Raw genomic sequence first — 115,343 nt, forward strand, 5'->3', positions numbered from 1 at the left:
TCCCAGACGGTGTGGCTTTCAAAGACGGTGGGTTTTTGAAATTTGCGACCGATGCCAAGCTCGGCGATCGAGGCTTCATCCTCCCCCGTCAGGTCGACCGTTCCGTTGAAAAACACCTCGCCGCTGTCCGGCCGGGTTTTGCCGGTTATGACGTCCATCATCGTGGTCTTGCCGGCACCATTGGGGCCGATGATGGCCCGCATTTCGCCAGGGGCAATCGTCAACGACAATTCGTTCAGCGCCTTGAAGCCGTCGAAGGAGACCGACACGCCGTCGAGATAAAGAAGACTGGAAGATCGTGCCATTGCTTTACTCCGCGGGTTGGGGCTCGGCATCCGCCGGCAGGGTCGAAGAGGATGTCTTCGGGCTGACATTGGCCGGTGCGGCGGGCGACTGCGGTGCCTGGCTTGGTGGCTCATCCGACCCTGCCTCGTAATCTTCGGAGATCTTGCGTTGCCGCAAGGCTGTCCAGCCCTGGGAAACGATGCCGACGATGCCTTTCGGCAGGAACAGGGTCACGACCACGAAGAGGCCACCAAGAGCAAACAGCCAGATATCGGGCAGGGCGGCGGTGAACCAGGTTTTGGCGAAGTTGACCAGCACAGCGCCGAGCACGGCGCCAACCAGTGTTCCGCGTCCGCCAACGGCGACCCAGATCACCACCTCGATGGAGTTCGCGGGCGCAAATTCACCCGGGTTGATAATCCCGACCTGCGGCACATAAAGCGCACCGGCAATACCGGCCATCATGGCGGACAGGGTCCATACGAACAGCTTGTAGTGTTCCACACGATAGCCCAGGAAGCGCGTCCGGCTTTCTGCGTCGCGCACAGCCACGAGCACCTTGCCGAGTTTCGATCGGGTAATCGAACGGCAGATGAGGAAACACAGGACCAGTGCCAGGCCTGAGGCTGCAAACAGGCCGGCACGGGTCGTGTCGGCTTGAATATCGAAGCCGAGAATGTCCTTGAAATCGGTCAGGCCGTTGTTGCCGCCGAAGCCCATGTCATTGCGGAAAAAGGCAAGCAGCAGCGCATAGGTGAGGGCCTGGGTGATGATCGACAGGTAGACGCCGGTCACGCGGGAGCGGAAGGCGAACCAGCCGAAGACGAAGGCCAGCACGCCCGGCACCAGCAGCACCATAAGCGCTGCAAACCAGAACATGTCGAAGCCGTACCAGTACCAGGGCAATTCACCCCAGTTCAGGAACACCATGAAATCCGGCAGGATCGGGTCGCCGTAGACGCCACGGGTGCCGATCTGGCGCATCAGATACATGCCCATGGCATAGCCGCCGAGCGCGAAGAAGGCTGCGTGACCGAGCGAGAGAATGCCGCAATAGCCCCACACCAGATCCACTGCCAGCGCCAGCAGGGCGTAGGTCAGGTATTTGCCCATCAGCGTGACCGCGTAGTTCGGCACGTGAAAGGTGGACCCCTCAGGCAGGAGCAGATTGCAGGCAGGCACCAGGACAATCACGGCTGCCATGATGGCGAGGAAGATCCCCGCTCGGGCATCCATGGCGCGAAAGAGAAAGGAGGACATCATGCTTCAACTGCCCGGCCCTTGAGGGCGAACAGCCCCCTTGGACGCTTCTGGATAAAGAGAATGATAAAGACGAGCACGAAGATCTTGCCGAGCACGGCTCCTGCATAGGGTTCGAGGAACTTGTTGACCACGCCAAGCGTCATGGCGCCCACCAGCGTGCCCCACAGGTTGCCGACACCGCCGAAGACCACGACCATGAAACTGTCGATGATGTAGCCCTGACCCAGGTTCGGCGAGACGTTGTCGATCTGCGACAGCGCTACACCGGCGATCCCGGCAATGCCGGACCCGAGCCCGAAGGTGAGGGCGTCGATCCACGGTGTCCGGATGCCCATGGAGGCCGCCATGCGCCGGTTTTGCGTCACGGCACGGGTGTAGAGCCCGAACGGGGTTTTCTTCAGGACCAGCATCAATCCGGCGAAAACCAGCATCGCGAAGACGATGATCCACATGCGGTTATAGGTGATCGTCATCTGGCCGATCTCGAAGGCGCCGGACATCCAGTCCGGATTGCCGACTTCCCGGTTGGTCGGGCCGAAGATCGAGCGCACCGCCTGCTGCAACACCAGCGAGATGCCCCAGGTCGCAAGCAGCGTTTCCAGGGGGCGACCGTACAGCCAGCGGATGACGCCGCGCTCGATGGCAACGCCCACCAGTCCCGAGGTGAGGAAGGCAAGCGGCAGGGCGATGAAAAGAGAATATTCGAACAGGCCGGGCGCCGAGGAGCGAATGAACTCCTGAACAACGAAGGTGACGTAGGCCCCGATCATCACCATCTCGCCATGCGCCATGTTGATGACGCCCATGACACCGAAGGTGATGGCAAGGCCGATGGCGGCGAGCAGGAGGACCGAGCCAAGAGACAGGCCGTACCAGATGTTCTGCGCGGCATCCCAGGCCGCGATGGATTTCTCGATCTTGGTGATTTCCGTCGTCGCCGCTTCGCGCAAGGCGCCTTCGGATGAGGATTGCACGGCTATCAGACGCGACAGTGCATCACGATTGCCCATTGTGCCCAGTGTCGAGACCGCCTGAAGTTTTGCTGCCTCGTCCATGTCTGAATTCAGGACCGCCGCAGCCCGGGCTTCTTCCATCTTCTTGCGCACGCCGTCGTCCGCTTCAGCGGCAATGGCGGCATCCAGCGCCTCGATACCGTCCGGGTCTTTCGCCTTGAAAATGGCTTCCGCTGCCGCCATCCGCACCGCCGGATCGGGCGCCATCAGGGTCAGGGACCCGAGAGCGGACCGGATCACCCGGCGCAGGCTGTTGTTGACCTTGATCTTCTTGATCTCGCGCTTGGAAGCTTCACCGGCTGTTTCCATGGTCAGCGGATCAATCAAGGTGTAGGCCTTGCCGGCCTTCTTGATGATAAAGACCTCGCCATCGGCCTTGCGCGCGTAAAGGTCGCCGTCACTCAGCGCTTCGAGGACCGGTGCGACCTGTGGGTCGCCGGTCGCGACCAGCGCGCCGATCTGCTTTTCCGTCTCTGAATATTTGCCCTTGGCCAGTTCGTTGATCAGCGGACGGAGCGTCGCAGCATCACTTTGGGCCAGAGCCGGCGTGGCGAGGAGACTGGCAGCGAGGCTGAGGAGCAGTAGGAAGGATCTCATCAAGGACATCGTGTCCACCGGTGTTTTGAGCTTTCACCTGACGACCTCATCCTGAGGAGCCGCAGTGCGGCGTCTCGAAGGATGGGCCACTTGCTTCCGGGTTTGCCACCCACCTTTCGAGATGGACCTTGTGGTCCTCCGCAGGAGGAGGGGAGAGCTGGGAACTTGTCTCCAGGCAAACCTTTCCGGTTCGAAAACCGGGGGAAGAAGGGGACGGGTCTCGTAAGACCCGTCCGATTTCCGTGTCCTCCCTTAAGACCCGGAGCCGCCGCACTTTCCGGTGACGGTGTTGAAATTGCCGCAGGAGAGCGGTGCGCGCCAATCGGAGATCAGGTCCTTGGAGCCTTCCAGATAGTCGGACCAGGCATCGCCAACGACGAGACCGGAGGTTTCCCAGACGGTTTCAAACTGGCCGTCGTCCTGGATTTCACCGATCAGCACCGGTTTGGTGATGTGGTGGTTCGGCATCATCGCGGAGTAGCCGCCGGTCAGGTTCGGAACGGAAACGCCGACGATTGCATCGATCACTGCGTCAGGATCCGTGGTACCGGCCTTTTCGACAGCCTCGACCCACATGTTGAAGCCGATGAAATGAGCTTCCATGGGGTCGTTGGTCACGCGATTGTCGTCGCCGATGTAGGCGTGCCATGCGTCGATGAACTCTGCGTTGGCTTCGGTGTCGGCGGACTGGAAGTAGTTCCAGGCGGCAAGGTGGCCGACGAGCGGGGCCGTGTCGAGACCGGCCAGTTCTTCTTCACCCACGGAGAAGGCGACCACAGGGATGTCTTCTGCCTTGATGCCCGCGTTGCCCAGTTCCTTGTAGAAGGGAACGTTGGCATCGCCGTTGATGGTGGAAACAACGGCGGTTTTCTTGCCGGCCGAGCCGAAGGTCTTGATGTCGGACACGATCGTCTGCCAGTCGGAGTGACCGAACGGCGTGTAGTTGATCATGATGTCTTCGTCGGCAACACCCTTGGACTTCAGGTAGGCTTCCAGGATCTTGTTGGTTGTGCGCGGATAGACATAATCGGTGCCTGCCAGAACCCAGCGCTCGACGCCTTCTTCGTTCATCAGGTAATCGACAGCCGGAATGGCCTGCTGGTTCGGTGCAGCGCCCGTGTAGAAGACGTTGCGCTGGGATTCTTCGCCTTCGTACTGAACCGGATAGAACAGCAGCGAGTTGAGTTCTTCAAAGACCGGCAGAACGGACTTGCGCGAAACGGACGTCCAGCAACCGAAGACGGCATCGACGCCGTTCACTTCGATCAGCTCGCGCGCTTTTTCAGCAAACAGCGGCCAGTCGGAAGCCGGGTCGACGACAACAGCTTCGAGTTTCTTGCCCAGGAGGCCGCCCTTCTTGTTCTGCTCTTCGATGAGCATCAGCATGGCGTCCTTGAGGGTCGTTTCGGAGATGGCCATCGTTCCAGACAGCGAGTGCAGGATGCCGACCTTGATGGTGTCATCCTCCGCAAACGCGCCACCTGCAATGGTGGAAGCCATCAGGCCTGCGAGTGCGAGTTTGGCAAATGTCTTTTTCATGTGATTTTCCCCTTGGTCACGGCACCGGTTCCCGGCCGGTGCAAGGCGGGCCCCGGAAGGAGCGGCGCCGTCGGGGATGGATCGTGCGCCGGAAACGCCGCACTGCAACATACGTCGTTTGACGTAACTCCCGACCCACAGGGACCTGATCGAGCCTGAGTCGCGTGTATTGGCACGCAGTTCGATTGAGATCTGATTCAGCGGTCCGAACAGGAAACGCCTCCGCCTTGAGCGGTCTTTCGGGACATCACCTCGCTCCGAAACAGCCTGTTCGTTGCAGTAGGCGTGTCAGGGCTGCATCCAGGAGAATTCGTCAGGCACCCGTGATGAAAATACGTGCAGAGGGGCCTCATGCAGTGCCCTTGTTGAATGAATTCCGGTCAACTTCTTTGGTGTTTGCGCGATCCGGAATCCTTATGTGGTAGTTGCTGGTAAATTCTGATAGGAAATTTGAATGCCTGGTGCGTGCCGGGGTAAGTATATTGTCGAAAAATACATGCGCGTCAGATGAAAATCTTCAATTTAATATTTTTGGGTGACACGAAATGCTTTGGGTAAAGTCACGATTTCAGAAGGTTGTGCTGGGTTTGATTCTTGGAGGGATTCTGGGTTTCGGAACGTTCGGATCGGCTGCCCTCGCACAATCGGTTGATCCTCAATATTACTATCGCCTCACCACCCAGTTTCGTGGTGACGACATGTGTCTCGATGTCTTCAACGGCGGCGCGAAGAACAACATGACCCACCTTGCCAGGTGTGCCGATCTCTCCGGTCAGTACTGGCGTTTCCAGCCTGCCGGGGACGGATACTACAAGCTGACAACGATGTTCCGGGGGGCAAACATGTGCCTGGACGTTTTCAACGGCGGGGCGCGAAACAATCAGGTGCATCTTACACAATGCGCCGACTACTCCGGCCAGTTTTGGAAAGTAACACGTCAGGGCGGTTGGAGCAGACTGACAACGCAGTTCCGGGGCGCATCCATGTGTCTGGATGTCTTCAATGGCGGTGCCAACAACAACATGCCGCACCTCACCAACTGTGCCAACCTCTCAGGCCAGTATTGGAACCTGTCCAGAACCGGCAAGCGGATATAGTCGCAGACAAGGCAATTGTTCCCTGGGGCCGGAAATGTGCAGATTGTATTTCCGGCACAATTGTTGCTGTTCTGCAATTGTCGGTTGGAATGCGGTTGAGTTGGGCTTCAGCCTTGTTGCTTTGCGGGTATTGTGCTTGAAAAACGGTCGATTGCTTAATGAAGAGGCAGTGGCATGAGAGCCCGCCAGCGCATCTTGCCTGTTCGTCGTCAGTACAACAAATGGGTCAACAACCAGACGCTTGAGGACTACGCGCTGCGCTTCACCGCAAAGAGCGCGCGCCGTTTCTCCTCTCGGGCAATCTCTCAGACTGCCATCGGCGCGATCTCTTTCCTGGCGCTGGAAGCCATCGGCGGGGCGATCACCTTGTCCCATGGAACGGCCAATGCCTTCCTGGCCATTCTGGTTGGCAGCCTTGTTCTGTTGATCGTTGGCCTGCCGATCAGCCGCTATGCCATGCGCTACGGCGTGGATATCGATCTGCTGACCCGCGGTGCCGGGTTCGGCTACATAGGGTCGACAGTCACGTCGCTGATCTATGCCAGTTTCACCTTCATACTCTTTGCGATTGAAGCTTCCATCATGTCGAGCGCGCTGGAGTTTGCCTTCGGCGTGCCGTTGTGGCTGGGCTATGTCGTCAGCGCAGTCGCGGTCATTCCGCTGGTCACCCACGGCATTACCTGGATCAGCCGCTTTCAGCTCGCGACCCAGCCTTTCTGGATCATCCTGAACATCCTGCCGTTCGTCTTCATTGCCTTCACCGACTGGCAGGCCGTCGGCGAGTGGCTGACGTTTTCCGGCATTGACCCGGTCACACAGGCCCCGCGCACCACAGTGGGCGGCTGGGACAGTATCAATCTGGTCAGCTTCGGTGCGGCGTCTGCCGTCATCCTGGCCTTGATGGCCCAGATCGGTGAACAGGTGGATTTTCTCCGGTTTCTGCCTGCGCAGGATTTTGCCCGGCGCAGGCACAGGCTCGCCCTGTTTCTGGCCGGGCCCGGCTGGGTCGTTCTCGGCGCTCCCAAGATGATTGCCGGGTCGTTTCTGGCGGTGCTTGTGCTGTCCCACGGTGTTCCGGTTCAGCATGCCGACGAACCGTCGCGCATGTACGCAATTGCTTTTGGCTACGTGATCCCGAACGAAACAGTGGTCCTTCTGCTGATGGCAGCTTTCGTGGTGGTGGCGCAGCTCAAGATCAACGTGATGAACGCCTATGCCGGGTCGCTCGCATGGTCCAACTTCTTCTCGCGCCTCACCCATTCCCATCCGGGGCGGGTTGTCTGGCTGGTCTTCAATGTCGGCATCGCCCTGCTGCTGATGGAACTCGGCATCTACCGGCTGCTGGAGGAAACCCTCGGCGTTTTTTCCATCATTGCAATGGCCTGGCTGTCGGCCATTTCGGCGGATCTCTTCATCAACAAGCCACTTGGGCTGTCGCCTCCCGGCATCGAATTCAAGCGCGCGCATCTTTATGACATCAACCCCGTCGGCACCGGCGCCATGCTTCTGGCCGCGGGTCTTGCTCTTGCGGCGCACTTTGGCGAGTTCGGCGAGACTGCCGAGGCTCTGGCCACCTTCCTTGCCATGGCCATCGCCTTTATGGCCGCGCCCCTGATCGCCTATGCGACCAGGGGACGGTTCTATCTCGCCCGCAAACCGCGCCAGAGCTGGCAGTCGAAGGAACACATTGCCTGCTCGATCTGCGAAAACCCGTTTGAACCGGAAGACATGGCCTATTGCCCGGCCTATCAGTCTCCAATCTGTTCGCTGTGCTGTTCTCTCGACGCGCGCTGTCACGACAGCTGCAAACCGAAGGCGCGGTTGTCCTATCAGGTCGGCACCGTCGCGGGGCGTGTTCTGCCGGAAAAGGCAATGGCGTTCCTGCAATCCCGGCTGGGGCGCTACGCGCTCATCTCCGTCCTGTCGAATGCGGCAATCGGTCTGGTGCTCTGGATCATCTACGCCCAGGCGGAGAACCGTCTGGGAGACCCGACCGGAATTATCGGTCAGACGGTTCTGCTGATCTTCTTCGTCTTCGCCATTGTCGTCGGCATTGCCTGCTGGTTTCTGGTGTTGGCCCACGACACGCGCCGGGTCGCCGAAGAAGAATCCATGCGCCAGAACGCGCTGCTCCAAAAGGAAATCGATGCCCACAGCGTCACCGATGCAGCCCTGCAGAAGGCGAAGGAAGATGCAGAGGCGGCCAACCTTGCCAAGAGCCGTTATGTGGTTGGTCTCAGTCATGAACTCAGAACCCCGCTGAACGCGGTCATGGGCTATGCGCAGGTGCTGGAGCACGATGACAGCGTGCCGGAAGCCCGCAAGCCTGCCGTCAGCACGATCCGGCGCAGCGCCGAGCATCTGTCGGGGCTGATCGATGGTCTTCTGGATATCTCGCGCATCGAAGCCGGAAGGTTGCAGATCTATTCCAACGAGATCAACATTCACGAGTTTCTGGATCAGATTGTCGACATGTTCCGCATGCAGGCCTCGGCCAAGGGGCTCGGCTTCAGCTATGCCCGTGCGCCCAACCTGCCGGTCTTTGTGCGAACCGATGAAAAGCGCCTGCGGCAGATCCTGGTCAATCTTCTGTCCAACGCGATCAAGTTCACCACCAAAGGCACCGTTTCGCTTGCCGTCAGCTACCGTTCGCAAGTGGCCTGCTTTGTCGTGTCGGACAGTGGACCGGGCATCGCGCTTGATGAGCAGGTCAAGATTTTTGAACCATTCGGCCGCAGCAAGGCCGCGGACGGTGCCAAGACGCCGGGACTGGGGCTCGGGCTGACCATCACCAAGCTTCTGACGGAAACCATGGGCGGGGCTATCGCGCTGTCCAGCGAACCGGGCGAGGGGGCTTCCTTCGAAGTGCGCCTGATGCTCGCGGCTGTCGACAGGCCCGTCGATACCATCCGCCTGGAAAGACAGGTGCGAGGCTATAAGGGCGAGCGGAAAACGGTTGCCGTGATCGACGACAACCCGGATCACCGGTCTCTTGTCTGCGATATCCTGAAACCCATCGGATTCGCCGTTGTCGAAGCGGAGACGGGCCGGGCCTGCCTTGAGACCGTAGAACCGCTTCGGCCGGATCTCTACCTGATCGATATCCTGATGCCGGGAATGAACGGTTGGGAGCTTGCCGAGGAGCTGCGGGACAGAGGCGCGACCGCGCCGATCATCATGCTGTCCGCCAACATCGGTGACAAGGCTCTGCGCCCGGACGGACCGGCGCATCATTCGGCCACGCTTGCCAAGCCGTTCGCCATCGGCCAGCTTTACGACCTGCTGCAAAAACACATGGGGATTGTGTGGACCGAACTGCCGGTCGAACGCACCCGGGAACCTGCCAGAAAGGATCCCCTGAAATCGCCAGGTGCCGATCACGTCGCCGATCTGCTCTCGCTTGCCGAGATCGGTTATGTGGAAGGCATCGAGGCCAAGCTGAACGAGTTGGCGCAAACGCCGGAAAATCTGCCCCTGATCGATGCATTGAATGTCCATCTCGCCCGGTTCGATTTCGATGCTTACAAAAACGTCTTGAGTGAATTGGAAACACATGACGGATGATCGTCGCGATACGGTTCTTGTGGTCGACGACAGCCCGGAAACGCTCGGCTTCGTCACCGAAGCCCTGAAAAAGACCGGGGTGGCCGTTCTGGTGGCGACCAGCGGCGAGACCGCGCTCAACATCTGCAACAAGGTGACGCCGGACACGATCCTGATGGATGCGGTCATGCCCGGTCTCGACGGTTTTGAAACCTGCCGTCAGATCAAGGAAAACCCGGCGCTTCAGCATGTGCCGGTTATCTTCATGACCGGGCTGTCCGAGACGGAGCATGTGGTAAAGGCGCTGGAATCGGGCGGCGTCGATTTCCTTACCAAACCGATCGACGTCGATGAGCTCAAGGCGCGGATCAAGGTGCACCTGAAGAATGCCCGTTCGGTTCAAAGCGCCCATGTGGCGCTGGACGCTGCCGGCCGGCATCTGGTGGCGGTATCGCAGGAAGGGACGGTCCTGTGGTCGACACCGCAGATCCACAATCTGCTGGCAAAGACAGGTGCTGCCGAAACCAGTCTTTTCCGTTTGGGTCAGGCGCTGGGGGACTGGCTGGATGGCCAGCAGTCTTCAGGAGAGCGGCGCAAGAGTTTCATGCTCGGCTTGTCTGAAAACCTTGCGGTGCAGCTTCACCCGCTTGGCCGCGTCGGTCCGGATGAGAACCTGTTCCGCGTGACTGCGGAAGATGAAGCCGGTCAGGTTCAGGCGCTTCAGGGCAGCTTTGAACTGACACAGCGCGAGGCGGAAGTTCTGATCTGGATCGCCAAGGGCAAGTCCAACAAGGATATCGGCGAAATTCTGGGCCTGTCGCCGCGCACGGTGAACAAGCATCTGGAGCAGATCTTCGTCAAACTTGGCGTCGAGAACCGGGCTTCCGCAGCTGTGCGTGCGGCCGAGGTCATCTACGCGCTTTAGGACCTGGAAAGCGCGTGCGTTCGGCAGGCTTCTCCGTAATCGCATAAGCCCGGCGTTCTTCAAACAATGAGAATGGCAGCTTTCTGCCGTTTGAAACCGTAATGCCGATTGGCTCGACAAGCGCCCAAGCTTGTCTTATGGATGCATTAAGCCGCTTAATAACATGAAGAACGCTGCGGCAATGCAAGGAGAAACAGGCATGGTGGAGTCTCGGGAAGTGCGCCGGTCGTCGCTGTTGCCTGACCGCATTGCCGCGGACATCATGGCAAAGATACAAGACGGCGAACTGATGCCCGGCGATCTCTTGCCCACCGAACACGCCCTTGCCGGAACATTTGGTGTCAGCCGCAACGTGGTGCGCGAAGCCATCGCCCGGCTTCGCTCCGATGGTATCATTGAATCGCGCCAGGGCCGTGGAGCCGTGGTCAAGCCCGTTTCGGAACGCGAAACCTTCCGTGTCGACATCAGATCGCTCGAAAAATCGGGCAATCTGGCAGATCTCTTCGAATTGCGCGGGCTTCTGGAAATCGAGGCTGCGGGCCTTGCCGCCTTGCGCCGGAATGCGGAGGATCTTGCGGAGATGCGCGCGGCAGTCGCCGTGCTTGAGGGGCACAAGCAGTTCAACGAACAGCGGCTGGAAGCTGATGCGGTGTTTCACCGGGCAATCGGCAAGGCTGCCGGCAATTCCTATCTCTTTACGATCATCTGCTACATTTCCTCGCGCTTGAAGGAAACCACGCGGGCTACGTCGGAGAGCTACGCCAAGGGCGATCTGGTCGAGATCACCCAGAAAGAGCACAGCAGAGTGCTTGCGGCAATCGAAGCAGGCGACAGGACATCCGCCCGCGAAGCCATGGCAACGCACCTTCAAGGCGCGGCTTCCCGCCTCAATGTCCAGGTCAAGCTGGGGACAAGCGTTTAGGGCCTCGCCCCATGAAGAACGACGGAGTGGCATGAAGCGGGCAGGCGCGCGCGAAGCGGGTTTGCCGTCTTATGGCCAGAGAGCAAGCAGGAGACAGTTCCTGACGGGATGTGGGCCACACGCACAACGGCCCCGTAACGGAAGACCCCGTCTCAAGGTTTTCTCAGGTTGCCGCGCAGAACAGGGCCGCCGCCCAAAGCCTCATTTCCTGCGCTTCCGCGCCTTGAGGAAGATCAATCCGCCTAAACCATTTCGTCTTCATTTATGGTTCCACACCCTAAACGTTTCGGAAAAATCCCCAACACCCTCCAGGGAACAGGTGGAAATCTTTGGTGCTCGCATAAGGGCGCGGCTGTCCGACATAAAAGTCCCGGCCGCCAAATCTTATTTAAGGGCGATCGTTTCTGAGGTCCTGGTCACTAAGGACGAGATAAAGATCTTTGTACCGAAGGAAATCGTTGTCCAATCAGCCGCCGAAGAAACCTGTGATGAAGATGACCCTCATCAAACGCTAGCGGTTCGTCGATATATGGGGAAACGCGGAGAGAGAGGGATGCGAACCCTTTTGACGATCTATTCAAAGAACTTGAGGATCGGGAAGTGGTTTTAAACGCCTTCTCGGATTTGGGTATGGATTATATTCGAGATTAGTTGGAACTACCCGCTTCGGCCATCGACTAGCTACCGTACGTCCAACTGGCAGCTATGAGTCCATTTCTGTCGTCCCATCTGTTCAATGATTGACCAGCTTGCGCAGCGACGTTTCACCAGTCAGAGTGTTTTAATGTTGACGCTTTTTTCCTGCATCGGCACCGCGTCTTTTGCACCTCAAATGGTGCTGGAAGAAGCCGAACTTATGCACAATATCGTTGAAATCGATATATCCCGAGGCGCGCATCGGTCGCCAGAATATCTGTCCATAAATCCAAGCGGAAAGATTCCGGCGCTAAAGTTGGAGAACGGAACGGTGATGACAGAAGCGTCAGCAATCTGTCTTTTCCTGGCCGATCTGCACCAGCTTTCCGAAATTGCGCCCGGGCCCAGTGATCCTGACCGCCCCTTGTTTCTCAAAACACTGATCTATTTGGCGACATCGGTTCAGGATCAATATAAGCGCTACTACTATCCTGAGCGCTACTCCACAGATGCGAGCAACGCACAAAACATCCGAGACAGAGCAGTCGAATTGTTGGGTGAAGTCTGGGCGCCGCTTGAGGAGCATTTAGACGCAAATGGTCCGTACTGTTTGGGACCACGTCATAGCGTGGCGGATACCTATCTTGTGATGCTTGCATCTTGGTATCCGGACCAAGACGGTTTTAGGCATAGGTTTCCGAGTATCGCCCGATGCTTCGATTTAGTAGCTGAGAGGCCGATCATTAAAGCGGGGCTGGATCGACAGCATGTCATCAGTGTTGGCCGCAAAGATGCTGGAAGCTGACACACACTGAGTGGTGGCAAAGTCCGCAAACCCGCGATTGATGGTGCAATCACTTTGAAACCAGTTCGCCCGAGAACCGCCCGACAGTAAGGTCGACTCAACTTAGGTCAGGCCTGTAAGTACAAGCGCGTTGCTCTGATCCCGCAAGCGGGTTCGCTAACACGTCTGCTTTATGAAAAATGGCGGAGAGAGGGGGATTCGAACCCCCGGAACGCATGCGCGCTCAACGGTTTTCGAGACCGCCCCGTTCAACCACTCCGGCACCTCTCCGCGGCACTTGCGATAAACGGGTCTCAAGTGGCGCGGAACATAGACACACTCTGCGCGCCCTGCAAGCCCGGAAATGAGTTCTTTTTTCAGGTTGTGGATTGGGGGCGTTTTCGCCTGGTTTGTCTGGTTCCGAGGCATGATCTGACCAGCTATGGAAGCGGGTGCGCCCGTTGAATAGCTGTGTGGAAGAGCTTCCTGGAAAGGGCTGGAGGGAGCATCGTGGAGATTCGGATTGACCTGATGCGAGCCTGCCCCGATAACGGCCGGTGAGGCGGATTAACGTTTTCCCGTTTGCGGCAATCGCGATGAACGCTGAGAGAACCCGCCGCGAATGCACGGCGCATGGGATTCGAAAAACAAGCGGTTTTGCGGCAAAAAGGCCAGATTTCCGTTTGACAACGAATGCGGGCCGACTATATTGCGCGAGCTCGAAAAGGTTCGCTTTTTCGAGTTCTGTTTGTCGTTCAAGGCCTGCCGGGCTTTCAAAGCTTCACGCTCAACCCGACACAAAGACTTGTCAGCCAGGATTCAAGACCTGGAGGGACAGGCGCCTCGGTTCGACCTGAAAAGCAGCCGGTTCGATGGTGTAACAGCCCGTTCCGGTGTGTCAAAAACGAAAAGAAGGACGTGCGAGACATGTTCGCAGTGATCAAAACGGGTGGCAAGCAGTACACTGTTGCCGCCGATGACCTTCTGAAGGTCGAAAAACTCGAAGCCGAAGCCGGCAGCACCATCACCTTTGAAGAGGTTCTGATGGTCGGCAATGGCACAGACACCACCGTTGGAGCTCCGCTTGTGGAAGGCGCTTCCGTGGTTGCTGAAGTGGTCGAACAGGGCCGTAACCGCAAGGTTATCATTTTCAAGAAGCGCCGGCGTCAGAATTCCCGCCGCCGCAACGGCCATCGTCAGGCGTTCACCCTCGTCAAGGTGACCGACATCCTGACCGGTGGTGCAAAGCCGGCCAAGAAGGCAGCGCCGAAGAAGGCTGCGCCGAAGGCTGAAGAAACCGCTGAAGCCGCACCGGCTGCAGCAGCAGAAGGCGGCGACGACCTGAAGAAGCTGGACGGCGCTGGTCCGGCTGCTGTGAAGAAACTGAACGAGGCTGGCATCACCACCTTCGCTCAGATCGCAGCCATGTCCGCTGACGATGTCGCACGCGTTGAAGAAGAAACTGGCCTGAAGGGCAAGTTCGAACGCGGTAATTGGGTTGAGCAGGCGAAGGAACTGGCTGGCAACTAAGCCGCCGCTCCTAAACCTAACAAGTATTCGAAGAACGAGGAGTTCTAACGATGGCACATAAAAAGGCAGGCGGCTCGTCCCGCAACGGCCGCGACTCAGCTGGCCGCCGTCTCGGCATCAAGAAATTCGGCGGGGAAGCTGTGATTCCCGGCAACATCATCGCGCGTCAGCGCGGCACTACCTGGCACCCGGGCACCGGCGTTGGTATGGGCAAGGACCATACCATCTTCGCGACCGTGGAAGGCAAGGTAGAGTTCCAGGCGAAAGCCAACAAGCGAACCTACATTAACGTGCTCCCGGTAGCGGAAGCAGCGGAGTAAAGCCGACGTGAAGTTTCGAAACGCCGGCGTCCCGTAAGACCCCGGCAATTCGAGACAGGCCAACATCCGGCCAGTCGAAGATCCAAGGGGGAGATGGGGCGCCATCTCTCCCTTGATTTGTTTTGGCTGGAGGAAATGATGGTTGTTGAAAGTGACGGTTTATTAGACGAAAGCAGTCTTGCTGCGGCTCCATTGCCGCAGGAAGCGGTTCGTGTGCGGCTCGACAAACCGCGTATGGACGATTTGGCCGATATGGTATTTCTGGCCAACAACAAGAAAGTGGCGGCAAACCTTTCCACCATGCCGCATCCCTTCACATTGGACGATGCCCGCTCGCTGGTTGCCAAGTCCGCGATCAACCAGCCCCATTCCGCAACCTTTGCCATCCGCCTGAAGGTAACCGGTCGGCTGATCGGCATCACGCGGTATGCCAATGTCGAGTCCGGCGGCCCCGTGCATGTCGGCTATTGGCTGGGTGAGCCCTTCTGGGGGCAGGGGCTGGCAACCGAAGCGGTTCATGCGCTCGTCGACCACGCCTTCACCTATCACGACATTGGCGAATTGCAGGGATCCTGCCGGGTCACCAATCCGGCATCGCGCCGGGTGCTCGTCAAATCCGGATTTCAGTATCGCGACCAGGCCATGATCCGCTCTCTCGGGGCGGGTGGCTCGGTGCCCATCGAGCGCTATACGCTGGAGCGGGCTGTCTGGAAGTCATTGAAAAGATGGGGGCAGGGACGATGAGCATGTTGCCGGAACTGAAAACGAGACGCCTGATCCTGCGGCCGGTCGAAATGTCCGATGCGGAAGCCATGGTCGCCCTGGCAGGCAAGGATTTCGAGGTCGCCCGCTGGATGACGTCGTTCACCTGGCCCTATGAGGATGGAACCGCGGAAGCCTATCTGAAAACCGTCGTCGGCAAGGATCCGTTTAAAACCGAAGCACTGTTCGCCATCACCCTTGGCGGGGTGTTCATTGGCGTGGTCGCCATCGAGCCTCCGGGCGATCTGGACGATCTTCCGAACGTGCCGACACTTGGCTACTGGCTCGGCCGCGCCTTCCAGGGCCATGGCTATGCCAGCGAGGCGGTCGAGGCCGCGCTCGGCTGGGCGTTCGAAGCATATGAGACCGATGCCGTCGCCGCACGCGCCTTCGAGGACAACTTCCGCTCTCGCGGTCTGTTGCGGAAAATGGGTTTCAAGCCCTACGCCATGACGGAACGGTTCTCCAAGGCACTGGATCGCAGGGTTTCCAATGTCATCGTGCGCCTGGTACGGGCCGATTTCGACGCGCGCAAGGAAGCTGCGTGATGTTGCCCGTTCTGAGAACGGAGCGTCTGATCCTTCGAGCCCCGCGTCCGGAGGATCTGGACCGCTGCGCCGAGCTTCTGGGCGACTATGATGTCGCCAAGATGCTGTCGCGGGTCACCTATCCCTACGATCTGGAACAGGGCCGGGCCTATCTGGCACGTTCCGCAGAGCGCTGGTCGAATTGGCGGGAGGCGGAGGAACTCGGATTTCAGATCGATTGCCAGGGCGAGATGATCGGCGGTGTCAGCTTCAAAAAGTTGCGGGAGACCCCGGAGATCGGCTATTGGCTGGGGCGCGCCTATTGGGGCAAGGGATATATGAGTGAAGCAGCGCGGGCGGCGGTCGTCTGGCTGTTCGGCAATACCGATCACCAGTTGGTCGCCTGCGAAGCCATGACGGAAAATCCGGCTTCGCTTGGCATTGCCCGGAAATTGGGCTTCCGCGAAGTAGGGGAAGTGGGCTGTGCCAGTGTGTCACGAGGCTGTACGATGCCGGCCATCCGCACCGAGCTGACACGAACAGACTTTCTGAACGGCCAGTGATCCAACCGGGGTCCGGCCTGAAACAGGACGAAAAGAGAAAAAGAAAATGAAATTCCTAGATCAGGCCAAGGTCTATGTGCGCTCCGGCAACGGCGGTGCGGGCTGTGTGTCGTTCCGACGCGAGAAATATATCGAATACGGCGGTCCCGATGGTGGTGACGGCGGCAAGGGTGGCAACGTCATCATTGAATGCGTCGACGGCCTCAACACGCTGATCGACTATCGCTACAAGCAGCATTTCAAGGCCGAAACCGGCATTCACGGCATGGGCCGCAACCGCACCGGTGCCCATGGCGGCGATGTCGTGCTGAAAGTTCCCGTCGGCACCCAGGTCTTCGAGGAAGACAACGAGACGCTGATCGCCGACCTGACCGAGATCGGCCAGAAGGTGATGCTTCTGAAGGGCGGCAATGGCGGCTTCGGCAATGCCCATTTCAAATCGTCCGTCAACCAGGCTCCGCGCCGGGCCAACCCGGGCCTTGAGGGCGAAGAGAAATGGATCTGGCTGCGGCTCAAGCTCATCGCCGATGCGGGTCTCGTCGGTCTGCCCAATGCGGGCAAGTCCACTTTCCTGGCAACGGTTTCCGCTGCCAAGCCGAAGATCGCCGATTATCCCTTCACGACCATTCACCCCAATCTCGGCATCGTTCAGATCGACGGCCGCAGCTTCGCCATGGCCGACATTCCCGGCCTGATCGAGGGCGCTCATGAGGGAACGGGCCTTGGCGACAGATTCCTTGGCCATGTCGAGCGCACCCGGGTTCTGCTTCATCTGGTGGACGGCTCCGGCCAGGAAGATCCCGGCGAAGCTTACCGGGTGGTGCGCGGCGAGCTGGAAGCCTACGGCGCGGGTCTTATGGAGAAACCGGAAATCGTGGCGCTCAGCAAATGCGACGCGTTGAACGAGGATCTGATTGCCGAAAAGGCGGCCAGCCTTGAAGAGGCCTGCGGCCAGAAACCTCTGATTCTGTCCTCGGCCAGCGGTCTCAATGTCGACCGTGCGCTGCGCATGATCGTGCGCGCCATCGACAAGGACAAGGAAGACGAAGCCAACCAGGTGCCTGCACCCGAGCAAGAGGGCTGGCATCCCTGATGTCCCGCAGTCTGAAAGACTACAGCCGGATCGTCGTCAAGATCGGCTCCGCCCTTCTTGTCGAAAAGGGCGAACTCAAGCGCAACTGGCTGAATGCGCTGGTTGCCGACGTGGTTCGGCTGTCCGATGCCGGAGCGGAGGTGCTGCTTGTTTCCTCCGGCTCGATCGCGCTTGGCCGGGGCATTCTCGGCCTGCCGGGTGGGCCGCTGAAGCTTGAGGAAAGTCAGGCGGCAGCTGCTGCCGGTCAGATCGCGCTGGCGCAGGCCTATGCGGATGCCCTTGGCGCGCACGGCAAGAAGGCCGGTCAGATACTGCTCACCCTAGGTGACACGGAAGAACGTCGGCGGTATCTCAACGCCCGCGCCACCATCGGCACCTTGCTTAAACTCGGGGCCGTGCCGATCATCAACGAAAATGATTCCGTGGCCACGTCCGAAATCCGCTACGGCGACAACGACCGCCTGGCGGCGCGTGTTGCCACCATGGCCAGCGCCGACTGCCTGGTGCTGCTGTCGGACATTGACGGGCTATACACCGCACCACCGCAGCAGGACCCCGATGCGGTGTTTCTGCCTGAAGTGCCGCGCATTACCCCGGAAATCGAGGCCATGGCCGGATCCGCCGGTTCGGAGCTTTCGCGCGGCGGCATGAAGACGAAGATCGATGCCGGCAAGATCGCAACCACTGCCGGAACGTCGATGGTGATTACCTCCGGCAAGGAACTCAATCCGCTTGAGCGGTTGGACCAGGGCGCTCGTGGGACATGGTTTCCCGCGCTCAGCTCTCCCTCCAGTGCGCGCAAGGCCTGGATCGGCGGTCATCTGGAGCCGCGCGGTGAAATCCGGCTGGATGCAGGTGCCGTCCGGGCGATGACCTCCGGCAAGAGCCTGTTGCCGGCCGGGGTCACCTCTGTATCGGGAAGTTTCTCGCGCGGTGACGCGGTGATATTGCTCAACCCGGAAGGCCGGATTATCGGCCGGGGGCTGATTGCCTATGATGCCGATGAAGCGCAGCTGATTGCGGGCCGCAACAGCCGGGAAATTGAAGCCATTGTCGGTTATCCGGGCCGAGCGGAAATGATCCACCGGGACGATCTGGTTCTGGAACGGCCTGCGCTCGACGAAGTTTGAGCGATCCGGTGGATGTCTTTTGATCTGGAACGCGTTAAAACGCGTCAGGACTGGCGGTGGTGAACGCCGCGAAACGGGAGCAAGTGAGTATGCTGGAAGTAGTCGAGGCAAAGACGATCGAGGACTTGATGACAGAGATCGGGCAGCGTGCCCGTGCTGCCAGCCGGATTCTTGCCGTTGCCCCAGCAGACCAGAAGAACGCAGCCTTGCGCGAAATGGCTGCGGCCGTTCGCGCCGCAGCACCGGATATTCTCGCAGGCAACCGGCTCGACATCGAGGCGATGAAGGCGGGCGGGCAGACGGCATCTTTCCTGGATCGCGGCACGCTTACGGATGAGCGGATCGAGGCGATTGCCAAGGCCCTTGAAGATATCGTCGCGCTGGAGGATCCCGTCGGCAGCGTGATCGCCGCCTGGGACCGGCCGAATGGCCTGAAGATTGAGCGCGTGCGCACGCCCCTTGGCGTCATCGGTGTGATTTACGAAAGCCGCCCGAATGTGACTGCGGATGCTGGGGCTCTGTGTCTGAAAGCCGGTAACGCTGTCGTTTTGCGCGGTGGCTCCGATACCATCAATTCCAACCGGGCGATCCATGCCGCCCTGCAGAAAGGCCTCGTTGCGGCCGGTCTGCCGGAGGAGGCGATCCAGATGGTGCCGGTGACCGACCGGGCCGCCGTTGGCGAAATGCTGCGCGGCCTTGGCGGCAATCTTGATGTCATCGTTCCGCGCGGCGGGCGCAGCCTGGTTGAGCGCGTGCAGAGCGAAGCGCGCGTTCCCGTATTCGCCCATCTGGAAGGCCTTGTGCATATCTTCATCGACAAGGCTGCAGATCTGGAGACCTCCGTCGAGGTGGTCGTCAACTCCAAGATGCGCCGGACCGGCGTCTGCGGCGCGCTTGAAACGCTTCTGGTGCATGAAGACGTGGCCCACAGCCATCTGCCGGTGATCGTGAAGGCGCTTCAGGAAAAGGGCTGCGAAATCCGCGGCGGTGCGATTGTGCGCGATATCTGCGAAAACATCGTACCGGCAAGCGAAGACGACTGGTCGACAGAATATCTGGACAAGATCCTCGCGGTGAAGGTGGTTGCGGATCTCGATGCCGCCATGGACCACATCGCGCGCTATGGCTCCAATCACACAGATTGCATCGTGACCGAGGACCAGGCCGCCGCCGACCGTTTCCAGCGGGAAGTGGATTCGGCCATCGTGCTTCACAACGCTTCGACCCAGTTTGCCGATGGCGGCGAGTTCGGCATGGGGGCGGAGATCGGCATTGCGACCGGTCGCATGCATGCACGCGGGCCCGTGGGCGTCGAGCAGCTGACCAGCTTCAAGTACAAGGTGCATGGCACCGGCCAGATCCGTCCGTGACGGCCATTGTGAGGTCGTCTGTATGAGTACCTTGAGTCTTGGCGCAGGACTGGATCGCGACTGGATGAAGCTGCCCCATGCCGAGCCGGGCAACCGCATCGGCATTTTCGGCGGCTCTTTCAATCCTCCCCATTCCGGTCACCGACTTGTGGCGTCGACCGTGCTGAAGCGGCTGGGGCTTGATCAGATCTGGTGGCTGGTAACGCCCGGCAACCCGCTCAAGAGCCATTCTGAGCTGGCACCGCTGGAACGGCGGCTGCGCCTGACGGCTGATCTTGCCGACCATCCACGCATGAAAGTGACGGCCTTCGAGCAGGTGCTGGGAACGCCCTACACCGCCAGAACGCTCGTCGCTCTGCACCAGATGCGGCCATCTGTCCGATTCGTTTGGGTCATGGGTGCTGACAATCTTGCCGGCTTCCATCGCTGGCAGGATTGGCGCTCGATTGTCGGCTCGGTGCCGATTGCCATTGTGGACCGCCCGGGAGCCTCGCTATCGGTCATGTCCTCCCCCATGGCAAAAGCCTATGAAAAATATAGGCTTCCCGAAGAAGACGCAGCGCTTTTGCCGGAAATGGCGGCGCCTGTCTGGACCTTTTTGCACACGCCTTTGGACCGGACATCGTCCACCGATCTGCGTCTGGGGCAAAAGCGGTGACGGGCAGATTTGCCAAGATTTCCCGCTTGTCTTGAAAATGCCAATCGGGAAGCGATATTATAGCGATGGTCGCGATGAGCGCGGCCGAGGTACGGTCAACCGGTCCTGCACCCAAAACGGGTGACGTGCAAAGTCGAACGTTTCAGTTCGTGACGACGTTGGGCGCGGGACGGCATAAACGGCGAAAGGCATAACACCTGACCATGACCTTTGAAAGTGAGCGGGCAGACATGTCCTCTCCTCTGCAGGCTTCCGTAGGTAAAGAACTTGCGGCAGACCTCCTCGATACGGTCCTCACCAGTCTTGACGGCTCCAAAGCTGAGGACGTTGTTACTCTCGATATCGCAGGCAAAAGCTCGCTGGCCGATTACATGATAATCGTGTCTGGCCGCTCCCATCGTCATGTGGGCGCGATTGCCGAGCATTTGGTGAAAGATCTCAAAGCGGCCGGCGCCGGAACGGCAACGGTTGAGGGTCTGAGCATCTGCGATTGGGTGCTGATCGATGCGGGTGATGTGATTGTGCATATCTTCCGTCCGGAGGTTCGCGGTTTCTACAATCTGGAGAAGATGTGGGCACCGGAAGAGGATGCGGCACCGCATTACATCGGCTGAGCCGGCATTGAGACCCTGAAACGGGCCTCCGTCTGCTGTCGGGCAGATTTTTCACCGGAACGATCTCCGGCAGGGACTCATGCGCTTTACGCTCTTCTGCATTGGCAAAATGAAAGCCGGTGCGGACAAGGAAATTTTCGACCGGTACATCGACCGCGCCCGCAAGAGCGGCCGCGGCCTCGGCATTACCGAAGTTGCCCTCACTGAAATGCCTGAAAGCCGTGCACAGCGCGCCGACGACCGCAAGACGGAAGAGGCGCGGGGCATTCTTGCTGCGCTCAATGCAGGCGCGCGGCTTGTGGTGCTGGACGAGAACGGCAAGAACCTCACCAGCCCCGCTTTCAGCCAGAAACTGGAAGCCTGGAAGGACGAAGGCGTTCCCGATGTGGTGTTTGCCATTGGCGGGGCGGACGGTCACGGCCAGGAAGTTCTGGGCAGGGCGGACCTGAAACTGGCGCTCGGGGCCATGACCTGGCCGCATCAGATCGCCCGTATTCTTTTGGCGGAGCAGATCTACCGCGCCATGACGATCCAGTCCGGCCACCCTTATCACCGCGTGTGAGACGCCCGAAGGCGCCCCTTAAAACGCCCCCCGAAAACTCTGGGAGAAACCCGGTGATACCCGCACTTGAAACCGAAAGACTGATCTTGCGGCCGATGACCATGTCGGATTGGCCGGCATATGAAGCGCTGATGGCTTCCGAGCACTCCCGGTACATGGGCGGCCCTATGTCCCGGTCTGCCGCCTGGGGCATGTTCTGCCACGACGTTGCGCAATGGCAGTTGATGGGACACGGCGCGCTGATGATGGAAGGGCGTGGCTCGGGCGAGGTTCTCGGCCAGGTAGGCATCAATCACGGGCCTCTTTTTCCCGAGCACGAGCTGGGCTGGTTTGTCTATGAACATGCGCAAGGCAAGGGCTACGCGTTTGAAGCGGCCAGGGTTTTTCGTGACTGGGCGCAGCAGGAGCGGCACTTGCCGTCCCTGGTCAGTTACATGGACGCGGACAACAGCCGTTCGGCACGTCTTGCCGAAAGACTGGGAGCTATTCTGGATGCTGATGCGCCGAGACCGGAGCCTGACGATGTTGTCTACAGACATTTTGGACGGTGAGGGCAGGCCGCCGGGTTGAGCGTCAAAGACGTTGCCGTTACGGCATTGTGACTAAAAATTAACAATTGAACTGGCGGAAAAAGGCGCGAATGCCTGTATCTCGCCGCATTCGCCACGTAACGGTCATCAATCAGACAGAAGAGGGAATGCGATCCAGGTGGGACTAAAAAGTTAACTGGCCGGTCACTAGGGTAAACGGTTCGTTAACGCAGACTGTGTATCGCATTGTAAGACAACCCTTTGGGAGCTTAGGCAGGTTGATAGCGGAACGCATGACAGCGACGCGTTCGGAACTTGAGAGACGGATGATATTCCGCCCTCTCTTGAGTGGACTGACTGCGGTCTTGCTCGTGCTGCCCGTGCCTGCCGGATCGACCGAAACGGCCGACGAAACCACGCCCCAGGAACAGGCGGCTCCTTCTCCCGAGGTGAGCGCCGCCCTGGAACGCAAGAAGCAACGCGAACAGGAACTTGCTGCGCTCTCGCGCGATATCGAGGTCTCGACAGACCGCCAGGCCGCCATCGCCCGTGAGATCCGTGCACTTGATCGCGACCGGGAAACGCTGAATGCAAAGATCATCAGCACTTCCGACACGATCAAGGGGCTGGAAGGGAAGTTGACCGATACCGAGCGCCGGCTGCGTGCGCTGGGTGAGAATGAGGACGCGGTACGCCTGTCGCTGATTTCCCGACGCGATGTGCTGTCGGAGGTGCTGGCCGCACTACAGCGAATCGGCAGGCGCCCGCCACCGGCACTTGCAGTGCGCCCCAGCGACGCGCTTTCAGCGGTGCGCAGTGCGATTCTCTTGAACGCGGTCATGCCGGAGCTGAAGGTCGAAACCGAGGCTCTTGCGGCAGATCTTGAGGAATTGCACCGTCTGAAGACGGTGATTGCAGAGGAAAAAAACCGCCTGCGCGGCGATGCGATGCGATTGGCTGAGGAAAAGTCCCGGCTTGAGCTTCTTTTGAGCGCAAAAAGGCAGGAACATCAAAGAACGGTACAGGACCTTCAGCAAGAGAAGGAACGTGCGGCGGAACTTGCGGACAAGGCGGGGTCTCTCCAGGAATTGATCGCGTCCCTAGAAGCGGAAATCGAAAGTGCGCGGGAGGCGGCGGAAAAGTCGCGCCAGGCAGCACTCAATGCCCGGAAAAACCCGTCGCGCACCTATGATCCCTTTGCGGATCCGGGGCGTTTGGCACCGGCCATTTCGTTCCTGGACGCCAAGGGCAAGCTGCCGCAACCGGTTGCCGGGACGCTTTTGAAGGACTATGGCCAGGAGGACGATTTCGGCGGTGTGACGGAGGGTCAGTCTATCGCCACGCGTCCTGGCTCAAATGTGACTTCACCCGCGGACGGATGGGTGGTCTATTCGGGACCGTTCCGTTCGTTCGGACAACTCTTGATCCTGAATACCGGCGACGGCTACCATGTGCTGCTTGCCGGAATGGACCGGATCGATGCGGAGTTGGGGCAATTTGTTTTGACCGGGGAACCGGTTGGTGTGATGGGCGCAACCCAGTGGGCTAGCGCTTCGACGTTCGGTTTGGGCTCGACCCAGCCGATCCTTTATGTTGAATTCCGGAAAGACGGTCGTGCGATCGATCCCACACCCTGGTGGGCACGCACTGAAGAAGAAAAGGCTCGCGGATGATACGGAAAGCTTCCTTGCTGCTGGTGGGTGCCCTCATGGGAGCAGCGGCAATCACGACACTGTCCCAGATGCCGATCAATGTCTCGGTTGCGGCCAATGCGGCGGCAACGGATACTTACCGGCAGCTCAATCTGTTTGGCGACGTGTTCGAGCGGGTACGCTCCGACTACGTGGAAGTCCCTGATGACGCTCAGCTTATCGAGAGCGCCATCAACGGCATGTTGACCTCACTCGACCCGCACTCCAGCTACATGTCCCCGAAAAGCTTCCGGGACATGCAGGTGCAGACCCGTGGCGAGTTTGGTGGTCTTGGTATTGAAGTCACCATGGAAGAAGGCCTTGTGAAGGTCGTGTCGCCGATCGACGATACGCCAGCCGCCAAGGCCGGTGTTCTTGCGGGCGACTACATCACCTACATCGATGGAGAGCAGGTCCAGGGCCTGACCCTCAATGAGGCGGTCGAAAAGATGCGCGGTCCGGTCAATACGGACATCGTCGTCACCGTGCGCCGCAAGGGCAGTGCAGAACCGTTCGACATCACCATCACCCGCGACATCATCCGCATCCGTTCGGTGCGCTGGCGGGAAGAGGATGACGTCGGATACGTTCGTGTCACCCAGTTCAACGAGCAGACCTTCGACGGGCTCAAGGAAGCTGTCGAGGAGATGACCGAAAATATCGGTGAGGACAAGCTCAAGGGCTTCGTCATCGACCTGCGCAACAACCCGGGCGGTCTGCTGGACCAGGCCATTGCGGTCTCCGATGCGTTCCTCGACCGGGGTGAGATTGTCTCTACCCGTGGCCGCGAAGCTGACGAAACCCAGCGCTACAACGCCCGTGCAGGCGATCTGACGAACGGCAAGCCGGTGATCGTGCTGGTCAACGGCGGCTCCGCTTCGGCTTCGGAAATCGTTGCCGGCGCGCTGCAGGATCATCGCCGGGCGACCATCCTCGGCACGCGGTCCTTCGGCAAGGGCTCGGTCCAGACGATCATCCCGCTTGGGGCCAACGGCGCCATCCGCCTGACGACTGCGCGTTACTACACGCCGTCGGGCACGTCGATCCAGGCAAAGGGCATCGTTCCGGATATCGAATCCCTGCAGGATCTGCCGGAGGATCTGGTTGGCCGGGTCGACACCAAGGGTGAAGCCGGTCTGCGCGGTCACCTGGAAGCGTCCGAAGGTGAAGAAGGCTCCGGAAGCCAGGCCTACGTGCCGCCGGATCCGAAGGACGACACGCAGCTGAACCTGGCCCTCGATCTTCTTCGTGGCAAACAGGCAAACAGCGCGTTTCCGCCGGTCTCCGACAGCGCAGCTGTCAAAAACTAAGACAACAAACGCGCGCCGGTCCGCCGGCGCGCGACTTTCCGTTCTCGTTCTGCGTACATCAAAAACAAACTTTCCGGTCGGGGGGCTTCCTGATCCGGGCAATAGGCTCAGGACGGTATGTCGAGCGAAGATCTCACAGCTCCATTAGGCATGGGCAAGCGGCGGCTGGTCAGGCTGCCGTTCGGTCTTATCGGGGTCGGTATTCTGAGCGTCATCATCACGTCGACGCTCGTCTGGATCACCGTTGTCGATGACCCGCTGGGCGGAGAGCCTGTCGCCGTTCTGCCGCTCGACGCGATCGTCGAGGGCGTGACCTCCCAGGACATTGAAGTGGTTGAGATCCGTCCGGGCATCGACGGAGATCTCGGGCCGAACCTGCGTCCGCAAAGCAGCAAGGATCTGCTTGGCCCGCGCTATGACATGGTCATGCGTCCCGACGGACTTGGTCCGAACGCCCCGGTAACCAGCTTGTCGATCAATCCGGACACCCGTGTCAGCGAACGCTCCGATTTAGGTTTTCTGCCGAAGGTCAGCGACGCGGGCGTGCGTCCGCTGGATGCCTATTCACGGCCTGTGGTGCGTGAATTCACCTCCATACCGAAAATTGCCGTCATCGTGACCGGTCTCGGACTGAGCGAAACCGGTACGCAAAACGCACTCAACCGGTTGCCGGCCGATACGACATTTGCACTCGCGCCTTACGGCAGCGATCTGGATGAGTGGATGCAGCAGGCCCGGACCAAGGGACACGAACTGCTGCTGCAGCTGCCGCTGGAACCGTTCGATTTTCCGGACAACGACCCGGGGCCGCACACGCTGCTGGTCAGCCTGCGCCCCAACGACATGATGGATCGTCTTGGCTACCTGCTGACGCGGGCGACCAATTACGTTGGCGTTATTCCCGAAATGGGAGCCCGCTTCACGTCGACCAAGCCGTCGATGGAGTTCCTGTTGGAAAAACTGAAGGCCCGTGGCCTGATGTTTGCGGACAATGGCACCTCTTCGAGATCCATCGCAGATGAAGTTGCCAAGGAAAAACGCATCGCCTTCAGCGGGGTGGATGTGGTGCTGGATGAAGTGCCGCGCGAAGATGATATCAACGCCAAACTGCTGCAACTTGAAAGTGTCGCCCGGGCCCGCGGGGTCGCTGTGGCAGCCGCGTCGGCCTTGCCGGTCACCGTGCGCCAGCTGGAAAAGTGGGTCCAGGACCTGGAAGAACGCGGCCTTCAACTGGTTCCGGTTAGCGCGACCATCGACCGATAATCTCAGCAGATTGAACACCAAGAGGTTTTTGTGACGAAGCTGGCACTTGGACCGGGGTTTCCGGAACCTGACGACGGTCTTCCTTACCGGCCCTGCGTCGGAATCATGCTCATCAACACGGCGGGCAAGGTCTGGATCGGGAGCCGCGATGACGGCGGCAGTTCATCCAACTACGAATACTGCTGGCAGATGCCTCAAGGAGGCATCGACAAGGGTGAGGCGCCGGAACCGGCAGCCCGACGCGAGCTTTATGAGGAAACCTCGATCAAGTCCGTTACCCTGCTTGAAGAAGCTCCGGAATGGTTCGCCTACGACTATCCCCCGGAAGTCGTGCGCACGTCTCGCAAAGGCAAGTATCGCGGACAGGCGCAGCGCTGGATTGCCTACCGGTTCGACGGATCGGAAGACGAAATCAACATTCTGACCCCGCCGGATGGCCACACGGCAGAATTCTGCGACTGGCGCTGGGAAGATGCCGACCGTCTGCCTGGCCTGATCGTGCCGTTCAAACGCCCGGTCTATGAGCGTGTTGTTGCTGCGTTTTCCCATCTCACGTCTTGAGGCGAAGCCGTGTGAGCAGGCTCGAGCGATGGTTCGTTCTAGCCGATTTTCGTAAGCCCTTGTCCGGTGAGCAGCTTCAAAGCGTCAGCATTGGAGTCCCGTTTGTCGTTTTTCAAACAGACAGGCCGAAGCGGCGCGGCTAACATCCGGACCAAAACACGGGGTAGGTGAGGGGAATCGCAGTTGCGAACCGCCCGCCGACACCGCGAAGGTCAAAAAAGGAGCGCGGACGCGAAATCCAGATGCGCTCCAGCACAACGGGAGATACGCCAATGTCGTTCGGCAAGGGGCTTTCACGCAAGCCATCCCAGCCAAAAGGGCGTCAGGTGGAAGATGCGGCTCTGGACGAGGTCCGGAAACTGCTGGGCGACGAGCCACGCCGGCGCGACCTGCTCATCGAACATCTCCACAAGATCCAGGACGCATTCGGCTGCCTGGAAGCCCGGCACCTGCGCGCGCTGGCGGAAGAGATGCGCCTGTCGCAGGCTGAAGTCTATGAAGTCGCGAGCTTCTATCATCATTTCGACATTGTGCGGGAAGGCGATGCGAGGCCTGCGCCGCTGACCGTTCGGGTTTGCGACAGCGTTGCCTGTGCGCTGAAGGGCGCGGATGCTCTTGCAGCAGCTCTTGAAACCGGGGTCGATCCGGCGAAGGTCCGCATTCAGAAAGTTGCCTGCATCGGCCGTTGTGCCGGGGCTCCGGCCGTCCAGGTCGGCAAGCGGGCAATCGACAACGCCAGCGAAGTGTCCGTACGCGCTGCGCTGTTCGAGGGAAATTCCAGTCCGTCGGTTCCCGATTACATCAAGCTTGACGCTTATCGCGACGCCGGTGGCTACAAGTTGCTGGAGCGCGTGCGCGCCGGTGAGCTGGATGCGGTGGAAATCGCGGACAAGGCCCTGGAAGCCGGGCTTCGCGGCCTTGGCGGCGCGGGTTTTCCAACCGGCACGAAATGGAAGATCGTCCACGATCTGCCAGCTCCGAAATATCTCACCATCAATGGTGATGAAGGCGAACCGGGCACATTCAAGGACCGCGTCCATCTGGAACGGGATCCGCACCGGATGCTGGAAGGCGCGCTGATTGCCGCCCATGCGATTTCCGCTGCGCGTATCTATCTTTACATGCGCGATGAATATCCTGCGGTTATCGAGATCCTGCGGACGGAAATCGAGGCTCTGCGCGAGGCTGGCATCATCACGACCATCGATATCGAGCTGCGCCGCGGGGCAGGGGCCTACATCTGCGGCGAAGAAAGCGCGATGATCGAATCGATCGAAGGCAAGCGCGGCCTGCCACGCCACCGCCCGCCTTTCATCGCACAGGTGGGCCTGTTCGGGCAGCCGACGCTCAACCACAATGTCGAGACCCTGTTCTGGATCCGGGACATCGTCGAAAAAGGCCCGCAGTGGTTTGCCGACCACGGACGCCGCGGCCACAAGGGCTATCGTTCCTTCTCGGTCTCCGGGCGCGTCAAGGAGCCCGGCGTCAAGCTGGCTCCCGCGGGCATCACCATGAACGAGCTACTGGAAGAGTTCTGCGGCGGCATGGAGGAAGGCCACGTCTTCAAGGCCTACCTGCCAGGAGGCGCTTCGGGCGGCATCCTGCCGGCCTCGCTTGCCGACGAGCCACTCGATTTCGGCACGCTCGACAAATATGGCTGTTTCATCGGCAGCCATGCCATCGTCGTTTTCTCCGATCAGGATGACATGCGCGATGTGGCGCTGAACCTGATGCGCTTCTTCAAGCACGAGAGCTGCGGTCAGTGCACGCCGTGCCGGTCCGGAACGGAGAAAATGGAACATCTGCTGGCGGCAGGTGACTGGGACAAGACCAAGATCGCCGATCTTGATGCCGTCATGCGCTCGGCGTCGATCTGCGGCCTTGGCCAGGCGGCCAGCAATCCGGTCACCTCGGTGCTGAAATTTTTCCCGGAGGAGTTCGAGGCATGAGCCAGGTCACTTTCTCTCTCGACGGTCGGATGGTCACTGCGGAAGACGGCGAAACCATCTGGCAGGTTGCCAAGCGCGAAGGCGTTGCCATCCCGCATCTCTGCCACAAGGACGCGCCAGGCTATCGGTCTGACGGCAACTGCCGGGCCTGTATGGTCGATATCGAAGGCGAGCGCGTTCTTGCCGCCTCCTGCATCCGCACACCCGCTGACGGCATGGTGGTGAAAACCACCAGCGATCGCGCCTCCAAGGCCCGTGAAATGGTGTTCGAACTTTTGGCTGCCGACCAGCCGTCGCGGGACAACCACCCCGACCCGGAAAGCGATTTCTGGAAATGGACCGACCGTGTCGGCGCGTCCACCAACCGTTTCGCACCCTGTGCCAAACCGGCTCAGGACATTTCGCATCCGGCAATTGCGGTCAATCTGGACGCCTGCATCGCCTGCAACCTGTGCGAACGGGCCTGCCGGGAAGTGCAGGTCAACGACGTCATAGGCATGGCCGACCGTGGATCGCATACCGTGCCGGTGTTCGATCTGGCCGACCCCATGGGGCTTTCCACATGCGTTGCCTGCGGCGAATGCGTGTCGGCCTGTCCGACTGGGGCGCTGATGGAAAAGAGCCTTCTGGACGCAACCGCCAGCAAGCGCGAGATCTTTGCCAAAGAAACCGTCGACAGCGTCTGTCCCTTCTGCGGTGTCGGCTGTCTGACGTCGGTCTCGGTGCAGGACGGCAGGATCGTCAGCGTCGAAGGCCGGGACGGCCCAGCCAACGAAAACCGGCTCTGCGTCAAGGGCCGCTTCGGCTTTGACTATGTTTCCAGCCCGGAGCGTCTGACCAAGCCGCTGATCCGCCGGGACGATGCGCCCAAGCGTGGTGACATCGCCATGTCGCGGGAAAATCATCTCGACTATTTCCGCGAGGCCACATGGGAAGAAGCGCTCGAGCGGGCGGCTGGCGGCCTGAAAGCCGTCTATGACGCCAAGGGTGGTCGGGGTATCGCCGGCTTCGGTTCGGCCAAGGGCTCCAACGAAGAGGCCTATCTCTTCCAGAAGCTGATCCGCCAAGGCTTCCAGACCAACAACGTCGACCATTGCACACGTCTCTGCCACGCTTCGTCCGTGGCAGCGCTGATGGAAGGCATCGGCTCGGGTGCGGTGACGGCACCTTTCAATGCTGCAGGCGAAGCCGACTGCATGATCGTGATCGGCGCGCGACCGGAACAGAACCACCCTGTTGCAGCAACCTACATCAAACAGGCGGCCAAGAACGGCACCAAGCTGATCGTCATGGATCCGCGCGGCCAGGGGTTGATGCGGTTTGCAGACTACGGTTTGAAGTTCAAGCCGGGCACGGATGTGGCGTTGTTGAACGCGATCCTCAACGTCATCATCACCGAAGGCCTCTACGACAGCCAGTATATCGCCGCCCATGTGGATGGGTTCGAGGCGTTGAAGGAAAAGATCGCCGACTTCACGCCGGAAGCGATGGAGCCCGTCTGCGGTATCGACGCACAAACCTTGCGGGACGTCGCAAGGCTCTATGCCACCAGCGCCAAGTCCATCATTTTCTGGGGCATGGGCGTTTCGCAGCATGTCCATGGCACGGATAACGTCCGCTGCCTCATCGCCATGGCGTTGACCACCGGCCAGATAGGCCGCCCGGGTACGGGCCTGCATCCGCTACGCGGACAGAACAACGTGCAAGGTGCCTCCGACGCGGGTCTCATTCCCATGGTGTTCCCGGATTATCGGTCGGTCGAAAGCCCGGACATCCGAGCCGAATTCGAGGATGCATGGGGCCGAACGCTCGACCCGGTGCGCGGGTTGACCGTGGTGGAGATCATGGACGATATCCTGGAAGGTGGCATCGAAGCGATGTTCGTTCAGGGTGAAAATCCGGCCATGTCCGACCCGAACCAGACCCATGCGCGCAAGGCGCTGGCCAGTCTGAAGCATCTGGTGGTTCAGGATATCTTCCTGACGGAAACCGCCTGGCATGCGGACGTGATCCTGCCGGCCTCCGCCCATGCGGAGAAGCTCGGCACCTACACCAACACAAATCGCCAGGTCCAGATCGGCCGTCCCTGCGTGCCCATGCCGGGTGAAGCGCGGGCCGACTGGCAGATCCTCATCGATCTCGCCAATCGTCTGGGCCTTAACTGGACTTATGACGGCGTGCCGGCGATCTACGAGGAAATGCGCTCGCACATGGCCTCGCTGAGCAACATTTCCTGGGAACGGCTGGAGCGCGACGGCACGGTTACCTATCCGGCGGACGCTCCGGACAAGCCGGGCAACGAAATCCTGTTCGGCCAGTCTTTCCCCACTGCCGATGGACGCGGCCGCATCGTACCGACGGATCTCGTGCCGCCGGACGAGCTTCCAGATGACGATTTCCCGCTGGTGCTGACCACGGGCCGCATGCTGGAGCATTGGCACACCGGAGCCATGACACGGCGCGCACAAGTGCTCAATGCCATCGAACCGGAGCCCGTTGTCTCCATGAACCCGCGCGACATCGAGCGCTCGGGGCTGGACATTGGACAGCAGGTGAGGGTGGAAACACGGCGCGGCGCGATCACGTTGACCTTGCGTGCCGACCGGGACGTATCGACAGGCATGCTGTTCATCCCGTTCTGCTTCAACGAAGCCCCGGCCAACTTCCTGACCAATCCGCAGCTCGACCCCTTCGGCAAGATTCCGGAGTTCAAATTCTGTGCTGCCCGGATCGGGGCGGCCGGTCAGCGACACGCGGCGGAGTGACGCCGGTTCCAGCCGACGCACGAAGGAAGAAAAGATTTCTTCAGAGAAAAAAGGGCGGCCACTGGCCGCCCTTTTGATTTTTGCATCTATGTGATCAGAGCGATCAGTTCGCGACAACCTTGACTGCCAGCAGATCCGGCAGGGTCTGCGGTGCCGCCAGAGAGCCGAGGATCTGAGCGATCGGAACCGGGTTCTGCGGGGTCAGTGTGATTTTCAGTTCCCCCGGATTGTTGAGGAACTTCGACGCCGCTTCGCTGATCATCTGTGTAAACGCAGCGTTCTGAATGGGCGCTGTCATTTGCGCCGTTTCAGCCACCAACGCTTCCCGGAAGGCGTCTTCCGGAATGTTCTGCGCTTCAGCAACATGGGCGATGCCCTTTTTGGTGAGGCCAGCATCCTTGAAGGTGAACGATGCGTCGACGAATTGTGCGACGACAAGTGCCATCTGTCCCTGGTTTTCCGGATCCTCGAACACGGATTTCGGAACGTTGGCAAGACGGGCGGACAATTCCGCACGGCCAACGCCTTCGACATCCACCATCAGACGCTCCAGGCGCAGTTCCAGCGTTGCCTCGTCCCAGTAAAGGCGGGTTTCGTCGGACCAGACAACTGTTTCCAGACCGAGAGACTCCAGCAGTGCCTGGACGTCCGGGTCATCGACGGCCGCAACGGGCACTTTCAGCCCTTCGGTCTTGGCGTGGAAGCTGGTCGGGATCGGCGGCACCGTGGTGGACAGCGTCATCTCGGCCTTGCCGATTTCGGTCCGGCCAAGGTCCGGAACGGTGACGTCCAGCCCCTCAATCTCGTAGCCGAACGAGCGTGGCAGGAAAGCCCGGGCGACGTCGATGGGATGATCCTGGCCAAAGGCAGGATCGGCCATCAACGTGCTGATCATGGCGCGCATGGGCGTATATTCGGCAAACTCGATATCTCCGATTGCCGCCCAGTCGATCTTGACCGATGCACCCTCCGGCAGATCCGGGGCGTCGAGACCGACCATCATCATTTCGCCGATGCCGTCGGAATTGATCTCCGACATGGCCATTTCCTTGATGGAGACATCTATCGGCTTTTCCGGGCCCGGCGTCGGAACGCTCACTTTGATGCCATTGAGGCGGGCATCGGTAACCCCGAAGGACCGGTAGAACTGGAAGACGCCGGTTATCAGTTCCTCTGGTGCCGGGGTCTGCTTCGTGAACAGACCGTCGAGCAGAGAGAGGATGTTGTTGTCGCGCTTGACGACGGTCAGTTCATCCATCGAGGTTTTGTCGACGGATACGTCAACCGCAAGCCCGTCGCCGAGGTCCTGTTTGGATTTGTAGTCAATCGCGGACGCCGACCCGAGCATGACAACTTCATCGCCGGTTTCCGGAACATCAGGGTCAAACAGGTCAAAGAACGCGGCGGTGTCCATGTCCTTGTAAATCGTTTTGCCCTGGCTGGTGGTCTGGTCCAGCATCTTTCCCGAAGCCGGGTCCAGCGTTTGCAGGGACTGGGTCATGCTGTCGATTGAGTATTCGCCAATCCTGCCGTCTTCGGCATCGACCATACGGTATCCTGCGATCTGCACGGTACCCGATAGAACAAGCGTGTCCTTGTTATCTTCGGTTTCCCGAACCTCGATACTCATCGCCGTATTGTCGAGCTTCAGTTCGTCGTAGGAGGTCAGAAGCGTTGCCTTGACGAACGGAAGCCAGCGGCTGACCTGATGCGCCTCGTCTTCGGCCGGAAGCTCGGGCATGGTGAAGCTGTAGTTGGTGGCGGACATACCGGTCAATCGGCCGTCGATCTTCACCTGGCCCTTGCCTTCCGCGCCTGCGGACAGAGCCATCTCGGAATCGTCCGAATAGACCCAGCTTGCAGCCGTGAAGTCACCATCCTCATGGCTGAGACCGGTAATGGTGACAGTGCCGCTGTTGAGAGAGAGCGAATAGTTGAGTTCGGTCAGCTCGGCAGGTTCGATGTCTGTTGCACCGTCACTATCCGTGACATCTTTTTTTTCGGCCGGGATATCCTCCAGTACACCGCTCATGGTGATGGTGCTGTCGGTCAGGGTCAGCGTGTCGCTGCCTTCGTCATAAGCGACGCTGCCGTTTTCGACCTCGACACCAAGTTTTTTCAACCCTTCGACATAAGCTTCATAGGCAATCTCTCCGGTGTCCTGCGCAAAGGCGGACCCGGAGACCAGCGCAAACGCGGTGCCGAGCATGAACAGCCTGACGCGCGCTCTGGCGGGTTTGGAGGAGAAAACGGAAGCTGACTGTAAATTCAATTTTGTGGCTCCAATAAAATGATCGGAATCGGGCAGTTCGAACAAGGTCGGTCCCGATGGGGTCGGACGTCCCAGTCCTCATCAAGACCTAGGCTATTCGATGACTATGTACCAATCACATGACAAGGTCGAATCGGGAAAAGTCGGATCAGATTTGTGTGTGAAGCCATTCGAAGCGCACGGTTTCGTCGGTTTCAACACGCACTGCAGCGGTTTTGCGGGTCTCAAAATCTTCCTGTGCAGAAAGTTGCCTGAACGCCCAGACTGCGGTGCCGCGAACAAGGGCATCGCTATCCTCCAGCAGCGCTTCCACCTTTTCTAGCAATTCCGTTTCGCCGGAATTGCCTGCGGCGATCAGCACATTACGCAGAAACTTGCCACGGCCGATGCGTTTGATCGGCGATCCGGAAAAAAGCTTGCGGAAGGCCGCATCGTCCAGTGACAGGAGGTCCGTGAGTTTCGGATTGATCAGTTCTTGCCGGGCAATCAGCTTGGCCTCCCGGGCAGCTTCGGCAAACTTGTTCCAGGGGCAGGCGGCCAGGCAATCGTCGCAGCCATAGATCCGGTTGCCGATAGCCTTGCGGAAGGCATGGGGAACAGGACCGGGGTGTTCGATGGTCAGATAGGAAATGCAGCGCCTGGCATCGAGCTGGTAGGGCGCGGGAAAGGCATTTGTCGGGCAACTGTCGAGGCAGGCACGGCAGGAGCCGCAATGATCGCGCTCGCCGCCACTCGGCGGCAGTTCAAGTGTGGTGAAGATTGCACCGAGAAAGAACCAGGAGCCAAGCTCGCGGGACACCAGGTTGGTGTGTTTGCCCTGCCAGCCAAGCCCGGCAGCTTCCCCAAGCGGTTTTTCCATCACCGGAGCGGTGTCGACAAACACTTTCACGTCTCCGCCGGACCGGGAAACGAGGAAGCTGGCCAGCTCCTTCAAGCGCCCCTTGATGACATCGTGATAGTCGCGGTGCCGCGCATAGACGGAAATCCCGCCGGTGGTCCTGTCGGCAAGATGGGCGAGGGGATGTTCGTGCGGAGCGTCGCCGGGGCCGTAATTCATCGCCAGCATGATGACCGAGCGAACCTCCGGCCACAGCGCCTGCGGTGATGTCCGGCGGTCCGCGGTTTCCGCCATCCAGCTCATGCTGCCTTCATATCCCTTGTCCAGGAACGTCTGCAGGCGCTCGCCGGCCTGGGGGATGCTGTCGGCAGCAGCAATCCTCACGCCGTCGAAACCGAGGGCATGGGCCTTTTCTTCAAACGCGGTCAGAAGCTTTTGGGTCTTCAGGTCCAAGGCCTTTGGCTGCTCTTTGGAACAACGGATCGTCAACCGGCGCCGGTCGAACGTGGACAGAATGTCTCAGAAATCGAGATCCGCATAGGTTTGTGCGGCGGGCATGCCCAAAACCTTCTCGCCAAGGAGCGGGCGCATCGACGGCCGCGATTTGACCCGCGCATACCAGCTCTTGATGTCTTCCTCATCGCCCCAGGGCACTTCGCCCAGATAGTCGGCGCAGGAAAGCGAGGCAGCCAGGGCAAAATCGGCGAAGGTCAACCTGTCGCCGGCAACCCAGCGGCGCGAGGCGACCAGATAGCCAAAATATTTGAGGTGATGGTGGATGTTCGCCCTGGCAACGCGCAGGGCTGACGAATCCGGTTCACCGCCGCCGGTGGATTTGGGCATGATCTGCTTGTAGATGCGTTCGCGCACCAGATGGCCGATGACTTCCTGATCGAATTTGCCGAGGCTCCATTCGACCAGACGCCTCGTTTCAGCGCGGGCATCGGGATGATCCGGCATCAGCCGGCGGTCGGCAACCGCATAGCCACGAGTCTCATCCAGATATTCCATGATTGGCCCGGCGCCGCAGATTGCAGGGCCTTCGTTTTCCACGATCACCGGCACGGTGCCTGCCGCGTTCAGCACCAGGAGCGCCCGGGGACGTTCCCACGGGTTCACGAGCTGCTCCTCGAAGGCGGCGCCATATTCGCTCAAGATGAGCCGAATGAACCGTGAAGATGGTGAGAACGGATGATGGTAGAGCGTCAGCATGAAGGGGTTAAGAGCCTGAACTGTGGCAACACTACGTCGAAGCGGTTGCCAAATGATGCAACCGTCTAAACGGAGAGTTTGACCCGAATATGGTTATCAAGGGTTTGACGTCGCGACGTCGCTTCGTCAAATAAGCGGCGGCTCGGGCAACGTCCTGAGTCGTGACACATACTTGGTCAGGCTGCTTTTCATCAAGCCATTTGGAGACAAGATACACTATGGACGGTCAAACGATTGTTAACGCTCTGATTTTGGGGATCGTCGAAGGTTTGACCGAGTTCATTCCCGTCTCCTCTACCGGTCATATTCTGCTGCTCGGCCACTTTCTGGGCTTCAACAGCACGGGAAAAACCTTTGAGGTTCTGATCCAGCTCGGGGCCATACTGGCCATTCTGTCGGTCTATTTCGGTCGTCTGTGGACATTGTTCATAACCTTGCCGAGCGATCCGTCCAGCCGGCGTTTCGTCGCCGGTATCCTGATTGCCTTTCTGCCGGCCGCCGTTATCGGTGTTCTGCTGCATGGCTTCATCAAGGAAGTGCTGTTCGAAACGCCGTCGCTGATCTGCGCGACGCTGCTGCTCGGCGGCATCGTCCTTCTCTGGATCGACCGTCTGCCGCTGAAGCCCCGCTACACCAACGTGATGGATTACCCGCTGTCGCTGTGCCTGAAGATCGGCTTTTGCCAGTGCCTTGCCATGGTTCCCGGCGTCTCGCGCTCCGGCGCGACCATTGCCGGCGCACTGCTGATGGGCACCGACAAGCGCTCGGCAGCCGAATTCTCTTTCTTTCTGGCAATGCCGACCATGGCCGGTGCCTTCGCCTACGACCTGTACAAGAACCGCAACGTCCTCTCCATGGATGACGCCATGCTGATCGTCATCGGCTTTGTCGCGTCTTTCATCGCGGGCGTCTTCGTGGTCAAGGGCCTGCTCGACTTCGTCTCCAAACACGGCTTCGCCCCCTTTGCGTGGTGGCGCATCTTCGTCGGCATTGCCGGGTTTGTCGGGCTTTATTTTCTGGGTTGAGGCTGCTCTTTCACAGTCCGGAATGACGGAGCGGGGAAGGGCCTTGTCTCAGGCCGAGCGGTCAAGCTGGCCCTTCGCCGTGTAGAGCCCGGCAAGCGCCTCCAGTTCGCTCGCGAGCTCCTGCCGAAGCTCCTCGGGGGCGAGCAGTTCCGCCCCCGGACCAAGCCAGCGCACCAGCGGAAGGATGCGTGTGCGCTCCGTGGATGGAATGCTGACCAGGATCCGGCCTTCTCCGGCCGGTGTGAAGATGGCGTGGCGGTAGTACCAGTCAGCGCTCAGTTTCTTCGCCTGTGCCGCCGTAATGAGGATTTTGGCAATCGTTTCTTCCTGCTCCCAGCGGCGCATGGCCTGGGACAGCCAGGCCCCGCCGAGCAGGCTCTTGATGGAGAAGGTCTTGTCGGGACGGAAGAACAGTCCACTGATTTCCAGAGCCCGCACCCGGTCTGCCCGGTAAACCTTCAGCGTGTCCGTATCGACGCACCGGCCGGCCAGGTACCACAGGTCGCGGTCGAACATGACACCATGGGGTTCGACATCGTGCGCCTTGACGGTGTTTCGTGCGGGATTGACGTGTTCGAAGCGGACCCGCTTGCCGTCCAGGATCCCGGCCATGAAGCCATCCAGAGCCTTTTGCCAGTCGCAGGTCGGTTCCGCCTTGGTGCCGGAATGAAAGATGTCGGGCGGGATCGGTTCAATGCCGACGATCCTGTCCGCCTCCTTCAGCAGCCCGTGAACCGTTTTCGGTAGGGACGCCACCAGCTTTTTTTCCGCCGCCGCCAGATCGTCTGCCAAAGGCACTGTGCGGCTGGAGCGCACCAGCGCCATCGCCGCCAGAAGGGCTGCGGTCTCATTGCGGGTCAACGCCACCGGTGGCTGAAGATAACCGCTGGCGAGCCGGTAGCCACCTTCGGCGCCGCGCTCCGCGTCCACCGGTACGCCGAGGGCGATCAGCCGGTCGATGTCGCGATAGATCGTGCGAAGCGAAACGTGAAACCGTTCGGCAAGCACGGTTGCCGGGACGAGTTTGCCACCGGTCAGCAGCAGCAGGATGCCGAGTGCGCGTTCAATCGGGTTCATGGGAATTCGGGCTCAGTGAGATCGGAACAAAAAAAATCATAACCTGAGAACAGAACAGGATCAAACATGACTCACTGCTGTCAGGATTGGTTTGTCATTCTCGCCTTGTCCCCAGGAAGGAACGGGCGTTCCGCCCACAGGAGAAGTGAGATGAGCCTTGAGATTGAAACCATTTTCCGCAGCCGGGCAAATAGCCGCGGTGCTCTGTTTTCTGCCCTTCGTGTTTTGGCCGCAGAGTTCCGGACTTACCTTCGCCGCCGGGAAACTCACCGCGCTCTTTCTCGCCTGAGCGATAGCGAGTTGAGAGACATCGGCCTGCAACGTACCGAACTCGGCTACATCGAGTTGCAGGACGACCGGTTAAAGGTGGGGCCGCGGCATGGATAAACAGTTCCGGCGGCTGGCAAGGTCTCCTGTCAGCCGCCGGTTCCGCGCATCAATGCCTTCATCTCCGGCTTGTTCCACGCAAAGAACATCACCACAAGCGCGGTGAGCGCCGCGATGATCACGCCATAGAATGGCAGATCCAGATCAAGGCCGATCAATTCCCCACCCAGCAGCGAGATCACGCCCGCCACCAGCGTGAAGACGGCGATGGTCACGCCCATGACCCATCCCTGTTCCTCGTCTCCGACGGCTGCCGAATAAAGTCCGAGAAACGTCGGGTAGGCGATGCCGAAGGCAAAGTAGAAACAGAACACCGGCACATAGGTCAGGATTGCGTTGGGCGACGCTATGAAAGCCGCTGCCGACAGCGCCCAGACCGTAAGGGTCATTCCCAGAAGGGCTTCCTTGCTGAACCGCTTTTGCGCCGGCACCACCAGAAAGGTGCTTGAAAAGGCGAGGGCTATGCCGATGGTCAGCATCACCATCGATCCGCCAAGCGTGCCGTAGCCGAAGCGGCTGGTCAGGTAGTTGTCGACGAAGATGTAGAACGACAGGTTGGCGACATGGAAGAAGAAGAAAACCACTGTCAGCCGCATCACCGTCGGATATTTCCGGATACGCCATAGAAGTTCGAAAATGTCCAAAGGCTGAAACACGAATTTCTGCCGCTCCACCTCGGCGTCATGGGCATCCCGGAACGACAACACCACCAGCAGAACAGCAATGAGAACCAGCACGAAACAGGCGTAAAAGGGGAGCTTGATACTGGCGAGATCGCCGATCAGGACCGGATCGGACAGAACGCCACCAAGCAGCGGCCCGCCAACCAGCCCGAAGCTGACACCTGTGATGATGTAGCCCATGTTGCGGTTGCGGTCCTCGTCATCCGTGCTGCCGTCGATCATCGCAGCCTGCGCGATCGGCTGGTTGCCGGCGGTCAGCCCGGTAATCGCGCGGCCCAGGATCAAGAGCACGAAGCTGTTGAGATGAAGGGCCGCGATGGTGAGTGCATAACCGCCGAGCGCGCCGAATAGGCAGATGAGGATCGCATTCTTGCGGCCGATGACGTCTGACAATTTGGAAATGTAGGGTGCACCGAAAAACCAGCACAGGAAGAAGATGCCGATAACGAGGCCATAATCGAAATGGCGCATCGCCTCGCTGGTGGACTGTGGCAGCATCGACGTCGAAGGCTCCATCACCAGGGAATTGATGATTGGAAACACCAGTCCCTGGCCGAGCAGGTCGACAAAGACAACAAAAAGCAACGTGACCTTGGCAAGAACTGACATCTTCGCCTCCCGTCGGCTTTCACGGTAGGCGAAGGATCTGGATGCGGCAATGAAAAGCTGTGATCTGCGGGAAAGGCCCGGTGAAAGCTGCTGCCTGCGGAATGGGTGTTGTACCCGTTGATCAGATCACTCATCGTGTGGAGTGCGCATACCTGTCTCAAGCCGGGAAAGTTTCCTTCCCAAACAAAACGGGCCCCGAAGGGCCCGTCGAAGACGTCATCTGCAAAAAGGCGTTAGGCCGGGCGGTGCGCGTCGTACTGGCCGTGTTCGCGGTAGCGTTCCAGGTAGGTCGGCAGAACGGCGGCCACCGTTGCCGGCTTGATGCCGATGCCTTCCAGGGTGCGGCCATCGGATTTAGCCGCGTCGGACACCACATTGTCGGTTTTCAGCAGCTCGACCTGATCTGCCGTGAACGGCGCATAGGGGAAGAGCTGGAACAGCTTGCCCATGGCCGAAGAGACCGGGAAGGGAATCGGCAAGAGAACGCGGTTGCGCCGGGTGACGTCCAGAACGTCTTCCAGGCATGCCTTGAAGCTCTTCACTTCAGGTCCACCGAGTTCATAAGTGGTGCCGCCGGCAAGATGGCCATCGACGGAGCGGGCAACCGCCTCGGCAACATCGCAAACGTAGACCGGCTGGAATTTCGTCTCTCCGCCGCCAAGCAGCGGCAGCACCGGCGAGAAGCGGGCCATGTCGGCAAACTTGTTGAAGAATTCGTCTTCCGGGCCGAACACGATGGACGGCCGCAGGATCACGCTGTCCGGCAGCGTTTCCAGAACACCGGCTTCGCCGATGGCCTTGGACCGGGCATAAGCGGACGAGCTGTGCGCGTCAGCGCCAATCGCCGACACATGCGTGATGCGATCGAGTCCGGCGGCCCGGGCGGCTTCCGCGATTGCCCGCGGACCGAAACCCTGAACCGCGTCGAAGGACTGTTTGCCGCTCGGGGCCAGAATGCCGACGGCATTGACCACCGCATCGGCACCGATCACCGCCCGGTCGACAGACCAGCGATAGCGCAGGTTTGCCTGAACAGGCATGATCTGGCCAACAGCGCCTAGCGGCTGCAGATGTGTTGCCAGATCAGGACGGCGGACGGCCGCGCGCACGCGGTAACCGCGCTGGGCGAGCGCCTGAACGATGTGACGGCCAAGAAACCCCGATCCGCCGAAAACCGTGACGAGTTTGCCGTTAAGTGCTGTGGACATCCTGAAAATGCCTTCTGTCGCGTCCAAAAGGAGAGGCGGCCTGGAAAATGACCGGCTCAGTCTGGGAGTTTATTAGCCCTTTGCCGCGGGTCTGTGAAGGGCTGGTTGTGAATGAATGAAAAAAGTCACATAGAGTGATTGACAAGCCCCGGAACCACCCTTACAAGCCCCCCTCACAGCCCAGGTGGCGGAATTGGTAGACGCACTAGCTTCAGGTGCTAGCGCTCGCAAGGGCGTGGAGGTTCGAGTCCTCTCCTGGGCACCAAATTCTGGTTTCAGACAGACTACCAAAGTCTGAAACACTCAAAAAAAGCTCCGGTTTTCCGGGGCTTTTTTTGATTCTGGTGTCCGGCGTTATCCGATGGGGGTTGTTGGTATCCGATGCATTTGTTGGTACCATTCCCCTGAAAAGACCAACAAGCTTGGAGTTCGTGTTGGTCTTTTTGGAAATGCGAGACCAAACATGCCACTGACCGATGCCCAGATTCGCCGGCTGAAAGCGCCGGAAAAAGAGAAAAAGCTGAGCGATAGCGAAGGCTTGTATCTCCTGCTGAAGCCATCGGGCGGACGCTTGTGGCGTATGGCCTACAGGTTCGCCGGCAAGCAGAAGGCTTTGGCGCTGGGCCAGTACCCGCATGTTGGTCTCTCGGAAGCGCGGCGCAAAAGGGATGCTGCAAAGGCTCTGATCGCCAGAGGGATCGATCCATCTCAGGAAGCGAAGGTGGAAAAGGCCGAGGCCACACTCTCGAACGGGAACACGTTCAACCTCATTGCCGACGAGCTTCTGGAGAAGATGGAACGGGAAGGCCTGGCCAAGACCACGCTGACCAAGCGGCGCTGGCTTCTGGACATGGTGAGGGCAGATCTCGGAAAGCGTCCAATCAGGGACATTACGGCCTCTGAGATCCTCGTCCCCTTGCGCAAGGTGGAGGCGCGGGGCAACTACGAAACAGCCCGCCGGCTGCGTGCGACTGTTGGTCAGGTCTTTCGCTATGCAATCGCAACGGCGCGTGCGGAAAACGATCCGACCTTCGGCCTCAAGGGCGCGCTGACGACGCCCAAGGTGGTCCACAGGGCAGCAATCACTGACTGGCAGCGCCTGTCAGGCCTCAAACGCTGTATCTGGGAATACGAAGGCTCCTACGAGACCCGCGCCGCGCTAAAGTTGATGGCGCTTCTCTATCCGCGGCCCGGTGAGCTGAGGCTCGCCGACTGGGCTGAATTTGATCTGAAAAAGGCCACGTGGACGATCCCGGCGCCCCGGACCAAGATGCGCAGGGAGCATAAGAAGCCCCTGCCTGGCTCAGCGGTCGAAATCCTGCAGGACCTGCACCAGCTGACCGGCCATAGGCCGCTCGTCTTCCCGTCCGTTTCATCTCCCAAGCGGCCCATCAGCGAAAACACCATGAACGCCGCCTTGAGGCGTATGGGCTTCACCAAGGAAGAAATGACCTCTCACGGATTCCGGGCGACGGCGTCGACCTTGCTCAACGAGAGCGGCAAGTGGAACCCGGACGCGATCGAGGCAGAGCTTGGGCATGTCGGCGCAGACGAGGTCCGCCGTGCCTATCATCGTGCGGCCTACTGGGATGAGCGTGTACAGATGGGGGAATGGTGGGCGGAGCAAGTCGCAGCAGTGGGAGGTCTATAATGGCGAGTGAGCAAAATTGTTCAGATCCAAGCGTGTCTGAGTATTGGCCGCAAATCGTAGCTTACGTCAGTGTCCGATTTCCGGGGAGTAGCTCACTTCATGGTCTCGAAGCAGCTTGGCGCGTGCCCTCAGTTCAGTAAGATCTGGGGAGGAAGAGCGCAGCGTTGGTGGAGCTTCATCGGTAGCCCACAGCACTGGCGCGGCATTCATCTTGAGACTGCGAACCGGTTTCGGACTACGTTCTAGAGTAGTCTTCAGCTCTGTGTCCGTCAGCTGAAGCAGCTCTTGCGGGTCGTTGGTCAGGTCGAGAACCAAAAGCTCGGATGTATTTTCCGGGTTTGGACCGATTGGAGCGACATACCAGGAATAAGGGCGACCGAAGTAGAATTCCGTCATCGCGAACAGTTCATGCACGGCAAGGAACTCGGAGACTGACGGCTTTCGGGACAGTTGAAGGGCGCGCTGCCAAAGAGCCGGAATCTTTTCGGCAAGCAGGCGGGACATGTGAATGGTCGCCTCGACGTCGGCCATGGCATCGTGGGCGTTGTCGTGCGAAAAGCCGTTCGCCGGGGCGAGCCTATCCAGTTTAAAGCTCGGCCTTCCGTTATCGCCGTTAGGAATGTTGAAGGCATCGGGCTCTACCAGGGCAGCCGCTTGCAGCAGCTGCAGGGTGTCGGTTCTGCCGTTCCCGTGATTGTTTGTCAGGTAGGGCTCCGAAAGTGTTTTGTAGAAGGCTTGTCGAAGCAGGGTTTCATCAAATCCAAGGGAGTTGTGCCCAATAAAAACCGCTGGTGACCATTCCAGCAGCTTGTTCCTGATTTGCCGGACCATCTGGTAGTGACTTGGCAGAGTAGGATCATCGAGTTGCTCGGCCGTGACGCCTGTTACACGCATGGCGCCAGGTGCGGGGACAACGTGCGGCAAGATCCGGCAGCGCATCTCGAAGCGCTCCAGTTCCTGGAAAGCCTCATCCGTGCGGATCGCGCCAAACTGCAGGATCTGATCGAACGCAGTGTTGGTTCCTGTCGTTTCGGTATCGTAGAACACGTACGTCATCGTCAGATCCTGATCTGGAGCCGGCTCTAAGCAAACTGATACTGCCAGCTATCGGGTCAACGAGCCATTGCAGTGGCAACGCAATAGGCGATGATCGTTGGCATTCACAATGCCAGGCGCGTGCTGATCATGTGCGAACTGAGTACCCATTGATCTCAACGGATATCCCGGTATTCAGATGAAAAGAACAGTACAGGTCACCTACCACACTCAATTGTAGACCAGAGTCTCTACAAGCGAATGTTTGACTTCAATTATTGAATCCGCTCAATTTCCAGAATGGACAAGAAAAGCCTCTCAGAACGCGACATCTGCACCAAATTCATCACACCTGCCTTGCGGAAGTCGGGCTGGGACGAGCTGTTGCAGATCCGGGAGGAAGTCAGCTTCACGAAGGGGCGGATCACCGTTCGCGGCAAATTGGTCAGCCGCGGCAAGGGCAAGCGCGCCGACTACCTGCTCTATTACAAACCCAACATCCCAGTTGCGCTGATCGAGGCCAAGGACAACAACCACAGTGTTGGCGACGGCATGCAGCAGGCTCTCGACTATGCTGAAACGCTCAAGATCCCGTTTGTTTTCACATCAAATGGGGACGGGTTCGTTTTCCATGACCGGACAGGCAACAGCGCTCCCAGAGAGACCAATCTCGGATTGGATGGCTTTCCACCACCCGATGACCTATGGGCGCGCTATCGAACCTGGAAAGGCATTGATGACGAAGGCGAGAAGGTTGTCCTGCAAGACTACTACGATGACGGAAGCGGCAAAGCCCCACGCTATTACCAGGTCAACGCAATCAATGCGACGATGGAGGCGATCGCCAAAGGGCACGATCGTATTCTGCTGGTCATGGCGACGGGAACGGGAAAAACATACACGGCCTTCCAGATAATCTGGCGGTTGTGGAAAGCTCGGAAGGCCAAACGGATCCTGTTTCTTGCGGACCGGAACGTGTTGATCGACCAGACGATGGTCAACGACTTTCGCCCCTTCGGTGGCGCCATGGCCAAGCTGTCGACGAAATCAAAGACCATCGAACGGCAGGACGGTAGCACAGAGGATCTTACCCTGGCGCTCGACAAGAAGCGGCGCATCGATACCGCTTACGAAGTTTATCTCGGTCTCTACCAGGCGATCACGGGTCCAGAGGAACGCCAGAAGCTGTTTCGGGAATTCTCGCCGGATTTCTTTGACCTGATCGTGATCGACGAATGTCACCGCGGCAGCGCAGCCGAAGACTCCGCTTGGCGCGAGATCCTCGAACATTTCTCCGGCGCAACACAAGTTGGCCTGACGGCAACCCCCAGAGAAACAGAGTACGTTTCGAACATTGCCTATTTCGGTGATCCTGTTTTCAGCTATTCGCTGAAAGAAGGAATTCGGGATGGTTTCCTTGCACCTTACAAGGTCATCAAGGTTCACATCGATCACGACGTGCAGGGGTACCGTCCGCAAAAGGGCCAACTCGACCGGGATGGCGAAGAGGTCGAAGACCGAATCTACAACACGAAGGATTTTGACCGCTCTCTCGTCATCGACGATCGAACAAAGCTGGTCGCCAAAAAGGTTACGCAATTTCTCAAGGAGAGCGGCGACCGCTTTCAGAAAACCATCGTATTTTGCGTTGACCAGGAACACGCTGATCGCATGCGCCAGGCGCTGGTGAACGAGAATGCCGATCTCGTTGCGGACAATCAGCGCTACGTCATGCGGATCACAGGGAGCGATACGGCGGGCCAGGCACAGCTCGGAAACTTCATCGACCCGGAATCCAAATACCCGGTTCTGGTGACGACATCGCGCCTGTTGTCAACCGGCGTCGACGCACAGACCTGCAGACTGATCGTATTGGATCGAGAAATCGGCTCCATGACCGAATTCAAGCAGATCGTAGGACGTGGAACGCGGGTCCATGAAGACACCCGGAAATTCTACTTTACCCTGATGGATTTCCGCGGAGCGTCGAACCACTTCGCCGATCCGGACTTTGACGGCGAACCTGTTCAGATTTATCAGCCGGCAGAAAACGATCCGATGACACCACCGGAGCCAGGGGACGAAGAGCCAGAGGGCTTTGACGATGAAGCTGCGCCCTACGATCCCGGTGACGGTGAGGTTCTGACCGACCCTGAGCCCCCTCCGGGAACCCCTCCAAATCCACCCGGCTCGAGAAAAGTCTATGTCGATGGCATTGGCGCCAGCATCGTCGCCGAGCGCGTTGAATACCTGGATGAAAACGGGAAGCTAGTCACGGAGTCCCTGCGTGACTTTACCAAGAAGGCTCTTCGAAAACAGTTCGCCAGCCTGGATGAGTTTCTCAAACGCTGGAATTCAAGCTCAAGGAAGAAGGCAATTCTCGACGAGCTGGAAGCTGAAGGTATTCCGCTTGACCCGATCCTCGATGAACTCGGCAAGGACCTTGATCCCTTTGACCTGATCTGTCACGTCGCTTTCGATGCCAAGCCTCTTACGCGTAGAGAACGTGCGGAAAACGTCAAGAAGCGCGATGTCTTCACTCGGCACGGGGAAAAGGCACGCGCTGTTCTGGATGCCTTGCTGACCAAATACGCGGACGAATGCGTCATGAATCTCGACGATACAAACGTTTTACGGATCAATCCGTTCACAGGTCTTGGCACACCAATCGAACTCGTTCGTGCTTTTGGCGGGAAACCTGGTTTTGAACAAGCCGTTTTAGAACTGCAGTCTGAACTCTATCGGGATGTCATTTAATGAGCGTTGACGCACTACTATCGCGAAACGCTGAAATCGAAGACGCCCTTACCCGGCTTGTAACCGAATGTCCTGAGCTTGCGGAGCTCGAGGCACAGCTATCTCAGTTCAATGTATTCAGGGTTCTCGGAGCAACCTACAGCGAATTGAGACATTCCAATATGCTGGCTTGGCTCTTTGATCCGTCTGGTTCGCACGGACTAGACGATCTCTTTCTGCGTCGTTGGCTCATGGAAGTTCTGAAAATAGGTGCAGAGCTGGACAATCGACCAGCCGGCTGGATATCGCCAATCGCTATTGACGTCATGGAGATAGATCGCGTCGAAACACACCGCGAATTCGATTTCATTGACCTGCTGCTCGAAATTCATCCTAAACAGGGAAAACCTTGGCTCATCTGCATTGAAAACAAGGTGGGCGCGTCAGAGGGACCGGACCAGCTCAAGCGATACTATGAAAAGATTGAGCGACGTTTCGAAAATTTCGATCGAAGAATCTATGTGTACCTGACTGCACATGAAGATACTGCAAAGCACGATCAGTTTATCGATGCGGGATACGAGACCGTTCTCGCTGTCCTCATCCAGTGCATGAAGCAACGGGAAGACAGCATCGGGCCGGAACCGCTCATTTTGCTGAAGCACTATCAACAACTGCTCAGGGAGTACTTCATGGACGACGGTGAGACCGCTCAGCTCGCGCGCAAGATTTACATGAAGCACCGGCAAGCTCTTGATTTCATATTTGAAAACAAGGTTGACCCCAAGTTTGAAGCCACCAACGCTATTGAACAGGCTTTACGGCTTGAAATCGAACATCTGAACCTTGTTATGGCGCCATCCAGCAAAGGCAACGTCAGATTTCTACCAAAGGAATGGGATGTTGAAGAAAATACCGGAGGCATGGCTTGGGGGGAGAACAGCAGATATGTGCTTTGCGAACTATCGCTTTGGTCGAAAACGGTGAACTTGCACGTTATTCTCGGGCATGCTCCGGAAAGCTGGGCGGAACTGGTTTGGCAGCGAGCTAAGGATCCACCCTTTCGACGTACTCGGAACAAGCGGCCGCAGTATTGGGTGAAGCCCCACAGCATCAAATCCTCACTTTTGGTCACCAAGCTTTTTGAGCTTAGCAGCGAGGAAACCGTGGGAAAAATAATGCCCTGGTTGAAAAGTCAGTTGGCAAGCGAAAACTTCCAGTCCGTTGCTGCCGAAATTTCAAAACTCCTGCCAAGCCTGAAAGCCGATTAATCCATGTCCGTCCGTACAATCGTCAAGTCCATCCAGGACATCATGCGCCAGGATGCAGGCGTCGATGGTGATGCCCAGCGCATCAGCCAGCTCTGCTGGATGTTCTTCCTCAAGATCATCGATGACCAGGACCAGGAATTCGAACTGCTGAAGGACGATTACAAATCACCGATCCCCGAGCGCTTTCAATGGCGAAGCTGGGCTGCGGATCCGGAAGGGATCACCGGAGATGATCTGCTCACCTTCATCAACGGGGAGCTGTTCCCCACGCTGAAAGAGCTGGCGCCGGCAACACCACGCGCACGCACCGTCAGGGATGTCTTCGAAGACGCCTACAACTACATGAAGTCTGGCCAGTTGATGCGCCAGGTGGTCAACAAGATTGACGGCATCGACTTCAACAATCTGAGTGAACGCCAGCATTTCGGCGACATTTACGAGCAGATCCTCAACGACCTGCAATCCGCCGGCAATGCAGGGGAATACTACACCCCCCGGGCCGTGACCGCCTTCATGGTCCAGATGACAGATCCGAAGCCCGGGGAGACCCTGTTTGATCCGGCCTGCGGAACTGGCGGGTTTCTGACCTGCTCTATCCGGCACATGCGGGACGAGTACGTGAAACGTCCGGAGGACGAAGCCATCATGCAGGCTTCGCTGAGGGCGGTCGAAAAGAAACAGTTGCCGCACATGCTGGCGGTCACCAACATGCTGCTTCACGGGATTGAGGATCCGTCCTTCCTGCGCCACGACAACACGCTCGCTCGGCCCTACATCTCATGGGGGCAGGACGAGCGGGTTGACATCATCCTGAGCAATCCTCCCTTCGGCGGGCGAGAGGAAGATGGCATCGAGAGCAACTTTCCCCAGCACTTCCGCACGCGTGAGACTGCCGACCTCTTCCTTGCCCTGATCGTTCGCCTTCTGAAACCAGGCGGCCGCGCCGCGGTGGTGCTGCCAGATGGCTCGCTCTTCGGTGAGGGCGTGAAGACACGGCTCAAGGAGCATCTGCTGGAGGAGTGCAATCTCCACACCATCGTGCGCCTTCCCAACTCGGTTTTCAGACCCTACGCCTCGATCGGGACCAACCTGCTCTTCTTCGAGAAGGGCACACCAACCTCCGATGTCTGGTTCTGGGAACATCAGGTACCCGAAGGCCAGAAAGCCTATTCCATGACCAGGCCGATCCGGTTGGAGCATCTGGCAGACTGCGCCTCCTGGTGGGGCGGCAAGGAACGCAACGGACGGGCGGAAAACGAGCACGCCTGGAAGGTTTCCATCAAGGAGATCAAGGCTCGCGGTTACAACCTCGACATCAAGAATCCACACACAGTAGAGGAAGATCACGGAGACCCGGAAACGCTTCTGAAGGACCTGACGGTTGCTGAGGCCGAAGTGACAGTGGTCCGCGACCAGTTGAAGGCTATCTTGGCGGAGGCGCTTGCGCGATGAACAAGGCAGCTTTATCTGAGGAAGCTCTCGGTCGGCTCCGGGCTGCCAAGGCCGTCATGCTTGATCGGGAGGATATCCGCAAGATCAAGGAATCCAAGGATCAGGTGCTCGCGCGCTACAGTCCTGCTTTCCAGTCTGGCGCAATCGAAACGCTGTCAGAAGACGTCCTGCGGTCTTTTCTGTATTTTGAAAACAACCATCATTGGTCGGGATTGAATCGGCAGGTGAACCGTGTTTGCGCAGACATGGAAGCAACCCGTCTGGCTCTTGCAGAGCTTGTCGATGAATCGCTGCCAATCGAGGGCCGGATGCATGCAGCAACTGGCATCAAGGGCATGGGCAAGGGCATTATCACCGCCATATTGCATGTTGCCTACCCGGACAAATACGGCGTCTGGAACAACACCTCCAATGACGGATTGCTCGACTTAAGTCTTCTCCCGGCATTTCCTCGCGGTGCCAGCTTCGGTGAACGGTATGAGGCAGTCAATCGGGTGCTCATGCAATTGGCGGAGGAGTTGGAGGTAGACCTCTGGACCCTTGATACGATGTGGTGGTTTCTTCACGTGGAAGAAGACCTGAACGATGAAGAGACCAACCTTCCCGAGGAAACGGCTGATCCTTTAGCAAAAGGACAGAACACCAGAAAGGTCCGGTTCGCCCTGGAGCGTCATTTGCATGACTACATGTTCGACAATTGGGACGTTCTGGACCTCGCAAAAGAATGGAACATCTTCAGTCGGGACGGAGAACCTGAAGCCGGCTACGAATTCCGCACACCGATCGGCCGTATCGACCTGCTTGCACGACACAAGACCGATCCGCGATGGTTGGTGATCGAACTCAAGCGCGAAAAATCCTCTGATGCCGTTGTCGGTCAGGTCCTCCGCTACATGGGCTGGGTTCAAAAACATCTCGTGGAAGATGGCGAAGAAGTTGAAGGCCTTGTTGTGGCCACAGAAGGGGATCCGCAACTTCATTATGCGCTCGAAGTCGTGCCTTCGGTTTCCTTCAAGTCCTATGAGGTAGAGTTCCGCCTCAAGGCAGGCCCCTCGTTCGAGGAGTTTGCCAAGCCATGAACGTGGATCGGTTGCTTCAACTCTATGAAAAAGTCGCCGACACGCCGGAAGCTGTTCCACGGCTGCGGCAGTTTGTTCTGGATCTCGCGGTTCGTGGCAAACTCGTGGCTCAAGACCTGATTGACGAGCCGGCGTCGGAATTGCTGAAAAGAATTGCGACGGAGAGAGTGCGACTGACAAAGGCGGGCGAGATAAAGAAGCAGAAGCTACTCCCCAAAATAGAAGAGGACGAAGTACCCTTCGGCCTCCCACATGGATGGGCATGGGCGCGCCTTGGCACCCTTATCGATCTGATCTCCGGCCAACACTTGCAACCACCGGAGTACAGCGAAAACTCCGCCGCAGGAGTTCCCTATATTACGGGTCCCTCCGATTTTGGTCGCGAGGGCCTAGTAATCAGGCGCTACGCGCTAGTGCGGAAAGCTGTCGCGACACGCGGTCAACTTTTGCTTACCGTCAAAGGATCAGGCGTAGGGAAAACAACGCTTTGTGACCTTGAAGAGGTTGCTATTAGCCGACAACTAATGGCGCTAACAGCGATTTGCTGGGATCCCGCCTTCCTCGAGTTAGTCGCGGACCGCTTGGCCAAAAAGCTCCAAGAGGAGGCTCGCAGCCTTATTCCAGGAATTTCAAGGGAGGATGTAACTGGCTTTGTCGTGGCCCTTCCTCCCCTCGCCGAGCAGCAACGCATCGTGTCGAAGGTGGAGGAATTGATGGCACTGCTGGACCGCCTGGAAGCGGCACGGCTGAAGCGAGAGTCTACCCGCGACCGTCTGGCCATCGCCAGCCTCGCCCGCCTGACCGGACCTGCAGCTACGGCAGAAGACCTTGCAGCCAGCGCACGCTTCGCCCTCAACGCGCTTCCTGCTCTCACCACACGCACAGACCAGATCAAACAACTCCGCCAGACCATTCTCAACCTTGCCGTCCGCGGGAAACTGGTGGAGCAAGATCCGGCGGACGAGCCGGCGTACGAATTGCTAAAGCGGATCGCGGCGGAAAAGGAACGGCTCCGTGCCGAAAAGGGAATACGTGCGCAAAAAACAGCCCCACCTGTGGAAACCTTTGAAGCGGAGGCTGAGATCCCCCCGACATGGCAGCACGCATATCTGCAAGAGATTGCTTATCAGATTACTGACGGCACGCATCTGACTCCAAAATACACAGATAGAGGTCGTCCGTTCCTCTCTGCTCAGAACGTGAAGCCATTCCGCTTTATGCCGGAAATCCACCGTTTCGTGTCAAAAGAGGATTTTGAGAAGTATCGGTCCAATCGGCGCCCAGAACGTGGCGATGTTCTGTTGACGCGTGTCGGTGCGGGGATTGGCGAAGCGGCTGTCCTGGATTCCGACTTCGAGTTCGCATTCTACGTCAGCCTTTGCCTCATCAAGGTTCCCAACGACTTGGTGAATGTCGACTACCTTGTCATTTGGCTGAACAGTCCAGAGGGGCGAGAAAGCTCGACGGTGCGCACCTACGGAAAGGGAGCCTCTCAAGGAAACTTGAACCTCGGCCTGATCCGCACCTTCAAAATCCCATTCCCCCCCCTCGCAGAACAACACCGCATCGTGGCCAAGGTCGACGCCCTCATGGCCCTCTTCGACCGGCTAGAGGCCGCCCTCACCACCGTCGACGCCACCCGTGCCCGCCTTCTAGAAGCCCTTCTCAACGAAGCCCTTACACCAGCAACCAAATCCCAGCGCGAGGCGGCTGAATGAGCTTTCGCGTACTAGATGCTCTGCCCATCCTGGTGTTCCGCTTTGGTGAAACCGTCAACAAAGTCCCGGATGATCGAAACGGGCGTCAGGGATACGAAAACAAGAAAGTCATGGGCTTTCGGACGCCGTCCGGCAAAGTCCTGGCTCTGGACGTGGACGGAGAGTACGACGAGGTGAAGGTCTGGATCGAACCACCTGGACCACCGACGATCAACGGAATTCGTATTTTGGCACCGCGGGAAAGCCACGATCTCCATCGAAAGGAACTCGCGCCGCTTGCGAAAAAGGCGGGTGTGTATCTGCAGGCCGAAACGAAAGCCGGATTAGAGGAATTACTATCGTGGTATTCATGAGCAACCTCCACCTCCTAACTAAAGAGCAGAGCTTCTTTAAAAGGCATACTCAGCAGCTGCCGGTATCAAACGGGAGATAGCGCAATGAATTCAGAGAGTAAGGATTCTCCCGAGGTTGGCAAATTTTTGGAGCTGTTCAATCGTCTGAAGGAATGGTTCGACGATTCACCTGAAGAGCTTGCGCAGCAAGCCATTGGTGACGAAGAAGTCGAAGGCATTTGTGCCAGCCTGTCTCAGCTTGGCTTTCTTCTGACAATGAACGAGCGGCGCGCTCGTTCGCTTTTCACGGGGCCAGTCAACCCTGCGTTCCTTGCAGCATGGCGTGATTACGAAGAACGCTACCAAGCTGTTGTTGCGGGTATTTGGCTTTCGAACATTCTTCCTCGGACTGCGACCGACGTCACCCTTCGTGTTCCGAAGGCAGAACTGCAATGGCAAGCTGCGCATGAGGATGCGACAGAGCAGGCAAGCGGTATCGAGGCAGCACTCGATTTCGCGAGACACAACGCAGACCAGGCAGATAGGTGGGATGACCAACCGGAATTAGTTGAAGAAATACAAGAAGGTACGGCTGCATGGAGCCGTTTGAAGCGGGACACCGGTTTCGCCTGACCGGCGTTTTCCGGCGCCGCGAGCTTATCCCGTTTGTTCTGGTGCCTCGACAGGTTTCCGATAAGTATGGCGAAACCGAAGCGCATTCGATGTTGAAAAATCTGCAACAGGCGCACGATGCGTTTGTTTTTGGCGTCCCATATGCTGCCATTGCCGTTATGCGATCGATCATGGAGGTCCTGCTTCGTGACCACTATCAGGTTGCCGGATACGACCTCAATGAGCGGATCAATAATGCTCACAAGCTTCTGCCCCCAGGCGCAAATCTGGCGGCACTGCATCGATTGCGGAAACTGGCAAATTCCATCCTGCATATCGATCAGGAAAAGGATGAGGGATTACGCAAACTGGATGACATTCAGCTGGAGAAGGAGATCGTCTCACTTCTTTTTGTCCTGCGCGCACTGATCGAAGGTGCCCGAGTTAAGTAAGGAGTTGAAGGACGGATGACGGAAACGCGACATGCGCTTTGCAACCGATCACAGCTGCTTCTGAAAGAGACACATGAGTGAGAAAGTCGACTGGGGACAGGTCGCCCGGCTTCTCGATGATCTCTATACCGCGTCTGACGGTCTGGAACGGATGTTTCCTGGACGCAAGTTCACACTCGATGGTCATCTCGTCGGCAGTATCGGCGAAGTTCTTGCCGCTTACATGTTCGACCTCGCCCTGAACCCGGCTTCTACTCAAGGTCACGATGCCATTGCGAGTGACGGCCGCAATGTCGAGATCAAGCTGATGCAAGGCTCCGGTATTGCGATCCGTCACGAACCCGAGCACCTGATCGTCCTGCAACGCCCCAAGGGAGGACCAGTTCGTGTCGTCTATAATGGGCCTGGATCTGTTGTCTGGTCAGCTGCCGGCACAATGCAAAAGAACGGCCAGAGACCCATTTCTCTCTCCCGACTTTCCCGCCTCAATACCGAAGTCATGGATAGCGATCGACTGCCGCAGAAGAGGATGCCACCGGTGTAACCACAAGGTTTGGGCACATCACACTGTTGCGGCAAGGTGCCGTCTTGCGTGGCAATGAATGCCTTTACAGGTTCTTTCGCAGTCTGATCCGAAAGACCGTTAATTTCTGAACTTTCTATCGAAGTCGCTCAAAAATTGGAAGTCTGGAATTCGGACTGCCAACCTCCTGTTAATGCAATGTCAATACGGGAAAAACATATCGCGCAAAGGTTGCGCCACATATATGGCTCTCCTACAATGCACTGAAAATCCGCGTAAATTTGGTGCAGCTTTTGTTAGTAGAATCCCTGTCGCGACTTATTTATATGCACCCGCGCGGCTTAAGTAATGAGCAGCTGCTCTGGCGCTTGAGAGATTCCGGCATACGTGTCAGCGCTTCCGAAATCCTCTCGACTTTGACGACGCTTGCCGAACGCGGCGAGATCGTTCGCATGCCGGACCAGCGCTGGCGGCGCAAGCCATCCACTTTGCAGACTGATCATCGACCGGCAGGCAAACCGGGCAAAACCGATCCTGATGATCAGACGGCGGCCGTGGAAACCCTTTTTGCGGTCAACGCAATCAGCCGGCCGATCAATCAGGATGGGGCTGAGTTAGGCACAACACCAACGGAAAACCAGCAGGCCGAATTGCCGGAACCGGAGCTGCTGTTGCGCTACTATGCTGCCACCCAACGCAAGGACCCTCGCGGCAAAATCACAACATTTCCCGACCTTCACGCGGAGTCCTGGCAGCTCATGCGGATGAGCTGTAACTGGTGGATGGATGGTCTTCAACTTGAAATTTTTGCTACGGACCTTCCGGATACCTTCCGGGAGGCGCTGAGCCGTCGGAATGTGGACAGCGCAGCACTCGGTTATCCGCTTTTGCTATCCGAGACGAAAGAAGGCCAGACGATCTACCCTGCCTTTTTGTTTCCGGTGGAATGGCGCGTCCAGGACGATCGCCTGATCATGCAGGTTCAGCCAGGGGAGCCTTCCATAAACCCTGATTGGCTGTCGCAAGTCATCCGGCAGACACAATGGACAGAGCGCGATTTGCTTGAGCGATTGTGGATGCTCGGCGAACCTCAGGATCTCGGGTCTCTTGCCGATCGCCTGAGACACACTTTGGCAACACTGAGCGCCGAACGGATCCGGGTGGCGGATCTGGAGAACCAACTACCGCTGCAAAGACGGGGATTGCATAACTGCGCCGCCCTGATTTTGCCGGACGATACCAGCTTTACAGTCGGTGCAGCCAAGAACCTCGAGAAGCTTGCCTCTTGGGAGCGGAACACGCTGCGTTCAACGTCTCTGGGTGGTTTATTTTCTCCCGTGGACGGTACAGTGGGCAATGATAAGGACCTTCCGGTCCTGTCCCCGGTTTCGCTCTCCGAGACGCAGAGGGGCGCCGTGAAATCCGCACTGATAAACCCTCTCACTGTGATACAGGGACCTCCAGGGACAGGGAAAAGCCAGGTTATCATTGCAACGATCGTTTCTGCGCTTCTGCAGGGCAGAAGCGTTCTGTTCGCCTCGAAAAACCATCAAGCTCTGGACGAAGTTGAAACCCGGCTGAACGAACTGACGAAGGATTCCCCGCTGGTCACGCGTGGACGCGACGCTACGGGAGAGATTGATACGGGTTTTCTTGATGCCTTTCGCGAAATCGTCGCCAGCGAATATCGCACTGAGGCGGATGCTGCAGCTTACCAGAAGCTGGAAGCACTCAAGAGCGATGCTCGGAGGTTCGACGATCACCAACAGCTTCAGACCGACTTACGTTCGAAGCATGTCATGCTCTGTGATGTAACAGATAAGCTTGAACGACTTCAGCAAGCTGGCGACGGAGGTCCGGACACTTCTGATCCGGCACCTGCCAGAAGTCGGTCCTGGATCATCAAGTGTCTGACCTGGATCGGGCGCATCCTTTTCCGTAAACGCAATCGTGCGAAAGATGCCCCTGCTCAGGACTATGATGTCGGTCATCTGCTTGAAATGCAGGCGGATCTTCTGAAGACGATTGCCGACCTCCAAAAATCAGCTGCGTCCATGCCGACAGAAGATTTTCAGCGGCTCGAAAAGACGATCCTGGAAGACGTTGAACCTCTATTGAACCGCCTGGTGCGTGAACTCACGCAACCGACTGAGGAACAGCGCCGTGCGCTCAGTGAAAAGCTGAGAGAATTGGAGTTTGACGGACTTCGCTCGGTAGATTCTTTGCCCCTGGACGTAGCTGAGCAGATTGTCGGTCTCCGGCCTGTCTGGGCAATCAGTACGCTATCCGTTCCAAAGCGTGTTCCACTTGTACCCAATCTGTTTGACTACGTGATCTTTGACGAGACCAGTCAGTGCGACATCGCCTCCGCCTTGCCGCTGATGGCCCGCGCGAAGCAGGCAGTGATTGTCGGTGACCCGCAACAGCTGAATTTCATCCCCGCGCTGGGCAGGCAGACCGAACATGCTCTGATGGACAGTCTCGATCTACCCAGAAAGGGGCGTGCCACCTATGCCCAAAGCATCAACTCATTGTTTGACTTTGCCACGCACAAACCCGCCGCAGTCAATCATTTCTTGAAGGATCAGTTCCGGTCAGCACCTCACATCGTGGACTATATCAGTGAGGATTTCTATCGCGGGCGAATGGTGTCTCAGCGTTCGGAAGACGAGTTCAAAGCTCCCACCGGTTACAAACCCGGATTGGCTTGGGACGACGTACAGGGTTTCGTGAGGCGAGAGGAAAGCGGATGCACGAACAGCGACGAGGCTGAGCGAGTTGCCGAACTCGTTCAGCAATTTGCTTCGGATCCAAATTTTTCCGGCACCGTCGGTGTTGTATCGCCCTTCAATGCTCAGGTAGCTAAAATCTCCAGCAAGATTGATCAACGTGTTCCCCAAAAGGATCGCGATGCGCTCAAGCTACGGGTTTCGACTGTAGACAAGTTCCAGGGAGGCGAGGCGGATGTAATCCTGTTTTCGCTTGTCCTGGCGGGTGGCATTGATGCCGGAGCGCTCACGTTTTTGCGGCGGGAAAGACGGCGGTTGAACGTGGCGATCAGTCGTGCGCGCGCGTTGTGCATTGTTGTGGGCGATCTCACAACCGCGCAACATTCCAACATTGCTCACATACGCTACTTGGCGAGACGATCATCGGACAGGACAATCACACCTCGGGCTCCCTTCGACAGCCTTTGGGAGCGCAGGATGAGCGCCGCTCTCAAAAAGGCGGGTTTTGAACCAATTCCCCAATACCCGATCGGGTCCAGGTATCTGGACTTTGCACTGGACCCTGAGACCCTGAAAATTGATATCGAGGTTGATGGTCAGAGATGGCACACCGATGCCGACGGCAATAGAAAGATCGGTGATCGGCTTCGCGATCATGAACTGGCGGCACGTGGATGGACCGTTCTCAGGTTCTGGGTTCACGAACTCCAGCGCGACATGCCTGGATGTATTGAGAAAATCAAACAAAAACGCGACGCGTTGCGGGAGGCGCAATCATGAATGCGAACCGGCTCCAACTCACGGTGATTGTCGCCCTGGCGGCTGCTGTGATCGGCCTCAACGTCATCCTGTTTCTGCAGTTTCGCGCTCAGATCGACACGCTCGACGCTCGTGAACGGAATATTTCACATCGCGAGGCGCAGACCTCCAATCTCGAAGCCCGGTTCACTGAACTGGGGCCACAGGTCAGCGACCTGGAAGCGCGGCTGCGCGATAGGCAGGAAGCTGAGCGGGCGTTGGAAGATGCACGTAAGGCGGCATCAGAAGCACTGCGGGAGCGGGATGAGGCCGATCGAAAACGTGTCGATGCCGAAGAGAAAATGAAGTCGGCTCAGGATTTGAAAAACGATCTGGATAATCAAATCCAAGACTTGGAAATGCAGAAGCGCCAAGCATCCACTCAGTTGACCAGCCTGCAAGAAAGCAACAGCAAACTCGAAGGCGTCGAAGAAGAGTTACGATCGGTGAGATCCAAACTTCAGGAATTGAAGAGGGCCTTGGATAGCGCTGAGGCTGAGAGAACGAGGGCAATAGAAGAAAAAACTGAGGCCGAAAATCAACGGAAGAATTTCGCTTCGAATGCCGCGAACACTCAAGAAAGACTGGAAGAAGCTGAAGCGGATCTGGAACGTGTCTTCAAGGAACGTGACGACGCTAGAATGGAGCTTTTGGAGACCGAGAAGCAAAAAGTAGCCCTAGAAACTGAGATTGCCAATCTGAGGTCAGAACAATCGAAGCTAGCTCCGGTCGTGTCTGAGCTGCAGAAAACAAGGAATGCGCTCGACAGCGAAGTCGAAAGCTTGAAAGAGCGGAAAACGAATGCCGAAGCGAGTGCACAAAAGGCTCAGCAGGATGCAAAGCTCGCGCAAGACCGAGAGCAGGCTGCAGCTGAACGTGCTCAAAAAGAAGATGAACGTGCCCGTACTGCTGAAGAGCGCGCAATAGCTGCGGAGGAAGACGAAAAAGCTGCATTGGATCGCAAAGCTACCATCGACAGCCAACGTATTGAACTCGCTCAGGATGCGCAGGAAATGCAGCAGCGGTTGGAGTCCTTACAAGGTGCTCTTGCTGAAAAAGGACCGCAGTTGAACTCATTAGAAACCGAATTGAAGGCTGCGCGGGAACAGCTTGCCCAACTGCGACAAGAAAGAGGCGAACTGGTCGCGCAAAATGCGGACTTGGCGGCCAAGCAAGAGAACCTGTCCGAGTTGGACAATCAGATTCTAAACAGGTCCGAAGAACTCGAAAAAGCTACCGCAGAGCGCAACGAGGCAATCGCAAAACGCGCAGATGCACAGGCTGCACTGCACTCCGAGGAAAACAAGCTGGCGAGTGTAAGGGCCGAGCATGCGCGCCTGACTTCTGAGGCCAACACATTGCGAGAGCTCCAGGCTCAAATTGAGACTCTGCCCGAGGAATTGGATGAGCTGGAGGGGCGCGTGGCCTCTGAGCGTGCAGTGCTTCTCAAAATTCGCAGCCAGATTGCACAAGCTCTTCAGGAGCGCGATCAGCTGATCAACCAGACAATAGAAACATTGGACAATGAGGCAGCTCCGCAGACGTCTGACAACACGCCAGATGAAAACGCCCAGACAGAACAGGAAGGTCAACAATGACGCCGGCAGAACTTATTCTTATCGGCCTGCTGACACTTGTTCTGCTGGTGGCCATTCTCACCTGGTACGCAGCCTGGAACGGATATCGGGCCAGCCGGGAGAGAGACTCGTACGAGGACAGGAAAAGCCGTCTTCCGGCAGCAACGGAATTCGAGAACATTTCCGAGCGCCTCAAGTTGGCCAAGGTGGAGCTATCGGAGCGGCAAGAAGAACTCTCCGTTGTCGAACAGAAAATCCAGGACCGGGACAGACTGATTGCCGAAGTGTCTTCGCTTCAAGAGCGATTGGATTCCCTCCATGTGGAATATGCAGGGTTGTCGTCCGCTCGCGAAGATATCGAGGAAGCTAAAAAGGAAGCTGCCGCAGCCGCGTCCGAGCTGGCCGAACTCAGTCAGAAACTGGATGCTGCCCGGAAGGAATACAGCGAACTGGAACGAAGTCTTGAGGAACTTCGAAAGGAACGCGAGAAAAAGCCGGATAACCTCGAACGCCGGATCGAAGAGTTGGAGCTACGGCAAGAGACTCTCAGGGAAGAACGTACAAAACTGGAAAACGAGCTCGTTCCCCTGAGAGATGAGCGCGACACGCTCATGCGCCTAGTGCATGAAGCGCGCCGGGCTGAAACGGAAAAACTTGCCCTGGAGCGGGATATTCAGTCGCTTGAAGAAGACGTTGCTACCCTCAAGGAACAGGTTGCCGACCATGAACGCGCGTCAGCTGAAGTGGTCAGGCTCTCCAGTCAGGAGGCAACTCTTCAGGACTCAATCAGTCGGTTGACGAGTCGTGAAAACAAATTGATGGCCAAAGTCGATGAGTTGGAACAGGAAATCGCGAAAGAGAAGTCGAAGCGCGAGGAGCTGGCGCAACTCGATGAGGACTTGTCGAACAAACGGAGGCGGTCAGCAGAAATTGCTGACGAAATTTCCAGCCTGATAGCCAGGCGCACCCAAATTGAAAGTGATATGCCCGGCGGGACATCTGGTGATGCAGGCCAACTGCTCGCAGACTTGAAAGCCGTTCCCCGGTGCCTTGAATTGCCGGAGAGTTTGCGCTTGAGCAGCATAAGGGAGACCGATGCCCTTTATGAGGTGCAAAAATACCTCGAAAGGCTAGGTCTGCGATATCATTGGCGAACTGTCTATGCCTTTCACACGGCGCTGAAAATCAACGACGTTGCTCAGCTAACCGTCCTCTCCGGTGTTTCGGGTACGGGCAAAAGCATGTTGCCTCGGCGATATGCAGAGGCAATGGGCATGCACTTTCTGCCTCTTTCAGTCGAACCGAGGTGGGACAGTCCTCAGGATCTGCTCGGCTTCTATAACTACATAGAGAAAAAATACCGTGCTTCGGAACTATCAAGAGCCCTGGTTCACATGGACCCACATAATTCGTCAGGGCTGTCAAACCAGGATTTCAGTGATCATATGTTGCTGGTTTTGCTGGATGAAATGAATCTTGCTCGTGTTGAATATTACTTTTCCGAGTTCCTAAGCCGCTTGGAAGCTCGTCCAGCATTCAACAACGAAGGGGCACAGAACAGTCGGAAGGATTCCCTAATTCCTATAGATGTGAGGGGAGTGGAGCATGGCTCAATCAACCTATACCCGTCGCACAATATATTGTTTGCAGGCACAATGAATGATGATGAGAGCACACAGTCCCTTTCGGACAAGGTGCTTGATCGAGGTAATATTCTTCAGTTTGCCGCCCCAACTGAATTTGCGAAGTTTGATGTAAAGCGATCCGCAGAGCCTGCATCCGAGGGTATTCGCTTTGGAGAGTGGCGGAGCTGGATAAAGGACACCTCCAGTCTGGAAGCTGCCCCGGCCCAAATGGCGCGGACGACAATCAGTGAACTGGCTCAGATTATGGAGCATTTCGGTCGCCCATTTGGACACCGGCTCAATGACTCAATTCTGTCATACGTGGCCAACTATCCCAAGGATGGTCCTGCCGGGTCGACCACAAAGGTGCCGCTTTCTGACCAGATTGAATTCAGGATCATGCCGAAACTTCGTGGGGTTGAGATAGACAATCATCAGGAAGGCTTCGAAAGGTTGGAGGCGTTACTCCGCGATGATCTTGCCGATGAAAATATGGCGGACAAGCTGAAACAACTTAGGGAACAGCAGTCCAACAGTACTGGGCTCTTCAATTGGCGGGGGCTTTCACATTCAGGAGCCGGAAATGCCGGCAATTGAGCTGTGGACCCGGCCCTGGGCGCTCGTAGAAACCAGCCGCAAGCATCGGTTTTCCCTGGTTCCTGGTGTATTCGAGTTGCCCGCTGATAACCTTACAGCCACCTGGATATATACAACCATATCAAATCCCTTGAGGGTAAACAGGTCACAGGCGACCCTTGAACCAGTGCCGGGATATGTGGGGGAGGCGACCGGCACCCGCACACTTGGTCTCATACCAATCCCGCTACGTAGGCAGGCAGGTGTCCAGATCGAAGGGCTCGACGGAACAATTTCGGTTTCGCTACCGCATTTTCCGGAACGCCCATCAGAAGCGGAAGTTATCAGGACAGCTGATCAGGAGATCGCACATCAGCTTTTTCTTCGGCTGAAGTCAGTCTGGGCGCGTCTAAAGGACGCCGAGGCGGCAAGTGCGGATCCATCGACGTTGTGGGTCGAACTCAGGCGGCGTTGGACAGAAGAGTCGGCGCAGGACGACGCTTTCATGGACGTCATTGTGCGCCATGCGCGCAACCTGGGCACGACGATTGATACGATCGACAGGTCCCCGCGTCGGATCCTTCGCCGGTACCATCAGATGACCCCGCTGTCCCGTGTCCAGGAGATCGATCGGCGCTCCATGACGTGGCTTATCAGGCAGCCCGGAGAAAACCTTGCTGAACGCGCTGGTGATAGGCAGCAGATCCTAGCCGTTGCCCGGCGGGAGAACTTTGATACGCTCGAGAACAGGGTCGTGCGCGCTTACGCGGCGATCGCCCGTTCAAATGCGAAGGACTACAAGGAGCGAAATTCGCAAGCACAGCTCCACAAGCGCTTTCAGGATGTCACTGCATTTGAGAAGCGTTGCAAGCGACTGGATCGGGATTTCGCAGAATTGGGTGTCCGTACCACTGATCCAGGCATCACCCCGAACTTTGTCATGCAACACAATCCCGCATACAGGAAGATCTGGGAGGCTTGGCAGGAACTCATCCAGCAGAGACGAGAGCTGGATGAACTGTGGCGCTGGCAGTCCCGTTCTTGGGAGGACTATTGCGCACTGGTTCTGATGGTCGCACTGCAATCGTTACCCGGAGCAAGGCTTATAGCAGCCTCCCCGCTTTACTTCCGCGATGAGCAACACCGCGGCTCATGGCTCGATCAGGATAACCCCTTTGGTGTCTTTTACTTGCCTGATCACCAGACCGTGGTTGAAGTCCGCTTCCGAATGAAACGGCCGCACAAATATTTGGCGGACTTTGGTGCGCCGATCTGGGTTCGTTACGGAAAGCTGCAGGACGATACATCCTTCCTGAAATACATTGCTGTATGGCCAATCTGGCACGTTGTAGGAGGCCTGTGCCAGGGCGAAGCTGATGAAATCTCGGGGCTTATCCCTTTGGGGCGCAGGGCGCATCTGACAGGTGGCGTTGTAATGCGTCCAACGGCGGAAAATGCTGAAGCTCAGTCTGAAGAGGCTCCGGCAACCACGGCCTTGACCGTCGGTACTTCTGGCGCTCCGCTACGAAACGCAATTGGCAGTCTGGTTCGGTTTTTCGACGAATTCCTGCAACCCGGGCCAATCACATGAGACGGTGGGTAGGCGTCGACATTAACGGATGGCATGATCTGGCGTGCCGGGACTGGAGCTTTGAAGACCCGGATACACCACTTCAGGACCCGCAAATTATAGATGGCGGGCTGCAGGGAGTTCTTGTTCAGTTGGACAGTGGCCGCTGGATAGGCGGTCCTCAAGCCAGCCTGGCGCCTCACGGAAGAAGTGGAGCCTGGGGAGAAGTTGGACTCCCGGAGCGCCGCAAGTCTGTGCGTTCTATATTGGACACCCTTCAGGATGAGGCTGAAACTCCGTCGCACAAGCTGCTTTGGGCACCTGTTCAAGCTCTCACGGCCGGTGCTCAAAACTGCTTCCTGACCATACCGGACAACGCCTCTTACGAAGAGAGCGTAAGAGAACGTCTGCTAGGCGCGTTGAGAGGCCAGAAGCGGCCGAAAGCAACCCTTGTATGGCGACCAGTGGCAAGTTTTCTCGGCGCAATGGAAACGGGTCAAATCCCATCTGACAGGGATGGCTTTCGTGTTCGGATTCTGACGCACGTAAGCAACGGTTTGGAAGAACAGATATTGACGCTTCGACGCGTTCAAGGTCAATCCGGGCACCACGCGCCGGAAAGGCAGGGATACGGACAAACCCTCCTTCCGGATTTGGGCTTGAAAGCAATATTCGAGAGCACGGAAAAAGAGGTCTTGCAATCTGATCAGACGCTTCTTGAGGGGAGCTGTGACCCTACTCCCATGACCTTTCAATTATTGTCTGGCCGGATGAAGCCGGGAGATGTTGAAATTCTCAGGCGTGCAAATGGCACCTGGGTGGAGATCTCCGCACCGAAGGTCGAGCCCTTTTACTCTTTCCCGCGTCCTGCCGGTCCAGAAGATCATTCGATCGAGCCTGTCGACATAACGTTGTTGTCGACACCATTAGGCGCGAAATTCGCAGATTCGCTTGCTGAAGTCGTCGAGGCGTATTGGGGGAAGGTGGAGATGCTCTCATGGGATGCCGCAGCGCGAGGTGCATTGAAGGCCGGCCTTCTGGTCGAAAGCGGGCTGCCACATTTCCTGGACCGTCTTGACCCTGTCAGGCTTTGTCTTCTCAAAACCGAGGGGGCTGAGTTTGTGGACCTTATACCAGAACAAGAGACGGTTCCCGCTAACCATACCTATAAGTCGAAACCAATCACTGGGCCTGTCTGGGGTAGTGGCAAGACAACAATCGAGTTTTACATCCAAAAGGGAGACACCAAAGTTCGCCACTGGACTGCGATCACAGAGGCACCTCCATCGGAAGATACTCCTGTAGAAATCCATCTCAGTCAGAAGCCGGCACAGGGCTGGGCGAAAATACAAATTGTAAGTTCAACTTGGGAGGATCTGAGACGAAAGCCCATCGACATTGATTGGCTATCACTCCCTGAAGATCAGCGCAGTCCAGAAGAAATCATCGAGGAGCTCGACAAGGACTTCCATCGACCGCAAATACCAAACCGGATTTTTGAGCCATGCCATATCGATCTATGGACAAATGATGCGTTCAGATCCGGTATTCTAGAGGCCGTTTCTCAGTTCGAACAACGAGGCTCCGAAGCTCTGGAGAACCTGTCAAAAGCGATTAGACGAAGGCTAAATCCTCCATTGTACTCGACAGTCTATCTTCCCATTAGCACTGATGGGGAGTTACCCGAGGTCCTGTCAGAGGATGATATAGTGCGTTTCAAGGCTGTAATCCGTGCAATAGAGGATGAAGTTCTTTACGTTGCTCAGAAGTCTCGTATTCGCTTAAATAACAATAACCATCTGCTCTGCCTTGGTTGGTCAACGGGACAGTGTTCCGATCGTGTCCAAGACGAGTTTTTGAATGCAATCCGCGCCGACATTTCTGGCGAAGATCATCCACTTCTCAGTGCTCGTGCATCTGCCCGTACAATTGTGCGCGGTGCAGCTCGAACAATGACGTCTTCAGAGAAGCTGCATTCACTTTTCAGCTTGCTCGTGAAAAGAAGGCAAAATGCTGACACTCGAGGAGCTCTTTGCGATGCTTTAGCACGACGTAAATTCGCTCCGCAAAGTCTTGACCGGCAGCTGGCAGGGCAGATCGCTCAGAATACCGCAGTTAATATTGATAAGCTTATTGAACAGCAATCATTTGCGGTGGATCTCAAATACACCCTTCTCATCCTCACAGGCCTCCTGCGCTATCGTGAAGTCGAACCCTGGTTTCTTACTCCAGACAAACCTGGGCATGGTCAGGTCATCCAGGCCAAGCTGGAAAAGCTTCGAAATGCCGTTTTCAGAACCCGCAAATACATTAGTCAGGGTGATCTGAAAGTCGAAATTATCGAAAGTCTATTGGAATATATTGAAGGAACTGGTGGTGATCCTAACCTGCTCAGGGTGTTAGAGGACATCAAGGAAGAGTCTTAGTGAGCACCAAATACGTTCAGGTGATTTATTGCAGCGCTGAGTTCACTACCCAGGCGGTTGAAAACTAGGGCGTTTTAGTTGGAGTTTCCGTGGTTAATTGCAGGGTCGGAAGCAATTGAGGCATCAAGTGTCTCTGAAGTGCCCAAGGCATTTATTCTGAGACGGGGCCTCTTTAGTGCCGACCGGTTGATGAGACGATTGCGGGCCAAAGTAACGAGGCGGATGATGAAGCAACCGGGATCGATGAAGGCACTTGAGGAACTCGGGAGGGTACGCCTGTCAGAGCACTTCTATATGCGAGATTTCCTATATTCCGAGATTTCCAATTTCTATGGAATGCCAAATCTCCCGCACTATCCCGATGCTGCTGTAGAGGCCGGAACTCAGCTTTGTGAGCAGCTGCTGGAGCCGCTTCGCTCGGCATTCGGGCATATTGCTATCCGCTCAGCTTACCGTTCGCCTGAAGTCAACGCCTTCGGCAATGAGAAGGGCCATAATTGCGCAAGCAACGAGGCCAACTATGCCGATCACATCTGGGACTTTCGGGACGCAGAAGGGCGCTTGGGAGCTACCGCCTGTGTCGTTGTACCCTGGTTTTGGGACCGCTACCAGGACGAAGGGGATTGGCAGAGGCTTGCCTGGTGGATCCATGATCACCTGCCCTATAACTCGCTCTGGTTCTTTCCCAGGCAGTGGGCAGTCAACATCAATTGGCGACAGAGCCCGGAGCGCAGGATCGTCAGTTACGCAGTGCCAAAGGGAGTGATGACGAAACCCGGAATGGCCAATCACAGTGGAAATCATAGCGAATGGCTGGAGGGGCTGCCGAGTTTACCTGCGGCCGACGCCGGAGGTTTTTGATGAAACCGCCAGACCAGTTGACGGACGAGGAGCTCAAGAATCTCATCGGGAATTATCGTCGCCTCAAAAGAACAGACGATACTGCGTATCCTGAGCTGCTAGAGGAGTGGAGCCGTCGGAAAGGTCAGGGCCTCGACTTCGACACGACCATGCGCGCGGTTGCCTGTGCAGCACGGGAGGGGCGCTTCCTATCCTACAAGCAGCTCGCAGAGGAAAGCGGTACTGACTGGTCCAAGGTTCACTATGCAATGAACACTCATCTTGGAGACCTCATTGAATATTCCCACCGACGTGGCTGGCCGCTGCTAAGTGCGATCGTCGTCAATCAGAAGAATGTCGACACCGGTGAGATGGAGTCCCAGACGCTCAAGGGGTTCGTAACTGCTGCAAAGGAGCTTGGCTACGCAGTTGCCGATGAGGAAGGCTTTTTGCGCGAGCAGCAGGCGAGGGTTTTCGAATGGGCGAGAGGGCAGTACGATTCCGACGATCAATCTCATTGAAGCCTACCGGCGTGAATGAGAGCTCAGTGTAACATTTTTCCGATATGTAACCGCGTTTTCTTTTTTATCAGTTGAAAATTTGTTGGTCTTTCTGTTGGTCTTTTGAAAATCGAACAAAAAAATACTCATATAAAACAAATGATTATTGACTAAATCACATGCCTCTCCTGGCACCAAATACCGGTTTTGGACACACTACCAAGGTCCGAAACACTCTAAAAAAGCTCCGGTTTTCCGGAGCTTTTTTCGTTTCTGGACCTGCCTGGCGTTTCTGCCTAGTGAGTTACTGATTTCGAGAAAACATTGATGATCAGCACCCCGGCCAGGATCAGTCCGAGGCCGATCAGGGCGGGAAGATCGAGCTTTTGGCCGAAGACCAGCCAGGCGACCAGGGTTATCAGCACGATGCCGGCTCCGGACCAGATTGCGTAGACGATTCCCGTCGGCAAAACGCGAATCGGGTGGGACAGCAGCCAGAAAGAGATCGCATAGCCGGCTATGGTGATGAGCGATGGCAGCAGCCGGGTGAAATTTTCGGTTTTTGCCAGTGCTGAGGTTGCGATCACCTCGGCAACGATGGCCGCAATGAGAAAAAGATAGGTGACGGCAAGATTGTTCGGCATCTCGGGATCTTTTCTGTGGGGCATGCGGTTCCTGTGTCATCGGTTTATACGAAAAAGGCCCGCGTGAGCGGACCTTTCTGATGTTGGACGGGGGGCTGCCTGGCCGGTTTCTAGAACGTGTATCTGCTTTCCAGCAGCAGGCCGTAGCGGTGATAGTTCTGGTCGAGAACCACTTTCTCGCCAGTGACGACATATCTGCGGTCGAAATTCGAGTGGAGCCACCAGTAGCGGCCGCCGACCCCGAGCTGCCAGTTCTGGGTGAGATCGACATTCAGCATCGCGTCGGCTTCCAGGCCATAGGTCCAGTCGCTCTCCCAGGTCTCGATCTTGTTGTAGCTCCAGGGGACGCCTGCCACATCGACGGACCAACCGACACGTTGGCCCAAATCGCCTTCAGCAGTCATGCCCAGGCGGATCGCGTGCCAATCGCGGGACTGTTCGACGGTCAGGTTCCCGTATTGCGCGGAAACGTCGTCGGAGAGGTACTGGTAGCCGACAAACCCTTTCAGCCGCACCTGATTGTTGGCAAATTGCGCGAAGCCCCAGCCACCGTCGATAACGACATATCCAAGAGACGTCTCATCGGTGTTGTCCATCTCATAGCCTGAGAAATGCACATCGCCGCCATTGCTTCGGCCAAGGCCGACATACCCTCTGACGAAGGTATTGGCCGTGGTGTCTTCAAGCGTCCCGACCAGTTCAGCCGTGTTCGAGGTGACATTGTCCGTGCTGGAAATGTCGAACCCGCTGTTATCCAGGTCGGAGCGCGACTGGCTGTACCAGTAGCGCAGGCCAATGCTGCCCCGCAGCGTGGATGTCTGATAAAGCTCGCCGGAGCCCGAGGGGCCCGAGTAGAGATCGGCAGCGGAGGCAAGGGGCGCCGAAGAAAGCGCCAGGAAGGCCGCAATCGGAAGGGACTGAAAAGGTCTTTTCATGGCTGAAACACCGCTTGTAGGAAGACGCGGATATGCGCGCTATGGGTGTATCAGGTATTGCAATTTATGGTTAACAGTGTGTGAAGTCTCACTTTATTCGTTCAAAGAATGACGCTGGACTCGCCTTCGCGTTGCCAGGCTGCTGCGTCTTCGGACATCTCGACGTCTAAGAGAGCTGAAGTTGGGGAGCCTTCCCTTGACCTTCCAGCAACTGGAAGGATTATCTCGTGGAGAAATGAGAGCTCCATCTGAGCGCGTATTATGCGGGTGCCAAGGCTCCCATGAACCTGTCTTCGGTTGGACCCACCTGCAACGGGCAAAGCCTGCACGGCTGACGCTTTAAGGAAACGGAACATGAATATCGGTGAGGCTTCGGAACACAGCGGATTGCCGGTCAAGACGATCCGCTACTACGAGGATATCGGTCTTGTTCGACCGCTGCGCAGCGAAAACGGGTATCGTGATTTTGTTGACACGGACCTCCAGCGTCTGAAGTTCCTTCAAAGGGCGCGCAGTCTTGGGTTCTCCATCGAGGAATGCCGGGAACTCCTCTCTCTTTATGAGGATCGCAACCGGGCAAGCGCCGATGTGAAGGCGATCACGCACGCAAAGATCAGAGAAGTGGATCGCAAGATCGAGGAATTGCGATCTCTGAGAAAAGTGCTGTCGGAACTGGTGACGGCCTGCCATGGCGATGACCGGCCCGACTGCCCCATAATCGATGACTTGTCGGGCCAGCACGATCCCGGCCAAACGGACGAGAGCAATGGGCACACCTGATGCGTAAGGGCTTTCTGATCGTTTCAGCGGCACTGTCGGCCATTGTTCTGGCCATATTGTTTTGGGGTCTCTTATCGGAGAAAGACCAGCCACCTGCTGTCAACGGAGCTGCGGTGGTCGAGGTTCAGGTCCTGTCGTAGGAAGGAAACGCGCTGGTGGCGAAGCGCTTTTTCGCGAAAACTGTGCGAGTCGCCATGGCGAGGGCGCCGATGGGCGCGACGGCATAGGCCCGCCGCTTGTTCGCAAGATTTATGAACCTGGCCATCAGTCCGATGGCGCTTTCCTGCTGGCTGTGACACGCGGCGCGCGCTCCCATCAAGGGTCATTTGGCGATGTGCCGCCCGTGGATGGCTTTCGCCAGGCGCATATGCGAAATTCTTGTCTATGTTCGTGCACTGCAGCGAAAAAACGGGATCGACTTGAAAGCAAGGGGAAGTGGATGCGGATTGGGGGAGCAGCGTTTGTGCTTTGGGCCGGCTTGATGTCTGCGGGAGCTGCCTTTGGCCATGGCGGCGCAAGCGGCATCGTCAAGGAACGTATGGATGTGATGTCGGACATCAGCCGCAACATGAAATCCATCGGGACCATGCTGAAAGGCAGCTCCGCCTTGAATCCGGATCTGGTGATAGATGCAGGCGATGCCATCGCAGCACACGCGGGCGATAGGCTAACGGCCCTGTTTCCGGAAGGCAGTGATCATGCACCGACCGAGGCGAGCCCGGAAATCTGGAAGAAATGGCCTGCATTTTCTGCCTCCGCGGAGAACATGAAGGCGGCGGCGCTTGCCCTGAAGAGGGTGGCGGAAGCCGGTGAGGGCAAGAAGGAAATTGCGGGTGCTTTCGGCAAATTGGCAGCAACCTGCAAGAGCTGCCACGAAGTTTTTCGTATCAAGAAATAGCATTCTCTCCACGCATCGGCATGGTTCTGCGGTCAATCGGCTTGCCTCATCCCGCTGCATGTTTTACCTGACGGAAAACGTATTCAGGTAAGCGACCTGCCATGTGCCCGTTGTGGGCAGCCGGCAGACAACAGCATTTATTGCGTTCAACCTGTGTTCATGTGTCATCGCATAAATGCAGGTAGGACAATTGAAGACATAAGCGCGGTGTCCAGCCGGTTCAGCACGGCAGGAACGTCGGCAGAAACTGCGCCTGGGACAGGCCAGAGGAGACGAAACGTCATGACCATCCGCTATCACAAGGGCGATCTGCCCGATCTGAAAGCCTATGAAACGGCAAACGCGGTGGCGGTCGATTCCGAGACCCTCGGGCTTAACCCGCATCGCGACCGGTTGTGCGTTGTGCAGCTGTCTCCGGGCGACGGAACCGCTGATGTGGTCCAGATCGCACGGGGCCAGAGCGAGGCGCCGAACCTCGCCGCGCTCATGACGGATGCATCCAAACCCAAGATATTCCACTTCGCCCGGTTTGATGTTGCGGTGCTTCAGCACTATCTGAACATTCGGGTGTCGCCAGTGTGGTGCACGAAAATCGCATCCAAACTGGTTCGGACCTATACGGATCGCCACGGATTGAAGGATATCACGCGAGAGCTTCTCGGGGTGGAGCTGTCCAAGCAGCAGCAGAGCTCGGATTGGGCGGCGGAGACCTTGAGCGATGCGCAACTGGCCTACGCGGCTTCGGACGTGCTTCATCTGCACGCCTTGAAGGAACGGCTGGAAATGATGCTGGAGCGTGAGGAACGCAGTCATATTGCCCGGGCCTGTTTCGACTTCCTGCCGATGCGGGCGGAACTCGATCTGAAGGGCTGGGAAGAAAACGATATTTTCGCCCATTCGTAAGGGCCCTGGCGACAGGGCATCGGGCACACGGTTTCGGAGAATGGATTGAGCGCTGTTGGCGATCACATGCACGGGCATTCAGCCAGGCGGCCTTTGAGCCGCGCCCAAAGGGCTGCGCGTCGGCACAGCATCATGGTGCGCATCATGCGTTGGCTCTTTCCAGGCATTGGACTGTTGATCCTGGCCGCCATGGTGGGGCTGGTGGTCCTGTTCAATGTGCTCAGCGGGTTTGGTGCCACCAACGTGATGCTGACCAGCGAAGGGCTGGTGATGGACCAGCCGGAGCTCTCGGGGCACGACGGCGAGCGGTCTTACCGGGTAACAGCCAACCGTGCGATCCAGCGTCTCAGCGATCCACGGATCATCGATCTGGAAACCATTCTGGCCGACATTACGCTGAGCAAGGATCAGAGCGCGCAGATCGTGGCGCTGAAGGGCACATATAACAATGCCACGGAAAGGCTGCGGCTGTTCGAAGGCATTCAGCTTGAGTGGAGCGAAGGCTACACGGTTGATTTGTCCGATGTGGAGATAGATCTCACCAACGGAGCCTTGAAGACTTCGAATGTCGTGTCCATCCGGTCGGATCAAGGCCGTATCGTGGCGGGCAAACTCGATTATGATAAGGCCAAGGGAATCGTCAGGTTTTCCGATGGCATCAAGATGACCCTCAATCCTGCTTCGCAAGGACAGTAAGAGATGACTTTTCTGAAACGCATGACGATTGCCGCCGCTGCCGCCCTTATTGCCGGTTCGGCCCATGCCCAGACCTTCTCCGACGCCTTCGCGGGCTTCGGGTCGAGTGAAGGCGAACCGATCGAGATCGAAGCAAGTGAGCTGCGGGTCGAAGACAACAACAACACCGCGACCTTCGTTGGCGATGTTCTGGTGACGCAGGGCGAAACCACGCTCAAGACTGAGCGGCTCAAGGTGTATTACGTTGGTTCCGGTGCCGAAAAGACCGAAGACAGCACCGCTCAGCAGCGGATTTCCAAGCTGGAAGCGGAAGGTGGCGTTTTCATCACGTCCAAGGACCAGACCGCGAAGGGCGATGAAGCCAGTTTCGACATGAACCAGGAAGTCATGGTCATGACCGGGCGGGAAGTCGTGCTCAAGCAGGGGCCGAACGTTGTCGTCGGTAACAAACTCACCGTGAATCTGAAGACCGGCAAGGCCAACCTGAGCGCCGGTGGCGGCAAGGTGGCGGGGCAGGGCAGCGGCCGCGTCAAGGTACGCATTCAGCCCAACAGTGTGAACAACGACCAAACCGGCAACTGAGTTTGACGGCTGGTCCGACTCGACAGCGTCGGTCGCAGACCTTATGTGAAGCTGCGGCAATGATCGGATGGACGGCAGGCCAGTGAAAAGAACGCCTTCGGAGAATAACGGATTGCAGGGAAGCATGCCGGATCCCGCCCATGATGGCGAAGACTTGTCGCAGGCGCTGGTCGTTGAAGGCATCGGCAAGACCTATGGTCGCCGACAGGTGGTGAAATACGTCAGCCTGACAGTGAAACCGGGTGAGGCCGTCGGCCTTTTGGGCCCGAACGGGGCCGGCAAGACCACAACCTTCTACATGATCACCGGTCTGATCCGTCCGGATCAGGGCCAGATTTCGCTGGAAGGTTTCAATATCACCCGGATGCCGATGTATCGCCGTGCCCGCCTCGGTATCGGCTATCTGCCGCAGGAAGCATCCATCTTTCGCGGCTTGACGGTGGAAGAAAACATCCGGGCCGTTCTGGAGGTGATTGAGCCGAACCGGCAGAAACGCCGTGAGGAACTTGATTCGCTGCTGGCCGAGTTCGGGCTTACCCACTTGCGAAAGTCACCCAGTATCGCGCTGTCCGGTGGTGAACGCCGCCGCGTCGAAATTGCCCGCGCGCTGGCAAGCCGGCCGTCCTTCATGCTTCTTGATGAACCCTTCGCGGGTATCGATCCGATCGCTGTCGGCGACATTCAGCAGCTCGTTCGGCATCTGACCAAGCGTGGCATTGGGGTTTTGATCACCGATCACAACGTTCGCGAGACTCTCGGCCTGATCGACCGGGCCTATATCATTGCCTCAGGCGAGGTGCTGACGGAAGGGTTGCCGCAGGAAATTGTCACCAATCCGGACGTGCGCCGGCTTTATCTGGGTGAACAATTTACGCTTTGATGACATGCTGCCAGCTACGTTATACACTTGGACTGCAACGAATAAGCAAAAAGCAGACCAACTTGAAATAACGCTTGCCTGGGAACTCAATGGCCATTTCAACCAAGCTGGAGATGCGGCAAAGTCAGTCGCTGATCATGACGCCGCAGCTGATGCAGGCGATCAAGCTGTTGCAAATGTCCAATCTCGACCTGGTTGCCTATGTCGAAGCCGAGCTGGAGCGTAATCCGCTTCTGGAAAAGAGCGACATTGCCGAAGGGGGACCTGAGGGCGGCGCCGAAGCTACGGCGGATGCGTTCGGCGAGGGCACTGATACTCAGAACCATCAGACTGAAGAGCCTGGCACTGGCGACTGGATGCAGAGCGACCTGGAAACCGGGTCGGAAGCCATTGCGTCGCGAATGGATACCGATCTCGGCAACGTCTTTCCCGACGAGCCGGGTGTACCCGCATCGCCCGATCCCGCGCTCCTGAAGGCTGGCGACAGCTACAAGAACACTGGCAGCAGCGGCGCATCTGATGATTATAATCTGGAGGCTTTCGTTGCCGACGAAGCCTCTCTTGTCACGACCCTGGAAGAGCAGATGCATCTTGCGATCGGCGAGGAGGCCGACAAGCTGATTGCGACACATCTGATCAACTCGCTTGATGAGAACGGCTATCTCTATCTGGATTTCGACGAAACGGCAGAGCAGCTGGGGGTCGAGACGGAGCGGCTGGAAAGCGTTCTCGCAGTCCTGCAGACTTTCGAACCCGCCGGCGTGTTCGCGCGGAACCTGGCCGAATGCCTGAAGCTGCAGCTCATCGACAAGAACCGCTTTGATCCCGCCATGGAAGCGCTGATCGACAACATTGAACTGCTGGCGAGACGCGACTTGCCGGGGCTGCGCAAGGTCTGTGGCGTCGATGACGAAGACCTGGTCGAAATGATCGCGGAAATCCGCGCCCTCGATCCCAAGCCAGGCAGCCTTTTCGGTTCGGCGCTGGTGCAGCCGGTGGTGCCGGATGTGTTCGTGCGTCCGGCCAACGACGGCACCTGGGCGATCGAGCTGAATTCCGACACCTTGCCGAAGGTGCTCGTCAATCAGACCTATTATGCCAAAGTCATCAAGACGACCCGCAACGAAACCGAGAAGGAATATCTCACCGACTCGTTGCAGACGGCCAACTGGCTGGCCAAGAGCCTTGATCAGCGCGCCCGCACGATCCTGAAGGTGTCGACGGAAATCGTGCGCCAGCAGGACGGGTTCCTGACCTACGGCATCGCTCATTTGCGACCGCTCAACCTGAAGACGGTCGCGGAAGCGATCGGCATGCACGAATCGACGGTCAGCCGCGTAACGTCGAACAAGTTCATGGCGACCCCACGTGGCATTTACGAGCTGAAATACTTCTTCTCGTCGGCCATTTCCGCAACGGTAGGCGGCGATGCCCATTCGGCCGAGTCGGTCCGGCACCGGATCAAGCAGATGATTGATGCCGAGGATCCGAAAGCGATTCTATCCGACGATACGATTGTCAAAATTTTGAAGGACGATGGTGTCGATATTGCCCGGAGAACGGTAGCCAAATACCGTGAAGCCATGAAGATCGGCTCGTCCGTTCAGCGTCGGCGGGAAAAAAACGTGCGGCTATAAGTCCTGATGCGATCTGCCTTTAGGGTTCAATAGTGCAACATTTAAAATGTTTCAGAGATTTCCACTGAAACAATACAAGGCAATTACGCAAGGCTTTTTCCCGTTTGTTTCTTTAATTCATAAACAATTGACTCTTTGAGCGAGCGCAATTATAGCACCGCCCTCGTGACGTAAACAGGGGATGGCGCTTCGGCGCTGACTGGTCCATTCTGTAAGCTTGAAACGTCTCGCGTTTCAACACCGGTGGCAACGCCGGTGACCTAACGGTCAATAGAAAAAGAAGAGGTCCCCATGGCTTTGCGGATTTCGGGTAAGAATGTCGATGTAGGCGATGCACTGCGTGTCCACATCACAGACCGAATCGATGATGCACTGGAAAAGTACTTTACAGGCGGATTCACAGGCCACGTTACACTCAGCAGGGAGGGCACAGGCTTCAAGTCTGAATGCAACCTGCATTTGGACACCGGTATTGTGCTTCAAGTGTCCGCGCAGGATCAGGACCCGCGCGCCAGTTTCGATATGGCTGCGGACAAGATCGAAAAGCGGCTTCGCCGCTATAAGCGCAAGCTGAAGGACCATCACGGCCACAACGGCCACGAGCGTGACGCTCTCGAAGCGGCATCTTATGTGCTTGCTTCGCCTGAGGAAGACGAGGAAGTGCCGGTGGATTTCAATCCGCTGGTGATTGCCGAGACTTCCGCAAAAGTTAAGACGATGACCGTCGGCATGGCGGTAATGGAGCTGGATTTGACCGAAGCGCCGGTCGTGCTGTTCAAAAATGCGGCAAACGGCGGAGTCAATGTTGTCTATCGTAGGCCAGACGGCAATATTGGCTGGATAGACCCAGCATTGGTAGCCACGCAGGCTGCCGAATAAGGATGCGGATGGGGTCGGCTTCCTCAGGGAAGCCGGCTTCTGAAACTTGTAGGCGGACTAATGGATCTTGGTGATCTTCTGGGTAAAGACGCGGTAATTGCCGGGCTCAAGGCCAAAAGCAAAAAACAGGCAATTCAGGAACTCGCCGGAAAGGCGTCTGAACAGACCGGGCTTTCCGAACGGGAAATATTCGACACGCTTCTTCAGCGCGAGAGACTGGGGTCTACAGGTGTCGGTCACGGCATCGCGATCCCGCACGGCAAGCTGACACGGCTCGACCGTTTGGTCGGATTGTTCGCGAAGCTGGACAAACCAGTGGATTTCGATGCTCTCGACGACGAGCCGGTCGATCTGGTGTTTCTGCTTCTGGCGCCGGAAGGCGCTGGTGCCGACCACCTCAAGGCGCTGGCCCGCATCGCGCGTCAACTTCGCGACAGCTCCGTCACCCAGGGCATTCGCGCGTCCCATGATGCGCAGGAGATCTATGGTTTCTTGACCCAGCCGCTGGCATCTTCCAACGCGGCTTGATCCGTTCAAAGTCTCAGATGCAAAAGACCGGCCACGTGGCCGGTCTTTTGGTTTGTAGGCGCTCTCATGTTCAAATGGCTGGATCGCAGTGGTGCTGAGGGCCGGTGTGTCCTCGTCTCCTGATCCTTCCGGACAGAGGCCTGACGTTCTGAGATCTGGCATTGCACGCAGAAAGTTTTGCAGCAGCCCTGAAGTCAAAAGCTGTTCCCGGCTGCGCCTTGCTCGCGGCCGGGAAGCGCTATGTGGTGTATGGCGCCTCAGGCTTTCGCCGGATTGGCATCACCCTGGACGAGCCCTTGCTGCGGCGCGGAAACCGCGCCTTTGGTCAGGGCCGGAAGATGCAGGTCGGCCAGTTCCGCAGGCGGGCTTGTCTCTTCAGGAATGCGCCACAGGGTGGAGCGGATTGCGATCTTCCCGAGCGTTCTCGTGGACGTGACGACAGCGATCAGAATGGCCAACAGCGGCCCGATGGCGACAGGAATGACCGGCCACACCAGATCGATGGGCTGTGTGGAAAGCCAGGCGAACCCAGCCAGCCCGAAAAGTGTCTGCGGCCAGAGCTTGCCCGCCGCCAGCAACACCGGCAGGCGTTGCACGCCGCGCGCCTGCGCGCCCCAGCCGATGGTTTTGCCGAACAGGAGCCCGCCCATGAACAGCGAGTGCGCCACGGCCATGATCGGTGCCAGCATCGCCGAATAGACGATCTCCGCCAGAACGCTGAGGACGATACGCACTGGTCCGCCAAAGGCCTTGCGCAGATCCGGCCGCGCTAGCACATCGGCCACCGTTGCCAGTTTCGGCGCGAACACCATCGTCAGAACCGTGAAGAAGAGCAGGGCGCCGGTATCTGGCCGGTAGGGCATATAGTCGGTGACCATGCCGAGGACGGCCGCCGATGTCATGAAGCCCAGCCAGGCGGGCGAACCGAGAAACATCAGGATGGCCAGCACGAGCTGCATCCGGCTCACAGGCTTGAGGCCGGGAAGCCCGATCAGCCGGCGGTATTGCAGGTTGCCCTGGCACCAGCGCAGGTCACGGCGGATAAACTCCAGCAGATGCGGCGGATTGGCTTCATAGCTGCCGGTTTCCAGCGGCAGCACACGCACCTCGTAGCCGGCGCGGCGCATCAGCACGGCTTCCACCTGGTCATGGGAAAGGATGGTGCCTGAAAGCGGGCCCTTGCCCGGCAGTTCCGGCAGGCGGCACCTTTCCTTGAACGGTTTGATCCGCAGAATAGCGTTGTGGCCCCAGTACGGTCCGCAATCGCCCTGCCACCAGGCGCTGCCGATGGTGTAGGAGCGCATGCCGAGTCGCATGCCGAACTGGAAGACACGTGCAAAGGCGCTGTCCGTCGGCAGGCCGACCACCAGGCTCTGCAGAATGCCAAGTTGGGGATTGGCTTCCATACGCCGCACCAGGCCGACAATGGCCTCGGCGGACATGTAGCTGTCCGCATCAAGCACAAGCGCGAACTCGTGACGGTCCCCCCAGCGATCGCAGAAATCTTCGATATTGCCAGCCTTGAAACCGCGGTTGTCCGTGCGCCGGCGGTAGACGACGTCCACCTGGCCTTCGAAGCGATCCTTCAACCGGGCAGTCATCTGCTGCTCCTGAAGGGCAACATCGTCCATGTTGGTGTCGCTCAGTACATAAAGGGTGAACCGGTCCGCTTCGCCCGCGCGTATTAGGTGAGACACCATGGCGTTGAGGTTGGTTTCCAGGCTTTCAGTGTCTTCGTTGCGCACGCAAGACAGCAGCGCCGTAGAGCTTCGCAGCGGTTGCGCTGGGTCGCCATGGTCGATCGGGCAGACCGCATCGGCCGGATTTTTCGACAGCCGCATGATGAGAAGGCCGATCACCGCGTTCCAGAAGCCGATGATGGTCCAGGGCAGGGTGACGAGGAAACAGATCAGGATGAAAAGGTCGAGCGCCGTGTAGCCTCCTGGAGACAGCGTCAGCGTCATCAAGGTGGCAAGGCCGGCAAAGCTGAGCCCGAGAAGGACAGCGAAGGTGGCGCGCCGTGCGGTCATGGTTGAAAATGATCCAGTGAATTTTGGCATGTCACAGACCCGAAACATTATTTTGACTTCCAATTGGAGCGATCATCGCAATAGTGCGCATGTCAAAATGTCCTAACGTTGACGAAGGCAAGGGTTGATGACCACTGAGGATAGAGGATGACCGCTGACACACCGGTGACCACGCGCACAGGCAAACCACAGGCGCTGTGGTACATCGAACCCGGTCGATGCGGACTGGAGACTGTTTCCTTGGACAAGATGAAAACCGGCGAAGTGCTGATTGAAACGCTCTTTAGCGGGATAAGCCGGGGAACGGAAGGCCTTGTCTTTCGCGGCGATGTGCCGTCGAGCGAATGGCAGCGCATGCGGGCGCCGCATCAGGAAGGGGATTTTCCGTTTCCGGTCAAATACGGCTACGCAAACGTCGGCACGGTCCTCGCTGGGGATCCGGATCTCGATGGTCGCCTCGTATTCTCTCTCTTCCCTCATCAAAGCGTCTTTGCGCTCCCTTCCACGGCATGCGTACCGGTTCCCGAAGGCGTTTCCGCCGAAAGGGCCGTGTTAGCGGCCAATATGGAGACGGCACTTAATGCGTTATGGGACGGAAAACCATCACCTGGGGATCACATCTGCGTGGTCGGTGGTGGTGTCGTCGGTCTCCTGACCGCATACGTTGCCGGACGGTTGCCCGGATCAAAGGTAACCGTCGTAGATACAAACCCTGACCGGGCGAAAGTTGCCATCGCGCTGGGTTTGGAATTCGCACTGCCGGAAGATGCGCCGGTCGATCAGGATCTGGTCTTTCACACAAGTGCGACATCGGCAGGCCTGGCCACCGCGCTCGCCTGTGCCGGCGATGGCACATCGATCGTCGAAATGAGCTGGTATGGTGCCCATGCGGTCACGGCCCCGCTCGGAGCGGACTTTCACTGCCGCCGACTGAAGCTCGTCTCGAGCCAGGTTGGGACCATCCCTGTGGAGCGCCAGGCCCGCTGGACCTTCCGCCGCAGGCTGGAAACGGCTCTTGCCCTGCTGGCCGATCCGGTGCTGGATTGTCTGGTCACGCACAAGGTGGCCTTTCCGGATTTGCCAGAGCAGCTACCCGGCTTGCTGGACAAGGCGTCGGATGTGCTTGCCGCCCTTGTTGTCTATGACGGAACCAGCCAGGCCGTCATTTGAACCCCCTTTCAATTTTCCTCGTAAATTCAGGATGAGAATATGTTTGCAGTTGAAGTCCGCGATCACGTCATGATTGCCCACTCCTTCAAGGGAGAGCTGTTCGGCCCGGCCCAGGCTTTGCATGGCGCCACCTTCGTCATCGATGCCGCATTCCTGGCGGAAAACCTCGATTCCAATGGCGTGGTGATCGATATCGGCCGGGCACATGAAGCCTTGAAGGAGGTCTTGCAGCCGTTGAACTACAAGAACCTCGACGAGGTTCCGGAATTTGCCGGCATCAACACCACGACCGAGTTCCTCACCAAACACATTCATGACCACCTGGCCAAAGCGGCAAGAGAGGATCGGCTGGGTCGTTCGGGATCGGAACTGAAGTCCATTCGCGTGACGATTTCCGAATCTCACGTCGCCCGCGCCTGGTACGAAGCCGGGATCTGACAGCTTATGCCTTCGCTTGTCTTTGCCTATCCAGGCGACCTGAACACACCGACGGGTGGCTACGGCTATGATCGCAGGATTATAGCCGGGGTGCGCGCACTCGGCTGGGACGTCGATCTTGTGTCACTTGGAGAAGGCTTTCCGTTTCCTGCCGACGAAACGCTGCGCCATGCCGAATACAAACTGTCCTCGGTTCCGGAAGGATCGCTTGTCGTCGTCGACGGACTGGCCCTCGGTGTGATGTCGGAAGCCATGGAGCGGCTGCACGAGCGGGTCAAGCTGGTTGCCCTGGTGCACCACCCGCTATGCCTTGAAAACGGTCTGTCAAAGGAACAGTCAGAGGCACTTTTCCAGAGCGAGAACAGCGTTCTGGCGTTCGCCCGCCACATCATTGTCACCAGCCCTGCCACGGGAACGCAGGTGGACGATCTGTTCGGCATCGCGCCGGATCGCATCACGGCTGTTCTGCCGGGAACCGACAAGCCTGAGCCATTTGAGCGCCTGGAGCAGGACACCATACAGCTTCTGTCAGTCGGCACCTTGCTGCCGCGCAAGGGCTATGACCTGTTGCTGTCTGCCCTGGTTAGCCTGAAGGCTCTGCCCTGGCACCTGGATATTGTCGGCGGGCTAGAAGCGGATCCTGCCTGTTACCAGGCGCTGCTGGCTCAGGTCCGCGAGCTTGATCTTTCCGGCAGGGTCACCTTCCACGGCGCCGTTCAGGCGCACGACCTGGCTGGTTTCTTCCGGTCGGCTGACATTTTCGTTCTTGCGAGCCGGTATGAAGGCTATGGCATGGCCTATACGGAAGCGCTTGCCTATGGTTTGCCGGTGATCGGCAGCGGTGGCGGTGCCGTAAAGGAAACGCTGCCGGAAGGGGCCGCCATCTACTGCGGCGTCGAGGATGTCGATGCCCTGCGGCGCGCTCTTGAGGCCCTGATTTCAGATCAAGGCGCGCGTGACAGATTGAGCGCTGAAGCCAGAAAGGCTGCGAAACGCTTGCCGGACTGGACAGACGCAGCACGGCACTTTGCAAACCTCTTAGAGGATACCAGCCAATGACCGGTTTTTCTCCTGAATGGCTGGCCTTGCGCGAGCCGATCGATCTCGCGGCTCGTAACGAGGCTGTCGAAATCGCGTTTTTTGCTGCTCTCGGCAGTGACCGTTTACGTTTTCTGGACCTTGCAAGCGGAGCCGGCTCGACCGTATCGGCGCTTTCACGCAGCAAAGGCCGTTCCGTCGGCAGCTCGGTGGAATGGCTTCTGACCGACTACGATCCAGCCCTTCTGGACGTTGCCGGCCAACGCTGGCAGGACAGCGTGACGATGCGGCAAATCGACCTTGCGAAGGATCTGGAACAGCTTCCGTTTGCCGAGGTAGATGCGGTGACCACCTCCGCCTTTCTGGATCTGGTCTCGGAGCCGTTTCTCGTCCGTCTGGTCGATCAGGTCGTGCGGGCGAAAAAGCCGTTTCTGGCGAGTCTGACCTATGATGGCCGCGCCGTCTTCGCCCCGCAGCTTTCTTTCGATGCAGCGGTTCTGGACGCGCACAACACCCATCAGCTTTCCGACAAGGGGTTTGGCCCCGCACTCGGTCCGGCTGCCGCCGGGCGTGCCATCGAACTGTTTCAAGATCGCGGTTACAAGGTGGTCGAGGGCCGGTCTGATTGGCAGGCAGACCATGCGTCGGCAAATTTCCAGAGCGAGCTGCTCGCAGGTTGGCAAAATGTCGGCAGGCAAGTTGGGCTGGACGAAGCGGAGCTGGCGCAATGGTGGTCGCTGCGGCAGGAGCAGATCAGCTCCGGGGATCTCAGTCTCACCGTGGGGCACATCGATTTCACAGCCTTTCCGTAAGGAAATTTCTGCCGGAATCCTAATAATGAGGCCCGCTTTCCCTAAAGTCCGTCAGTTTGGCCGCCTTTCGCTGCCAAGGTGCTGCACGTATTCTTACGATCTTGTTTTCACCGACGGGGTGCTCCGTCGGCTAAGGTGAGCGAACGTAGCGGAAGAATTTCTAAGCGGGGCGAATATTTGCTCGTTTCTTGAGCAGATGCACAATCCTTGACTTAATCAACATTAACGATTGGTCTTTTGTAATTTTTTACCATGCCCTTTAATTACAGTTTATCGTTTTTTGGTCTAGATGATGCCTCGACACTCAAGGACCGACTCAAACGTAACCGTGAGAAAGTGGTAAGGACAAAATGAAACAGACCATTCGGACCCTCCTGGCGAAACATGGCAATCTGCCGGTTTCTATCGACGATGTCGCGGACAGTGCAGATCTCTATGATGCCGGTCTGTCGTCCTTTGCGTCCGTCCAGGTGATGCTGGCGCTCGAGGAAGAATTCGACATCGAATTTCCGGAGCATCTGCTGAACCGCAAATCGTTCTCGTCCATTGACGAGATCGACGCAGCACTGACTGAAATTCTGAAAGAGCAGGCTGCCTGATCCATGACTGCCGCAGCCAAGATCACTGCCATTGGGTTGGCAGATCGCGCCAAACGTGCCGCCAGCGTCGCCGCGGAATATGCCGACAAGGTTGATGTGGAAGGCCGTTTTCCCATGGAAGGCATGAATGCCTTGAAAGCGGAACGGCTCATGGGTGTCATGATCCGTCCGGAATTCGGCGGGGAAGGGGCAACGCTCACCGAGATTGCCGACATCTGCGCGATCCTCGGACAGTCCTGTTCAGCAACAGCGATGACTTACGCAATGCACCAGATCCAGATTGCCAGTCTGGCGGATTACGCCGTTGGCAGTGCCTGGCATGAAGCTTTCCAGAAGCGGATCTGCTGCGAACAACTCCTGATCGCTTCGGCGACCAGTGAGGCCGGGATCGGTGGCAACTTGCGCAATTCGATCTGTGCAGCCGAAGTTGAAGGCGACACTGTTCGTCTCACCAAGGACGCGACTGTAATTTCCTATGGTGCCGATGCGGATGCCATCATGGTGACGTCCCGCCGGAACGCCGATGCAGCTCATTCCGATCAGATTGCGACCATTTTCCTGAAAGACCAGTACACGCTTGAGCTAACCAGCAAATGGGACACGCTCGGCATGCGGGGGACCTGTTCCGACGGTTATATTTTCAAGGCAGAAGCTCCGGCCGAGCAGACCTTGCCGCGCCCCTTCGCGGAGATCGCGGCGCAATCCATGCTGGCGGTCTCTCACCTGCTGTGGGGCGCGCTCTGGTACGGCATTGCCGCTGACGCAGTTGCGCGCGCACAGAGTTTCGTCAAGGCCGCCGCACGCAAGTCTCCGGGACAGGTGCCTCCGGGCGCGCTGCGCCTGGCCGAAACGTCCAGCCTGCTGCAACTGGTCAAGGCCAATGTCGTTGCCGGCCTGAGGCAGTTCGAAGGCTGCAAGGGCAACAGCGATGCGCTGAATGCCATGAGTTTCTCCGTTGCCATGAACAACGTGAAGATTGGCACATCGCAGACGATCCTGACGATCATCAACCAGTGCATGTTGATCTGCGGGATCGCCGGTTACAAGAACGGAACGCCATTCAGCCTCGGTCGCCACCTGCGCGACGCGCATTCGGCGCAGCTGATGATTTCCAACGACCGTATCCTGGGCAATACGTCCACGATGCTCTTGGTCAACAAACAAGACACCAGTCTTTTGGGGTAATGATGGACGCGCAAGTCTCTTTTCTAGATCAGCTCTTTTCAAAAGGCGTCCTGCATGACAGCGGCGTCGACGGCCTTTATGCCCGCAGCGGCGAATTTGAAGACGTTATTGCCCGTTTCGAAAAATTTGCACTCACTTATGGACAGGACGAAATTTCCGAAGCGATGGTTTTCCCGCCGGGAATGACCATGCAGGATTTCGAAACCAGCGGCTACATGAAGAACTTTCCGCAGCTGGCGGGAACCGTTCATGCCTTTTGCGGCAACGACCATGACCACATGGGCCTGTTGCAATGCATGGCCGCGGGTGAAGACTGGTCCAAGGACCAGAAGCCAACCCAGGTCGCACTGACCCCGGCTGCCTGCTATCCGCTTTATCCCATCCTGTCGCGCCGTGGCCCGTTGCCGGCGGAAGGCGCATACGTTGCCCTGCAGTCCTACTGCTTCCGCCACGAGCCTTCCAAGGATCCGGCCCGCATGCAGATGTTCCGCCAGCGCGAATACGTGCGTGTCGGTTCTGCCGACCAGACCATGGATTTCCGCGAGACCTGGAAACAGCGCGGCTCGGACATGATGGAACGTCTGCAACTGCCGCATAACGTTGATGTGGCCAATGATCCGTTCTTCGGCCGTGCCGGCAAGATCATGGCGTCCGGTCAGCGTGAACAGGAACTGAAATTCGAAATGCTGGTGCCCATCACCTCGGAAGAAAAGCCGACGGCGTGCATGAGCTTCAACTACCACATGGACAATTTCGGCAAGGCCTGGAACATCCGCCAGGCTGATGGCACACCCGCCCACACAGCCTGTGTCGGCTTCGGTCTCGAGCGTCTGGCGCTTGCGCTGTTCCGCCACCACGGCTTCGACACGTCCAAATGGCCTGAAGGCGTCCGTGCCGCGCTCTGGGGATAAGGGAAGACCATGACGCAAGCCGTGTTTGACCGCTTAAATGCGGCAACCTACGTGCGCAGTCCGCTCCATTCCCAGGACCGGGACTGGCCCGAAACCAACTGCTATCTCGATGTCTGGATCGAGGTGTTGCCGTCGCTCGGCTTGCCGGCAGAGGCCTGTCTTTCCTATTCGGTGACCCAGGACTTTGAAGGTGACCAGTTCACCTTCTTCAAGGTGCCACTGGAAGATCTGGAAGCGCTCTATGGCCTCAAGGTCACCGAACTGGCCATCTATGACCGGGTGGAATCCCATGTTCAGCAGCAGATAGAACGAGGCCGGTTCTCGCTGGTTGAGGTCGACAGCTTTTTCCTGCCCGATACGCACGGTGTCGGCTATCACGAAGCCCACGGCAAGACCACGATCGCGGTCAACTGGATGGATTTTGAAGCCAGGACAATGGAGTATTTCCACGGTCTGGGCCTGCACCGGCTGGAGGGCGACGATTTCGACGGAGTGTTTCAGCGCGGTGCACATGAAAAGGCGACACCGTTCCTGCCCTATACGGAATTCGTGAAGGTTCCAGGCACGCTGCCGACGCCAGCTCACATCCTGAATGTTTCGGAAAGCCTGCTGCGCCACCACCTGAAGCGCCGACCGGAACACAACCCGATTGCCGCTTTTGCGGAAGTCTTCCCGGCGCAGGTCGAAAAGATCTGCGAACGCGAGTTCGGCTTCTTCCACCTTTATGCCTTCAACACGCTGCGCCAGCTCGGGGCGAATTTCGAGTTGTTTTCGTCCTACCTTGACTGGCTGGTGAGGGAGGGAAGGTCCGATCTCACCGAGGGTGTTGAGATGGCCAAGAGCATTTCGTCCACCTGCAAGATGGTGCAGTTCAAGCTGGCGCGCGCGGTCATGCGCAAGAAGTTTCAGGGACTGGATGAAGGCCTGCTGCCCGCGGTCAACGCGTGGGACAGTCTGATGCGGTTGCTCGACGCTCACTATGGCGACGAGGAAACACGCTTTTCTCCCGTCGTCAGCGCTGCCGGGGTTTGAATGATCGACCTGGGTGAAGGGACCTGGTCGCTGTCACTGACGGAGCCGGGGGCTATCGAAACGCCGCATGCAACCGGCCATCAACGGGATTGTGTCCCCGCGAAGGTTCCCGGCACCGTTGCCGGTTCTCTCGCGGACGCTGGCCGCTACGATCCGGAAAACCCCGTTCCGCTTCATGGCAAGGATGTCTGGTACGAAGCCTGTTTCGACGCAGAGCCGGGGCAGTACCGCCTGTGCCTGGACGGGCTGGCAACCATTGCCGAGGTGTTCCTGAACGACGTCGAGGTTTTGTCCAGCCGGAACATGTTCCGCAAGTACAGCCTTCCGGTTGAACTGACCGGCCGCAACGTTCTGAAAATCTGCTTTCGTGCGCTTGAACCGCATCTCAACGCGAAGGGCCCGCGGGCCCGCTGGAAACCGCAGCTGGCAACCAGCCAGGGCCTGAGGTTGGTGCGGACCACGCTGCTTGGCCATATGCCCGGCTGGTGCCCGGAAATCCACGCTGTCGGCCCATACCGCCCGATCCGGCTGGAGCGTGAAGCAGCACCGCGCCTCGTTGAAAAGCGCATTCAGGCAGATCTGGCACCGGATGGCAGCGCCACGCTGTCGGTTGCGGTTAGGCTTGAAAACGTGGCGGCCGAGCCTGCGCTGATCTGCGCCGGAGCAACGGCGAAGATGTCCCGTCAGGACGATGGCTCCTATGCGGCAACACTCCGCCCTGAGGGCATAACCCCCTGGATGCCGCATACGCATGGCGACCCTGCGCTCTACGACATGGCGGTTGAATGCGCGGATCACACTTTTGCGCTCGGCAAGACAGGCTTTCGCCGGATTGAGGCAGACCACGGCACTGACGGACGTGGTTTTGGCCTGAAGATCAACGGCGACCCCGTCTTCTGTCGGGGAGCTGTCTGGACCAATGCGGACCTGTTGAACCTTCCGTCCAGCCGCGAGGCCTATCGTCCACTGTTGGAAAAGGCGCGGGACGCGGGCATGAACATGCTGCGCGTCGGCGGTACGATGCTTTACGAGAGCCGTGCCTTCTTTGAGCTCTGCGACGAACTTGGCCTGCTGGTTTGGCAGGACTTTCAGTTCGCCAATTATGATTATCCCGTAAAGGACAGTGCCTTCGTTGAGGAAGTTGACGCGGAACTGCGCGATCAACTGACGGAAAGCATGGGCTGCCCGTCGCTTGCCGTTTTGTGCGGTGGCAGCGAGATCTACCAGCAGGGCGCCATGATGGGGCTTCCCGAAGAACGCTGGAAGGGGCCGCTGTGCGAGGAGATCCTGCCGGCGATGGCCGCAGCGCTGCGGCCGGACGTTCCCTACGCGGCAAATTCGCCCTGCGGCGGGGTGCTGCCGTTTTCTCCCAACGAAGGCATTGCGCATTATTACGGCGTCGGGGCCTATTTGAGGCCGCTGGAAGACGCCAGGCGAGCCGATGTCCGCTTTGCAGGGGAATGTCTTGCCTTTTCCAACGTTCCCGTTCAGCAGAGCCTGGAGGAAGGCTTGGCGGCGAAACCCGGTCATGATCCGCGCTGGAAGGCGCGGGTGCCGCGCGACCGCGGTGCCGGCTGGGATTTCGAGGATGTCCGCGACCACTATCTGAAGCTGCTTTACGGCGTCGAGCCTGCCAGCCTGCGCTATGGCGACCCGGACAGATATCTCGATCTCGGACGCGCGGTCACCGGCGAGGTCATGGGCGAAACATATGCTGAATGGCGACGGCCTGCGTCCAACTGTCAGGGCGCTCTGGTCTGGACCTTGTCCGACCTGACAGTCGGGGCGGGATGGGGACTGATTGATGCGTTGGGACGGCCCAAGCCCGTCTGGTATGCGCTCAAGCGTTCCTTCCAGCCGGTTCTGGCGTGTGTGAGTGACGAGAGGACCAACGGTCTGGCCATCCATGTGATCAACGAACGGGGGCGGGAACAACCCGTCAAGATCAGTATCGCCTGCCTGAGGGACGGCCAGGTGCCGGTGGTTTCAGGAGAGATGGATCTTGTTCTGGCGCCCCGCAGCGCGCAGACGCTCAATGCGGTCGATCTGATCGGAGCGTTCTTTGACGTTACCTACGCCTACCGCTTCGGCCCCCCATCGCACGATGTAACCGTGGTGCGCCTTTGTGATGCGCAAACCGGTGAACCGATCTCCGAAGCGCATCACTTCCCGCTTGGCCGGGGGCATAACCGTCATTTCGATGCACCCGAGGCAAACGTTCTCAAGGACGAGGCCGGTAACTGGTCGCTGATGATTGCCGCCAAGCGGTTCCTGCAATCGGTCGCAGTTGACGTCCCAGGGTTTGAACCTGAAGACAACTGGTTTCATCTGGCGCCGGGCGAAACGAGGCGGGTTCGGTTGAGACAGATAGAATCCGACCTCCGCGATGACGGTGAGACAGTGCCAAAGGGGCACCTGGGTGCGTTGAATTTCGCAGGTCGGACCGCCTTTTGAGGCCACGCGGGATGCTATTGCCTATTTACCCGCGTCGTCTGGCACTGCCGGTGTCTTTGCCCATAAGATGAAGAACCATGTTCCGATGGTCAGAGCGATCTGAACCGCGAAACGGAAAAGCGCCGCCCCGGCGAGGCCGCCTATCGTGCTGCCGAGGGTAACGACAGGGATCAGCAGGAGGCTGGTGCCGATGAGCAGTGCCATGCGAACGCGTTGACGCCCGGTTGCCCGCAGGACGTCCGCCCCGACGCCGGACAGCCCCATGAGCAGCGGATAAAAGGCAAGGCACATCACGACAATCGGCGTTTCGGCGAAATCCTCACCCAGAACAAGGGGGAGGAAACCTGCGACCAGCAGCAGGAAGGCGGCAACGGGCAGGGCCAGGAAAACCGTGACCGGCAGCAGCTTGATGCCGAATGCGAGGCTGCTTGCTTGACCGTCCTGCGCCTGCCGGAAATGACGGGTGTAGGTTGCATAAAGAAACGCCCGGACCGGAGCGGATGCCGCGTCGATAATCCTGAACCCGGCCGCGTATTGGCCCCCAGCATCGGCCCCCAGATTGTGAACCACCACCGGCTTGTCCAGGTCTCTCATGCCGCCGATGGACAGGAATTCAATGCAATAGAGCAGGCTGAGTTTCATGTCGTCCCGGATCAGCTTGAAGACCGGGCGGCCGAGATCGCGCAACACGAGCCAGCACGAAACAAGCGCCGACAACAGCCCAGACACGAAAAACCACCAGGCCCATTCATGCAGCGTGAGAGTGCCGGGCAACACGGTGGCAATCAGAAGGAACACAAGCTTCAGCGAGGCTGCCAGGATGTTGATGACAATCTGCTTTCTGGCAAGGTCGAAGGCCATGTAGGATTGCGCGCACAAGATAATGAGTTTCGTGAACAGCAGATCCGTCAGCGAAATGATCGCGATGGTCGACAGCGGAACGGAACTGCCGATGAGAAAATAAAGCACGGCGAGCGTTGCCGGCAGAACGAACGGAAAGGTCAGACCCATCATGATGAGGGAATGACCCAGATACTTGCCGAAGGATTGAGGCTCCACCGCTACACGCTGAAGGAGCAGATATTCGCTGCCCAGGCCCACCACGAACCCGGCCATGATGGAGACGCTGGTTATCGTTACGAAGAGACCATATCCCTCCGGACCGAGTGCTCGCGAAATGAACAGGAAAAAGGCAAGCTGAATGACAAGCTGCAGACCGAAATTGATCGTGTAGGAAATCGTGTTGGCAACCAGCGGCAAACGCGACAGGGCAAGCAGCCTTCCGTAGAGCGCTTTGAGCTTATCAAGGGCCGAACTGGAGTTCTGGGACACGAAGAGGCCTCGAGGCGTTAGCCAATGGTCTGTGAACAGCGGGAGCCCGAGAAAAAGGCCCTTGGTCCGCGGAGAGCAGTAATTGTGTCACCATGACGGGACAGGTCATGTCTATGTGTCAAATCTGACCTTGTCGTTAATAGGGGCTTTCCGGGTTCAAACAAAACCAATTTTAACGTTCCTTTTATCCCGTCCAAGCCAAGGATGGGCATCGGGTTCAAACAAGAGCGGCAAAACATGTTGGCACATACGCAGGTTCTGACATTCCACGGCATTGGTGACCCTGCGGTACCTGTTACCCCGGCCGAGCGCAATTATTATGTGCCGGCGGAAACCTACAGGCGCACCATCAGCCGTCTTTCGGACCTTGAACAGCAATTTGGCGTCTCGATTGAAGTCACCTTTGACGACGGCAATCTGTCGGACTTTGAAACTGGTCTCCCCGCGTTGACTGAAGCTGGCCGCAAGGGCCGGTTTTTTGTACTCGCCGGACGGATTGATACGGACGGGTTTCTGAGTGCGGGCCAGATGCGCGAAATTGTGGCAGCAGGATCGGTCATCGGAAGCCATGGTCACGATCACGTCGACTGGCGCAAGCTGGATGAAGCCGGATTTCAGCGGGAGCTGTATGACGCTCGCAAGAAAATCGAGGATACGATTGGTCTTCCCGTCACCGAAGCAGCCATTCCCTTTGGCGCCCTCGACAAGAATGTCCTCCATAGATTGAAAGATGCAGGGTACAGCCGCATTTACACCAGCACCCCGGGTTTGGCCTTTGGCGGCTCCTGGTTTTGTCCTCGTTGGTCGCCGACAGCAAGCTTTGATCCCGATACGGATATCGCTCCGAGGCTGTCGATGAAGCAGAAACTCAGAAGTTCGCTGTATGCCCTGGCCCGCCGCGGCCGGTACCGGATCTAGGTGTGGAGTTAATTCGGCTTCTTGTAGAGTTCTGCCAGCGGCAGACTGAAGACGGCTCGCAGCTTTCCCATGTTGAGCGAAAGTTTTTGCCGCATCCGGAATGAGCGCGCCCTGTCGAAGAGCCGGAAGGCAAGTGCCAGCGATCCGGTGACCGCACATTTCGCCAGCGCCCCGAATGCAAAACAGACATGCCAGAAAGGGTCTGGATGTCTGGCGAGGCGCATCTGGCCATAGGACTGGCCCGCGCGGACGGCCCGGCTGAGAATGAAATTCATCGACAGACGGTCTTGCGGAACGTGTTCATGGGCAATCGCATCGTCGGCGGCAAAAATGCGCGCTCCGCGTTCGGCGGCCTGGGCAAAGAAGATGGTGTCTTCGCCGCCTGTGCGGCCATAGGCTTCATCGAACCGCAGCTTCAGGGCGCGCACAAAATCGACCCGCACCAGCGTGTTGCCACCGCGTCCGGTATACAGCCTTTTGCCCCGGTGTCCCCAGTCCGTATAGAGCGGGTTTGCCCGGCGCAGCCAGTCGGGCGTATTGTCGGGATAATGCGGCTTCACCGGGCCGATCACCACATCCGCGTTGAATTCTTTCTGGCAGTCGAAGAGCTTCACCAGCCAGTCGGGTTCCACCCATTCGTCGTCATCGACAAAAATAAGCCAAGCGCCGTCTGCCGCATCCAGCAAAGCATTGCGGGCCGTCGAGATATTGCCACTTGCAACGGCGAGACAGGTCACGTCCAGCGACTTGACCGGATGGCTGGTGACGAGTTTCGTTGCAGCGCCGGTTTTGGAATCGTCGGCTACCAGCACTTTCAGTTCCCTACCGGCGGGTAACGTCACCGCAGCCAGGGAACGGAGCGTGTCGAGCAGGGTTTCACGGCCGATGCTGGCGATGGCGACGGAAACAGTTTGCATTCAGGCCGGGCTCCGAAGCGGGTTGGAAAAGCCAAAGGGATGTAACAACACCCATTCATGCACGAAAAGTTCCTGCCGTATTATTAAACAATGGCTTAGGAAAATGACGCAAGATGCGCCGGATGTGTGATAGACCGCCTGCAATCCTCCGATTAGCTGGAGCCAGCTTCTGACATGAACCAGCAAGGTTTCGATACCTCCACTGCTTCACCGATTGCCGGAACGTCTCCGGTGGCCGTGCCGATCGCGTTCGATGGTCTCGCCGGCTGTTTTCATCCAGCCAGCGGAAGCACTGCGATCCTGATCCTCAGCCCATGGGGATATGAAGAGCTGTGCTCGCGCAAGAGCTACAGGATACTTGGCGAAAAACTTGCCGCAGCGGGATACCCGTGTCTGCGCTTCGATTATCCGGCGACAGCAAACTCGCATGGCGACAGCGCGGATCTTGACGACAAGTCCGCGTGGCGGAATTCCGTGACACGGGCGCTTGCCGAACTCAGACGGTTGGCGCAACCGGATCGTGTCGTCGTGATCGGGCAGGGGATCGGCGCTGGTCTCGCTGCAACTCTGGCCGAAAGCGGAGAGTTTGCCGGCCAGATCCTTCTGGCACCAGTCGCTCAGGGCCGCGCTTATCTGCGCGAACTGGCAGCCTGGACCGCAATGACGCAGCCAACATTCCTGATCAGTGCATCGGATGGCCCCAAGGGCGGGCTGATGGCTGGCGGGTTCGTTCTGTCGGCAGCAACAGCAGACGAAATCAAATCGATCAATCTCTTCAAGACAGAACTGCCCTCCGGATTGAAAACCTTGCTGGTGGAACGCAAGGACCATCCGGGCGATCTGAAACTGGCGGACCATTTTGCCGAGACAGGTCTGACAGTCGAGAGGCTGCCGTTTGAGGGCTATGCGGACTATGTGTCCGACCCGACGTTGTCCGTACCGCCACTTCAAACGCTTGAGCGGATCGTCGCCTGGGTGAAATGCAATTTTCCCGCGGAACAATTGCAGAAGTCGCTTGCTGCTGAAGCGACTGCCGTGTCGAAGCCTTTGCCGGACGTGGTGGAGGAAGCACTGCGCTTCGGACCGGATGACATGTTTTTCGGTGTGCTGGTAACCCCTCTTGGCAAAGAGGTGAAAACCGCAGTCGTAATCCTGAATTCCGGCTACGATCATTCCATCGGCTGGGCACGGATGTCGGTCGGCTTTGCCAGGTCTCTCGCGGAAAACGGCTGTGCGGTCCTGCGCATGGATCTGGCAGGCATCGGCGAGAGTGGCTATTGGCCGAACCAGCCAAGCCAGGTTCTTTATTCAGACAAGCAGCTTGATGATGTCAGGGCCGCAGTCGATTTCGTGAAGAACCGTACCGGAGCGGATAATATCGTCCTGTTCGGCCGTTGCAGCGGTGCCTATCTCGCCCTTCTGGCAGCCTCTGACGACGAACGTGTCGACGCCGCCTTCCTGGTCAATCCGCGCAAGCTGGTGTGGGACCCGGACGAGGATGTGGACAAGGCCATCCGCGAACCGATCCAGACACTCTCCAGTTACGGGCGCAAGGCGGTCGACCTGAACACCTTCAAACGTGTCGTGTCCGGAGATATCAATCTCGTATCAGCCATGAAAAAGGTGTTGCGGGCTTCGAAGCTCAAGGCCGACCGGAAATTGGCACCGGTTCTTGGAAACCTTTCGCGGCATCACCGACTGTTCAAGGTGCTGTCCAGCCGTCTGAAGCATCTCAGGCAGCGGGGTGTTCCGATCTGTCTTGTCTATAGCGACAATGACAGAGGTCTCCTGGAACTGCACAACTGGTTCGGTCCGGACCGGCGTGGTGTGAAACCCTATCCGAATATCAGGATCGAAGATCTACCGGATGCCGATCACAACCTGACACCGGTTGACGCCCGCCAACGGATGTTCGCCATATTGAAAGCGTTCATCGCGGACCTGCCCGGGTCGAAATTGACTAAGTGACACTCCAGCCTGCCTAAGTGACACTCCAACCTGCCTGTGTCACGCGTATTTGCGGCGTGAGGGCGGCGGGGTATCTGTCATTGTGCGCACCAGGCCGGCGGGGCGGCCTTCTGCGATCGTAAGCAGATCACGAGACAGGATCGGCATGGAGATCTGATCTTCTTCCCGCTCGGCAACGGTAACAAGGAACTGCGTTGAAAGACCGGCAAGCGGATCGTCTTCGGCTAGCTGCGGCAGGGCGACGCCGTCGATGATCACGAGGTCATAGTCGCGGGCGATATCGGCGAAATCGAAGGCTTCGCGAATGTTCATCCGGTGGTGCTTGTACTTCGGCAATCCCGAAACCAGCGAGAGGAAGGCGATATCGAGTTCGTCATAGTTGACGACCCTCTCGCGCAGTGTCGCACCGAGATCATCCATGTCGTCCAGGCTCAGATCATGGCTGAGCATCCGTTGTTTCGGTTCACCGTCGGCGAGGAGCACGCGCAATCCGCGCTGGGCCGCTGCCAGGGCAAGGGCGAGCGCGGCAATGGTCTGGCCATGGCCTAGGGCCGGCGAGGTGAGAAACACAATGCGTGTTCCATTTTGGTCGGGTGCGTCCTGAATTGACGAGACGATCTCGTCAACACCTTGTCCGAACGCCCAGCCGGGTCCGTTTTCGCCCGAATAATACCGGTCGACCGCATCTTGCACGGCAGAAATGGCGTCGGAGCTGAGCGGACGCACGCTGCCGTTTTCGTCGGTTTCTGTCAGCCAGGGTAACTGGCTGATCACCTTCAGCTCAGGATCCGGGTTGGACGACAGCCTGGACGGCGTGCGCTTGCTTCTCGTCCGGGAGACGGGCAGCTCCGATGAGGGGCGAGCGTCGTAAGAGGCATCGACCTGCGTGACGACTGGCGCCATCGGTTGCACAGGGCCGGCCACGGCCATTGCGGGCTCGGGGGTCTGCATGAAGTCAGGCAGCAGATGTTTTTTGGCAATGCGGATCGCTTCGCCGGCAACCGCGATTATCGTGCCGAAGAGCAGACCCAGAATGCCGGCCAGAATGACCATGAGCTTGCGTTTCGGGTAGACCGGGCTTTCCGGCGGGATCGCTGGAGAAATGATGCGGACGTTGGGAAGGACCACCTGGTCGAGCTGCGAGATTTCCTTGGCCCGGCTCAGTGCGATCTCGTAAAGCTGCCGGGTGGCCTGTGCTTCCGTTTCCAGTTCACGTAGCTGGATCGAGGCGGCCTGATCGACGTCGGAGAGGTTGCGTGTGGAGTCGAGTTGCTGCTCGAGCCTGGAAACCCGTTCCTGATTGACCTGAACATCGATGCGCGTCGAATCTGCAATTCGTTTGATTTCATCACGAATGAGATTGCGCAGCCGAGTAAGCTGGGATCTGGCCTGCACCACTGACGGATGCGACGGCAGCAGATCGGCCATCAACTGGGCTTCCGTGCGTGCAGCGGTCGCATATTGCTGCCGCAGTGAGGAGATCGTTGGCGAATTGACGACGTCACCGATGGATCCCGCATCGACACCGCTTTTCAGCACCCGCTGGATCTCATCGTATTTTGCGGTCGCTTCGGCGAGTGCCGCGCGGGCGTCGATCAGCCTGGCGTTCAGCCCGGTCAGTTCCTGACCCGTCAGCAGAGAGCCTTCGTCGGAGTTCTGAAGCTTGTTGGCTGCACGGAACTTCTGGGTTGCTTCTTCAGCCTGCCGCAAACGATCTCGCAAATCGACCAGCCGGTCATCGATCTGGGTAGCAGCTTCTTCCGAGGCCTGATCGATCTGCCGTTTCTGGTCGGACAGGTAGCTTTCGGCAATCGAATTCGCCAGAACGGCAGCTTGAACCGGAGAAGGCGATTCCGCTGAAATATTGATGACAAAGGTTTGGCCAACCCTTTTGACGATCGTTGCATCGGCAAGGGCGCCGACCGCCGCGGTTTCCTGCGCTTCAAGCGTCTCGGCGTCTTTCTTGGTCTTGCCGAAGATCAGGCTTTTGAACTGGCTCAGGAGGCTCGGCGATCCCTCACCGAAATAAGGGTCTTCGGCCAGGTTGTTCTCACGGGCGACGGGACGCAGCACCGTGTCGGAATGAATGACCGAAATCTGGCTGTCGATCACTTCCGAGCCTGGTCCGGATCGGGAGGGGCGGTTCGGATCGTCAAACGGCTGCCGCACTGTCGGGTCGAACATAACTTGCGAAGACGCCCTGAAGATCGGGGTGATGGTCAACGAGAAGGCTGCCGTCAGGGCGGCGAAGACAAAAGCTATGGCGGCGATCAGAAAGATACGGCGGCGCAGGACCTGAAAAATGGACAGGACGTCCAGGGCAATGGCATCGCGGCCTTGAACCGACGCTCTATCGTAAACCTGATTTTCTACCTGTCTGGGGTCCACCAAAAGTCACCTTTTCTCCTTGCGCGCACGCACCTTACAGCTTGTAAGCACTTATGGTTAGTGAACTGCTAATTTACCACGAAACTACGATGCCCGGATAACGCGAGCAGGGCTGCTGTTCGCTTGATCAGGAGCGGGTGGTCTACTGCTTGTTCCAGGTCCGCATCACCGCATGGGGGAGCAGGGCGGCAAGCAGAAAGATCAGCCAGTTCAGGGAGAACGACCGGAACCAGCTGCTTTCCAGCATGTTGTGACAGATGACGAAGAGCATGAGGGAATAGCAGAGAAAGGCGATCCTTGTGTCCAGTGCAACGACCCGGGCCGCGGAGAAAAGAGCTGCCAGGACAATAAGGAACAACAGCGAGATACCGGCAATGCCGAGTTCCAGCATGACGTCTAGATAACCGTTATGCGCCTGGATCAGCAAAATGACGAAACCCGGGGCCTCGCGAAAGGCAATTGAATCTGAGCCTGTTGCCCAGAACGAGGCATAGCCCTGGCCCAGCAAGGGGGCTCTCGAAATCACGTCCAGGACGAAGGCCCAGATGAAGGTCCGGCCCGTGTAAGTCTCGTCGTTGAACAGGAACAGCGACAGATCCGAAAAGCCGAACCTTGTGAGAAGAGATAGATACGACAGCAGAACGGCCCCGGTCACGGCTCCGAAAATCAGCAGCACCGTGGCGTTGATGCGGAAGAGAAAGGCCATGCCGACCGCAACATAGGCAATGGCCGGCATGAGAACCGCCAGCCCGAGGGACGTTTTCGACTGGCTGAGGACGAGCAGGCCGAAGGCGAGGGCGGAGATGATCAACATGCCGAACCGCCTCAGCAGTCCGCGCGACATCAGAAAGCCGTAGAGGTTGAACATCAGCGCCAGCGCCATCACGGCACCGAGATTGTTCTTCTGGGTATAGATGCCCGCGTGCCCGATCGGCGTCGGCGGGAGCACGACGACAGCAACCGCGTTGAGCAGAACGACCGTATTCATCAGCAGCCTGAGCCGTCTGAGCAAGGTGCGGGCGTCATCGGTAAAAGAGACGGAAATCACCAGACTCAACACAACAATGATCTGCAGAACCACACGGCGAAATGCAATGCCGGGCGCATGAGACCACATCACGCTTGTAACGGCGAGCAGCAGGTAGAGAAATAGAAGCCAGATGAGCGGGCTTCTAAGCACCGTGAACGCGTTGAGCAGCCGCCGCCCCGCGGACACGACCAGCAGCCCAAACAGGCCGATCCAGAAGAGCTGGTTCAGCGCGTTGGATTTCGAAGCACTGATGTTTGCCGCGGTATCCAACCCGCCGGAGGACACCAGGACGAAAGGGCTGATCAGCATCGGATAGGCGAGCAGCAGAACCGGAATCCAGTTGAAAATCCTGTCCAGCAATGTCTGCCTGTGCAACACGGCCTGTGGCCCGGACTGTTCAACGGGGTGAACTGTCAAATCCCAGTCTCCAGATCAATTGCGACTGCGGAACCTGCGCTCCGGTCCAAACGGACCTCAGCCTTCAAGTCAGTCACTAGGTATGATTCGCTGCCACTGGCTCAATCTACCAGCCGCCTTTTCGCACAGTCGACTTAAAATCCGGCCCAACCCACACTCGTTCGGCAGGCGAGACTCACAACGCGTCGGCGTTCAGCCCCAAAGCGTCGACCATTCCTGGCTCAACGGTTCTCTTGACGTTGTCAGTCATCAGGCCGAAGCCTTCATAATAGTCCCAGAGGGCCCAGCCGTAGCCGTGTTCTTCCACGACGGTGCGCACATCCCTGATCCAGGCGAGCCGACTGCCGTCGTCCCGAAGTCCTTTCGGCGGACGAATGGCGCTGAACTCGCCAAGCACGATCTGGTCCTGATCGATGCCGTATTTGTCCGCCCATTGCGAGATCGTGTCGAACCGGCTTTCGATGAAGGCCCGGTCGGGTTTCTGGCGTTTGTAGTAGTCCCGGACGACGTCCATCGCCTTGTCGAAGGCATAATCGGGAACGTCGACATCAGCCGCCTTCAGGGCCGCGATATGCTGCCGGGTTCTCTCGGCTGCAATCTCCTCGTTGCCCGCTGTCCACGGATAGCTGAGACCGGCGATATAGCGCAACGGGTCCAGCACCCAGGGCAGAGACTGGTGGGTGAAAAGGAAGGGCTCGTAGAAATGGAAGTCGATGATGATCTTGTCGTCGTAACCATCCATGCTCATGTATTCGAGGCCTTCCAGAGAACGCCAGCAACCCGGTGTCAGCACAATCGGCAGATCGGGGGCAACACTGCGCACCCTGTCGTAGAGCTGTTTCTGAGACACCGACCAATCTTGCCCGTCCTCCCGGAAGCAAACGCCCTGCGGCTCGTTCATCAGTTCCAGCGCAACCTTGTCCGTCGGCAGATCGCGGATCCGTTTGGCCACATCTTCCAGCAGATCGGCGTAGGCCTGAAAGCGCGGGCCGGGAGCGTCCTTCAAAATGTCGACAGGGGCCCACTCCGTCAGGTAAGTGGCCGGGTGCAGATCGACCATCACAGTAAAGCCGCTATCCAGCAGGCGAACGGTGATGGACTTCATATCGTCCAGCAAAATGCGGCGTTCGCTGTCTGTCGCAGCCAGAAACACGCCTGCATCAATCGGAAAACGAATGAAGTCGAACCCAAGGGCTTTCAGCCGGTCCAGTTCGGCGTCGGAAACTTTTGAAAGCTCGCCCTGGAACGGTGGCCAGAGGTATTTCCCCGGGCGAGCCGGGTCGCGGAAGGCGAAACTTTGCAGGCGGGAGAGGTTGATGCCACGCTTGAATTTGGGGATCGAGACGGTGGTTTCCGGCGCTGGCTGGACGCCGGCGGCAACGGCATTCTGGCGTTCGTCCAGATACAGAAACCCGGCGGCAAAAGTGAGGACGGCCACGCCAAAAGCAATCGCGGTTAGCCTGGGCCAGAGGCGCTTTGGCTTTCTAGCTGTCACATACCGCTCCGTTGCTGATCGGGGTTCAAACTGGCTTCAAGGTCCTGACGGTAACTTTCCAGGATCATTGCAGGGTTGAACCGGTCGTGCAAGATTTGCTCGCTCGCCACAATCTGGTTGCGATAGTGATCGGATTTTTCGGCCAGTTTCGTGAAAGCTGCAGCAATGCCGGCAACATCGCCGGGCTTCACGCCGATGCCGACATCAATGTCGTCCAGATAGCCGTCGATGCCCGTGTCCTTGCCGTAGAGGATTGGCAGTCCGGCAAAAAGTGCTTCCAGGTAGACCATTCCGAAGGTCTCGTTGTAGCTGACCAATGCCATGGCAAGATACGTTGGCAGCACCTCGAACAGGGCCTTGCTGTCCATGGGGCCGAGGATCCGCACGCTGCCACCGAGCCCGAGGTCGGCGATTTCCTTTTTCGCAGCCGCCACCGCCTCCGGGCTGCCGGGTCCGATCAGATCCAGCCCGATGCCGGGATGAGACTTGCTGAAGGTGGCAAAGCCTTGCAGCAGGTCGGACATGCCTTTCCGCCTCCGCATGTCCAGATCGAACACGCTGACGAACCTGGGGATCGGGTCCTTGACTGGCACCTTGCTGGTGGAGTTGCCGACAATGTTGGGAAGCAGTCTTTCCTTCCCTGGTTGCTCGGGAACATACCGGTGATAGGTGTCCCGGAACCAGGCGGAGATATGATAGATCTTGTCTGCACGTGCAGCGATGCGGCGCATCAGGTTGCGGTAGGTCGGCTTGAACAGCAAAACCTTGCGCTCGGATTCGCCGCGAACGGAAACGAACAGCCGCGTATCCGGTCCGAAACGCTCCACCAACCACAGGGCCGCAATGCCTTCAAACGACAGTTTGTGTGCATGGATGAGCGCGGGAGCACCATGCTCGCGCTGCATCGTCTTCAAAACGAGCCTTGCGACACGGCGCATCGCCCAGGCAAGACCGATGCCCATCGGCAGGCCGAAATAGCGGCATGAATAAAGCCTTACACCTTTGACGTTCCCGCAATCCAGGAAGCTCGCCTGCCAGGGCAGACTGGTCCTGTCCATGGTCACAACGATATGGCTGCCATAGTCCACGCCCGTAACCAGACGCTGGATCGCAGTGGTTCTGCGTTGAAATTGCTGCGGATTTGGATAATCGGCACTCAGATGCAGGATGAGCGGCGCTGCGGTATCCGCTTCAGAGAATTCAGTCCGTGTGTCCATAGTTTCCCCTGCGGCGAACTTCGGCGGCAGAACGATTACACCGCGCACATCGGATTGTGAATTCAACAAGGCGAAAGGCGGCCCGTCCGCCTGTTTGATCCTCAATTCCGGGGCAAACTTCCATCATCACGTTTCAATAAAGAGTGAATGACACTGCCCCAGGTGCTCGAGAACGCCATTCGCCACGTTTACGTAACGAACAATCGACAAAAATAACTAACTTTAAACGTCGGTTCGGCACATTGCCGGCACGCAGGCCTTCAGGCGATGTGCCGTTCCTTATGAGGTGCGGAGCGCGTCTTGCCAGAAAATTGCTGAAGGAAACTGCAACGGAGGACGATGAATGCCGAACCGGAGTGAAGAAGACAGGGATGCCAGAGCGCTTGGCGCGCAAAGCTTCGGCTTGAAGAACAGGCTGGTCCGAATTCTCTGGGGGATCGTCTGGTTTCTTCTGGCGTCCTGGACGCAGCCCTTTCACGGTTGGCGACGGTGGCTGCTGCGCCAGTTCGGGGCAACCGTCGGGCAGGGGGTCTATGTCGCTCCATCCGCACGGATCTGGCACCCGCGCAATCTGATTCTGGAAGACTTCGCCGCCATCGCCGATGGTGCGGATATCTACAACATGGGGCCGGTCACCATCGGCCGTTACGGTGTGGTTTCCAAGCGTGCGCACATCTGCGCCGGGACCCATGACATCAACGACGACAAGTTCCTGCTGATCGCAAAACCTATCGTTCTGGAAGCCTATAGCTGGGTTGCCGCGGAAGCCTTTGTTGGCCCCGGTGTTCGCGTCGGCGAGGGGGCGGTTCTGGGAGCGCGTGCGGTGACGGTGAAGGATCTGGCTCCCTGGACAGTTTACGCCGGCAATCCCGCCAAACCGCTCAAGGAGCGGCAGCGGTTTGAACGCAACGACGTGCCGAAACGGGGATGGCGGGAGCCTTTGGAAACTTCTGATTGATTTTTTCAGTTGAAACAAGTTTACCTTGCGTTCCAATTAAAATAAGTAAGCACGCACTTTCTAACGGCTATGTTTACAACTGCTTAGAGACAAATCGGGTATGTCTCGAATGCGCTCGCTGCTGACTTGAACGGAACGGGCACATTGGTGAGACAGGGATCGGGATGCTGGCGAAAGATTTCGAAAGTGAATTGCTGGGGAGCCGGATCGAAGCAACCGCGATCGGTCCGTTTGCCATCGGGCGTCTTTGCTCCCGGGATGCGATCCAACTTGTCGAGTCGGCCGTGCAAAAGCGCCGGAAGCTCGATATTGCCATCTGCAACGCCCATACGCTGCTGCATGCTCTGGACGACCCGCAGTACGCCGCAACGCTTCAGAAAATGACACTCCTAAACGACGGTATCGGTATCAGTCTTGCAAGCAAGCTTCTCAATGAAAAACCGTTCCCTGAAAATCTGAACGGTACGGACCTCATCCCGCGCATTCTGGCCAACATCGGTATGCCGTTGCGGATCTATCTGCTTGGCGCAAAGGAAGAGCAGGTCCGACGCGCCAAGGAGCATATCGAGGCGGCCTATCCGAAACATCATGTGGTCGGGTACCGCGACGGATATTTCTCACAGGAAGACATCGACGGCCTGTGCGAGGGCATCAATGCCGCAAATGCGGATCTGCTGCTGGTCGCCATGGGCAATCCCCGGCAAGAGAATTTCATCGTGGAGAACCGGTCTGCTTTGTCCGTACCGGTCGCGATCGGGGTCGGGGCGCTTTTCGATTTCATGTCGGGAGCCGTTGTCCGTGCTCCGAAGATCGTCCAGGCCGTCGGTCTGGAATGGCTGTTCCGCCTGATTCAGGAGCCGCGCCGCCTGTTCCGCAGGTATGTGATCGGCATTCCACGCTTTCTGTTTGCGCTGATGAAAATCAGATTCTCCCGATCCGGCAGCCCCCGCTAGTCTTCGCGTGCAAGGATCTGCCTGAGCCGGTCAACGACCGCTGCAACAGACGGCGCTGTTTCCACATCGGAAAGCGTCGGCCGTGCGATCATGATGACGGGAAGCTTCAGGACCCGCGCTGCCTCGATCTTGGCAAAGGACCGGCTGCCACCACTGTTTTTCGTCACCACATGAGTGATGTTCCTGTCCCGAAACAGCGAGATTTCTTGCGCGGCGGAAGCCGGCGGACGGGAGAGGAGCAACTCCCAGGACGTTGGTAACGGATTCGGCGGAGGCTCGATCATTCGGGCGAGACCGAAAACATCGGTGCGATCGGTAAAGCGCTCGATCTCCTTGCGGCCAATGGCCAGGAAAGCACGTGCACCGGCAGGCAAGGCTTCGGCCGCCTGGTCCATGGTCTGGACATGTGTCCAGCGGTCGTTTTCATCAGACTGCCAGGCGGGCCGTTCCAGACGCAGCAAGGGTATTTTGAGCGTCTTGGCAGCTTCGGCGGCGTTGCGGCTCATCTGGGCGGCAAAGGGATGAGTCGCATCGACAATGGCCGTAATGTTCTCTTGCCGCAGAAAGGCAAGCAATCCTTCGACGCCGCCAAAACCACCAACCCGGGTGGGTACACCAAGATCGGGCAGGTCGCGGACTGCCCCGGCAAAAGAAGCTGTCAGGCGGTTTTCCGGAAAGGCATCCGCCAGGGTTTTGCCAAGCTGCCGGGCTTCACTTGTGCCGGCCAGCAGCAGGATATGTTTGGCCTCAGCCGTCAAAACCGGTTTCTCCCAGCACCTTGCCCTGACGGTCGGTGATCAGCACTTCCACATCCACCGGGGCATCGCGCAGGATCTGGCGAACGGCGGTTTTCGTCCGGTGGGCAAGCGGGCCGCTGAGATCGATGCCCGCGGCCAGCGACGCATCCAGCACCTCCTTGGCCGTATTGGCCGAAGCTGCCTGCTCAATCAGGGCCTCGGAAGCTTTTTCCTGACGCAGAAGATCCTGCAGGAACTCAAAGTCGACGGAGCTACGGGCGGAATGAAGATCGAGTGCCCCCTGCGCCAGCTTGGTGAATTTTGCGAAACCACCGGCAAGGGTCAGCCGATCGACCGGATGGCTGCGCAGGTATTTCAGCAATCCACCGGCAAAATCGCCCATGTCGAGAAAGGCGGTCTCGTCCAGATCGTAACGGGCCTTCACCGCGTCTTCGGAACTGGCGCCAGTCGCGCCAACCACATGGGTAAGCCCAACCGCGCGGGCAACGTCGATCCCGCGGTGAATGGAGGCGATCCAGGCCGCACAGGAAAAAGGTCGGACGATGCCGGTCGTGCCCAGGACGGACAATCCCCCCAGGATACCGAGCCGGGGGTTCATCGTCTTGAGCGCCAGTTGTTGTCCACCTTCGATTGAGACGGTTATCTCGACATCGCCAGCACCACCGTGCTGTTGGGCAACCTCTTCGATTGCCGCTCGCATCATCTGGCGCGGAACGGGATTGATGGCAGGTTCTCCTGGCGGGATCGGCAGGCCGGGTCTTGTGACAGTGCCGACACCGTCTCCTGCTTTGAAAAGCACACCAGTGCCCTCAGGCATCAGGCTGACGGTCGCGCTGACCAGAGCGCCATGGGTCACGTCGGGATCATCCCCCGCGTCCTTGATGATGGCGGCGGACGCAGATTGTCCGGAAAGCGTGTGCCAGGTGAGGGCGAAGGCCGCCGTTTCCCCCTTGGGCAGGGTGATCTCGACCGGATCCGGGAAATCGCCGGTCAAAAGGGCCTGATACGCTGCCTTGGCAGCTGCCGTCGCACAGGCTCCCGTCGTCCAGCCCCGCCGCAGCTCTTTTGGCTCTTCCTTCGACATGCTCTTTCTATAGACGATCAATTTCCGCTTTGTGCATATTAGTTTATGTGCGCGATGAAATGTCGTTTTCGCATCGTTTTTGATCGCCGAAGCGCTTGGCGTTGCCGGGCCACACGGGTAAACAGGAACCATGATTGGTAACGACGACAACAACAGATTGCCAGAGGGCGTGCCGGGAGGCCTTCCGGTGTTCGAGCCCGGCTGGGTTTGGCTTGCAGGTGCGGGGCCGGGCGATCCCGGCCTTTTGACGCTGCATGCGCTCAATGGCCTGCGTCAGGCCGATGTCGTCGTCTTTGATGCCCTTGTCGATCAGAGCATTCTTGCCTGGGTCAAACCCGGTGCGGTGACGGACTATGCCGGCAAACGCGGCGGCAAGCCGAGCCCGAAGCAACGCGACATCACGCTGAAGCTGATCGATTACGCCCGTCAGGGCAAACGCGTGCTGCGCCTGAAAGGGGGCGATCCTTTCGTCTTCGGCAGGGGCGGCGAGGAAGCACTCGGTCTGGTCGAAGCCAGCGTGCCGTTCCGGATCATTCCTGGCATTACCGCCGGTATCGGTGGTCTTGCCTATGCGGGCATTCCCGCAACACACCGCGATTGCAATCAGGCGGTTACCTTCCTGACCGGCCATGACCAGACGGGCCTCACGCCCGATGCGATCAACTGGGACGGGATCGCCAAGGGCTCTCCGGTTATCGTCATGTATATGGCGATGAAGCATCTGGACGCGATAGCCGGCAAACTGATTGCCGGTGGACGATCTGTGGATGAACCTGTGGGTATCGTGTGCAATGCGTCCCTTGCGGGCCAGGATGTTCTGGAAACCACGCTTGGCCGATGCGCTGAAGAAGCGAGGGCCGCAGGCATCGAACCTCCGGCAGTTGTGTGTGTCGGAGAAGTCGTCCGGTTGCGCAAGGGCCTCGACTGGCTCGGTGCGCTGTCCGGCAAGGTGCTGGAGAGTGATCCGCTAGGTATTCGCGTTTCGCACCGTACCGCCGATGCGGGCTGACGCTGCCGAGGTCAATGCCAGAGGCGTTTTGATCGCGGCCCCGTCATCCGGGGCCGGCAAGACCACCCTGACACTGGCACTGCTGCACGCGCTGAAGTCTGCCGAGCGCTCCGTGGTTTCAGCCAAATCGGGCCCGGACTATATCGATCCGAAATTCCATGAAGCAGCCAGCGGGACGCCTTGCATCAACCTAGATGCCTGGGCGATGGACCGGGCAACGCTGCGGTCGCTCGCAAGCCGTCAGGCGGCGGGGCACGACGTTCTGGTGGTTGAAGGGGCCATGGGCCTGTTCGATGGTGCTGCCAGCGGCAAGGGCTCGGCGGCCGATCTTGCCGCCACCCTGCAATTGCCGGTGATCCTTGTGGTCGATTGCGGCAAACAGGCCCAGTCTGTCGCAGCGCTGGTTCATGGTTTTCAAAGCTTCCGGCCGGATATTCACCTCGCCGGGGTCATCCTCAATCGGGTCGGCAGTCCACGTCACGAAGCCATGCTGCGCACAGCTCTGGCCCCACTTGAGATCGACGTTCTGGGGGCCTTGCCGAGATCGGAGGACCTTGTCCTGCCGGAACGCCACCTGGGTCTTGTCCAGGCAGGCGAACATTCGGATCTGGAGGCTTTTCTGGAAAGGGCTGGTACCCTTTGCGCCCGACAGATCGATCTGAACCGCCTGAACGATTTGGCTGCACCTGTTGCGGCAACGGGACTTGCCGCAGAAAACCTGCCTGTGCCGCTCGGTCAGCGCATCTCCATTGCCCGGGACGTCGCCTTTGCCTTTTCCTATCCGCATATGCTGGAGTTCTGGCAAAGAGAGGGGGCAGAGCTCCACTTTTTCTCGCCGTTGGCCGATGAGGCGCCTGCTCCGGATGCCGACGCAGTCTTTCTGCCCGGCGGCTACCCGGAGCTTCATGCTGGAAAGCTGGCAGCCGCAGATACCTTCAGAACCGGCATCTTGACTGCCGCCGGCACCGGCGCGCTGATTTACGGCGAGTGCGGCGGTTACATGGCCCTTGGCACAGGCTTGGTTGACGCCGAAGGTTCCCGTCATGAAATGCTGGGTCTGTTACCGCTGGAAACCTCGTTCCAGACCCGCAAGCGTCATCTCGGCTACCGGAAAGTCACACCGCTGGGTGGCCTGCCGTGGCAAGGGCCGCTAACCGCCCATGAATTCCACTACGCCTCGATCGTGTCGGAAGGCGAGGCGAAACGGCTGTTTTCTGCAGAAGATGCCGAGGGAACGGAACTGGAGCACATGGGACTGCGCGCCGGATCGGTCATGGGCTCCTTTGCCCATGTCATCGCTCTCAGCTAAACCACTTCGAGCACGACCAGCTCGCAAGAGACGTCTTCCTTTGTGTGATAGGGACTGTGGATGATCTCCAGCGTCCTTGTCTTGCCGTCCTTTTCCAGCTTCTCGACCTTGGCCTTGAAGCCGTCGGCCTCCCAGGCGCTATCGCGCACTGTCAGGACGATGGGAGCGCCCGGCTTGGCGATGCGCAGCAGTTCGTCGATCCCTTTCGGACCCACATGGCCATTCGTGAAGACGCCTGCGCTGACGATGCCGTCATAAACGTTGTCATCAATGCTGGAGAGCGGGCCCATCATGTCGGCCTGGGACAGATAGCGGTAGATCCGCCGGCTGCGCGAATGCTCCAGCATCGCCGGTGTCAGATCGATGCCGTCAATCGTCAGGGCTGAATTGCGACTTTTCAGCTCGCTCCCGACAAGACCAGTGCCGCAGCCGGCGTCCAGCACGAGGGCTGTTTCCGACACGCGCTCGACCAGGGCTTCGGCTGCAATCCTGGGACCGACATAGCCGATGGCCTGAAGCAGATCGTCGTCGTAGGTGTCTGCCCAATCCGCATAAAAGTTGCGTATGGCGTCGGGTTCGCCGGTCAGAGAAATCGCCTGTTTCAGAAGTGGATTTTCGTCGTGCATGGCGCGCTCCTGTGTGAATTGAGTCCTCACCCTAGGCGAGGGCAGGAACGCGATGCAAATGACCGCTCACGGTCAGGCAAACCATCGCTCGAGAAACCTGCAAAGCATTCCGAGACCTCCCGATTACCGAGAGCGACAGGCCGTGAAAGGTCGCTAAGCTTCATATTTCCGCCGGTTCGTCAGGCCTTTGCCTTCTTTTTCGGGCGCAAAACATGCACGTGGTCGGCATCGTAAAGGGCGCTGTCGCGGAAATCCGCAGCAGGTTTCAGGGCATGGCCGACGAAGACCAGTGCCGTGCGGGTGATCTTGGCGGCGCGCACTTCCGCAGCAATCGTCGACAGCGTGCCGTGGATGAAGGCCTCATCCGGCCAGCCGACACGATAGGCGACAATCACCGGGCAATCGGCGCCGTAATGCGGGGTCAGCTGGCGCTCGACTTCCCGCAGATTCCGGATCGACAGGTGAATTGCCAGGGTTGCGCCGCTTTTGCCGAGCGTGTCCAGGTCCTCGTTGTTCGGCATGGCCGAGGATTTCATCGCCGTGCGGGTGACGATGATGGTCTGGGCAACTTCCGGGATTGTCAGTTCGGTCTTGAGTGCGGCCGCCGCCGCTGCAAAGGCCGGCACGCCGGGGGTGACGTCATAATCAATCCCGAGCGCGTCCAGCCGGCGCATCTGTTCCGCGGTTGCGCCATAAATGGAAGGGTCACCGGAATGAACCCGGGCGACGTCCTGGCCCTTTTCATGAGCGGCTTTGATCTCGTCGATGATGTCGTCAAGCGTCATCGGGGCTGTGTCGAGCACCCGAGCGTCTTCGGGAGCTGAGGCGACGATCTGTTCCGGGACCAGCGAACCTGCATAAAGGCAGACCGGACAGGACTGGATCAGCTTCAGGCCGCGCACGGTGATGAGATCCGGATCGCCCGGTCCGGCGCCAATGAAATGAACGGTCATGATTTGTCATCCGTTTCGAGAATGTCGGAAATGTCGCGCGTTACGTCTTCTGCCCGGGGCGTAGCCGATGGCGGGGGCGGCGTCTCGGCCGCTTCAGCCGGTTTCAGCGCGTCGATCCGTTTGGCATAGCCGCGCGGCGTATAGACAAACGGCTTGCCGTCGCCGCGCATGACCGTGCGTGTGTTGGTTGACCCGACCAGGACGGTGGTCAGCATATCGACATCGTCGACGCTGAGCGCATGCAGGCTGGTGACACGGATGGTTTCTTCCGGACGGCCGAGATTGACGCCGAGAATAACCGGTGTCGCTGCCGAGCGGTGTTCCAGCAGGATTTCCTTTGCGGCCGCAAGCTGTGTGCGGCGGCGCTTGGAAACCGGGTTATAGAAGGCAATCACGAAATCACCCTCGGCGGCTGCCTTCAGGCGCTTTTCGATCACCTCCCACGGGGTGAGGAGGTCGGACAGCGAGATTGCGCAGAAGTCATGGCCAAGCGGCGCGCCAATACGGGCCGAGCAGGCCTGAAGGGCCGATATGCCCGGCGCGTTGGTAACGCTGACGCGCTTGGCGGCAGCGGACACGCCGCCATATTCCTCGTTCCGGTGCAACAGCTCATAGACCAGCGAGCCCATGGCGTAGATGCCGGCATCGCCGGAGGAAATCAGAGCGACGTTCTTGCCCTTGCCGGCTTCTTCCAGGGCAAAGCGCACCCGGTCCTCTTCCGCGCCAAGCGGGAAATTGTGGTGGGTTTTGCCGGTGATGTGCTGGTCCACAATGTCGAGATAAAGCGAATAGCCGACAACGTCAGTGGCCTCGGCAAGAAGTTTGGTGGCCTCCGGTGTGCGCCAGTCGTCCTTGCCCGGGCCGATGCCGATAACCGACAGGTGCCCGCGAGAGCGGCCAACCGCGTCGGTGTTGATCCACTTCGGTGACCGTGCAATGGCGCAGGTCGCGTTTTCGGTTTTCTGCTTTTCGACCTTCAACGTTCCGAACGCGCCGGACGCGGCAAGGGCTGCCCCTTCCGAAACGCCGTAACAGCCGACTTCCTTGTAGACGATAGGAGACGGGTTTTTCAGTCGGGGTGTCTCGCGCTGAAGATCTTCGGAGGAAAAGACGCGCAATGGCACATCCAGATGCTCAGCCAGTGCGTTGACTGCGGCTTCATCGGCTTTGAGGTCGATGGTCGCGATGCAGGCAACGGCGCCCTTGGCGATGTTGGCTGCCGCGAGTTCGGTCTCGACCAGTTCGATCAACTCGGCAGAATAGCAACCGCGCGCACAGCCGACACCGACCGCATAGCGCTGCGGATGATACACCAGCCGTGTCGGACCTCCCTCTTCAGGGTGTTCGGTTGCCGACAGCGTGATGGCGGCATCGTCGGCCTGCGGCAGCTTCGCCTCTCTCAGCCATTCGGCGCGCCCTTCAAGACGCACCGGCGCACCGGAGAGCAATTCGGCCATCACCGGCTTGGCATCTTCCGGGTTGGCAAGGCGCCAGCCGCGGGGCGGTACATCCAGCGCCACGCCAAGTTTGGTGTCGCCTGCCGTCGTGATGGCAGCAGTTCCGCCAAGCGCTGTCGCCAGCAGTTTGGCCAGTTCGTTGGCGCCGCGATGACCGCCGAGCAGCGGCACAACACTCTTGCCGTCTTCTGACACAGAGAGCACCGGCGGTTCGTTTGTCTTGTCGGACAGGATTGGCGCAAGCGCCCGGATCAGAATGCCGCTGGCACAGAAGCCGACAATCGGATGCCCGGCCTGAAACAGCAGGCGAATATGGTCGATGGTTTCGTTGAACTGTGTGTCCGCCGTCGGCACACGCCCGGCAAGCCCGTGGATGCGAGCGGTTGAAAACCGTCTGGCGATGACTTCGGCAGCGGCAAGGCCGGCCTGGTTCAGGACGAGTAGGATGGGGGAAGCGTCCACGCTTCGTCTCCCTTGTAGATGAGGATCATGGAAAAATAGGGGGCAGCATCGGTCTCAAGATCGATAAGCCGATGCACTTTCTGTTCCGGCAGGCTGGCACGTTCCACGTAACCGGCCTTTTCCAGCAGACCCATGTCGGAAAGAAGGGCCTTCAGCCGCGTCAGGTGCCGACCAACCTTCATGATGGCAACCGCCTGGGCTTCTTCGATCTTGGTGCGGATTTCCGCATCCGGAAGCGGACCGGGAATAACGGTGAGCACATCGTTGCGTGCGGTAAGCGGCCGCCTGAGCTGAGCCGCACAGGCGGTCAGCGAGGTAACCCCAGGCACGATCTCGATGGTAAAGCGGTCGGAAAGCCGCTCGAACAGATACATGAAGGAGCCATAAAAGAAGGGATCTCCCTCGCACAGGGTCACGACATCCTCACCACTTGCCAGAACGGCGGCGATTTCGTCGGCAGCCTTGTCGTAGATCTCCTGAGCCGGAAACCGGTCAACCCGCATTGGCACGACAATCGGGATCTCCCGCACACCGTCGGGGATCGCACCAGCAGCAATCGATCGGGCAAAGCTTTCGCCGGAATCCGGCGCTGGGTAGGCAATCACCCGGGCACTGGCGATTAACCGGTGAGCCTTGAGGGTCATCAACTCCGGGTCGCCCGGGCCAAGACCGATGCCATAGAGAGTGCCGCTCATGATTTGGTCAGGCTCCACTGCGTCACGGGCATCAATGGGCGCCAACCGGTCAAGCCGCCAATGGCGCTTGCCCGGTGAACGGAAACTTTCTTCAAGGTGCCTCCATGAGACTGATAGGCGGAAAGAAGTATGGCTTCGCTCTCCAGTGTCACCGCATTGGCGACCAGCCGTCCGCCTCGGCCGAGTGCGGCAAGGCAAGCCTCGACCACGCCGGGCGACGTCAAGCCACCACCGATGAAGATAGAATCCGGCTGCGGCAGATGTTCAAGGCCTTCCGGAGCGCTGGCATCCAGCAGTTTCAGCTGCGGAACGCCAAGGGCCATGGCATTTTCAGCCGCCATCTGCCGCCGCTCAAGATGGGGTTCCAGGCCGATGGCCCGGGTTCGGTCCGCTGCGCGCAACCATTCGATCGCAATGGAACCACAGCCCGCACCAATGTCCCAAAGAAGAGCGCCGGGATGCGGTTTCATTTCCGCCAGCGTGATGGCGCGGATGTCCTGCTTGGTCATCTTGCCGTCATGACGAAAGGCGTCATCCGCCAGGCCAGGTGTCCGGGCGCGAAACCGCAGCCCCGGGTCGGCGATCACTTCCAGCGCCAGCGTGTGAAAATCGGCAACCTCGGCAGACCAGTTTTCAGCGGTGCCTTCGGCGCGCCGCTCCCTGGTGCCGCCCAGATGCTCCAGAACAGTCATCCGGCTGCGTCCATACCCTTCGTCAGCCAGAAGATCCGCCACCTGACGGGGCGAATCCGCATTGCTGGTAAGGCACAGGATCCGCGCTCCCGGATAAAGTGAGGCCCGCAGCAGATCGACAGGCCGCCCGTGAACCGATAGGCAGTCGGTGTCCTGCAGCGCCCAGCCCATGCGCGCCGCTGCCAGCTGAAAGGCCGACGGTGACGGCAGCACGATCAGCTCGCGTGCATCAAAATGTTTGAGCAAGGACGAGCCAATGCCGAACCACATGGGATCGCCTGTCGCCAACACGGCGACACGCGTATTCCTGAGTTCAGCCAGATCATTGAAGACGCTTGCAAAGGGGCTCGGCCAGGTTCGCTTCTCGGCGGTGATCCCACCCGTCAGTTCCAGATGGCGGGCGCCGCCATAAACGATATCAGCGCCTGCCAGCGCTTCTTTGCCGCCGGGGGCCAGGACGCCATCTTCGCCGAGGCCGACCAGCGTCAGCCAGGGGGGGGTGTCGGTGCCGGAGGTCATTTGTCCTCCAGACGATACGGTTTGATCACCGGTTTTACCGAAAGATCCTGCGGTTTGCCGCCACTGCTTTGCGACACTTGCCGCGCGCCGCGCGAGCGATGATGGACCGGCTGATCGCCACTGCCTTCAGCTGGTGCCTTCGCTGAGCCACTCGGCTGGGACAGGAACCCGCGCGAGCGCAGAGGCTGTTTGCCACCCACGGATTTCAATCCGGGTGACTTCTGATCGTCTTTCGGGAAATCCGCCGCCATCTTACGCTTCCTCCGGCAGACCGGCGGCAAGCGCGTTGACCGCGGCCGCAGCCATGGCTGATCCGCCCCTGCGGCCCCGCACGGCCAGGAAAGGCAGCTTGAAGGGATTGGAGATCAGGGCTTCCTTGGATTCGGCCGCACCCACGAAGCCGACCGGAAAGCCCAGAACCAGCGCCGGTTTTGGCCCGCCGGCGGCAATCATTTCAAGCAGGTGGAAGAGGGCTGTCGGCGCATTGCCAACGGCAACAACGGCTCCTTCCAGCCTGTCCCGCCACAGCTCCACCGCAGCGGCAGAACGCGTCGTGCCAAGGTTTTTGGCAAGTGCTGGAACCGTTGCGTCGTTCAAGGTGCAAACCACGTCGCAGCCAGCGGGAAGACGGAAGCGAATGAGACCATGCACCACCATTTCCACATCGCAGAACACAGGCGCGGACCGCGCGAAGGCGTCTTGCGCAGCCGACAGAATATCTTCCGACCAGGCCAGATCCTGCGGCAGGTCCGTCATGCCGCAGGCGTGGATCAGCCGCACCGCCACCGGTTTCAGCCCGTCGGGAAGATGAGACAACTCTGCTTCCGACCGTACGATGGAAAAGGACTGGCGATAGATCGCCGCCGGGTCCTTTTCGTAATCGTAGGACGGCATGGTTTCGGTGCTCACGGCAGCCTCAGTCTCCGCGGTTCAACGACCGGGGGCCGTGCGGATGGTCTGCGTGCGGGTAGGGGTGGTGGTGGTGGTCATGATGGTCATGATCATGCCCGTGTGAATGCTCATGCTCGTGCGAATGATCATGAGAGTGGCCATGGTGATGCGCGTGATCGTGACCATTGTCATGAGAATGATCGTGAAGATGGTGATCATGATCGTGGTGGTGATGGCCACCCGCCTGAACCTGCTTTTCGCAGGCGCCGGTGCAGATCTCATCGCACAACTGGCATTCCGCTTCCGCACCGAGGCCTTCCACGTGGTGGTGATGGCTTTCTTGCGCCAGTCCTACTTCCGCCTCGAAGCCGAGCACCTGTTCGCGGTACTTGCACATCTGGCAGTTCATCAGGTTGGCGCCCTGCAAGATCTCCTGAACCCGGTCGGCCATTGTGTCGATCACCTGCGGGTGGTCGTTCAGATAGCCGGCTTTCAGGAATTCGATCTCCGGATGCTTGGCGGCGACTTCGTCCGTGGTCGAATAGATCCGCTGCACCAGAACACCGGTGAACAGGAAATACGGGAACACGATAACGCGCTTGTAGCCGAGCTTCGCCGCATGTTCGAGGCCGGGGCCGACCAGCGGGAAAGTGACGCCGGAATAGCAGGTTTCCGCCCAGCCGAAACCGAAGCCTTCCCACAGCAAGCGGGTAATCTTGCATACGTTGGAGTTTGCGTCCGGATCGGAAGCGCCCCGTCCGACCACCATCAGCAGCGTTTCGTGCAACGGCACGTCGCTTTCGGCGGCGTCGATAGCCTCCTGCACGCGGGCGGCAGCGGCTTTCACCATGCGCGTGTCGACAGCCAGTTCGCGGCCATAGGAGATCGTCATCTCCGGGTGCATGGCCTGATAGGTGTTCAGAACCGAGGGAATGTCGTTCTTGGCGTGACCCGCGGCAAACAGCATGCCCGGCACGGCCAGGACGCGGGTGCAGCCGGCCTCACGCAGCTTGTTCAGGCCGTCATGAATCACAGGATTGGCGAATTCCAGATAGCCATATTCCACCGGCCAGTCGGGAAAGCGGGCCGTCAGGCCTTCCGCCAACTGGGCAAATTGCTTTACGGCGCCCTTGTTGCGGCTGCCATGGCCACAGATCATCAGTCCAAGTTTTTCGCTCATTGAGCCGCTTCTCCGGCAGTCTCGTCGTCTTCCGAAAGGGCTTCTGGCGCGTCTTCGGCTTTTTTCTGCTTCTTGTCTTTGAGGGCGATGATGCCGGCGACGAGCGCGGCACCTGCAAGGGCTGCGACCCCGACCCAGTGGGAATGACCGGCGAGTTCACCGAGATGGCCCCCATGGGCAAAGGCGGAGGTTGGCAGCACGGCCGCAAGGCCTGCAAGGATGGTCCGACTGATCATGTCTCTCCCCAGTGGCTGATACCGGATCGGCAGCGTGGTAACAGGCGTCGGGAAGAATGAAAGCAAACACGCGCAAAAGCCGGCCGGGCCGGGTGATCTGCTGATGCCTTGGACAGCTCCGACCTTGGTCCCCTGTTTGGGTCAACCTCATCCGGAATGGCTTTCAGTCCCTCCACGGGACGCCGTCAGGTGGCGGCACCTTAGGGGAGTGACCATAGCGGATCAAGCATGAAAGCGACATCCTTTGGCACAAGGCAGCCACGGTACGGAACCGGCAAAAGCACAGCTTGCTTGGGGGACTTGGTGCGAACCGGTTTGTCTTTGTCATCCCTTTGGATGAGGGGGCAGCCGGTCTCGTTTCGGGGGCAAGCGCGGCGTCGTAAATGGCACTTGGATGCATCCCCTCGGCAACCGTCGGCCACCTCGGCCAACCGGTACAAAAACGGGAGGTACCGCAGGACCCTCGTTGAGCGTGCATGAGAATTCCACAAAGTGATGGAGTTCTGCCCCTTCCATCGCGAAGCCCGACTTTGCGAGGCGCCATTCTGACGTTTGTCCGCCGAACTGCCTCAGCCGGTGCGCAGAGAGTGCAGCCTTGTTTTCAGCACGTCGAGGCTGTCTAGTAGGGGCTTCAAGATCCAATGCGCAAGCGGGGCATCATGCAAACTCATCTTGTTTTCACGGTCATTGCCAAGGACCGTCCTGGCCTGGTCGAGCGGATGGCGGAGATCATCGCCGGCACGGGCGGCAACTGGATCGAAAGTTCCATGGCCCGTCTGGGTGGTGAATTTGCAGGTATCGTGCGAATCGCGATCGAGGGGCTGCGTGCCGACGAACTGGTGGAACAGCTGCAGGCTCTTTCCGCCGATGGGATCGACATCACCCTTCGTTCCGACCAGACGGGCGCCGAATTGCCGAAAGGGGCGTCCGCTCATCTGGATCTGGTGTCTCAGGACCACCCGGGCATCCTGCGCGATATTACGCGCGTCCTTTCAGAAAAGGGCGTCAGCATCGAGCATCTGGAGACCGAAGTCGTCACCGGCTCGATGCAGGGCGAGGCCCTGTTCAAGGCCTCTGCCGATCTGCGTCTGCCAAGCGGGCTGGACCCTGCAGCCTTAAGCGACGCGCTTCAGGAGATGGCAGGAGACCTGATGGCGGATATCAATCTGATTGACTGAAGTCTGTCAGTCCTGCCAGACGGATGCTTTGCCGGAAAGGCTTGGCACAAGAGGGGCTGCACACAATGCTCGACCAGCTGGACTTTACCGGCGAACTTTGGCTGTCCGCCGGTCCAGGTGGCTGGACTTTCGTCACATTACCGTCTGCCTGTGCCGATCAGATCCGGTTTTTCACCGGTAGCCGCAAGGGTAGCGCCTGGGGCATGATCAAGGTAAAGGCGCGGATCGGTGAGGCTGAATGGAGCACCACCATCTGGCCGGACAAAGCGTCCGGTTCGTTTTTGCTGCCGGTCAAGGCGGCGGTCCGCAAGAAAGAAAAGATTGCAGCCGGAGATACTGTCGACGTGAGCCTTTGGCTGCAGGTGCCACCGGGGTTCTGAACGCGGGGAGGGCGGTTTGAACCGTCAGTCTTTCGTGAGTCTCAGCCGGCCCACGTCAAGCGGCAAGCGCCCAATCGGCCGCATCCGCGCGTGCCCCGATCAGGGCCAGACCGTTGGCAACAGACGTCAGCTCGTTCCCGCCGGAAATTCGGTCCTGGCCGAAACGTTCGGCGAACTGTTGGCGCACTGCAGGCACGAAAGACGTACCGCCCGTCATGAATACCCGGTCGATATCGGCTTCGCTCAGGCCGGCCTTTTCCAGCGTGACATCCAGGGCCTGATCCATCTTCTTCAGGTCCGGCGCGATCCAGCCGTCGAAATCCGCGCGCTTCACGGTTGCCCGGAAGTCCGAACCAAGCGGTGCAAACGTCAGCTCCGCCTCATCTTCGGATGACAGCATTGCCTTGGTCTCCGAGACGGATTTGTAAAGCGGGTAGCCCTGGTCCTCTTCCACCAGGTCGATGAATTGTTCGATCTTCTCTGGCTCAAGGCAGTAGCGCAGCAGCTTCTTCATTTCCTTGAAATCGTCGGAGGTCTTGAAGATCGACAGCATGTGCCAGCGCGCGAAGTTGGAAAAGAGGTTGGGCGGGATCTCCAGGATCTTGCCCATGCTCTTGTAGGCCGACCCTTTGCCGAGCTTCGGCAGAACCACGTTGTCGATGATGCGGTAGTCGA

At 58.4% G+C, this 115,343-nt stretch carries 101 protein-coding genes and 2 tRNA genes (2 of these 103 running past the window's edge); 69 read left to right on the forward strand and 34 right to left on the reverse strand.

What is annotated here, in order from left to right; translation table 11 throughout:
• The 4 genes from urtD to urtA form a co-directional block, all read right to left on the reverse strand.
• Positions 1 to 305, reverse strand: partial view of an urea ABC transporter ATP-binding protein UrtD gene (urtD, locus tag AC2A6O_RS17990; RefSeq protein ID WP_148584798.1) — the beginning only. It extends 442 nt beyond the left edge of the window; 305 of the gene's 747 nt are visible here — the first part of the coding sequence; the start codon lies at positions 303 to 305; its stop codon lies off the left edge, out of view.
• 4 nt (positions 306 to 309) lie between these two features.
• On the reverse strand, positions 310 to 1,548 hold the full coding sequence (gene urtC / locus AC2A6O_RS17995; protein WP_498929122.1) for an urea ABC transporter permease subunit UrtC: 1,239 nt from the start codon (positions 1,546 to 1,548) through the stop codon (positions 310 to 312).
• Positions 1,545 to 3,167: an urea ABC transporter permease subunit UrtB gene (gene urtB / locus AC2A6O_RS18000; protein WP_498929124.1), complete on the reverse strand. Its 1,623-nt coding sequence runs from the start codon at positions 3,165 to 3,167 to the stop codon at positions 1,545 to 1,547. Before urtB ends, urtC begins: the two co-directional genes overlap by 4 nt.
• 243 nt (positions 3,168 to 3,410) lie before the next feature.
• Entirely contained in the window at positions 3,411 to 4,697 is a 1,287-nt protein-coding gene (gene urtA / locus AC2A6O_RS18005) for an urea ABC transporter substrate-binding protein (RefSeq protein ID WP_148584793.1), read from the reverse strand.
• 578 nt (positions 4,698 to 5,275) lie between these two features.
• On the opposite strand from urtA, the gene AC2A6O_RS18010 reads away from it, so the two are divergent.
• From AC2A6O_RS18010 to AC2A6O_RS18030, 5 genes are all read left to right on the forward strand, one after another.
• Positions 5,276 to 5,794, forward strand: a complete 519-nt coding sequence (locus AC2A6O_RS18010; protein ID WP_498929126.1) for an RICIN domain-containing protein — start codon at positions 5,276 to 5,278, stop codon at positions 5,792 to 5,794.
• Positions 5,795 to 5,968: 174 nt separating this feature from the next.
• The gene (locus AC2A6O_RS18015) at positions 5,969 to 9,358 is read left to right on the forward strand and encodes a hybrid sensor histidine kinase/response regulator (RefSeq protein WP_498929128.1); all 3,390 of its coding nucleotides are present in this window, start codon (positions 5,969 to 5,971) and stop codon (positions 9,356 to 9,358) included.
• Entirely contained in the window at positions 9,348 to 10,262 is a 915-nt protein-coding gene (locus AC2A6O_RS18020) for a response regulator (protein ID WP_498929130.1), read from the forward strand. Before AC2A6O_RS18015 ends, AC2A6O_RS18020 begins: the two co-directional genes overlap by 11 nt.
• 199 nt (positions 10,263 to 10,461) lie before the next feature.
• Positions 10,462 to 11,184 carry a FadR/GntR family transcriptional regulator gene (locus tag AC2A6O_RS18025; RefSeq protein ID WP_162530051.1) on the forward strand — a complete coding sequence of 241 codons (723 nt, stop codon included), beginning with the start codon at positions 10,462 to 10,464 and terminating at the stop codon, positions 11,182 to 11,184.
• A gap of 784 nt (positions 11,185 to 11,968) precedes the next feature.
• The gene (locus AC2A6O_RS18030; RefSeq protein ID WP_162530050.1) at positions 11,969 to 12,625 is read left to right on the forward strand and encodes a glutathione S-transferase family protein; all 657 of its coding nucleotides are present in this window, start codon (positions 11,969 to 11,971) and stop codon (positions 12,623 to 12,625) included.
• A gap of 180 nt (positions 12,626 to 12,805) precedes the next feature.
• On the opposite strand, the gene AC2A6O_RS18035 is transcribed toward AC2A6O_RS18030, so the two are convergent.
• A tRNA-Ser gene (locus AC2A6O_RS18035) sits at positions 12,806 to 12,895 on the reverse strand.
• A gap of 636 nt (positions 12,896 to 13,531) precedes the next feature.
• Here AC2A6O_RS18035 and AC2A6O_RS18040 point away from each other — a divergent pair.
• The 18 genes from AC2A6O_RS18040 (at position 13,532) to fdhF (ending at position 31,802) form a co-directional block, all read left to right on the forward strand.
• Positions 13,532 to 14,134, forward strand: coding sequence for a 50S ribosomal protein L21 (locus tag AC2A6O_RS18040; protein WP_498929133.1), 603 nt, complete (start codon positions 13,532 to 13,534; stop codon positions 14,132 to 14,134).
• A gap of 50 nt (positions 14,135 to 14,184) precedes the next feature.
• Positions 14,185 to 14,454, forward strand: coding sequence for a 50S ribosomal protein L27 (gene rpmA, locus AC2A6O_RS18045; RefSeq protein WP_006933726.1), 270 nt, complete (start codon positions 14,185 to 14,187; stop codon positions 14,452 to 14,454).
• A gap of 138 nt (positions 14,455 to 14,592) precedes the next feature.
• The gene (locus AC2A6O_RS18050; protein WP_162855035.1) at positions 14,593 to 15,198 is read left to right on the forward strand and encodes a GNAT family N-acetyltransferase; all 606 of its coding nucleotides are present in this window, start codon (positions 14,593 to 14,595) and stop codon (positions 15,196 to 15,198) included.
• Positions 15,195 to 15,764 carry a GNAT family N-acetyltransferase gene (locus AC2A6O_RS18055; protein WP_148584781.1) on the forward strand — a complete coding sequence of 190 codons (570 nt, stop codon included), beginning with the start codon at positions 15,195 to 15,197 and terminating at the stop codon, positions 15,762 to 15,764. The genes AC2A6O_RS18050 and AC2A6O_RS18055 overlap by 4 nt, the downstream gene beginning before the upstream one ends.
• Complete coding sequence (locus AC2A6O_RS18060) at positions 15,764 to 16,306, forward strand: GNAT family N-acetyltransferase (RefSeq protein WP_498929136.1); 543 nt, start codon at positions 15,764 to 15,766, stop codon at positions 16,304 to 16,306. The genes AC2A6O_RS18055 and AC2A6O_RS18060 overlap by 1 nt, the downstream gene beginning before the upstream one ends.
• Before the next feature lie 46 nt (positions 16,307 to 16,352).
• A complete protein-coding gene (gene obgE, locus AC2A6O_RS18065) occupies positions 16,353 to 17,399 on the forward strand; it encodes a GTPase ObgE (protein WP_148584779.1) in 1,047 nt (348 codons plus the stop codon).
• A complete protein-coding gene (gene proB / locus AC2A6O_RS18070) occupies positions 17,399 to 18,529 on the forward strand; it encodes a glutamate 5-kinase (protein WP_498929138.1) in 1,131 nt (376 codons plus the stop codon). Before obgE ends, proB begins: the two co-directional genes overlap by 1 nt.
• Positions 18,530 to 18,588: 59 nt before the next feature.
• Positions 18,589 to 19,899: a glutamate-5-semialdehyde dehydrogenase gene (locus AC2A6O_RS18075; RefSeq protein WP_498929140.1), complete on the forward strand. Its 1,311-nt coding sequence runs from the start codon at positions 18,589 to 18,591 to the stop codon at positions 19,897 to 19,899.
• 22 nt (positions 19,900 to 19,921) lie between these two features.
• Positions 19,922 to 20,557 carry a nicotinate-nucleotide adenylyltransferase gene (locus AC2A6O_RS18080; protein WP_498929142.1) on the forward strand — a complete coding sequence of 212 codons (636 nt, stop codon included), beginning with the start codon at positions 19,922 to 19,924 and terminating at the stop codon, positions 20,555 to 20,557.
• A 230-nt stretch (positions 20,558 to 20,787) separates the two neighbouring features.
• The gene (gene rsfS / locus AC2A6O_RS18085) at positions 20,788 to 21,171 is read left to right on the forward strand and encodes a ribosome silencing factor (protein ID WP_148585596.1); all 384 of its coding nucleotides are present in this window, start codon (positions 20,788 to 20,790) and stop codon (positions 21,169 to 21,171) included.
• 79 nt (positions 21,172 to 21,250) lie between these two features.
• Positions 21,251 to 21,733 (forward strand): 23S rRNA (pseudouridine(1915)-N(3))-methyltransferase RlmH, encoded by a 483-nt coding sequence (gene rlmH / locus AC2A6O_RS18090; protein ID WP_148584776.1) that lies wholly within the window; start codon positions 21,251 to 21,253, stop codon positions 21,731 to 21,733.
• Positions 21,734 to 21,786: 53 nt separating this feature from the next.
• Positions 21,787 to 22,284 carry a GNAT family N-acetyltransferase gene (locus tag AC2A6O_RS18095; protein ID WP_498929144.1) on the forward strand — a complete coding sequence of 166 codons (498 nt, stop codon included), beginning with the start codon at positions 21,787 to 21,789 and terminating at the stop codon, positions 22,282 to 22,284.
• Positions 22,285 to 22,589: 305 nt separating this feature from the next.
• Positions 22,590 to 23,936 (forward strand): murein hydrolase activator EnvC family protein, encoded by a 1,347-nt coding sequence (locus AC2A6O_RS18100; RefSeq protein WP_498929146.1) that lies wholly within the window; start codon positions 22,590 to 22,592, stop codon positions 23,934 to 23,936.
• Positions 23,933 to 25,264 carry a S41 family peptidase gene (locus tag AC2A6O_RS18105; RefSeq protein WP_148584773.1) on the forward strand — a complete coding sequence of 444 codons (1,332 nt, stop codon included), beginning with the start codon at positions 23,933 to 23,935 and terminating at the stop codon, positions 25,262 to 25,264. Before AC2A6O_RS18100 ends, AC2A6O_RS18105 begins: the two co-directional genes overlap by 4 nt.
• 117 nt (positions 25,265 to 25,381) lie before the next feature.
• On the forward strand, positions 25,382 to 26,527 hold the full coding sequence (locus AC2A6O_RS18110; protein WP_498929149.1) for a divergent polysaccharide deacetylase family protein: 1,146 nt from the start codon (positions 25,382 to 25,384) through the stop codon (positions 26,525 to 26,527).
• Positions 26,528 to 26,557: 30 nt separating this feature from the next.
• Positions 26,558 to 27,088: an RNA pyrophosphohydrolase gene (locus tag AC2A6O_RS18115; protein ID WP_498929150.1), complete on the forward strand. Its 531-nt coding sequence runs from the start codon at positions 26,558 to 26,560 to the stop codon at positions 27,086 to 27,088.
• Positions 27,089 to 27,360: 272 nt separating this feature from the next.
• Complete coding sequence (locus AC2A6O_RS18120) at positions 27,361 to 29,037, forward strand: NAD(P)H-dependent oxidoreductase subunit E (protein ID WP_498929459.1); 1,677 nt, start codon at positions 27,361 to 27,363, stop codon at positions 29,035 to 29,037.
• The gene (gene fdhF, locus AC2A6O_RS18125) at positions 29,034 to 31,802 is read left to right on the forward strand and encodes a formate dehydrogenase subunit alpha (RefSeq protein WP_498929152.1); all 2,769 of its coding nucleotides are present in this window, start codon (positions 29,034 to 29,036) and stop codon (positions 31,800 to 31,802) included. Before AC2A6O_RS18120 ends, fdhF begins: the two co-directional genes overlap by 4 nt.
• Positions 31,803 to 31,905: 103 nt before the next feature.
• On the opposite strand, the gene AC2A6O_RS18130 is transcribed toward fdhF, so the two are convergent.
• From AC2A6O_RS18130 to AC2A6O_RS18140, 3 genes are all read right to left on the reverse strand, one after another.
• Positions 31,906 to 34,074: an aq_1923 C-terminal domain gene (locus tag AC2A6O_RS18130; RefSeq protein WP_498929154.1), complete on the reverse strand. Its 2,169-nt coding sequence runs from the start codon at positions 34,072 to 34,074 to the stop codon at positions 31,906 to 31,908.
• A 148-nt stretch (positions 34,075 to 34,222) separates the two neighbouring features.
• A complete protein-coding gene (gene queG / locus AC2A6O_RS18135) occupies positions 34,223 to 35,365 on the reverse strand; it encodes a tRNA epoxyqueuosine(34) reductase QueG (RefSeq protein ID WP_498929156.1) in 1,143 nt (380 codons plus the stop codon).
• A 66-nt stretch (positions 35,366 to 35,431) separates the two neighbouring features.
• Positions 35,432 to 36,124 carry a glutathione S-transferase family protein gene (locus AC2A6O_RS18140; protein ID WP_498929158.1) on the reverse strand — a complete coding sequence of 231 codons (693 nt, stop codon included), beginning with the start codon at positions 36,122 to 36,124 and terminating at the stop codon, positions 35,432 to 35,434.
• Positions 36,125 to 36,342: 218 nt separating this feature from the next.
• Between AC2A6O_RS18140 and AC2A6O_RS18145 the strand changes: the two genes are divergently transcribed.
• Positions 36,343 to 37,149 (forward strand): undecaprenyl-diphosphate phosphatase, encoded by an 807-nt coding sequence (locus AC2A6O_RS18145; protein WP_498929160.1) that lies wholly within the window; start codon positions 36,343 to 36,345, stop codon positions 37,147 to 37,149.
• A gap of 48 nt (positions 37,150 to 37,197) precedes the next feature.
• Here the strand turns inward: AC2A6O_RS18145 and AC2A6O_RS18150 are convergent, their stop codons facing one another.
• Complete coding sequence (locus tag AC2A6O_RS18150) at positions 37,198 to 38,226, reverse strand: helix-turn-helix transcriptional regulator (RefSeq protein ID WP_498929162.1); 1,029 nt, start codon at positions 38,224 to 38,226, stop codon at positions 37,198 to 37,200.
• A gap of 150 nt (positions 38,227 to 38,376) precedes the next feature.
• On the opposite strand from AC2A6O_RS18150, the gene AC2A6O_RS18155 reads away from it, so the two are divergent.
• Entirely contained in the window at positions 38,377 to 38,613 is a 237-nt protein-coding gene (locus AC2A6O_RS18155) for a DUF1127 domain-containing protein (RefSeq protein WP_498929164.1), read from the forward strand.
• A 29-nt stretch (positions 38,614 to 38,642) separates the two neighbouring features.
• Here AC2A6O_RS18155 and AC2A6O_RS18160 read toward each other — a convergent pair whose 3' ends face one another.
• Positions 38,643 to 39,905 (reverse strand): MFS transporter, encoded by a 1,263-nt coding sequence (locus AC2A6O_RS18160; protein ID WP_498929165.1) that lies wholly within the window; start codon positions 39,903 to 39,905, stop codon positions 38,643 to 38,645.
• Positions 39,906 to 40,138: 233 nt separating this feature from the next.
• Positions 40,139 to 41,113, reverse strand: coding sequence for a complex I NDUFA9 subunit family protein (locus tag AC2A6O_RS18165; RefSeq protein ID WP_498929168.1), 975 nt, complete (start codon positions 41,111 to 41,113; stop codon positions 40,139 to 40,141).
• Positions 41,114 to 41,291: 178 nt separating this feature from the next.
• Between AC2A6O_RS18165 and AC2A6O_RS18170 the strand changes: the two genes are divergently transcribed.
• Both AC2A6O_RS18170 and AC2A6O_RS18175 read left to right on the forward strand, forming a co-directional pair.
• Positions 41,292 to 41,378 (forward strand) — tRNA-Leu (locus tag AC2A6O_RS18170).
• A gap of 198 nt (positions 41,379 to 41,576) precedes the next feature.
• Positions 41,577 to 42,764, forward strand: a complete 1,188-nt coding sequence (locus AC2A6O_RS18175; protein ID WP_498929170.1) for a tyrosine-type recombinase/integrase — start codon at positions 41,577 to 41,579, stop codon at positions 42,762 to 42,764.
• A 66-nt stretch (positions 42,765 to 42,830) separates the two neighbouring features.
• Here the strand turns inward: AC2A6O_RS18175 and AC2A6O_RS18180 are convergent, their stop codons facing one another.
• Complete coding sequence (locus AC2A6O_RS18180) at positions 42,831 to 43,820, reverse strand: exonuclease domain-containing protein (protein WP_498929172.1); 990 nt, start codon at positions 43,818 to 43,820, stop codon at positions 42,831 to 42,833.
• 279 nt (positions 43,821 to 44,099) lie between these two features.
• Between AC2A6O_RS18180 and hsdR the strand changes: the two genes are divergently transcribed.
• The 16 genes from hsdR (at position 44,100) to AC2A6O_RS18260 (ending at position 66,636) form a co-directional block, all read left to right on the forward strand.
• Positions 44,100 to 46,556, forward strand: a complete 2,457-nt coding sequence (hsdR, locus tag AC2A6O_RS18185; protein ID WP_498929174.1) for an EcoAI/FtnUII family type I restriction enzme subunit R — start codon at positions 44,100 to 44,102, stop codon at positions 46,554 to 46,556.
• Positions 46,556 to 47,806: a PDDEXK-like family protein gene (locus tag AC2A6O_RS18190; protein WP_498929176.1), complete on the forward strand. Its 1,251-nt coding sequence runs from the start codon at positions 46,556 to 46,558 to the stop codon at positions 47,804 to 47,806. The genes hsdR and AC2A6O_RS18190 overlap by 1 nt, the downstream gene beginning before the upstream one ends.
• A gap of 3 nt (positions 47,807 to 47,809) precedes the next feature.
• Entirely contained in the window at positions 47,810 to 49,258 is a 1,449-nt protein-coding gene (locus AC2A6O_RS18195) for a type I restriction-modification system subunit M (RefSeq protein WP_498929178.1), read from the forward strand.
• Positions 49,255 to 50,337, forward strand: a complete 1,083-nt coding sequence (locus tag AC2A6O_RS18200; RefSeq protein ID WP_498929179.1) for an endonuclease NucS domain-containing protein — start codon at positions 49,255 to 49,257, stop codon at positions 50,335 to 50,337. Before AC2A6O_RS18195 ends, AC2A6O_RS18200 begins: the two co-directional genes overlap by 4 nt.
• Positions 50,334 to 52,055 (forward strand): restriction endonuclease subunit S, encoded by a 1,722-nt coding sequence (locus AC2A6O_RS18205; protein WP_498929181.1) that lies wholly within the window; start codon positions 50,334 to 50,336, stop codon positions 52,053 to 52,055. Before AC2A6O_RS18200 ends, AC2A6O_RS18205 begins: the two co-directional genes overlap by 4 nt.
• Positions 52,052 to 52,408, forward strand: coding sequence for a hypothetical protein (locus AC2A6O_RS18210; RefSeq protein ID WP_498929183.1), 357 nt, complete (start codon positions 52,052 to 52,054; stop codon positions 52,406 to 52,408). The genes AC2A6O_RS18205 and AC2A6O_RS18210 overlap by 4 nt, the downstream gene beginning before the upstream one ends.
• A gap of 84 nt (positions 52,409 to 52,492) precedes the next feature.
• Positions 52,493 to 53,020, forward strand: a complete 528-nt coding sequence (locus tag AC2A6O_RS18215; RefSeq protein WP_498929185.1) for a hypothetical protein — start codon at positions 52,493 to 52,495, stop codon at positions 53,018 to 53,020.
• Complete coding sequence (locus AC2A6O_RS18220) at positions 52,984 to 53,451, forward strand: hypothetical protein (protein WP_498929187.1); 468 nt, start codon at positions 52,984 to 52,986, stop codon at positions 53,449 to 53,451. The genes AC2A6O_RS18215 and AC2A6O_RS18220 overlap by 37 nt, the downstream gene beginning before the upstream one ends.
• A gap of 73 nt (positions 53,452 to 53,524) precedes the next feature.
• A complete protein-coding gene (locus tag AC2A6O_RS18225; RefSeq protein WP_498929189.1) occupies positions 53,525 to 53,995 on the forward strand; it encodes a DUF6998 domain-containing protein in 471 nt (156 codons plus the stop codon).
• A gap of 263 nt (positions 53,996 to 54,258) precedes the next feature.
• Entirely contained in the window at positions 54,259 to 57,483 is a 3,225-nt protein-coding gene (locus tag AC2A6O_RS18230) for an AAA domain-containing protein (RefSeq protein ID WP_498929461.1), read from the forward strand.
• Positions 57,480 to 59,099: a coiled-coil domain-containing protein gene (locus tag AC2A6O_RS18235; RefSeq protein WP_498929191.1), complete on the forward strand. Its 1,620-nt coding sequence runs from the start codon at positions 57,480 to 57,482 to the stop codon at positions 59,097 to 59,099. The genes AC2A6O_RS18230 and AC2A6O_RS18235 overlap by 4 nt, the downstream gene beginning before the upstream one ends.
• A complete protein-coding gene (locus AC2A6O_RS18240) occupies positions 59,096 to 61,300 on the forward strand; it encodes a DUF8727 domain-containing protein (RefSeq protein WP_498929193.1) in 2,205 nt (734 codons plus the stop codon). Before AC2A6O_RS18235 ends, AC2A6O_RS18240 begins: the two co-directional genes overlap by 4 nt.
• Positions 61,287 to 62,870: a DUF2357 domain-containing protein gene (locus tag AC2A6O_RS18245; protein ID WP_498929195.1), complete on the forward strand. Its 1,584-nt coding sequence runs from the start codon at positions 61,287 to 61,289 to the stop codon at positions 62,868 to 62,870. Before AC2A6O_RS18240 ends, AC2A6O_RS18245 begins: the two co-directional genes overlap by 14 nt.
• Positions 62,867 to 65,275 carry a hypothetical protein gene (locus tag AC2A6O_RS18250; protein WP_498929197.1) on the forward strand — a complete coding sequence of 803 codons (2,409 nt, stop codon included), beginning with the start codon at positions 62,867 to 62,869 and terminating at the stop codon, positions 65,273 to 65,275. Before AC2A6O_RS18245 ends, AC2A6O_RS18250 begins: the two co-directional genes overlap by 4 nt.
• Before the next feature lie 225 nt (positions 65,276 to 65,500).
• Entirely contained in the window at positions 65,501 to 66,136 is a 636-nt protein-coding gene (locus tag AC2A6O_RS18255) for a hypothetical protein (protein ID WP_498929463.1), read from the forward strand.
• Entirely contained in the window at positions 66,136 to 66,636 is a 501-nt protein-coding gene (locus AC2A6O_RS18260; RefSeq protein WP_498929199.1) for a hypothetical protein, read from the forward strand. The genes AC2A6O_RS18255 and AC2A6O_RS18260 overlap by 1 nt, the downstream gene beginning before the upstream one ends.
• Positions 66,637 to 66,911: 275 nt before the next feature.
• On the opposite strand, the gene AC2A6O_RS18265 is transcribed toward AC2A6O_RS18260, so the two are convergent.
• Together AC2A6O_RS18265 and AC2A6O_RS18270 are read right to left on the reverse strand one after the other, a co-directional pair.
• Complete coding sequence (locus AC2A6O_RS18265; protein WP_148584762.1) at positions 66,912 to 67,259, reverse strand: SMR family transporter; 348 nt, start codon at positions 67,257 to 67,259, stop codon at positions 66,912 to 66,914.
• Positions 67,260 to 67,369: 110 nt separating this feature from the next.
• Positions 67,370 to 68,194, reverse strand: coding sequence for a hypothetical protein (locus AC2A6O_RS18270; protein ID WP_498929201.1), 825 nt, complete (start codon positions 68,192 to 68,194; stop codon positions 67,370 to 67,372).
• Positions 68,195 to 68,548: 354 nt separating this feature from the next.
• Here AC2A6O_RS18270 and cueR point away from each other — a divergent pair, with 354 nt between their 5' ends.
• On the forward strand, positions 68,549 to 68,974 hold the full coding sequence (gene cueR / locus AC2A6O_RS18275; protein ID WP_498929203.1) for a Cu(I)-responsive transcriptional regulator: 426 nt from the start codon (positions 68,549 to 68,551) through the stop codon (positions 68,972 to 68,974).
• Between the two features lie 124 nt (positions 68,975 to 69,098).
• On the opposite strand, the gene AC2A6O_RS18280 is transcribed toward cueR, so the two are convergent.
• Entirely contained in the window at positions 69,099 to 69,290 is a 192-nt protein-coding gene (locus AC2A6O_RS18280; RefSeq protein ID WP_498929205.1) for a hypothetical protein, read from the reverse strand.
• A gap of 165 nt (positions 69,291 to 69,455) precedes the next feature.
• Here AC2A6O_RS18280 and AC2A6O_RS18285 point away from each other — a divergent pair, with 165 nt between their 5' ends.
• The 8 genes from AC2A6O_RS18285 to ptsN all read left to right on the forward strand — a co-directional run bounded on the left by AC2A6O_RS18285 (position 69,456) and on the right by ptsN (position 75,977).
• A complete protein-coding gene (locus AC2A6O_RS18285) occupies positions 69,456 to 69,872 on the forward strand; it encodes a c-type cytochrome (RefSeq protein ID WP_498929207.1) in 417 nt (138 codons plus the stop codon).
• Positions 69,873 to 70,154: 282 nt separating this feature from the next.
• Complete coding sequence (locus AC2A6O_RS18290; protein ID WP_148584757.1) at positions 70,155 to 70,775, forward strand: ribonuclease D; 621 nt, start codon at positions 70,155 to 70,157, stop codon at positions 70,773 to 70,775.
• A gap of 144 nt (positions 70,776 to 70,919) precedes the next feature.
• Positions 70,920 to 71,471 carry an LPS export ABC transporter periplasmic protein LptC gene (gene lptC / locus AC2A6O_RS18295; protein WP_498929209.1) on the forward strand — a complete coding sequence of 184 codons (552 nt, stop codon included), beginning with the start codon at positions 70,920 to 70,922 and terminating at the stop codon, positions 71,469 to 71,471.
• 3 nt (positions 71,472 to 71,474) lie between these two features.
• Positions 71,475 to 72,053, forward strand: coding sequence for an LptA/OstA family protein (locus tag AC2A6O_RS18300; RefSeq protein WP_148584756.1), 579 nt, complete (start codon positions 71,475 to 71,477; stop codon positions 72,051 to 72,053).
• 124 nt (positions 72,054 to 72,177) lie between these two features.
• Complete coding sequence (gene lptB, locus AC2A6O_RS18305; RefSeq protein WP_205514041.1) at positions 72,178 to 72,933, forward strand: LPS export ABC transporter ATP-binding protein; 756 nt, start codon at positions 72,178 to 72,180, stop codon at positions 72,931 to 72,933.
• 89 nt (positions 72,934 to 73,022) lie between these two features.
• Positions 73,023 to 74,570: an RNA polymerase factor sigma-54 gene (rpoN, locus tag AC2A6O_RS18310; protein WP_498929212.1), complete on the forward strand. Its 1,548-nt coding sequence runs from the start codon at positions 73,023 to 73,025 to the stop codon at positions 74,568 to 74,570.
• Positions 74,571 to 74,861: 291 nt separating this feature from the next.
• Positions 74,862 to 75,449 (forward strand): ribosome hibernation-promoting factor, HPF/YfiA family, encoded by a 588-nt coding sequence (gene hpf, locus AC2A6O_RS18315; RefSeq protein ID WP_148584753.1) that lies wholly within the window; start codon positions 74,862 to 74,864, stop codon positions 75,447 to 75,449.
• 60 nt (positions 75,450 to 75,509) lie between these two features.
• Complete coding sequence (gene ptsN, locus AC2A6O_RS18320; RefSeq protein ID WP_148584752.1) at positions 75,510 to 75,977, forward strand: PTS IIA-like nitrogen regulatory protein PtsN; 468 nt, start codon at positions 75,510 to 75,512, stop codon at positions 75,975 to 75,977.
• 257 nt (positions 75,978 to 76,234) lie between these two features.
• Here ptsN and mdoH read toward each other — a convergent pair whose 3' ends face one another.
• Positions 76,235 to 78,007 (reverse strand): glucans biosynthesis glucosyltransferase MdoH, encoded by a 1,773-nt coding sequence (mdoH, locus tag AC2A6O_RS18325; protein ID WP_498929215.1) that lies wholly within the window; start codon positions 78,005 to 78,007, stop codon positions 76,235 to 76,237.
• A gap of 147 nt (positions 78,008 to 78,154) precedes the next feature.
• Here mdoH and AC2A6O_RS18330 point away from each other — a divergent pair, with 147 nt between their 5' ends.
• The 9 genes from AC2A6O_RS18330 to AC2A6O_RS18370 all read left to right on the forward strand — a co-directional run bounded on the left by AC2A6O_RS18330 (position 78,155) and on the right by AC2A6O_RS18370 (position 87,646).
• Positions 78,155 to 79,177 carry a zinc-dependent alcohol dehydrogenase gene (locus tag AC2A6O_RS18330; RefSeq protein ID WP_498929217.1) on the forward strand — a complete coding sequence of 341 codons (1,023 nt, stop codon included), beginning with the start codon at positions 78,155 to 78,157 and terminating at the stop codon, positions 79,175 to 79,177.
• A 39-nt stretch (positions 79,178 to 79,216) separates the two neighbouring features.
• Complete coding sequence (locus AC2A6O_RS18335) at positions 79,217 to 79,615, forward strand: 6-pyruvoyl trahydropterin synthase family protein (RefSeq protein ID WP_498929219.1); 399 nt, start codon at positions 79,217 to 79,219, stop codon at positions 79,613 to 79,615.
• A 6-nt stretch (positions 79,616 to 79,621) separates the two neighbouring features.
• Positions 79,622 to 80,674 carry a glycosyltransferase family 4 protein gene (locus AC2A6O_RS18340; RefSeq protein WP_498929221.1) on the forward strand — a complete coding sequence of 351 codons (1,053 nt, stop codon included), beginning with the start codon at positions 79,622 to 79,624 and terminating at the stop codon, positions 80,672 to 80,674.
• Positions 80,671 to 81,465, forward strand: coding sequence for a class I SAM-dependent methyltransferase (locus tag AC2A6O_RS18345; protein WP_498929223.1), 795 nt, complete (start codon positions 80,671 to 80,673; stop codon positions 81,463 to 81,465). The genes AC2A6O_RS18340 and AC2A6O_RS18345 overlap by 4 nt, the downstream gene beginning before the upstream one ends.
• A 350-nt stretch (positions 81,466 to 81,815) precedes the next feature.
• Positions 81,816 to 82,064 (forward strand): acyl carrier protein, encoded by a 249-nt coding sequence (locus AC2A6O_RS18350; RefSeq protein WP_148584746.1) that lies wholly within the window; start codon positions 81,816 to 81,818, stop codon positions 82,062 to 82,064.
• Between the two features lie 3 nt (positions 82,065 to 82,067).
• Entirely contained in the window at positions 82,068 to 83,249 is a 1,182-nt protein-coding gene (locus tag AC2A6O_RS18355) for an acyl-CoA dehydrogenase family protein (protein ID WP_498929225.1), read from the forward strand.
• A 2-nt stretch (positions 83,250 to 83,251) separates the two neighbouring features.
• Positions 83,252 to 84,160 (forward strand): amino acid--[acyl-carrier-protein] ligase, encoded by a 909-nt coding sequence (locus AC2A6O_RS18360; RefSeq protein ID WP_148584744.1) that lies wholly within the window; start codon positions 83,252 to 83,254, stop codon positions 84,158 to 84,160.
• A gap of 9 nt (positions 84,161 to 84,169) precedes the next feature.
• On the forward strand, positions 84,170 to 85,192 hold the full coding sequence (locus AC2A6O_RS18365) for a DUF1839 family protein (protein ID WP_498929227.1): 1,023 nt from the start codon (positions 84,170 to 84,172) through the stop codon (positions 85,190 to 85,192).
• On the forward strand, positions 85,193 to 87,646 hold the full coding sequence (locus tag AC2A6O_RS18370; RefSeq protein ID WP_498929229.1) for a glycoside hydrolase family 2 protein: 2,454 nt from the start codon (positions 85,193 to 85,195) through the stop codon (positions 87,644 to 87,646).
• Between the two features lie 21 nt (positions 87,647 to 87,667).
• Here AC2A6O_RS18370 and AC2A6O_RS18375 read toward each other — a convergent pair whose 3' ends face one another.
• Positions 87,668 to 88,978 (reverse strand): lipopolysaccharide biosynthesis protein, encoded by a 1,311-nt coding sequence (locus tag AC2A6O_RS18375; protein ID WP_498929231.1) that lies wholly within the window; start codon positions 88,976 to 88,978, stop codon positions 87,668 to 87,670.
• A gap of 237 nt (positions 88,979 to 89,215) precedes the next feature.
• Here AC2A6O_RS18375 and AC2A6O_RS18380 point away from each other — a divergent pair, with 237 nt between their 5' ends.
• Positions 89,216 to 89,896, forward strand: a complete 681-nt coding sequence (locus AC2A6O_RS18380) for a polysaccharide deacetylase family protein (protein WP_498929233.1) — start codon at positions 89,216 to 89,218, stop codon at positions 89,894 to 89,896.
• Between the two features lie 8 nt (positions 89,897 to 89,904).
• Here AC2A6O_RS18380 and AC2A6O_RS18385 read toward each other — a convergent pair whose 3' ends face one another.
• Complete coding sequence (locus AC2A6O_RS18385; protein ID WP_498929235.1) at positions 89,905 to 90,813, reverse strand: glycosyltransferase family 2 protein; 909 nt, start codon at positions 90,811 to 90,813, stop codon at positions 89,905 to 89,907.
• A gap of 174 nt (positions 90,814 to 90,987) precedes the next feature.
• On the opposite strand from AC2A6O_RS18385, the gene AC2A6O_RS18390 reads away from it, so the two are divergent.
• Positions 90,988 to 92,781: an alpha/beta hydrolase gene (locus AC2A6O_RS18390; protein ID WP_498929237.1), complete on the forward strand. Its 1,794-nt coding sequence runs from the start codon at positions 90,988 to 90,990 to the stop codon at positions 92,779 to 92,781.
• Positions 92,782 to 92,820: 39 nt separating this feature from the next.
• Here AC2A6O_RS18390 and AC2A6O_RS18395 read toward each other — a convergent pair whose 3' ends face one another.
• From AC2A6O_RS18395 to AC2A6O_RS18410, 4 genes are all read right to left on the reverse strand, one after another.
• Positions 92,821 to 95,169, reverse strand: a complete 2,349-nt coding sequence (locus AC2A6O_RS18395) for a GumC family protein (RefSeq protein ID WP_498929239.1) — start codon at positions 95,167 to 95,169, stop codon at positions 92,821 to 92,823.
• A gap of 142 nt (positions 95,170 to 95,311) precedes the next feature.
• Entirely contained in the window at positions 95,312 to 96,616 is a 1,305-nt protein-coding gene (locus AC2A6O_RS18400; RefSeq protein ID WP_148584736.1) for an O-antigen ligase family protein, read from the reverse strand.
• Positions 96,617 to 96,791: 175 nt separating this feature from the next.
• The gene (locus AC2A6O_RS18405) at positions 96,792 to 98,111 is read right to left on the reverse strand and encodes a glycoside hydrolase family 5 protein (protein WP_498929241.1); all 1,320 of its coding nucleotides are present in this window, start codon (positions 98,109 to 98,111) and stop codon (positions 96,792 to 96,794) included.
• Complete coding sequence (locus AC2A6O_RS18410) at positions 98,108 to 99,328, reverse strand: glycosyltransferase (protein WP_498929243.1); 1,221 nt, start codon at positions 99,326 to 99,328, stop codon at positions 98,108 to 98,110. Before AC2A6O_RS18410 ends, AC2A6O_RS18405 begins: the two co-directional genes overlap by 4 nt.
• A gap of 343 nt (positions 99,329 to 99,671) precedes the next feature.
• Here AC2A6O_RS18410 and AC2A6O_RS18415 point away from each other — a divergent pair, with 343 nt between their 5' ends.
• On the forward strand, positions 99,672 to 100,286 hold the full coding sequence (locus AC2A6O_RS18415) for an LbetaH domain-containing protein (protein WP_498929245.1): 615 nt from the start codon (positions 99,672 to 99,674) through the stop codon (positions 100,284 to 100,286).
• 164 nt (positions 100,287 to 100,450) lie between these two features.
• Positions 100,451 to 101,239 (forward strand): WecB/TagA/CpsF family glycosyltransferase, encoded by a 789-nt coding sequence (locus AC2A6O_RS18420; protein WP_498929247.1) that lies wholly within the window; start codon positions 100,451 to 100,453, stop codon positions 101,237 to 101,239.
• Here AC2A6O_RS18420 and AC2A6O_RS18425 read toward each other — a convergent pair.
• Positions 101,236 to 101,997 carry a cobalt-precorrin-6A reductase gene (locus AC2A6O_RS18425; protein WP_498929249.1) on the reverse strand — a complete coding sequence of 254 codons (762 nt, stop codon included), beginning with the start codon at positions 101,995 to 101,997 and terminating at the stop codon, positions 101,236 to 101,238. The genes AC2A6O_RS18420 and AC2A6O_RS18425 overlap by 4 nt on opposite strands.
• On the reverse strand, positions 101,987 to 103,081 hold the full coding sequence (locus tag AC2A6O_RS18430) for a cobalt-precorrin-5B (C(1))-methyltransferase (protein ID WP_498929251.1): 1,095 nt from the start codon (positions 103,079 to 103,081) through the stop codon (positions 101,987 to 101,989). Before AC2A6O_RS18430 ends, AC2A6O_RS18425 begins: the two co-directional genes overlap by 11 nt.
• Before the next feature lie 130 nt (positions 103,082 to 103,211).
• Between AC2A6O_RS18430 and cobA the strand changes: the two genes are divergently transcribed.
• Together cobA and AC2A6O_RS18440 are read left to right on the forward strand one after the other, a co-directional pair.
• A complete protein-coding gene (gene cobA, locus AC2A6O_RS18435) occupies positions 103,212 to 104,090 on the forward strand; it encodes a uroporphyrinogen-III C-methyltransferase (RefSeq protein WP_498929253.1) in 879 nt (292 codons plus the stop codon).
• Positions 104,080 to 105,399, forward strand: a complete 1,320-nt coding sequence (locus AC2A6O_RS18440) for a cobyrinic acid a,c-diamide synthase CobB (protein WP_498929255.1) — start codon at positions 104,080 to 104,082, stop codon at positions 105,397 to 105,399. Before cobA ends, AC2A6O_RS18440 begins: the two co-directional genes overlap by 11 nt.
• Here AC2A6O_RS18440 and AC2A6O_RS18445 read toward each other — a convergent pair.
• From AC2A6O_RS18445 to AC2A6O_RS18485, 9 genes are all read right to left on the reverse strand, one after another.
• On the reverse strand, positions 105,396 to 106,025 hold the full coding sequence (locus AC2A6O_RS18445) for a class I SAM-dependent DNA methyltransferase (RefSeq protein WP_498929257.1): 630 nt from the start codon (positions 106,023 to 106,025) through the stop codon (positions 105,396 to 105,398). The two genes, AC2A6O_RS18440 and AC2A6O_RS18445, sit on opposite strands and share 4 nt — an antisense overlap.
• 179 nt (positions 106,026 to 106,204) lie before the next feature.
• Complete coding sequence (gene cobM / locus AC2A6O_RS18450; protein WP_498929259.1) at positions 106,205 to 106,978, reverse strand: precorrin-4 C(11)-methyltransferase; 774 nt, start codon at positions 106,976 to 106,978, stop codon at positions 106,205 to 106,207.
• A complete protein-coding gene (cobJ, locus tag AC2A6O_RS18455) occupies positions 106,975 to 108,897 on the reverse strand; it encodes a precorrin-3B C(17)-methyltransferase (protein WP_498929261.1) in 1,923 nt (640 codons plus the stop codon). Before cobJ ends, cobM begins: the two co-directional genes overlap by 4 nt.
• The gene (gene cobI / locus AC2A6O_RS18460) at positions 108,867 to 109,592 is read right to left on the reverse strand and encodes a precorrin-2 C(20)-methyltransferase (RefSeq protein ID WP_498929263.1); all 726 of its coding nucleotides are present in this window, start codon (positions 109,590 to 109,592) and stop codon (positions 108,867 to 108,869) included. The genes cobJ and cobI overlap by 31 nt, the downstream gene beginning before the upstream one ends.
• Positions 109,589 to 110,803, reverse strand: coding sequence for a precorrin-6y C5,15-methyltransferase (decarboxylating) subunit CbiE (gene cbiE, locus AC2A6O_RS18465; protein ID WP_498929265.1), 1,215 nt, complete (start codon positions 110,801 to 110,803; stop codon positions 109,589 to 109,591). The genes cobI and cbiE overlap by 4 nt, the downstream gene beginning before the upstream one ends.
• Positions 110,800 to 111,054 (reverse strand): hypothetical protein, encoded by a 255-nt coding sequence (locus AC2A6O_RS18470; RefSeq protein WP_498929267.1) that lies wholly within the window; start codon positions 111,052 to 111,054, stop codon positions 110,800 to 110,802. Before AC2A6O_RS18470 ends, cbiE begins: the two co-directional genes overlap by 4 nt.
• A gap of 1 nt (position 111,055) precedes the next feature.
• Entirely contained in the window at positions 111,056 to 111,697 is a 642-nt protein-coding gene (locus AC2A6O_RS18475; RefSeq protein ID WP_498929465.1) for a precorrin-8X methylmutase, read from the reverse strand.
• Between the two features lie 22 nt (positions 111,698 to 111,719).
• Positions 111,720 to 112,874, reverse strand: coding sequence for a sirohydrochlorin chelatase (locus tag AC2A6O_RS18480; protein WP_498929269.1), 1,155 nt, complete (start codon positions 112,872 to 112,874; stop codon positions 111,720 to 111,722).
• Complete coding sequence (locus tag AC2A6O_RS18485; protein WP_148584720.1) at positions 112,871 to 113,110, reverse strand: DUF6732 family protein; 240 nt, start codon at positions 113,108 to 113,110, stop codon at positions 112,871 to 112,873. Before AC2A6O_RS18485 ends, AC2A6O_RS18480 begins: the two co-directional genes overlap by 4 nt.
• A gap of 659 nt (positions 113,111 to 113,769) precedes the next feature.
• Here AC2A6O_RS18485 and AC2A6O_RS18490 point away from each other — a divergent pair.
• Together AC2A6O_RS18490 and AC2A6O_RS18495 are read left to right on the forward strand one after the other, a co-directional pair.
• Positions 113,770 to 114,288 (forward strand): glycine cleavage system transcriptional repressor, encoded by a 519-nt coding sequence (locus AC2A6O_RS18490; RefSeq protein WP_162855034.1) that lies wholly within the window; start codon positions 113,770 to 113,772, stop codon positions 114,286 to 114,288.
• Positions 114,289 to 114,353: 65 nt separating this feature from the next.
• The gene (locus AC2A6O_RS18495) at positions 114,354 to 114,668 is read left to right on the forward strand and encodes a DUF1905 domain-containing protein (protein ID WP_498929272.1); all 315 of its coding nucleotides are present in this window, start codon (positions 114,354 to 114,356) and stop codon (positions 114,666 to 114,668) included.
• Between the two features lie 55 nt (positions 114,669 to 114,723).
• Here the strand turns inward: AC2A6O_RS18495 and AC2A6O_RS18500 are convergent, their stop codons facing one another.
• Positions 114,724 to 115,343, reverse strand: partial view of an Hsp70 family protein gene (locus AC2A6O_RS18500; RefSeq protein WP_498929274.1) — the 3' portion only. The gene runs 673 nt beyond the window's last position; 620 of the gene's 1,293 nt are visible here — the last part of the coding sequence; the start codon falls outside the window, past its right edge; the stop codon is at positions 114,724 to 114,726.

This window comes from Labrenzia sp. ATLA3, from assembly GCF_057180185.1.

Bases quoted from the DNA above. Each gene is read 5' to 3' on its own strand.
- lptC (WP_498929209.1), top strand. From the start codon at position 70,920: ATGCGTTGGCTCTTTCCAGGCATTGGACTGTTGATCCTGGCCGCCATG.
- AC2A6O_RS18240 (WP_498929193.1), top strand. From the start codon at position 59,096: ATGACGCCGGCAGAACTTATTCTTATCGGCCTGCTGACACTTGTTCTG.
- AC2A6O_RS18195 (WP_498929178.1), top strand. From the start codon at position 47,810: ATGTCCGTCCGTACAATCGTCAAGTCCATCCAGGACATCATGCGCCAG.
- AC2A6O_RS18205 (WP_498929181.1), top strand. From the start codon at position 50,334: ATGAACGTGGATCGGTTGCTTCAACTCTATGAAAAAGTCGCCGACACG.
- AC2A6O_RS18060 (WP_498929136.1), top strand. From the start codon at position 15,764: ATGTTGCCCGTTCTGAGAACGGAGCGTCTGATCCTTCGAGCCCCGCGT.
- AC2A6O_RS18160 (WP_498929165.1), bottom strand. From the start codon at position 39,905: ATGTCAGTTCTTGCCAAGGTCACGTTGCTTTTTGTTGTCTTTGTCGAC.
- rpoN (WP_498929212.1), top strand. From the start codon at position 73,023: ATGGCCATTTCAACCAAGCTGGAGATGCGGCAAAGTCAGTCGCTGATC.
- AC2A6O_RS18180 (WP_498929172.1), bottom strand. From the start codon at position 43,820: ATGACGTACGTGTTCTACGATACCGAAACGACAGGAACCAACACTGCG.
- AC2A6O_RS18255 (WP_498929463.1), top strand. From the start codon at position 65,501: ATGAAGCAACCGGGATCGATGAAGGCACTTGAGGAACTCGGGAGGGTA.
- AC2A6O_RS18490 (WP_162855034.1), top strand. From the start codon at position 113,770: ATGCAAACTCATCTTGTTTTCACGGTCATTGCCAAGGACCGTCCTGGC.
- AC2A6O_RS18210 (WP_498929183.1), top strand. From the start codon at position 52,052: ATGAGCTTTCGCGTACTAGATGCTCTGCCCATCCTGGTGTTCCGCTTT.
- AC2A6O_RS18175 (WP_498929170.1), top strand. From the start codon at position 41,577: ATGCCACTGACCGATGCCCAGATTCGCCGGCTGAAAGCGCCGGAAAAA.
- hsdR (WP_498929174.1), top strand. From the start codon at position 44,100: ATGGACAAGAAAAGCCTCTCAGAACGCGACATCTGCACCAAATTCATC.
- AC2A6O_RS18340 (WP_498929221.1), top strand. From the start codon at position 79,622: ATGCCTTCGCTTGTCTTTGCCTATCCAGGCGACCTGAACACACCGACG.
- AC2A6O_RS18300 (WP_148584756.1), top strand. From the start codon at position 71,475: ATGACTTTTCTGAAACGCATGACGATTGCCGCCGCTGCCGCCCTTATT.
- AC2A6O_RS18480 (WP_498929269.1), bottom strand. From the start codon at position 112,874: ATGAGCGAAAAACTTGGACTGATGATCTGTGGCCATGGCAGCCGCAAC.
- AC2A6O_RS18410 (WP_498929243.1), bottom strand. From the start codon at position 99,328: ATGGACACACGGACTGAATTCTCTGAAGCGGATACCGCAGCGCCGCTC.
- AC2A6O_RS18215 (WP_498929185.1), top strand. From the start codon at position 52,493: ATGAATTCAGAGAGTAAGGATTCTCCCGAGGTTGGCAAATTTTTGGAG.
- AC2A6O_RS18190 (WP_498929176.1), top strand. From the start codon at position 46,556: ATGAGCGTTGACGCACTACTATCGCGAAACGCTGAAATCGAAGACGCC.
- AC2A6O_RS18475 (WP_498929465.1), bottom strand. From the start codon at position 111,697: ATGCCGTCCTACGATTACGAAAAGGACCCGGCGGCGATCTATCGCCAG.
- urtC (WP_498929122.1), bottom strand. From the start codon at position 1,548: ATGATGTCCTCCTTTCTCTTTCGCGCCATGGATGCCCGAGCGGGGATC.
- AC2A6O_RS18290 (WP_148584757.1), top strand. From the start codon at position 70,155: ATGACCATCCGCTATCACAAGGGCGATCTGCCCGATCTGAAAGCCTAT.
- AC2A6O_RS18355 (WP_498929225.1), top strand. From the start codon at position 82,068: ATGACTGCCGCAGCCAAGATCACTGCCATTGGGTTGGCAGATCGCGCC.
- AC2A6O_RS18430 (WP_498929251.1), bottom strand. From the start codon at position 103,081: ATGTCGAAGGAAGAGCCAAAAGAGCTGCGGCGGGGCTGGACGACGGGA.
- AC2A6O_RS18350 (WP_148584746.1), top strand. From the start codon at position 81,816: ATGAAACAGACCATTCGGACCCTCCTGGCGAAACATGGCAATCTGCCG.
- cobA (WP_498929253.1), top strand. From the start codon at position 103,212: ATGATTGGTAACGACGACAACAACAGATTGCCAGAGGGCGTGCCGGGA.
- AC2A6O_RS18105 (WP_148584773.1), top strand. From the start codon at position 23,933: ATGATACGGAAAGCTTCCTTGCTGCTGGTGGGTGCCCTCATGGGAGCA.
- cobM (WP_498929259.1), bottom strand. From the start codon at position 106,978: ATGACCGTTCATTTCATTGGCGCCGGACCGGGCGATCCGGATCTCATC.
- AC2A6O_RS18470 (WP_498929267.1), bottom strand. From the start codon at position 111,054: ATGGCGGCGGATTTCCCGAAAGACGATCAGAAGTCACCCGGATTGAAA.
- AC2A6O_RS18100 (WP_498929146.1), top strand. From the start codon at position 22,590: ATGATATTCCGCCCTCTCTTGAGTGGACTGACTGCGGTCTTGCTCGTG.
- AC2A6O_RS18285 (WP_498929207.1), top strand. From the start codon at position 69,456: ATGTCTGCGGGAGCTGCCTTTGGCCATGGCGGCGCAAGCGGCATCGTC.
- AC2A6O_RS18445 (WP_498929257.1), bottom strand. From the start codon at position 106,025: ATGCACGACGAAAATCCACTTCTGAAACAGGCGATTTCTCTGACCGGC.
- AC2A6O_RS18420 (WP_498929247.1), top strand. From the start codon at position 100,451: ATGCTGGCGAAAGATTTCGAAAGTGAATTGCTGGGGAGCCGGATCGAA.
- AC2A6O_RS18220 (WP_498929187.1), top strand. From the start codon at position 52,984: ATGGAGCCGTTTGAAGCGGGACACCGGTTTCGCCTGACCGGCGTTTTC.
- AC2A6O_RS18110 (WP_498929149.1), top strand. From the start codon at position 25,382: ATGTCGAGCGAAGATCTCACAGCTCCATTAGGCATGGGCAAGCGGCGG.
- proB (WP_498929138.1), top strand. From the start codon at position 17,399: ATGTCCCGCAGTCTGAAAGACTACAGCCGGATCGTCGTCAAGATCGGC.
- AC2A6O_RS18145 (WP_498929160.1), top strand. From the start codon at position 36,343: ATGGACGGTCAAACGATTGTTAACGCTCTGATTTTGGGGATCGTCGAA.
- AC2A6O_RS18025 (WP_162530051.1), top strand. From the start codon at position 10,462: ATGGTGGAGTCTCGGGAAGTGCGCCGGTCGTCGCTGTTGCCTGACCGC.
- AC2A6O_RS18330 (WP_498929217.1), top strand. From the start codon at position 78,155: ATGACCGCTGACACACCGGTGACCACGCGCACAGGCAAACCACAGGCG.
- urtB (WP_498929124.1), bottom strand. From the start codon at position 3,167: ATGTCCTTGATGAGATCCTTCCTACTGCTCCTCAGCCTCGCTGCCAGT.
- urtA (WP_148584793.1), bottom strand. From the start codon at position 4,697: ATGAAAAAGACATTTGCCAAACTCGCACTCGCAGGCCTGATGGCTTCC.
- AC2A6O_RS18380 (WP_498929233.1), top strand. From the start codon at position 89,216: ATGTTGGCACATACGCAGGTTCTGACATTCCACGGCATTGGTGACCCT.
- AC2A6O_RS18165 (WP_498929168.1), bottom strand. From the start codon at position 41,113: ATGTCCACAGCACTTAACGGCAAACTCGTCACGGTTTTCGGCGGATCG.
- AC2A6O_RS18335 (WP_498929219.1), top strand. From the start codon at position 79,217: ATGTTTGCAGTTGAAGTCCGCGATCACGTCATGATTGCCCACTCCTTC.
- AC2A6O_RS18155 (WP_498929164.1), top strand. From the start codon at position 38,377: ATGAGCCTTGAGATTGAAACCATTTTCCGCAGCCGGGCAAATAGCCGC.
- AC2A6O_RS18040 (WP_498929133.1), top strand. From the start codon at position 13,532: ATGTTCGCAGTGATCAAAACGGGTGGCAAGCAGTACACTGTTGCCGCC.
- AC2A6O_RS18365 (WP_498929227.1), top strand. From the start codon at position 84,170: ATGACGCAAGCCGTGTTTGACCGCTTAAATGCGGCAACCTACGTGCGC.
- rlmH (WP_148584776.1), top strand. From the start codon at position 21,251: ATGCGCTTTACGCTCTTCTGCATTGGCAAAATGAAAGCCGGTGCGGAC.
- AC2A6O_RS18260 (WP_498929199.1), top strand. From the start codon at position 66,136: ATGAAACCGCCAGACCAGTTGACGGACGAGGAGCTCAAGAATCTCATC.
- AC2A6O_RS18050 (WP_162855035.1), top strand. From the start codon at position 14,593: ATGGTTGTTGAAAGTGACGGTTTATTAGACGAAAGCAGTCTTGCTGCG.
- AC2A6O_RS18235 (WP_498929191.1), top strand. From the start codon at position 57,480: ATGAATGCGAACCGGCTCCAACTCACGGTGATTGTCGCCCTGGCGGCT.
- AC2A6O_RS18200 (WP_498929179.1), top strand. From the start codon at position 49,255: ATGAACAAGGCAGCTTTATCTGAGGAAGCTCTCGGTCGGCTCCGGGCT.
- AC2A6O_RS18020 (WP_498929130.1), top strand. From the start codon at position 9,348: ATGACGGATGATCGTCGCGATACGGTTCTTGTGGTCGACGACAGCCCG.
- rpmA (WP_006933726.1), top strand. From the start codon at position 14,185: ATGGCACATAAAAAGGCAGGCGGCTCGTCCCGCAACGGCCGCGACTCA.
- AC2A6O_RS18055 (WP_148584781.1), top strand. From the start codon at position 15,195: ATGAGCATGTTGCCGGAACTGAAAACGAGACGCCTGATCCTGCGGCCG.
- AC2A6O_RS18270 (WP_498929201.1), bottom strand. From the start codon at position 68,194: ATGAAAAGACCTTTTCAGTCCCTTCCGATTGCGGCCTTCCTGGCGCTT.
- obgE (WP_148584779.1), top strand. From the start codon at position 16,353: ATGAAATTCCTAGATCAGGCCAAGGTCTATGTGCGCTCCGGCAACGGC.
- AC2A6O_RS18485 (WP_148584720.1), bottom strand. From the start codon at position 113,110: ATGATCAGTCGGACCATCCTTGCAGGCCTTGCGGCCGTGCTGCCAACC.
- cobI (WP_498929263.1), bottom strand. From the start codon at position 109,592: ATGAGCGGCACTCTCTATGGCATCGGTCTTGGCCCGGGCGACCCGGAG.
- AC2A6O_RS18440 (WP_498929255.1), top strand. From the start codon at position 104,080: ATGCGGGCTGACGCTGCCGAGGTCAATGCCAGAGGCGTTTTGATCGCG.
- AC2A6O_RS18345 (WP_498929223.1), top strand. From the start codon at position 80,671: ATGACCGGTTTTTCTCCTGAATGGCTGGCCTTGCGCGAGCCGATCGAT.
- rsfS (WP_148585596.1), top strand. From the start codon at position 20,788: ATGTCCTCTCCTCTGCAGGCTTCCGTAGGTAAAGAACTTGCGGCAGAC.
- AC2A6O_RS18225 (WP_498929189.1), top strand. From the start codon at position 53,525: ATGAGTGAGAAAGTCGACTGGGGACAGGTCGCCCGGCTTCTCGATGAT.
- AC2A6O_RS18030 (WP_162530050.1), top strand. From the start codon at position 11,969: ATGTTGACGCTTTTTTCCTGCATCGGCACCGCGTCTTTTGCACCTCAA.
- AC2A6O_RS18370 (WP_498929229.1), top strand. From the start codon at position 85,193: ATGATCGACCTGGGTGAAGGGACCTGGTCGCTGTCACTGACGGAGCCG.
- AC2A6O_RS18150 (WP_498929162.1), bottom strand. From the start codon at position 38,226: ATGAACCCGATTGAACGCGCACTCGGCATCCTGCTGCTGCTGACCGGT.
- AC2A6O_RS18265 (WP_148584762.1), bottom strand. From the start codon at position 67,259: ATGCCGAACAATCTTGCCGTCACCTATCTTTTTCTCATTGCGGCCATC.
- lptB (WP_205514041.1), top strand. From the start codon at position 72,178: ATGCCGGATCCCGCCCATGATGGCGAAGACTTGTCGCAGGCGCTGGTC.
- mdoH (WP_498929215.1), bottom strand. From the start codon at position 78,007: ATGACCGCACGGCGCGCCACCTTCGCTGTCCTTCTCGGGCTCAGCTTT.
- AC2A6O_RS18250 (WP_498929197.1), top strand. From the start codon at position 62,867: ATGAGACGGTGGGTAGGCGTCGACATTAACGGATGGCATGATCTGGCG.
- hpf (WP_148584753.1), top strand. From the start codon at position 74,862: ATGGCTTTGCGGATTTCGGGTAAGAATGTCGATGTAGGCGATGCACTG.
- fdhF (WP_498929152.1), top strand. From the start codon at position 29,034: ATGAGCCAGGTCACTTTCTCTCTCGACGGTCGGATGGTCACTGCGGAA.
- AC2A6O_RS18495 (WP_498929272.1), top strand. From the start codon at position 114,354: ATGCTCGACCAGCTGGACTTTACCGGCGAACTTTGGCTGTCCGCCGGT.
- AC2A6O_RS18385 (WP_498929235.1), bottom strand. From the start codon at position 90,813: ATGCAAACTGTTTCCGTCGCCATCGCCAGCATCGGCCGTGAAACCCTG.
- AC2A6O_RS18360 (WP_148584744.1), top strand. From the start codon at position 83,252: ATGGACGCGCAAGTCTCTTTTCTAGATCAGCTCTTTTCAAAAGGCGTC.
- AC2A6O_RS18415 (WP_498929245.1), top strand. From the start codon at position 99,672: ATGCCGAACCGGAGTGAAGAAGACAGGGATGCCAGAGCGCTTGGCGCG.
- AC2A6O_RS18140 (WP_498929158.1), bottom strand. From the start codon at position 36,124: ATGCTGACGCTCTACCATCATCCGTTCTCACCATCTTCACGGTTCATT.
- AC2A6O_RS18245 (WP_498929195.1), top strand. From the start codon at position 61,287: ATGCCGGCAATTGAGCTGTGGACCCGGCCCTGGGCGCTCGTAGAAACC.
- cueR (WP_498929203.1), top strand. From the start codon at position 68,549: ATGAATATCGGTGAGGCTTCGGAACACAGCGGATTGCCGGTCAAGACG.
- AC2A6O_RS18080 (WP_498929142.1), top strand. From the start codon at position 19,922: ATGAGTACCTTGAGTCTTGGCGCAGGACTGGATCGCGACTGGATGAAG.
- AC2A6O_RS18120 (WP_498929459.1), top strand. From the start codon at position 27,361: ATGTCGTTCGGCAAGGGGCTTTCACGCAAGCCATCCCAGCCAAAAGGG.
- AC2A6O_RS18390 (WP_498929237.1), top strand. From the start codon at position 90,988: ATGAACCAGCAAGGTTTCGATACCTCCACTGCTTCACCGATTGCCGGA.
- AC2A6O_RS18280 (WP_498929205.1), bottom strand. From the start codon at position 69,290: ATGGGAGCGCGCGCCGCGTGTCACAGCCAGCAGGAAAGCGCCATCGGA.
- cbiE (WP_498929265.1), bottom strand. From the start codon at position 110,803: ATGACCTCCGGCACCGACACCCCCCCCTGGCTGACGCTGGTCGGCCTC.
- ptsN (WP_148584752.1), top strand. From the start codon at position 75,510: ATGGATCTTGGTGATCTTCTGGGTAAAGACGCGGTAATTGCCGGGCTC.
- AC2A6O_RS18015 (WP_498929128.1), top strand. From the start codon at position 5,969: ATGAGAGCCCGCCAGCGCATCTTGCCTGTTCGTCGTCAGTACAACAAA.